The sequence below is a fragment of the Ureibacillus xyleni genome, assembly GCF_900217795.1.
Taxonomy (GTDB): Bacteria; Bacillota; Bacilli; order Bacillales_A; family Planococcaceae; genus Ureibacillus; species Ureibacillus xyleni.
This window is the reverse complement of sequence record NZ_OBMQ01000002.1, coordinates 57,672-173,014: the sequence shown is the minus strand read 5'-3', so window position 1 is coordinate 173,014 and position 115,343 is coordinate 57,672. Positions and strand designations below refer to the sequence as shown.

93 protein-coding genes, 1 pseudogene and 4 riboswitches (1 of these 98 only partly in view) are annotated in these 115,343 nt (G+C 35.5%); of the genes and pseudogenes, 18 read left to right on the top strand and 76 right to left on the bottom strand.

Annotated features, from left to right (window positions below; all coding sequences use genetic code 11):
• Positions 1–31 precede the first annotated feature (31 nt).
• From CRO00_RS04680 to CRO00_RS04670, 3 genes are all read right to left on the bottom strand, one after another.
• Positions 32–1,027 (bottom strand): tRNA dihydrouridine synthase, encoded by a 996-nt coding sequence (locus CRO00_RS04680; RefSeq protein ID WP_097072513.1) that lies wholly within the window; start codon positions 1,025–1,027, stop codon positions 32–34.
• 429 nt (positions 1,028–1,456) lie between these two features.
• Positions 1,457–2,260, bottom strand: coding sequence for a bifunctional DNA-formamidopyrimidine glycosylase/DNA-(apurinic or apyrimidinic site) lyase (gene mutM, locus CRO00_RS04675; RefSeq protein ID WP_097072512.1), 804 nt, complete (start codon positions 2,258–2,260; stop codon positions 1,457–1,459).
• A gap of 139 nt (positions 2,261–2,399) precedes the next feature.
• Positions 2,400–3,254 (bottom strand): malate synthase, encoded by an 855-nt coding sequence (locus CRO00_RS04670; RefSeq protein WP_097072511.1) that lies wholly within the window; start codon positions 3,252–3,254, stop codon positions 2,400–2,402.
• Between the two features lie 510 nt (positions 3,255–3,764).
• Between CRO00_RS04670 and CRO00_RS04665 the strand changes: the two are divergent.
• Positions 3,765–4,322, top strand: a pseudogene (locus tag CRO00_RS04665) (ABC transporter substrate-binding protein); the annotation flags it as partial.
• Here the strand turns inward: CRO00_RS04665 and CRO00_RS04660 are convergent.
• Complete coding sequence (locus CRO00_RS04660; protein ID WP_097072509.1) at positions 4,278–4,931, bottom strand: serine hydrolase domain-containing protein; 654 nt, start codon at positions 4,929–4,931, stop codon at positions 4,278–4,280. The pseudogene CRO00_RS04665 and the gene CRO00_RS04660 sit on opposite strands and share 45 nt — an antisense overlap.
• A gap of 333 nt (positions 4,932–5,264) precedes the next feature.
• Between CRO00_RS04660 and CRO00_RS20520 the strand changes: the two genes are divergently transcribed.
• A complete protein-coding gene (locus CRO00_RS20520) occupies positions 5,265–5,387 on the top strand; it encodes a hypothetical protein (protein WP_272914307.1) in 123 nt (40 codons plus the stop codon).
• A 206-nt stretch (positions 5,388–5,593) separates the two neighbouring features.
• Here CRO00_RS20520 and CRO00_RS04655 read toward each other — a convergent pair whose 3' ends face one another.
• The 4 genes from CRO00_RS04655 to CRO00_RS04640 all read right to left on the bottom strand — a co-directional run bounded on the left by CRO00_RS04655 (position 5,594) and on the right by CRO00_RS04640 (position 9,483).
• Positions 5,594–6,301 (bottom strand): LutC/YkgG family protein, encoded by a 708-nt coding sequence (locus CRO00_RS04655; protein WP_097072508.1) that lies wholly within the window; start codon positions 6,299–6,301, stop codon positions 5,594–5,596.
• Positions 6,298–7,725 carry a LutB/LldF family L-lactate oxidation iron-sulfur protein gene (locus tag CRO00_RS04650; protein WP_097072507.1) on the bottom strand — a complete coding sequence of 476 codons (1,428 nt, stop codon included), beginning with the start codon at positions 7,723–7,725 and terminating at the stop codon, positions 6,298–6,300. Before CRO00_RS04650 ends, CRO00_RS04655 begins: the two co-directional genes overlap by 4 nt.
• Before the next feature lie 13 nt (positions 7,726–7,738).
• The gene (locus tag CRO00_RS04645; protein WP_097072506.1) at positions 7,739–8,455 is read right to left on the bottom strand and encodes a (Fe-S)-binding protein; all 717 of its coding nucleotides are present in this window, start codon (positions 8,453–8,455) and stop codon (positions 7,739–7,741) included.
• Positions 8,456–8,763: 308 nt separating this feature from the next.
• Entirely contained in the window at positions 8,764–9,483 is a 720-nt protein-coding gene (locus tag CRO00_RS04640) for a FadR/GntR family transcriptional regulator (RefSeq protein WP_097072505.1), read from the bottom strand.
• A gap of 233 nt (positions 9,484–9,716) precedes the next feature.
• Between CRO00_RS04640 and CRO00_RS04635 the strand changes: the two genes are divergently transcribed.
• Entirely contained in the window at positions 9,717–11,387 is a 1,671-nt protein-coding gene (locus CRO00_RS04635) for an L-lactate permease (RefSeq protein ID WP_097072504.1), read from the top strand.
• 183 nt (positions 11,388–11,570) lie between these two features.
• On the top strand, positions 11,571–14,999 hold the full coding sequence (gene pyc / locus CRO00_RS04630; protein WP_097072503.1) for a pyruvate carboxylase: 3,429 nt from the start codon (positions 11,571–11,573) through the stop codon (positions 14,997–14,999).
• A 31-nt stretch (positions 15,000–15,030) separates the two neighbouring features.
• On the opposite strand, the gene CRO00_RS04625 is transcribed toward pyc, so the two are convergent.
• Positions 15,031–15,951: a LysR family transcriptional regulator gene (locus CRO00_RS04625; RefSeq protein ID WP_097072687.1), complete on the bottom strand. Its 921-nt coding sequence runs from the start codon at positions 15,949–15,951 to the stop codon at positions 15,031–15,033.
• Between the two features lie 124 nt (positions 15,952–16,075).
• On the opposite strand from CRO00_RS04625, the gene CRO00_RS04620 reads away from it, so the two are divergent.
• The gene (locus CRO00_RS04620) at positions 16,076–17,014 is read left to right on the top strand and encodes a DMT family transporter (protein WP_097072502.1); all 939 of its coding nucleotides are present in this window, start codon (positions 16,076–16,078) and stop codon (positions 17,012–17,014) included.
• Positions 17,015–17,776: 762 nt separating this feature from the next.
• On the opposite strand, the gene CRO00_RS04615 is transcribed toward CRO00_RS04620, so the two are convergent.
• From CRO00_RS04615 to CRO00_RS04545, 15 genes are all read right to left on the bottom strand, one after another.
• Positions 17,777–18,961: an iron-containing alcohol dehydrogenase gene (locus CRO00_RS04615; protein ID WP_161946609.1), complete on the bottom strand. Its 1,185-nt coding sequence runs from the start codon at positions 18,959–18,961 to the stop codon at positions 17,777–17,779.
• Between the two features lie 410 nt (positions 18,962–19,371).
• Positions 19,372–20,736 carry a 23S rRNA (uracil(1939)-C(5))-methyltransferase RlmD gene (gene rlmD / locus CRO00_RS04610; RefSeq protein WP_097072500.1) on the bottom strand — a complete coding sequence of 455 codons (1,365 nt, stop codon included), beginning with the start codon at positions 20,734–20,736 and terminating at the stop codon, positions 19,372–19,374.
• A 160-nt stretch (positions 20,737–20,896) separates the two neighbouring features.
• Positions 20,897–22,873 (bottom strand): acyltransferase family protein, encoded by a 1,977-nt coding sequence (locus CRO00_RS04605; RefSeq protein ID WP_097072499.1) that lies wholly within the window; start codon positions 22,871–22,873, stop codon positions 20,897–20,899.
• Between the two features lie 111 nt (positions 22,874–22,984).
• Positions 22,985–23,908, bottom strand: a complete 924-nt coding sequence (locus CRO00_RS04600; RefSeq protein WP_097072498.1) for a diacylglycerol kinase — start codon at positions 23,906–23,908, stop codon at positions 22,985–22,987.
• Positions 23,909–24,038: 130 nt separating this feature from the next.
• Positions 24,039–24,602: a thioredoxin family protein gene (locus tag CRO00_RS04595; protein WP_097072497.1), complete on the bottom strand. Its 564-nt coding sequence runs from the start codon at positions 24,600–24,602 to the stop codon at positions 24,039–24,041.
• A gap of 382 nt (positions 24,603–24,984) precedes the next feature.
• Entirely contained in the window at positions 24,985–26,430 is a 1,446-nt protein-coding gene (gene gatB / locus CRO00_RS04590) for an Asp-tRNA(Asn)/Glu-tRNA(Gln) amidotransferase subunit GatB (RefSeq protein ID WP_097072496.1), read from the bottom strand.
• A gap of 2 nt (positions 26,431–26,432) precedes the next feature.
• Positions 26,433–27,896, bottom strand: a complete 1,464-nt coding sequence (gatA, locus tag CRO00_RS04585) for an Asp-tRNA(Asn)/Glu-tRNA(Gln) amidotransferase subunit GatA (RefSeq protein ID WP_097072495.1) — start codon at positions 27,894–27,896, stop codon at positions 26,433–26,435.
• Positions 27,897–27,919: 23 nt separating this feature from the next.
• Positions 27,920–28,213 carry an Asp-tRNA(Asn)/Glu-tRNA(Gln) amidotransferase subunit GatC gene (gatC, locus tag CRO00_RS04580; RefSeq protein WP_097072494.1) on the bottom strand — a complete coding sequence of 98 codons (294 nt, stop codon included), beginning with the start codon at positions 28,211–28,213 and terminating at the stop codon, positions 27,920–27,922.
• A gap of 254 nt (positions 28,214–28,467) precedes the next feature.
• A complete protein-coding gene (locus CRO00_RS04575; protein ID WP_097072493.1) occupies positions 28,468–29,643 on the bottom strand; it encodes a CamS family sex pheromone protein in 1,176 nt (391 codons plus the stop codon).
• A gap of 17 nt (positions 29,644–29,660) precedes the next feature.
• Positions 29,661–31,658 (bottom strand): NAD-dependent DNA ligase LigA, encoded by a 1,998-nt coding sequence (gene ligA, locus CRO00_RS04570; protein WP_097072492.1) that lies wholly within the window; start codon positions 31,656–31,658, stop codon positions 29,661–29,663.
• A 23-nt stretch (positions 31,659–31,681) separates the two neighbouring features.
• Positions 31,682–33,931, bottom strand: coding sequence for a DNA helicase PcrA (pcrA, locus tag CRO00_RS04565; protein ID WP_097072491.1), 2,250 nt, complete (start codon positions 33,929–33,931; stop codon positions 31,682–31,684).
• Between the two features lie 61 nt (positions 33,932–33,992).
• Positions 33,993–34,685 carry a heptaprenylglyceryl phosphate synthase gene (gene pcrB, locus CRO00_RS04560; protein WP_097072490.1) on the bottom strand — a complete coding sequence of 231 codons (693 nt, stop codon included), beginning with the start codon at positions 34,683–34,685 and terminating at the stop codon, positions 33,993–33,995.
• A 150-nt stretch (positions 34,686–34,835) separates the two neighbouring features.
• Positions 34,836–35,150: a YerC/YecD family TrpR-related protein gene (locus CRO00_RS04555; RefSeq protein WP_097072489.1), complete on the bottom strand. Its 315-nt coding sequence runs from the start codon at positions 35,148–35,150 to the stop codon at positions 34,836–34,838.
• 22 nt (positions 35,151–35,172) lie between these two features.
• Positions 35,173–36,213, bottom strand: a complete 1,041-nt coding sequence (locus CRO00_RS04550) for a DUF3048 domain-containing protein (protein WP_097072488.1) — start codon at positions 36,211–36,213, stop codon at positions 35,173–35,175.
• 14 nt (positions 36,214–36,227) lie between these two features.
• Complete coding sequence (locus tag CRO00_RS04545) at positions 36,228–37,958, bottom strand: adenine deaminase C-terminal domain-containing protein (RefSeq protein WP_097072487.1); 1,731 nt, start codon at positions 37,956–37,958, stop codon at positions 36,228–36,230.
• A 192-nt stretch (positions 37,959–38,150) separates the two neighbouring features.
• Between CRO00_RS04545 and CRO00_RS04540 the strand changes: the two genes are divergently transcribed.
• On the top strand, positions 38,151–38,780 hold the full coding sequence (locus tag CRO00_RS04540) for a YgaP family membrane protein (protein WP_097072486.1): 630 nt from the start codon (positions 38,151–38,153) through the stop codon (positions 38,778–38,780).
• Between the two features lie 51 nt (positions 38,781–38,831).
• Here CRO00_RS04540 and purD read toward each other — a convergent pair whose 3' ends face one another.
• From purD to CRO00_RS04475, 13 genes are all read right to left on the bottom strand, one after another.
• Positions 38,832–40,088, bottom strand: coding sequence for a phosphoribosylamine--glycine ligase (gene purD / locus CRO00_RS04535; protein ID WP_097072485.1), 1,257 nt, complete (start codon positions 40,086–40,088; stop codon positions 38,832–38,834).
• Positions 40,089–40,259: 171 nt separating this feature from the next.
• Entirely contained in the window at positions 40,260–41,786 is a 1,527-nt protein-coding gene (gene purH / locus CRO00_RS04530) for a bifunctional phosphoribosylaminoimidazolecarboxamide formyltransferase/IMP cyclohydrolase (protein ID WP_097072484.1), read from the bottom strand.
• Between the two features lie 69 nt (positions 41,787–41,855).
• Entirely contained in the window at positions 41,856–42,440 is a 585-nt protein-coding gene (gene purN, locus CRO00_RS04525; protein ID WP_097072483.1) for a phosphoribosylglycinamide formyltransferase, read from the bottom strand.
• Complete coding sequence (purM, locus tag CRO00_RS04520; protein ID WP_097072482.1) at positions 42,441–43,496, bottom strand: phosphoribosylformylglycinamidine cyclo-ligase; 1,056 nt, start codon at positions 43,494–43,496, stop codon at positions 42,441–42,443.
• Between the two features lie 16 nt (positions 43,497–43,512).
• On the bottom strand, positions 43,513–44,937 hold the full coding sequence (gene purF / locus CRO00_RS04515) for an amidophosphoribosyltransferase (protein ID WP_097072481.1): 1,425 nt from the start codon (positions 44,935–44,937) through the stop codon (positions 43,513–43,515).
• Positions 44,913–47,138, bottom strand: a complete 2,226-nt coding sequence (gene purL / locus CRO00_RS04510; protein WP_097072480.1) for a phosphoribosylformylglycinamidine synthase subunit PurL — start codon at positions 47,136–47,138, stop codon at positions 44,913–44,915. Before purL ends, purF begins: the two co-directional genes overlap by 25 nt.
• On the bottom strand, positions 47,131–47,808 hold the full coding sequence (gene purQ / locus CRO00_RS04505) for a phosphoribosylformylglycinamidine synthase subunit PurQ (protein WP_097072479.1): 678 nt from the start codon (positions 47,806–47,808) through the stop codon (positions 47,131–47,133). Before purQ ends, purL begins: the two co-directional genes overlap by 8 nt.
• 2 nt (positions 47,809–47,810) lie before the next feature.
• Positions 47,811–48,059 carry a phosphoribosylformylglycinamidine synthase subunit PurS gene (gene purS, locus CRO00_RS04500; protein ID WP_097072478.1) on the bottom strand — a complete coding sequence of 83 codons (249 nt, stop codon included), beginning with the start codon at positions 48,057–48,059 and terminating at the stop codon, positions 47,811–47,813.
• A gap of 2 nt (positions 48,060–48,061) precedes the next feature.
• Positions 48,062–48,772, bottom strand: coding sequence for a phosphoribosylaminoimidazolesuccinocarboxamide synthase (gene purC / locus CRO00_RS04495; RefSeq protein ID WP_097072477.1), 711 nt, complete (start codon positions 48,770–48,772; stop codon positions 48,062–48,064).
• A gap of 85 nt (positions 48,773–48,857) precedes the next feature.
• Complete coding sequence (gene purB / locus CRO00_RS04490) at positions 48,858–50,156, bottom strand: adenylosuccinate lyase (protein WP_097072476.1); 1,299 nt, start codon at positions 50,154–50,156, stop codon at positions 48,858–48,860.
• A 14-nt stretch (positions 50,157–50,170) separates the two neighbouring features.
• The gene (gene purK, locus CRO00_RS04485; RefSeq protein ID WP_097072475.1) at positions 50,171–51,295 is read right to left on the bottom strand and encodes a 5-(carboxyamino)imidazole ribonucleotide synthase; all 1,125 of its coding nucleotides are present in this window, start codon (positions 51,293–51,295) and stop codon (positions 50,171–50,173) included.
• Complete coding sequence (gene purE / locus CRO00_RS04480) at positions 51,292–51,780, bottom strand: 5-(carboxyamino)imidazole ribonucleotide mutase (RefSeq protein WP_097072474.1); 489 nt, start codon at positions 51,778–51,780, stop codon at positions 51,292–51,294. The genes purK and purE overlap by 4 nt, the downstream gene beginning before the upstream one ends.
• A gap of 181 nt (positions 51,781–51,961) precedes the next feature.
• A riboswitch (purine riboswitch) is annotated at positions 51,962–52,061 on the bottom strand.
• A 133-nt stretch (positions 52,062–52,194) separates the two neighbouring features.
• Positions 52,195–52,389, bottom strand: a complete 195-nt coding sequence (locus CRO00_RS04475) for an NETI motif-containing protein (protein ID WP_097072473.1) — start codon at positions 52,387–52,389, stop codon at positions 52,195–52,197.
• A gap of 174 nt (positions 52,390–52,563) precedes the next feature.
• Here CRO00_RS04475 and CRO00_RS04470 point away from each other — a divergent pair, with 174 nt between their 5' ends.
• Both CRO00_RS04470 and CRO00_RS04465 read left to right on the top strand, forming a co-directional pair.
• Positions 52,564–53,112 (top strand): chromate transporter, encoded by a 549-nt coding sequence (locus CRO00_RS04470; RefSeq protein ID WP_097072472.1) that lies wholly within the window; start codon positions 52,564–52,566, stop codon positions 53,110–53,112.
• Entirely contained in the window at positions 53,105–53,632 is a 528-nt protein-coding gene (locus CRO00_RS04465) for a chromate transporter (protein WP_097072471.1), read from the top strand. Before CRO00_RS04470 ends, CRO00_RS04465 begins: the two co-directional genes overlap by 8 nt.
• A 59-nt stretch (positions 53,633–53,691) precedes the next feature.
• On the opposite strand, the gene CRO00_RS04460 is transcribed toward CRO00_RS04465, so the two are convergent.
• From CRO00_RS04460 to CRO00_RS04435, 6 genes are all read right to left on the bottom strand, one after another.
• Positions 53,692–55,572, bottom strand: coding sequence for a TRAP transporter permease (locus CRO00_RS04460; RefSeq protein WP_097072470.1), 1,881 nt, complete (start codon positions 55,570–55,572; stop codon positions 53,692–53,694).
• Positions 55,573–55,586: 14 nt separating this feature from the next.
• Complete coding sequence (locus CRO00_RS04455; RefSeq protein ID WP_097072469.1) at positions 55,587–56,609, bottom strand: TAXI family TRAP transporter solute-binding subunit; 1,023 nt, start codon at positions 56,607–56,609, stop codon at positions 55,587–55,589.
• Between the two features lie 17 nt (positions 56,610–56,626).
• Complete coding sequence (locus CRO00_RS04450; protein ID WP_097072468.1) at positions 56,627–57,451, bottom strand: MBL fold metallo-hydrolase; 825 nt, start codon at positions 57,449–57,451, stop codon at positions 56,627–56,629.
• Positions 57,452–57,673: 222 nt separating this feature from the next.
• Complete coding sequence (locus tag CRO00_RS04445; RefSeq protein WP_097072467.1) at positions 57,674–58,885, bottom strand: ROK family protein; 1,212 nt, start codon at positions 58,883–58,885, stop codon at positions 57,674–57,676.
• 335 nt (positions 58,886–59,220) lie between these two features.
• Complete coding sequence (locus tag CRO00_RS04440; RefSeq protein WP_237658323.1) at positions 59,221–60,294, bottom strand: mechanosensitive ion channel family protein; 1,074 nt, start codon at positions 60,292–60,294, stop codon at positions 59,221–59,223.
• A 182-nt stretch (positions 60,295–60,476) separates the two neighbouring features.
• The gene (locus tag CRO00_RS04435; RefSeq protein ID WP_097072466.1) at positions 60,477–61,802 is read right to left on the bottom strand and encodes an NCS2 family permease; all 1,326 of its coding nucleotides are present in this window, start codon (positions 61,800–61,802) and stop codon (positions 60,477–60,479) included.
• A 108-nt stretch (positions 61,803–61,910) separates the two neighbouring features.
• Positions 61,911–62,012, bottom strand: a riboswitch (purine riboswitch).
• 171 nt (positions 62,013–62,183) lie between these two features.
• On the opposite strand from CRO00_RS04435, the gene CRO00_RS04430 reads away from it, so the two are divergent.
• The 4 genes from CRO00_RS04430 to CRO00_RS04415 all read left to right on the top strand — a co-directional run bounded on the left by CRO00_RS04430 (position 62,184) and on the right by CRO00_RS04415 (position 66,102).
• Positions 62,184–63,623 (top strand): MBOAT family O-acyltransferase, encoded by a 1,440-nt coding sequence (locus tag CRO00_RS04430; protein ID WP_097072465.1) that lies wholly within the window; start codon positions 62,184–62,186, stop codon positions 63,621–63,623.
• 11 nt (positions 63,624–63,634) lie between these two features.
• Positions 63,635–64,672 carry a hypothetical protein gene (locus tag CRO00_RS04425; protein WP_097072464.1) on the top strand — a complete coding sequence of 346 codons (1,038 nt, stop codon included), beginning with the start codon at positions 63,635–63,637 and terminating at the stop codon, positions 64,670–64,672.
• Positions 64,673–64,785: 113 nt separating this feature from the next.
• Positions 64,786–65,364, top strand: coding sequence for a hypothetical protein (locus tag CRO00_RS04420; protein WP_097072463.1), 579 nt, complete (start codon positions 64,786–64,788; stop codon positions 65,362–65,364).
• A gap of 162 nt (positions 65,365–65,526) precedes the next feature.
• Complete coding sequence (locus tag CRO00_RS04415; protein WP_097072462.1) at positions 65,527–66,102, top strand: hypothetical protein; 576 nt, start codon at positions 65,527–65,529, stop codon at positions 66,100–66,102.
• An 89-nt stretch (positions 66,103–66,191) separates the two neighbouring features.
• On the opposite strand, the gene CRO00_RS04410 is transcribed toward CRO00_RS04415, so the two are convergent.
• From CRO00_RS04410 to CRO00_RS04370, 9 genes are all read right to left on the bottom strand, one after another.
• Positions 66,192–66,497: a hypothetical protein gene (locus CRO00_RS04410; protein WP_141396941.1), complete on the bottom strand. Its 306-nt coding sequence runs from the start codon at positions 66,495–66,497 to the stop codon at positions 66,192–66,194.
• 178 nt (positions 66,498–66,675) lie between these two features.
• A complete protein-coding gene (gene guaA, locus CRO00_RS04405) occupies positions 66,676–68,226 on the bottom strand; it encodes a glutamine-hydrolyzing GMP synthase (RefSeq protein ID WP_097072460.1) in 1,551 nt (516 codons plus the stop codon).
• Between the two features lie 120 nt (positions 68,227–68,346).
• Positions 68,347–68,450: riboswitch (purine riboswitch) on the bottom strand.
• Positions 68,451–68,478: 28 nt separating this feature from the next.
• A complete protein-coding gene (locus CRO00_RS04400; RefSeq protein ID WP_097072459.1) occupies positions 68,479–70,671 on the bottom strand; it encodes a transglutaminase-like domain-containing protein in 2,193 nt (730 codons plus the stop codon).
• Positions 70,668–71,828: a DUF58 domain-containing protein gene (locus CRO00_RS04395; protein WP_097072458.1), complete on the bottom strand. Its 1,161-nt coding sequence runs from the start codon at positions 71,826–71,828 to the stop codon at positions 70,668–70,670. The genes CRO00_RS04400 and CRO00_RS04395 overlap by 4 nt, the downstream gene beginning before the upstream one ends.
• Positions 71,825–72,769, bottom strand: coding sequence for an AAA family ATPase (locus tag CRO00_RS04390; protein ID WP_097072457.1), 945 nt, complete (start codon positions 72,767–72,769; stop codon positions 71,825–71,827). Before CRO00_RS04390 ends, CRO00_RS04395 begins: the two co-directional genes overlap by 4 nt.
• A 330-nt stretch (positions 72,770–73,099) precedes the next feature.
• A complete protein-coding gene (locus tag CRO00_RS04385) occupies positions 73,100–73,543 on the bottom strand; it encodes a nitrous oxide reductase accessory protein NosL (RefSeq protein WP_161946608.1) in 444 nt (147 codons plus the stop codon).
• Between the two features lie 472 nt (positions 73,544–74,015).
• Positions 74,016–74,351 carry a hypothetical protein gene (locus tag CRO00_RS04380; protein ID WP_097072455.1) on the bottom strand — a complete coding sequence of 112 codons (336 nt, stop codon included), beginning with the start codon at positions 74,349–74,351 and terminating at the stop codon, positions 74,016–74,018.
• Between the two features lie 176 nt (positions 74,352–74,527).
• On the bottom strand, positions 74,528–75,355 hold the full coding sequence (gene nadE, locus CRO00_RS04375) for an ammonia-dependent NAD(+) synthetase (RefSeq protein ID WP_097072454.1): 828 nt from the start codon (positions 75,353–75,355) through the stop codon (positions 74,528–74,530).
• Between the two features lie 4 nt (positions 75,356–75,359).
• The gene (locus CRO00_RS04370; RefSeq protein WP_097072453.1) at positions 75,360–76,835 is read right to left on the bottom strand and encodes a nicotinate phosphoribosyltransferase; all 1,476 of its coding nucleotides are present in this window, start codon (positions 76,833–76,835) and stop codon (positions 75,360–75,362) included.
• 312 nt (positions 76,836–77,147) lie between these two features.
• Here CRO00_RS04370 and CRO00_RS04365 point away from each other — a divergent pair, with 312 nt between their 5' ends.
• From CRO00_RS04365 to CRO00_RS04355, 3 genes are all read left to right on the top strand, one after another.
• Positions 77,148–77,882 carry an ABC transporter ATP-binding protein gene (locus CRO00_RS04365; protein ID WP_097072452.1) on the top strand — a complete coding sequence of 245 codons (735 nt, stop codon included), beginning with the start codon at positions 77,148–77,150 and terminating at the stop codon, positions 77,880–77,882.
• Positions 77,879–78,631, top strand: a complete 753-nt coding sequence (locus CRO00_RS04360) for an ABC transporter permease (protein ID WP_097072451.1) — start codon at positions 77,879–77,881, stop codon at positions 78,629–78,631. The genes CRO00_RS04365 and CRO00_RS04360 overlap by 4 nt, the downstream gene beginning before the upstream one ends.
• Positions 78,632–78,724: 93 nt before the next feature.
• On the top strand, positions 78,725–79,699 hold the full coding sequence (locus tag CRO00_RS04355) for a proline dehydrogenase family protein (protein WP_097072450.1): 975 nt from the start codon (positions 78,725–78,727) through the stop codon (positions 79,697–79,699).
• A 33-nt stretch (positions 79,700–79,732) separates the two neighbouring features.
• Here CRO00_RS04355 and CRO00_RS04350 read toward each other — a convergent pair whose 3' ends face one another.
• The 10 genes from CRO00_RS04350 to CRO00_RS04305 form a co-directional block, all read right to left on the bottom strand.
• Positions 79,733–80,341 (bottom strand): response regulator transcription factor, encoded by a 609-nt coding sequence (locus CRO00_RS04350; RefSeq protein ID WP_097072449.1) that lies wholly within the window; start codon positions 80,339–80,341, stop codon positions 79,733–79,735.
• 1 nt (position 80,342) lies between these two features.
• Positions 80,343–81,470, bottom strand: coding sequence for a sensor histidine kinase (locus tag CRO00_RS04345; RefSeq protein ID WP_097072448.1), 1,128 nt, complete (start codon positions 81,468–81,470; stop codon positions 80,343–80,345).
• Positions 81,471–81,543: 73 nt separating this feature from the next.
• Entirely contained in the window at positions 81,544–82,593 is a 1,050-nt protein-coding gene (desA, locus tag CRO00_RS04340; RefSeq protein ID WP_202615627.1) for a Delta(5) desaturase DesA, read from the bottom strand.
• 284 nt (positions 82,594–82,877) lie between these two features.
• On the bottom strand, positions 82,878–84,014 hold the full coding sequence (locus tag CRO00_RS04335) for a M20 family metallopeptidase (protein ID WP_097072446.1): 1,137 nt from the start codon (positions 84,012–84,014) through the stop codon (positions 82,878–82,880).
• A 677-nt stretch (positions 84,015–84,691) separates the two neighbouring features.
• Positions 84,692–88,123 carry a methionine synthase gene (gene metH, locus CRO00_RS04330; RefSeq protein WP_097072445.1) on the bottom strand — a complete coding sequence of 1,144 codons (3,432 nt, stop codon included), beginning with the start codon at positions 88,121–88,123 and terminating at the stop codon, positions 84,692–84,694.
• Positions 88,116–89,963 carry a bifunctional homocysteine S-methyltransferase/methylenetetrahydrofolate reductase gene (locus tag CRO00_RS04325; RefSeq protein WP_097072444.1) on the bottom strand — a complete coding sequence of 616 codons (1,848 nt, stop codon included), beginning with the start codon at positions 89,961–89,963 and terminating at the stop codon, positions 88,116–88,118. Before CRO00_RS04325 ends, metH begins: the two co-directional genes overlap by 8 nt.
• Before the next feature lie 107 nt (positions 89,964–90,070).
• Positions 90,071–90,170: riboswitch (SAM riboswitch) on the bottom strand.
• An 83-nt stretch (positions 90,171–90,253) separates the two neighbouring features.
• Positions 90,254–91,642 carry a protoporphyrinogen oxidase gene (gene hemG, locus CRO00_RS04320; protein WP_097072443.1) on the bottom strand — a complete coding sequence of 463 codons (1,389 nt, stop codon included), beginning with the start codon at positions 91,640–91,642 and terminating at the stop codon, positions 90,254–90,256.
• Positions 91,643–91,770: 128 nt separating this feature from the next.
• Entirely contained in the window at positions 91,771–93,060 is a 1,290-nt protein-coding gene (locus CRO00_RS04315; RefSeq protein WP_097072442.1) for a globin-coupled sensor protein, read from the bottom strand.
• Positions 93,061–93,289: 229 nt separating this feature from the next.
• Positions 93,290–94,162 carry a tetratricopeptide repeat protein gene (locus tag CRO00_RS04310; protein WP_097072441.1) on the bottom strand — a complete coding sequence of 291 codons (873 nt, stop codon included), beginning with the start codon at positions 94,160–94,162 and terminating at the stop codon, positions 93,290–93,292.
• Positions 94,163–94,213: 51 nt separating this feature from the next.
• Positions 94,214–95,098, bottom strand: a complete 885-nt coding sequence (locus CRO00_RS04305) for a LysR family transcriptional regulator (protein ID WP_097072440.1) — start codon at positions 95,096–95,098, stop codon at positions 94,214–94,216.
• A gap of 198 nt (positions 95,099–95,296) precedes the next feature.
• On the opposite strand from CRO00_RS04305, the gene CRO00_RS04300 reads away from it, so the two are divergent.
• On the top strand, positions 95,297–96,043 hold the full coding sequence (locus tag CRO00_RS04300) for an alpha/beta hydrolase (protein ID WP_097072439.1): 747 nt from the start codon (positions 95,297–95,299) through the stop codon (positions 96,041–96,043).
• Between the two features lie 328 nt (positions 96,044–96,371).
• Here CRO00_RS04300 and CRO00_RS04295 read toward each other — a convergent pair whose 3' ends face one another.
• On the bottom strand, positions 96,372–97,724 hold the full coding sequence (locus CRO00_RS04295) for an S-layer homology domain-containing protein (RefSeq protein WP_097072438.1): 1,353 nt from the start codon (positions 97,722–97,724) through the stop codon (positions 96,372–96,374).
• A 124-nt stretch (positions 97,725–97,848) separates the two neighbouring features.
• Positions 97,849–99,024, bottom strand: coding sequence for an endonuclease Q family protein (locus CRO00_RS04290; protein WP_097072437.1), 1,176 nt, complete (start codon positions 99,022–99,024; stop codon positions 97,849–97,851).
• A 240-nt stretch (positions 99,025–99,264) separates the two neighbouring features.
• On the opposite strand from CRO00_RS04290, the gene CRO00_RS04285 reads away from it, so the two are divergent.
• Positions 99,265–101,232: a methyl-accepting chemotaxis protein gene (locus CRO00_RS04285; protein ID WP_161946607.1), complete on the top strand. Its 1,968-nt coding sequence runs from the start codon at positions 99,265–99,267 to the stop codon at positions 101,230–101,232.
• Positions 101,233–101,267: 35 nt separating this feature from the next.
• On the opposite strand, the gene CRO00_RS04280 is transcribed toward CRO00_RS04285, so the two are convergent.
• From CRO00_RS04280 to ku, 3 genes are all read right to left on the bottom strand, one after another.
• Positions 101,268–101,639, bottom strand: a complete 372-nt coding sequence (locus CRO00_RS04280; protein WP_097072435.1) for a DUF423 domain-containing protein — start codon at positions 101,637–101,639, stop codon at positions 101,268–101,270.
• A gap of 132 nt (positions 101,640–101,771) precedes the next feature.
• Complete coding sequence (locus tag CRO00_RS04275; RefSeq protein WP_097072434.1) at positions 101,772–102,272, bottom strand: YusW family protein; 501 nt, start codon at positions 102,270–102,272, stop codon at positions 101,772–101,774.
• A gap of 132 nt (positions 102,273–102,404) precedes the next feature.
• Positions 102,405–103,241 carry a non-homologous end joining protein Ku gene (gene ku / locus CRO00_RS04270; RefSeq protein WP_097072433.1) on the bottom strand — a complete coding sequence of 279 codons (837 nt, stop codon included), beginning with the start codon at positions 103,239–103,241 and terminating at the stop codon, positions 102,405–102,407.
• A 102-nt stretch (positions 103,242–103,343) separates the two neighbouring features.
• On the opposite strand from ku, the gene CRO00_RS04265 reads away from it, so the two are divergent.
• Positions 103,344–105,167 (top strand): DNA ligase D, encoded by a 1,824-nt coding sequence (locus tag CRO00_RS04265; RefSeq protein WP_097072432.1) that lies wholly within the window; start codon positions 103,344–103,346, stop codon positions 105,165–105,167.
• Between the two features lie 7 nt (positions 105,168–105,174).
• Here CRO00_RS04265 and CRO00_RS04260 read toward each other — a convergent pair whose 3' ends face one another.
• The 9 genes from CRO00_RS04260 to CRO00_RS04220 form a co-directional block, all read right to left on the bottom strand.
• On the bottom strand, positions 105,175–105,960 hold the full coding sequence (locus CRO00_RS04260; protein WP_097072431.1) for a cytochrome c oxidase assembly protein: 786 nt from the start codon (positions 105,958–105,960) through the stop codon (positions 105,175–105,177).
• Positions 105,947–106,411, bottom strand: coding sequence for a DUF2243 domain-containing protein (locus CRO00_RS04255; RefSeq protein WP_097072430.1), 465 nt, complete (start codon positions 106,409–106,411; stop codon positions 105,947–105,949). The genes CRO00_RS04260 and CRO00_RS04255 overlap by 14 nt, the downstream gene beginning before the upstream one ends.
• 394 nt (positions 106,412–106,805) lie before the next feature.
• Positions 106,806–107,765, bottom strand: a complete 960-nt coding sequence (locus tag CRO00_RS04250; protein WP_097072429.1) for a cation diffusion facilitator family transporter — start codon at positions 107,763–107,765, stop codon at positions 106,806–106,808.
• A 58-nt stretch (positions 107,766–107,823) separates the two neighbouring features.
• Positions 107,824–108,144 (bottom strand): ArsR/SmtB family transcription factor, encoded by a 321-nt coding sequence (locus tag CRO00_RS04245; RefSeq protein ID WP_161946606.1) that lies wholly within the window; start codon positions 108,142–108,144, stop codon positions 107,824–107,826.
• 158 nt (positions 108,145–108,302) lie between these two features.
• Positions 108,303–110,528, bottom strand: coding sequence for a YcdB/YcdC domain-containing protein (locus tag CRO00_RS04240; protein ID WP_097072427.1), 2,226 nt, complete (start codon positions 110,526–110,528; stop codon positions 108,303–108,305).
• A gap of 157 nt (positions 110,529–110,685) precedes the next feature.
• Positions 110,686–111,975: a glycoside hydrolase family 18 protein gene (locus CRO00_RS04235; protein WP_097072685.1), complete on the bottom strand. Its 1,290-nt coding sequence runs from the start codon at positions 111,973–111,975 to the stop codon at positions 110,686–110,688.
• A gap of 136 nt (positions 111,976–112,111) precedes the next feature.
• Positions 112,112–113,323, bottom strand: coding sequence for an EAL domain-containing protein (locus CRO00_RS04230; protein ID WP_097072426.1), 1,212 nt, complete (start codon positions 113,321–113,323; stop codon positions 112,112–112,114).
• 204 nt (positions 113,324–113,527) lie between these two features.
• A complete protein-coding gene (locus CRO00_RS04225; RefSeq protein ID WP_097072425.1) occupies positions 113,528–114,823 on the bottom strand; it encodes a sensor domain-containing diguanylate cyclase in 1,296 nt (431 codons plus the stop codon).
• Positions 114,824–114,954: 131 nt separating this feature from the next.
• Positions 114,955–115,343, bottom strand: partial view of a DHA2 family efflux MFS transporter permease subunit gene (locus tag CRO00_RS04220; protein ID WP_097072424.1) — the end only. 1,090 nt of this gene lie beyond the right edge of the window; only the last 389 of its 1,479 coding nucleotides appear in the window; its start codon lies beyond the right edge, outside the window; its stop codon occupies positions 114,955–114,957.

Here is a 115,343-nt window from a genome sequence, read left to right as displayed (position 1 = left end):
CCGCATTCATTCGGAGCCAATCTAACCTATTCTACTCTTGACTTTCCGTATTATTCTCAAAGTTATCAAGCAATGCTCGTACTTCGTCAGTTGACTTTGTGCTCATTAATTGATTTCTTAATTCACCCGCGCCACGAAATCCTTTCACATATATTTTGAAAAAACGGTGCAACGCTGTGATGGAACGTGGTAATTCCTCTGAATATTTATCTTGAAGATCAAGTTGCAATCTTAAAAGATCAAGATATTCCTTCGTGCTATGTTCTTTCGGTTCCTTTTCGAAGGCAAATGGATTTTTAAATATCCCACGCCCAATCATAATCCCATCAACACCATACTTTTTGGCAAGCATCAGGCCAGTTTGACGGTCCGGAATATCCCCATTGATTGTCAAAAGGGTATTTGGAGCTATTTCGTCACGAAGTTTCTTAATCTCCGGAATGAGTTCCCAGTGCGCATCAACTTGACTCATTTCCTTTCTTGTTCGTAGATGAATAGAGAGGTTCGCGATGTCTTGTTTTAAAATATGTGTAAGCCATTCTTGCCACTCGTCTATTTCTGTGTACCCAAGCCTTGTCTTCACACTTACGGGTAATCCTCCAGCTTTTGCTGCCTGAATCAGTTCTGCTGCAACTTCTGGACGCAGAATAAGGCCACTACCTTTCCCTCTCGATGCTACATTTGGTACAGGGCAACCCATATTAATATCAATACCTTTAAATCCAAGCTCTTCCATGCCAATACTCATTTGGCGGAAATATTCTGGATTATCTCCCCAAATATGTGCGACCATGGGCTGTTCATCTTCTGTAAAAATTAAACGGCCGCGCACACTTTTGTTCCCCTCTGGATGACAATAGCTATCCGAATTTGTAAACTCTGTGAAAAATACATCCGGTCGACCAGCTTTACTTACTACGTGACGGAAAACCACATCGGTCACATCTTCCATTGGTGCAAGTACAAAAAATGGCCGTGGTAAATCATGCCAAAAATTATCTATCATTTCAAACTCATATCCTCTCATATAGGTACAACTTAAAAATCTTCTAATAATATAAGTTAAATATACTTCTTTTACATTTTATATCATGATTAATATCCAATTATCAAACACACAATACTTGGAAATCTTTTTAATAATAATTGGAATAGAACCTTCTATTCCATACTGCATTTCTATTATATCACTATAAAATAAGACAGCGACTTTGAAAGAAAATATAAAAAAGACGGTCTTCTAGAGATGCGCACCTGCACTCTAAACCGTCTGCTTAGCTGAATAAAGAATATAAAATGGTCATTTCTATTCAAGATTTCTGGAATTAATAATGTAAATTCCTATAAGATTTCTAAAGCATATTGATATAGAGTTTTACTCATTTTCTCAATATCATCTATAAATGCTGAACTAGTGGAGAAGAAAGGTTACAAATATACTAAATTTCAGGGCCTATTATTGTTGGCAATTAGGGCAAAAGTAAGTTTTCCTTGAAGAGATTTCTGATTTTATTATAGAAGTATTGCATCTTGAACATTCTTCCCCTTCTCTATCATAAACATAAAATTGGTAGCCTCCTGTTTTACCATCTCCCTGATATAATGGGTTTTCCATATACCCGCCTTGTTCAATTCCTTTATTAAGGATAAATTGAATCGAATGATATAACCGGGTTAGTTGCTGATGATCAAGATCATTGATTTTTTTATCTGGGCGAATTTCTGCATGCCAAAGTACCTCATCAGAATAGGCATTCCCGATACCCGCTAAAACTTCTTGATTGATTAATGTTGTTTTAATGGTTCCTTTTCTTTTTTGCATCAGCTGTTGAAAGGCATCCACTGTAAAAGGAGGTTCAAGCACTTCAGGCCCAAGTTTTTTGAACTCTTTCTCGATTTCTTGTGCTGATAAAAGATGTAGGTAGCCTAAGCGTAATCCAATGAAAAATAAATGCTGTTCCCCAAATGATAGTTTAACTTGAATTGTCCTATTTGGTTTATCTTCTTCTTTGCCAAAGTACATCCATCCACCAAGCATTAGGTGTAACAATAAACATGACCCATCCTGCAATTTAAAAATTAAATACTTTGCTCTTCTAGAAATCGATTCAATTGTTTGATTTACAACTTGGTTCGTAAATCTGTCAACTGATACATTAATAGACTTTTCCCGCCCTATCTCAACATTTGATATTTTTTTCTCACCAATCAAAGTCCCCAATAAAGTTTTATAAGTTTCCATTTCTGGCAATTCAGGCATCATTCTGTCCTCCATTTTGCGGGCTTTTTTATACAGTATTTCCTACAGAGTGGTTATTATAAATCGTTGGCATTCCCGAATTAAAAGCAAAAAAAACATCCTTAATTGGATGCTTTAAAATACACATGTTATTTATAATCTAATTGCGAATTAAAGTGCCATTAGGTTTTGGTATCTCTTGCTTTGATATGTTATTCATTTTACAGTAATAGTTAAAAAATTGTTGTGCTAACTCTTGTTCCTCTGTGTCATTTTTTAACGAAACTATATCAAGCAAAATTTGAGCCATCCATAAATTATCAAAATAACGATATTTACCTGATTTCCATGTTATTTTTTCTGGGGATTTTTCATTTGAGTAATACTTCCAAAACAGCATTTGATTCGATTCTTGTTCTGTAAGTTCAAGTTTGTATTTTGAATGTGCAGGAATGTATCCATCTTCACAAAGCTTTCCGATGAAATTTTCATCCACCATATAAACACCTAAAATATGTCTGTCCTTCTCTGGCAAACTGGAATCCACTGATGTTAACAAGACCGCACTATTTCGGTACAAGCGGATTGGTTTATTTGGTTTTCCCTTGTTTGGACCACTTTTTATCTCGCCTGAGAAAACCCGCCAATCTGAAAGGGAACTATATTGTTCTTCATTATCACACCAAAAGACCATTTGTGATTCAGGATGAAGTTTATGACTTTTCATAAGTTTTTCATGTTCTAAGCGAAGTTCCTGATTTTTTCGGTGTATTTCTTTTTCTTCTTCCTTCTTCCTTTCATCCTCCATTCGTTCTATTTCCTTTTTTTGTATTATCATATCAAGTGAAGCAGCAACATTTTGATCATGCAATTTTAAGTGCTTTTCAAATACATCAGGGAAAACAAACTTTTTATTTTCTGATGCAAAATTTATTTCAATACTTGAATCATTATGTTTAACGATACAACCCAACCCAAAATGTTTATGTGTAACTTTTTTATTGATTAGATTCATTATATATCCTCCTTGTAGGAAATAACTGTTTTCTGTAATTGCAATAAACAAGCTTAAAAAAAAATACATTTACAACTGTTTAGATTTACTTGCGATAAAAAAATCGTATTCCTCATTCTATTGCAATAAAATACAGCGGAATTCGGAATACGATCAAAGTAAACAATTGTAAGACTAGTATAACATTTCTTAAACTTTAATACAAATTTCTTGTTGACAATGCATTTCAATTTAATGTAAAATTTATAATTTATATTTTTATAAACACTTTACAATTAGGGCTTTTACCTATTTATAGAATGAACTCCCCAACTATATTCTTCTTAAATCACTCATTTCCAATCATCAAACGAGACAAACTTTATAAACTAATCGTAATTGAAAATAATTCTCAAAAAAATATTGCATATAAAAAAATTGAGAGTATTATAAATCCGTATAATGATAAATGAAAACCTTTATCATTTAATGGAAAATAAAAAACAAACTAACAAAGTGAGGCTATTTATAATGAAGAAATCATTATTATTAATCATTACTTCAATTTTTATTCTGATTCTTGCAGCTTGTTCAAATGACAGCTCAACTAATGAAGGATCAACAACAACTGAAAAAGAAACCGATAGTGAGTATCCAATCGTCATTAAACATGCATTTGGTGAAACAACAATTGATGAAAAGCCTGAACGAGTTGCAACAATTGCTTGGGCAAACCATGATGTTGTATTAGCACTTGGTGTTGTTCCAGTAGGTTTCTCTGCTGCAAACTACGGTATCCAAGATGACTCAGGTTTGTTACCATGGACTGCTGATAAATTAAAAGAGCTAGGTGAAGAAAATCCAAACGTTTACCAAGATACTGATGGTCTAGATTTTGAGGCAATTGCTGATAGTACTCCAGATGTAATTCTTGCTGCTTATTCAGGTATTACTCAAGAAGAGTACGATACATTAAGCCAAATTGCACCCGTAGTACCTTACGAAGAAACTCCTTGGGTTACTCCTTGGCGCGACCAAGTATTATTAAATGCTAAAGGTATGGGTATGGAAGAAGAAGGTAAAAAGATCCGCTATCGTTAGCCTTAAACCATCTGCACCTTTATAGATTCCTTTATTATCCTTATACCATTCCACATTGCTAATATTTAAAGGCTGAAATAAGTGTTTTTGCGCAAATTGTAATGCTGTTTCTCCTGTAGCTTGCTGCAATATTGCAGTAATCAAATGGGAGCATCCAGAATTATAGTTCATTTTTTCTCCAGGAGGTAAAATGAGTTCTCTATCTAAAGTAAATTTTATGATATCCCCGCCTTGAACCATAGGAGCAAAACCTTCCCACTCTTCCCATTCCGGAAAATGTAAGCCTGGTGACATTGTTAATAGGTGATATAGTGTAATTGCGTTTTTTCTTTTATCGTTTTGTGCATGTAATACTCTTGGGAAATATTCTTGAATTGGTTGATGAAGATTATGTAAATATCCTTTGTCAAATGCAATGCCAACTAATAGTGAAAGGATTGTTTTTGTGCAGGAATAGATTTTATGTTGTTTATCTTCTATTTTTTTATTTTTATAGTATTCAAAAACACGAGTTCCATTCACCAAAATCGTGCATGCTAAAATCTTTTCTTTTGATAAAATCTTATTTAATTCTTGTTCATGAATCCCATTGCTCATCGTTATGAATCTCCTCTTTTTCTATACCGCTTACCATTACTTGCTTCTATTATAAATTCAATAAAAAATGAACAAATCCCTTTTGTTAGAATTGTTGAAATCGCGCTGAAAGACCTTATTATTCGTGGGAAATTAATATAAAATTTGAAACTTATGATACACTTAGGTTAACAAATTCGCTGTATATACCCTGATGTTTCTTCAACTAACGAAGCAGGAATGTTAAGTTATAATGAAACAAATACTACAAGTTAGAAACTTATTAAAAAAGATGAAATTTCTAAACAAATAACTTAGGGTATTTCTATATCCAAGTTAAGGAGTGGAAATTATATGGGGACTTTCGGGATTATTGGATTCATTTTCGGGATCATTGCTTATACTACGGCACTCAATAATGCTAAAAAAGTAAAAGAACTAGAATCGAGAATTAACGATTTAGAAAATAAAAAGTAAACATGTTGTTTGTTAAGTTAATTGGTGCTTTAGTTGAATAAGACATTATTAAAAATCAGAACTTCCAATTTATAGGAGTTCTGATTTTTTATCTTAAACAACAATATGCTTTAACAGAGCTTTCCTAAAAAAAAATCAAACTAGTCGAAACCAGTTTGATTTTTTATACAATTCCTACGGGACATTAGGCATTTAATACATCGATTTTATTGATCTTCAATAACAATATAAGTTGCTTTAATTGGACCGTGTACACCAACAATCAGCACCATTTCAATATCGGCAGAGTTACTTGGACCAGACATAAATAGTATACAAGAAGGCACTTGTTCTCCCTGTTTGATTTGATTATGGATTTGACGTGCTGCTTGGGTCATACGAGGAACGATTGAACTTTTTGGAATAAGTACAATCGATTTTTCTGGTAAGAAGTTCATCGTACGTCCACGGTTCGGGTGACTATATAGTACAGCTGAAGCAGATTCAGCTAATGTTATCTCACTAATTGTAATGCCAATATTCGCTTTTTCGGCTTGGCGAATATTTTCTTCTGGGTTGTCAGTGTCCCATTCGTAAAATTCAATACCGCTTTCAGGCCAAAACTCCATTAATTGTGATATACCGAATTTGTCAAAGCGCTCATCTTTCCAAGCTACAACAGACTTTCCACCAAAATCTGTAACGACCTGATGCAATGTATTTGCTAAGTTAGCTGTTGTCGTTTGTAAACATTCGGTATGAATGTTTTTACATTGCTGTTTTAATACTTCTATAAGCTCATCTTGAGAAGCATTTTTTAATACTTCATGTTGCGGCAAGTATTTCCAGGCTGGACGCTCCACTTTTGTCCGGACGGGTCGACCAAGGCTATTTGCAATAGTATTTAAAAATTGATCTCGAGTTTGAATTGTCATGATTGTTCCCCTTTCTGACGTTGTTTTAGCCAGTTACGGAAGCTTTCTTTATTTGGCGCTGGGAAGTCACGCTCTTCCGTCCATGCTTTTAATGGGCCAGGTCCACTCGTAATTTTGTCGTCTTTTACAAATGGAGACATAATTGGTGAAGCGACCTTTGTTGCCATATTAAAGAGTGGTGAAGTTGATGCACCAAAACCAAATGCTTTCATTAGTAAACGTTCTGAAATAGGTGCCTTTCCTTCTTGTTCTACAATTTTTTGTCGATGATTATGCAACAGTTCGTGTAACGGAATCTTTACCGGACATACTTCTGTACAAGCACCACAAAGAGTAGAAGCATATGGTAGTTCTTTGAAATCATCATAACCACCAAGAAGCGGTGTTAATACGGCACCAATCGGACCTGAATAAATTGAGCCATAACTATGTCCACCGACGTGTCGATAAACAGGGCAAGCATTTACACAGGCTGCACAGCGAATACATTGTAAAACCGATTGGAACTCTGTACCTAAAATTTTTGAGCGACCATTATCGACAATAACTAAATGATATTCTTCTGGACCGTCTGTTTCGCCTTCACCTTTAACACCTGTTAACATCGTAATATAGCTTGTCAATTTCTGACCGACAGCACTCCTTGTTAATAAACTAACTAACACTTCCATTTCTTCAAATGTAGGAACGATGCGCTCCATCCCCATTACAGTAATTTGCGTTTTTGGTAATGCTGTAACCAGATCTGCATTTCCTTCATTCGTTACAAGTGTCACTGTCCCACTTTCAGCTATCGCAAAATTACAGCCGGTAATACCGATATCTGCCGTTAAATATTCTTGACGTAGCTTTTCGCGGACGTAAAGTGCCATTTCCTCAGGTTGTTCAGTTTTTTCGTAGCCAATTTTATTTGCAAAAATTTCGCGAATTTGATTGCGATTTTTATGTAATGGCGGCACGATGATGTGCGAAGGTGGCTCATGGTCATTTAATTGTAAAATGTACTCACCAAGATCCGTTTCAATTACTTCACAGCCTGCCTCTTCAAGGGCTGCATTTAAATGAATTTCCTCCGTCACCATTGATTTTGCTTTTACGATCTTTTTCGCTTGTTTTTGTAACGCAATGTTTTTAATATATTCGGATGCTTCCTCCGCTGTTTTCGCGAAAAATACGTGACCTCCACGCTTTACGACGTTTTCACTTAGTTCGTAAAGGTATGCATCTAAATTTTCAAGTACATGTTGTCGAATTTCCTCACCGTGTGCTCGCCATTCTTCCCAGTTTCCTAATTCATCTACTTGTGCTTGGCGACGCGTTTGGAATCTAGCTTGCGCAGCTGACACCGCTCCACGCATAAATGTATCATTTAAGTTATTCGCTACACGATTTTTAAATTGCTCATCACTCGTTTTCATTGCCATAACAAATCCCCCCTTAGCGACTATTTAACACTTCTGCAATATGCATGACACGAATCGGTTTACCAGTGCGACCGATGCGACCCCCGATATTAATTAAGCAACCAGCATCTGCCCCGATTAATATGTCTGCTTCTGTTTCTTCAACATTACACACTTTTTCATCTACCATTTGGCCTGAAATATTCCCCATTTTGACAGAGAATGTACCACCGAAACCACAGCAACGTTCTTTACCAGGGAGCTCAACGTATTCAAGACCTTCAACATTTTTTAATAGCTTAATTGGCGCGTCTTTTACACCGAGTAAACGCGTCATATGACAAGAAGTATGATAGGTTGCTTTTCCGTCTAGACGAGCACCGACATTTTCTATTTTTAAAACGTTTACAATAAAATCTGTTAACTCATATGTTTTATTTGCTAATTGTTGTGCTTTAGGTTCCCACTCAGCATCATTTTTAAAAATATGTGGATACTCTTTAAACATGTAAGCACAAGAGCCAGATGGTGTAACAACGTACTCCGCCTGTTCAAAAGTTTTAATCATATTTTTCATGGAACCTTTTGATTGTTCTACATAGCCACTGTTATAAGAAGGTTGACCGCAGCATACTTGAGTTGTTGGGAAATCAACTTCACAACCGAGTCTCTCTAGAAGTTCTACAGTTGCTTTCCCAACGTTCCCTTGAAACATATCAACAAGGCATGTAGCAAATAATGTGACTTTCATTTTAATCCCCTCAACATTCCTTTGTTATTCTACAGGTCATCTGATGAATTAATCGTAACACGTTTTTGAAAATTTCACTATATTTTTCGAAAATTTAATAACTTTAGCATAAAAAGTGTTCCTTCTTTATTAGCATACAATTCGTAACTAACTTACTAAATGCACTATTAATATATATGAACAATCAGAAACTAGTAGAAATAATATAGGGGGGATTTTCTTGAGAAAACATTGCCCAACGCATAACAAAAACGCCACTTTGTATCAGCGTACAAATGGCGTTTTCTATTTCAAACAGACTCTTCACTCTACTTTGTAACATCAAAATATTGCATAAGAATTTTTTCCACATTACTTAAATGGGAGGACATTGCGAGTTCAGCAAGCTCAGGGTTTTGCTGTTTAATAGCTAAAAAAATTTGCATATGTTCATCATAAAGCTGTTCGCTCGTAGTTTGCTTTGAAAATAACCATATTCTACGTGTTTCTCGCATTAAATCAATGGTAAGACCAGACACTTGATCGAGTAAGTTTGGGATTAACGGATTATGAGAAGCATCTGCAATCGCCATATGAAATTCAAAATCTACCTTTTCACCAAGCTCACCGTCGCCTTGGACAGTTTTCATTCTTTCAAGTATTGCTTTTAAATGTTTAATATCTTCTTCTGTACGATTTCTTGCGGCGCTGACAACCGTGCCAACCTCAATAATTTTTCGAAGTTCTAATAAATGAGGGACATTCTCTTTATGTGCAAGAATCGAAGTTGAAAGAGGAAAATCTAATTTTTGTTGAGGGAATTCCTTCACGAAGGTACCCGAGCCTTGCTTAATTTCAATGAGACCCATCGCTTTTAATGCGGATAATGCTTCACGCACAGCGGATCTACTTACTTGCAATTGTTCTGCTAGGTAGTCAACTGAATCTAAACGATCACCGGGTTTCAACTCACCTGCCCGGATTTTTTCATGAAGTATTTCACAAACTTCTTCATATTTTTTTTTCGTTTTTACTTTTGTGAATTTCAAAGGACACACCTCGTTTTGTTATGTGAAATACACGTTTTTATAAGCTTATTATACATAAAGAATCGATAAAAATCTTTTCTCCATTACAATGTCCATCTAAAAATTGAATTTATTATTCAAAAAATACATTGAATTATTAAAAAATTCTATTTATAATCTATCACGTAAGGTCATCTGATGACTTTTAGACAATTAAGGGGAAATCGAAATTATTCAAATAAGGGGGAACATGCATGTCGTTTACGCAAAACTTTACAGCAGTCGCAAATAGTCTTGGCTGGACTGCACTTGTTGCAACGGTACCAATCTTATATTTTTTCTGGGCACTTGCAATAAAAAAGATGAAAGGTTATATTGCCGGTTTTACAACATTAGTATTAGCAATATTAGTTGCAATTATTGCCTTTAAAGTACCAGTTATAACAGCAGTAGCTTCCGCATCACAGGGCGCTGTATACGGTCTAATACCAATTGGGTGGATCATAATTACTTCCGTATTTTTATATAACTTAACCGTGAAAACAGGACATTTTGAAGTGATTCGTTCATCCGTACTTTCAATTACAGCAGATAGACGAATTCAAGCATTATTAATAGCATTTTCATTTGGTGCATTTTTGGAAGGAGCTGCAGGGTTCGGTGCTCCGGTAGCAATTTCTGCTGCGTTACTTGTAGGGCTAGGCTTTAAACCGTTACAAGCAGCAGGGCTATGTTTAATTGCAAATACTGCCCCTGTTGCCTTTGGTGCAATTGGGGTACCGGTTACAGTAATGGAGGGAATTACAGGTATACCAGCAATTGAAGTATCAAAAATGGTCGGTCGACAGTTACCTATTCTTGCAGTATTTATACCATTAGTTTTAGTAGTCATTATGGTTGGATTTAAAAAAGCATTAGAAGTGTTACCAGCTATTTTAGTATCTGGTTTTTCATTTGCGATTACTCAATTTTTAAGCTCAAACTATTTAGGTCCTGAATTACCGGATATTTTATCATCATTAGTATCGTTAATTGCATTAACAATTTTCCTTCGCTTCTGGAAGCCGAAAACGATTTATCGTTTTGAAGATGATGTGGAAATAAGTGAGGTTACAAAAACGCATTATTCTGGCGGACAAATATTAACAGCATGGTCACCATTTATCATATTAACTTTCTTTATCTCTGCTTGGGGAATTCCAACTATTAAAAAAGCATTAGTTGGAACATATGATGGTGGAAATGCAATTTTAAATTTTGTTAATTCGATTGGAAGCGCTTTAACATTTTACCCGGAAGTACCATATTTACATAACGTGGTTATTGATGGTGCAACAGGGAAAGAAATTGCTGCTGTTTATAAATTCGAACTTTTAGGGGCAGCTGGTACTGCTATTTTATTTGCATCCATTATTTCAAAATTTGTTTTAAAAATTTCATGGGGCAACTGGGTAAAAGCATTTTTCGCTACATTAAATGAAATAAAATTCCCATTGCTTACGATTTGTTGTGTAGTAGGTTACGCATATGTAGCAAATACAGCTGGTATGATGGCAACGTTAGGTTTAGTGTTAGCAAAAACAGGCGCTTTATTTCCATTCTTCTCACCAATATTAGGTTGGATTGGTGTCGTTGTAACTGGATCTGATACTTCTTCAAATGTATTATTTGCGAAGTTACAACAAGTAACAGCAGGTTCTGTTGGGATGGATCCTATATTAGCATTAGCAGCAAATACGGGTGGTGGTGTTACAGGAAAAATGATTTCACCACAAACATTGGCAGTTGCTGCAGCTGCTGTAGGACTAGCTGGCAAGGAATCTGAATTATTAAAATTTTCATTCAAGTATAGCTTAATTTTATTACTAGCAATTTGTGTTATTACGTTTTTACAAAGCACTGTTTTAACTTGGATGATTCCATAAATTTATATAGGGGGTGTACAAAAGGCTAAAATTCTTTGGACACCCCCTACTTACATGATAATTATCTCATATGAAAAAGCGCTTCTGTAGTGGGCGCATTAAATGTACCATCTCGCACGAAAAGCTTTATCTCAAAATCACTTTTTAGACTAATAGTTGATTCAAAAAATGGGGGGAATTTTTATGAAAAAAATCGAAAAAATTTTAGTAGCAAACCGTGGTGAAATTGCGATTCGTATTTTCCGCGCATGTACGGAATTGAAGTTAAAAACGGTTGCAATTTATTCCCATGAAGATAGTGGTGCCTTTCATCGCTTTAAAGCTGATGAAGCGTATTTAGTTGGACAAGGTAAAAAGCCAATCGATGCTTACTTAGATATCGAAGGAATTTTAGCAATTGCAAAAGATGCAAATGTCGATGCAATTCACCCTGGTTACGGATTCTTATCAGAAAATGTGGCATTTGCACAACGTTGTGATGAAGAAGGGATTATTTTTATTGGCCCAAAATCAATGCATTTAAATATGTTTGGCGATAAAGTAAAAGCACGTGAACAGGCGATTGCTGCTGGGATTCCTGTCATTCCAGGTACAGATGGTCCAGTAAATAGCTTGGAAGAAGTTGAAGCATTTGCTAATCAGTATGGCTTCCCTGTAATGATTAAAGCAGCACTTGGTGGCGGTGGCCGAGGGATGCGTCTTGTTGAAAATCCAAATGACCTTGCTACAGCTTATGAACGTGCAAAATCAGAAGCAAAAGCAGCTTTTGGTTCAGACGAAGTGTATGTAGAAAAAGCAATCATCAAACCAAAACATATTGAAGTGCAAATTTTAGGCGATGAAGGTGGAAATATCGTGCATTTGTATGAGCGTGATTGCTCTATTCAACGCCGTCACCAAAAAGTAGTTGAAATTGCACCTTCCAATTCAATTTCTCATGATCTTCGCCATCGTATTTGTGAAGCAGCTGTGCAATTAATGAAAAATGTGCAATATGTAAATGCTGGTACGGTAGAGTTTTTAGTGACCGGGGATGAATTTTACTTTATTGAAGTGAACCCACGTATTCAAGTAGAACATACGATTACTGAAATGATCACAGGTATTGATATCGTTCATACCCAAATTAAAATCGCTGAAGGGCATGCTTTACATAGTAAAAAAATTGGTATACCACAGCAAAAAGATATACCGTTATTCGGTTATGCGATACAATCTCGTATTACGACAGAAGATCCAAAAAATAATTTCATGCCAGATACAGGAAAAATTATGGTATACCGCTCATCAGGTGGCTTTGGAGTACGTCTTGATGCAGGGAACGGCTTCCAAGGTGCAGTTGTCACACCCCACTATGATTCATTACTTGTGAAACTATCAACTTGGGGAATGACATTTGAAGAAGCGGCTCAAAAAATGGACCGCAATTTACGTGAATTCCGTATTCGTGGAGTAAAAACGAATATACCATTTTTAGAAAATGTCGTACTACATGAGAAATTTATTAGCGGACAATTTGATACGAGCTTTATCGATACAACACCAGAACTGTTCGTATTTAAAGAACGAAAAGACCGCGCAACGAAGTTATTAAGCTACATCGGAAATGTAACGCTAAATGGCTTCCCAGGAATCGAAAAACGTCCAAAACCAATTTTCGTACAACCTAATATTCCAAGCGTTACTGGAACACCTCTTTCTGGTACGAAGCAAATCTTAGATGAGCAAGGTGCAGATGGACTAGTTAATTGGGTGAAGACGCAAAAAGATGTGTTACTTACAGATACAACATTCCGAGATGCGCATCAATCGCTACTTGCAACACGTGTTCGTTCAAAAGAAATGTTTGAAATTGCAAATGCAACGAGTACCTTAATGCACAACTTCTTCTCCCTCGAAATGTGGGGCGGTGCAACCTTTGACGTAGCATATCGCTTTTTAAAGGAAGACCCATGGGAACGTTTAGAGCAATTACGTAAGCAAATTCCAAATGTTTTATTCCAAATGCTCTTTAGAGGTAGTAATGCAGTAGGTTATTCAAACTACCCAGATAATGTGGTGCGTGCGTTTATTAAACAGGCGGCACAATCTGGTGTGGATGTCTTCCGAATTTTTGATTCATTAAACTGGGTAAAAGCGATGGAAGTAGCCATTGACGAAGTACGGTTGAATGGAAAAGTAGCAGAAGCGGCGATTTGTTATACAGGTGATATTTTTGATGAAAGCCGCGCGAAATATACAGTGCAATATTATAAGGAAATGGCAAAACAATTAGAGCATGCAGGGGCTCATATTTTAGCCATAAAAGATATGGCTGGTTTGTTAAAGCCAAATGCAGCATATCGTTTAATATCTGAATTAAAAGAAGCAACAGATTTACCAATTCACCTTCATACGCATGATACAAGTGGAAACGGAATCTTTGTATATGCCAAAGCAATCGAAGCTGGTGTTGATATTATCGATACTGCATTAGGTTCAATGTCTGGTTTAACATCACAGCCAAGTGCCAATTCATTATACTACGCGTTAAGTGGTGAGGAACGCAAAGTACGTGCAGATATCGATGCTCTTGAAAAGCTTTCATATTATTGGGGAGATGTACGTAAATATTACGTGGACTTTGAGAGCGGTATGAATGCACCTCATTCAGAAGTATTTGTACATGAAATGCCAGGTGGACAATATAGTAACTTGCAGCAACAAGCGAAAGCAGTTGGGCTAGGCGATCGCTGGGAGCAAGTGAAAGACATGTATTCACGAGTGAATTTAATGTTTGGTGATATTGTTAAAGTAACACCGTCTTCTAAAGTTGTGGGAGACATGGCATTATTTATGGTACAGAACGATTTAGATGAAGAAAATATTTATGAACGCGGGAAAACACTTGATTTTCCTGATTCAGTCATTGAACTGTTCCAAGGTTATTTAGGACAACCACATGGCGGCTTCCCAAAAGAGTTACAGCAGCTTATTTTAAAAGATCGAAAAGCCATTACAGTTAGACCAGGTGAATTATTAGAACCTGTTAATTTTGAACAGTTAACAATTGAGCTTGAAGAAAAAATTGGTCGTACACCATCTCATAAAGATGTGCTTGCCTATGCACTTTATCCAAAAGTGTTTGAAGAATATGCGAAAATGAATTCCCAATTCGGTAGTATCTCAGTTTTAGATACTCCAACGTTCCTTTACGGCCTACGCTTAGGTGAAGAAATCGAAGTCGAAATTGAAAAAGGAAAAACATTAATTATTAAATTAGTATCAATCGGAGAACCACAGCACGATGGTACACGTGTAATTTACTTTGAAATTAACGGTCAATCACGGGAAATTATCATTCAAGATATGACGGTAGAAGTTACGGGCAATAAAGCACCGAAAGCAGATCCTTCAAATCCGAATCAAATTGGTGCAACAATGCCAGGTACTGTTTTAAAAGTGGCGGTATCAAAAGGTAGTTCAGTTAAACGTGGAGACCATTTATTAATTACAGAAGCAATGAAAATGGAAACGACTGTACAAGCACCAAAGGACGGGGTTGTTAAAGAAATTTATGTTGCAGCAGGCGATGCAATTTCAACAGGTGATTTATTAATCGAATTTGAATAGTTTGAAAGGCAGCTTAGTAAGTTTATTATACTTACAATAGGCTGCCTTTTTTTGCAATTTCATTTGTATTAATAGATGGCGATTGCTCACTTAGCCATGATTTCAGATATTTAATAAACTTTTTCGTAGCTGGAGCAAGAGTTTTAAAAGAGGAAGAAGCAATTCCAATTGTACGAAAATTATCTCCCTCTAATTTAAGCGTTCGAACATTAGTTGGTAACCGATGTAAAACCATTTCGGGAAGTATACTAAACCCCATCCCATTTTCAACCATTGAAATCATTGCTTGGTCATCAGACAGTTCAAATTTTATATTTGGGGTAACATGATGTTCTTTTAAAATTCGGATCAGATCGTTATCACTTCCCTTTTTTGGCTTGATTAAAGGCTCATCTTTAATGCTTTCAAAACGTATTTCATTTTGTTCGGCAAGAGGGTGTTCACTTGATAGAATACAGAGCATTTTATCCTTTTTTAAAGGAATCGCCTCAAGATGTTTTGAAGTCGGTAATGACACAAAACCAAAATCAACTAAACCCGTTGTGATCCAATGCTCGATGTCATCATAATCCCCCTCTAAGAGTTTGATTTCAATCGATGGATGATTCTCATTAAATATTTTCATGATTTCAGGCAACCAGTGTATGGACACACTTGAAAACGTTCCAATCCGTACTGTCCCGATTTCCAGCCCATTGATATTCGCTATTTCCTGAACCATTTCTTCATTCCACTTTAGAATTTCACGTACGTATTTTAAGACGCGCTCCCCGTTACTCGTCAATTGGATACCTGAGCGTCCTCGATTGAGAATAGAAAAGTTCCATTTTGATTCAAGGCTAGTAATGGCATGACTCACAGCAGATTGACTTAAACCAAGTGTTTCACCAGCTCTCGTAATGCTCCCTAATTCCACGACAGTACTAAATATTTCATACTTAACAAGAGACAGTTTGACCACTCCTTTTACATGAATTTTTTTCATATTAACATTCAAAAACATTCATTTTTCTTATGTCAATTTTACAATTATACTTAAAATTATTCAATTTGTAAGAGAATGGGTGATTAAATAAATGGATGGAAGTAATTTTTCAAAGAAACCGCTTGGATCAGACACTCAATTAAAAGCCAATTTTATCATGCTGATAGTAACGATGTTTTGGGGTTCATCTTATTTGTTTATGAAGATGGGTCTTGGTTCTTTTCAGGAGTTTAATTTAGTTGCTCTACGTTTTGGCATTGCCTTTATTTTAGCCGGGGCATTATTTTATAAGCGATTAATTAACATGAATTTTAAAACATTCTTTTATGGTTTTATATTGGGTTCACTTTTATTTTTACTTATGTCAGCTGTGACATTCGGATTAAAGTTTACATCTGTCTCAAACGCAGGTTTTTTATTCAGTCTCTCAGTTGTATTTGTTCCAATGTTATTAGCAATATTTTTCAAAGTAAAGCCAGAGAAAAGGGTTATTTTTGGTGTTGGTATCGCAATCATAGGAATTGCTTTATTAACATTAAATAACAAATTATCGATTAACTCTGGGGATTATCTAATTATTTTGGGTGCAATCGTTTACGCCTTACAGATAATTTTTACAGATAAATTCACAAAAAATGTTGATTCAATTACACTTGGGATTCTACAATTGGGGGTTGCAGGTGCTTGGGGACTTTTATTTTCATTCCTTTTCGAAGAGCCACATCTTCCTAGCACATCGGAAGCATGGGTTTCGATCATGGCATTAAGTGTTCTATGTAGTGCCATTGGATTTATAGGGCAGGCTGTAGCACAAAAACATACTACTCCTACACACACAGGCCTTATATTTTCACTAGAGCCCGTTTTTGCAGCGTTCTTTGCTTTTATGTTTATCAATGAAGTACTTCCAGTAAAAGGATACGTTGGGGCAATTCTTATCTTAGTAGGTGTATTAATAGCTCAGTTCAAGTTCAAGAAGCCATTTTTCGGGAAAAAATTCAATCAATCAGTTGACGGGTCTAAAGTGTAGCATTAATCTACATTGATACGATCATCGTTAATAACTATTAACTGTCCATAAAAATCTTATTTAACATTCCATCTTTATAATAGAAATCAAGTGCGAGACTTCACTTTCATTGTTGTATTTAAATTAGTTGTTCAAATTTCCTAGAAACGAGCTTAGTAAAATCCTAAGTTCGTTTTCTTATTAGAACAAACATTTTTGAGCAACAAGAAAAAAGAACGAATCCGAATACCTGGAATTCATCCTTCTTCTATTATACTAACTCGATTTAATGATTAATCCTCTATTCCTTTTTGTGTGTCTTCAATTAATTGCTTCGTTAATAATTCTGCTGTTTCGAAATCGTTATTGACAAGTGCTATTTCTATTTTTTCCAAATGTCGTAACTGAGCCCGTAAATAACTTTTAAAGATGATTTCATGTTCTTCCAAAATACACAATATTTTAGATGATCTATTTAAAATACCTTAATCTAGTGCAATAAAAAACCTCTCTCATCTATTACAGATAAGTAGAACTCTTTAATCTTTTAAGATAGCTCCAACCAAGTAACTGCTTCACAATCCGTGGAGTGAAATCTTTCACTCATAACTTACTTCTCCCTAAATAACTGCACTTTGGGCCAATTTACATAAATATTCACTATCACCATCTTCACATGAAGAAGAGATTCACCGCCTTTTAAGGAAGAGACGCAGTTAATACATCTACGTTTAGTTGCATTAAAGTATAGTCTTCAAGGGTGCGGAATATAAGTTATAAATACTATCTCCCATTTCTAATCTCGTCAAGTAGACACACAATCTCTTTATTGTTGAGAGTTTTTGGAGGCAAATAATTAATGGAATCGGCATTTATCATTTTGGTAAGTTTTTTATAATCTTTCTCATCAATCATATCAAAGCCTCTTTCAAAGCCGCAGTTTTTCAGCAGCCCTTCAAGAGCGGTGATAAATCTATTCGCCGCAGCAACTTCGTCAACTGTTTCTGTGGAAAATCCACAATAAATTGACAACTCTGCAAGCTTATCCATACAAATGTTTTTGTGAAAAGAAACAATCGGTATAAGACATAGCGCAATAGCTTTTCCATGAGGAATCTGATACAGGGCACCGATTGAATGTGCAAAGGCATGAACATACCCAGCAAGCTGCATGTTGATAGCATTTCCACCGTAATAGGCGGCAAGACACATATTCTGTCTTGCGTTGACATTATCTGGATTTGAAATAAGACAGGGCAGATTCTGAAATACAAGCTTTATGCATTCACGGCTTTTATTTATATCTTCTTCACTCGTCTTAATGTCTGCGAGATATCCCTCAAGGCCGTGACTAAGAGCGTCAATTCCACAGTATACCGTAACACTTTCAGGCGCACCCATTGTCAACTCGCTGTCAAGCACAACATGAGGAACATTCAGACCGATGACTACCGTGGAACTTTTTATCCCTTTTTCATTCTTAACTACAGCCCCGACAGTAATTTCAGCGCCTGTTCCGGAAGTGCTCGGAACAGCGATAATGGGCAAAGTTTTTCCACTAACATAAACAAATTTGTGCAGGAAATGTTTAATTTTTCGCTTTGGTATTTTTGTGCTTGCGGCTATTATCTTACAGGTGTCCAATACGGAACCTCCTCCAAGAGCTATGATACAATCGGCGCTGCAGTTTATAGCGATAGTTCTACCTTCGTTGATTATGTCAATTTCCGGTTCAGATGCGATATTATAGAATACAGAATAATTGATGTTATTTGCTTTCAACGAGTTAAGAACTTTTTCGTAATAACCGAGAGAGAAAATTATTTTGTCAGTTACGAGAAGCACCGATTTATATCCCGCATCAGCGCAGATTTCACCAATTTTTTCTCTTGAGCCATAACCATCTGTCATAACAGGATCAGGCTTTGGAATCATTTTGATTACAACTCCAGGCAATTTGCGAATCATTTTTCTAAGTAAATAAAAAGGCATTTCTGTCACCTCACCTGATTTTCTACCCGTGACACAAAGGTTATACAGAAAAACTGCAATCTAGTAGGCAATAACAGTTCATTCTATATTATTAAAAATTGAATATTACCAATACATGTAAGTTTGAAGACTAAGTAAAAAGTTTCTATCGTAGCAATAATAATAATTATACAGAACAATAAATTAAAATTTGTACGTTCATTCATGTTGAGTGTTTAGTAGTGATGTCTCTTTCATAAAATAATAGTAAAAGCAGACGGCCAATTAGAGGTGGGATACCAGCACTTCTAAACCGTCTGCTTTTTATGTTTTAACAAATATCAAATTAGTAATCGCTAAAAATCATCCGAATAAAGCGTAAGTTGAAAAACACACTTAAGTAAAGATTAGTCAGCTAGTTCAAGCCAAGCGACCGCTTCACAGTGCGTCGTTTGAGGAAACATGTCCACTGGTTGAACTTCCATTGTCTTGTATCCACCGTCTTCTAGTATGCGTAAGTCCCGCACTAATGTTGCAGGATTACATGATACATAGACTACGCGTTTTGGTTTCTGCTCAATAATCGTATTCAATAAAGCCTCGTCACATCCTTTGCGAGGAGGATCGACTACTAATACGTCTGCCACTTTTCCATCTGCGTACCAACGTGGGATAACTTCTTCTGCCGGGCCAGCTTCGAAATACGTATTGGTAAAGCCATTGATTTCTGCATTTCGCTTTGCATCTTCAATTGCTTGCTCCACAATTTCAACCCCCATCACTTGTTTCGCTTTTTGTGCTAGGAATAGTGAAATTGTTCCGATCCCGCAGTATGCATCAATTACTGTCTCATCACCTGTTAATTGAGCATAATCCAATGCTTGTTTATAAAGTACCTCCGTTTGTACAGGGTTTACTTGATAAAACGAACGAGCAGAGATTTCAAATCGTACTCCGCCAATTGTGTCTTCAATAAAATCTTTACCCCACAATGTCACTGTTTCATTTCCTAATATCACGTTCGTTTTTTCAATATTAATATTTTGAACAATGGATGTAACATTTGGTACAAGTTTTCGGATGAGTTCAATCGCTGCATCTTTTTGAGGAAACTTATGTTGATTTGTAACAAGTACAATCATCACTTCCCCAGTAGCACGACCTTTTCGAACCACTACATGGCGTAGCATTCCTTGATGGGATTCTTCGTTATAAGGGACAATGCCAATTTCCGTTAGCTCTTTTTTCAAATTCGCCATCATTTCATCAGCTTCACCAACTTGGATTAAGCAACGTTCCATATCGACAATTTCATGGGATTTTGACTTATAAAACCCTGCTATCGGTCCCGTTTCTGTCATTGAAAATGGAATTTGGGATTTATTACGGTAGTTCCAAGGGTCCTGCATTCCTTTAACAGGAAGTACTGGCGCATCAATTTTTCCAATGCGTTTCATCACATTGCGCACCATGTTTTCTTTCCATTTTAATTGTCCTTCATAGGATAAATGTTGAAGTTGACATCCACCGCATTTTCCAAAATAAATACAAGGTGCTTTTACTCTGTCTGGGGATGGTTTTATAATTTCAACAATTTTAGCAAATCCATAATTTTTAAGGGTTTTTAAGACGTGAATTTCTGCTGTTTCTTCAGGTAGTGCTCCTTGTATAAATAACGGATATCCATCTACCTTTGCCACGCCATTTCCATCATGAGTCAAATCTTCTATATATACAATTTTGCGATCATTTTTCTTCACTGGTGCTGCCATGTTCCGTCCTCCATTTCAGTTCTTCTATTGTAGCATGGTCATAGAAAATATTGCTATTATGTTGTGAGATTATGTGTTCCCTAGTTTTCAAAATAAAAAGCCATCCAATAGATTGGACAGCTTATACAGCTTCTTGCCTTATAGGTTAAAGTTAGAGTATTTACTCCGCCAATGCTTCTACAATATGCTCTTTTAAAAATGGAGAGAGGGTTCTTGCATATTCAGCCGTAATATGATGTGCATCACGATATACAATGATGTTCCCAATAACAGAATAGCAAGTTTCGTCATCACAGAAATAATCGGACATATCGGCAAAAAACACATTACTCGGAATTTCTTTTGTATTTTCCCATGGTAAAACCGAGGAAAGTGCTTCATCCCGTGGCAGTGAACAATCAATATTATCTTTTTCACGCTCTAAACATAAAGGCACATTTTCGCTCATTCTAGGATTGTCGCGCACTGCAAAAACCTTCGTGACACCCTCAAGTTTTTCCCACTGTTGTATATAACCAATTGGAATCGTATCATTTTTATTTAAATTCGCTGTGGTGAACACTAAGTCTGGTGGGTTTTTAATGATCTCCTGAATGACTAGTTCATTCCACTTCATACAAGCTTCTGTTAATGTTCCGTTAAAATCATCGTTTGAGAACCTGCAACCATCATGATTATACACATCGATTTGCATCTTCAATTCTTCAGCAAACCCCATCAATGCAGGGAACCAATGTCCAGAATGAGAACCACCAACAAGGGCAATTGTATGCTCCGGCTTTTTCGTTTCACCAAAGGAACATTTTGTCACCCTTTCTCCAGACCTTGTAACACAATCCTCTACTGAATAAAATTCTGGGAGGTTTTCTTTAATTTCAAGCATGGAAGGAATCGGTTCAATATCAGGTTTCACCGTCATTTGTACAGCCAATGCATTAGCACCCGGATAGTCTTCCAGATTATAAATACTCTTTTCCTCTGTGAGTTGTGTTCCCCATAAAAAAACAACAAATGTAACAGGTAGTGCAAAGGATGTCGCAATCGATACTAATTTTACCTTAGAGTATTTTACATTTAATTTTCGAACTGGTGCTTCGAGAACTTTAGTTGAAACGTAAGAAAGGATAAAGGTTAATGATAAAATGACTAGCCCTGCACTTAGTGAGACTGTTTCCTTTTTGAAATATGTTAAATAGAAAATAAGTAGAGGCCAATGCCATAAATAAAAACCGTACGAAATGCTCCCCATAAATAATAGCGGTTTTGATCCTAATAGTTTCTCTACGCCAAAACGATGACCATTTTCTGCAGCAAGAATAATTAAAATAACTCCAATCGTTGGCAAAAGTGCCGCATATCCCGGAAACACAGTAGAAACAGGTAACAGTACTCCTGTTAAACAAATAATTCCTAATCCAACCCATCCAATTAACGCACTATATACGCTTTTTAATGGAATTAACGTAATAATAATTGCAACAATCCCACCTAAGCTAAACTCCCAAACTCTAGCAAACGTATCAAAGTATGCCCATGGTTGATTCACAATTGTCTTATAAATGGAATAGCTAATAGATAATGTAAACAAAATGCTTAGAGTAGCTAATAACGTTTTCCTCTCCGGCGTTTTAAAAAGCTTCCGTGCAATAAAAAACGACAAGATGATAATCAATGGCCATGTAATATAAAACTGACCTTGTAATGAAAGCGCCCAAAAATGTTGAAGGGGGCTTGCTTCATTATTTTGCTCTAAATAATCCACCGAGTTAAAAGCTAACTGCCAATTTTCATAATACAGACCAGATGCGATTACTTCGGATATGATTTGCTCCCATTGAACTTTCGGCATGATGAGAATCGATAACAACGACGTCACAGTTAGTACTGTGAAAGCTAATGGAATTAAACGTTTTACTAATCCAAGTAAATACTCAAATAAATTGATGTGCCCTTCTCTTTCTATTTTCGCTAATAATGAGGTTGTAATGAGAAACCCCGATACAATGAAAAATACATCAACGCCGCCAGAAACTTTTCCAAGCCAAATATGATATACCGCTACAAGGATTGCAGCAACTGCACGGATTCCTTCGATTTCTGGTCGGAACTTTTTCGTTGGTGCATTTAAATCTCGCATAGTATCCCTCTTTTCTATTTCTGATACACCTTATAGCTTTTCCATTATTTACGAAAAATAGTAATTCAGGACATAAAAAAGAAGCCTACCTAAGTAGACTCCTTATCTTGATTAAACTCGATCTTGTTCACGAATATCATTGATTGGAACAAAAACTTCGATATGCCGTTTTAAGTTTGTAAATTTCACCGGTGCATCCCCGCCATATTCGCCATCCAAATTAATGTGGATTGTCTCATCTACATCCATTGGCGATACTTTAACTACACTCGATTTTTTATAAATTAAATTTGGATCATTTAAATGTTCTCCTCGCAACGCAAGGGAAGCAATGCGAATAAAATCTGCAATATTACATTTTTTCAATATCATCATTGTGAACAATCCGTCATTAATACTTGCATCAGGGGCAATTTTTTCAAAGCCCCCAACAGAATTCGTTAGTCCACATAAGAACATCATCGCTTCGCCTTCAAACACTTCATCATCATACTCAATTCGCATATTCGTCGCTTTTATTGATGGTATCATTTCAATACCTTTCAAATAATAAGCTAGTTGCCCAAGCACCGTTTTCATTTTACTTGGAACTTCATACGTTAACTCAGTAATGCGTCCACCTGCTGCAATGTTAATAAAATAGCGGTCGTCATTTATTAACCCAACATCTACTGGGATTGTATCTCCTTGAATAATGATATCAATTGCCTCGTCAATTTTTCTTGGAATTTGTACAGCGCGCGCAAAGTCATTTGTCGTTCCCATAGGTACTAACCCAAGTTTCGGGCGATTTTCATACGGACTTATTCCTGCTACGACTTCATTTAACGTTCCATCTCCACCAGCAGCAATGATAATATCAAAACCACGCTCTACTGCATTGGCTGCTGCTTGTTTTGCATCACCTTCACATGTAGTTGCATGGCAAGATGTTTCATACCCAGCGATTTCAAGCTTTTCTAATACATCTGGTAAATGTCTTTTAAATGCTTCTCTACCTGATGTTGGATTATAAATGATTCTTGCTCTTTTCATGTTTTCGTCCATCCTATTTCTTCTAATTATGTATAAAAGAACGCTTTCAGTAAATGGAAAGTTCCCTTCAAGCAAAGTTTGTAGGAGCAATGAAGAGAACCTTTAATCTTATATTATGATAATTTTCCCGTTATGATAACGCTTTTGTAATAATAGCTTTTATATCTTCATAAACCCATTTTGCACATTGAGGATCTTGAACATATTTCTCCTGCAAAGTAGTATACAATTGTTTTTGTTTTTCTTCAAATGATGGGTCATCTTTTTCAGGTAATTGCGCACGCATATCTGTGACCATTTGTTGAAGTTGTGGAGCACGTGGACCCCATTTTCCAATCACTTCACCTTGAGCGTTTAAGAATAAATATATTGGAATTGCCCGTCCACCATTAGTTAAGTGACGGTCAATTAAATCCGTATCTGCATCACGGAAAGCACAACGAATATCAAGGTCCGCTTCTTCTGCAATTTTACGCATTACAGGATTGTTCAGCATTGCATCGCCACACCAATCCTCTGTAATTGTTAGGATGTGTGGTTTATGCTCTTTTAATAATTGGAATACTTCATCTTCAGAGTTCACATTGAAGCTTTCATACACTTTAAAACTTGGCTCTTTTAAATGTGTTGTCATCTGATCCATGTATTGTGCCATAGACATTGATTCTTCAAAATATTGTTGTTCTGTTTTCATTATTATGACCTCCCTTTCTACATTCTATTTTGCCTTTCGGAAGGTTGAAAAACAATTTTTATGATTCGGACGATGTGAAAATGCCCTTTTGTGCGTTAATTAACACATTTTGTGCATTTAAAGGATTCTATAGTGCGCATGAAGTAGCGTTATGTGCACTTAAACAAATGATTTGTGCACTTAGAAAAGTTTCGTCCACATAGCAGTTGCTTTTGCTCATTCAGAGTTAGTTTATGTCCAGTTAGCAGTTGCGTTTGCTCATTCAGGGAGATCTTTTGTCCACACAGCCATTAATATTGCCCATTCCAAGCTTTTCTCCCTATAAAAAACCACCCTAAAAGCAGGATTCATCCAACTTATAGGGTGGCCATTCTCAAAGAAATTATCGTTTGTTAATTTCTTCAAGTAAAATTTTATTTAACATTGGTGGGTTTGCTTGTCCTTTTGAAGCTTTCATGATTTGACCTACTAAGAAGCCAATTGCACGGTCTTTTCCGTTTTTAAAGTCTTCAATAGATTGTGGGTTCGCATCTAAAGCTTCTGTTACAAATCCTAATAAAACAGCAGGATCTGAAATTTGAACTAAGCCTTTATCTTTTACGATTTTCGCTGCGTCTCCACCGTTTTTCACAAGCTCAGTGAATACTTTTTTCGCGATTTTAGAAGAAATTGTGCCATCTGCAATTAATTTCACCATACCAGCAAGGTTTTCTGGTGTTAATGCAGTATCACCAAGTTCTTTTTGCTCAGCGTTTAAGTAAGCTGAAACGTCACCCATTAACCAGTTGGCAGAAAGTTTTGCATCCGCTCCAGCAGTTACCATTTCATCAAAGAAATCTGAAATCTCTTTGTTTACTACTAGTACGCTTGCATCGTAATCATTTAAGCCAAGTTGTTCAACATAGCGTTTTTTACGAGCATCTGGAAGTTCAGGGATTGAAGCACGAACGCGTTCTAACCAAGCATCATCAATTTGTAAATCAACTAAGTCTGGCTCTGGGAAGTAACGGTAGTCGTCCGTTCCTTCTTTCACACGCATAAGAATTGTTTTACCAGTTTTCTCATCAAAACGACGAGTTTCTTGCTCGATTACGCCACCAGCCATTAATACTTCTGCTTGGCGTACTTCTTCGTACTCAAGACCTTTACGTACAAAGTTGAAAGAGTTTAAGTTTTTTAGCTCTGTTTTTGTACCGAATTCTTCTTGACCATATGGACGGATTGAAATGTTCGCGTCACAACGAAGTGACCCTTCCTCCATACGAACATCAGATACTCCAGTGTATTGAATAATTGCTTTTAGTTTTTCTAAATAAGCATACGCTTCAGCTGGTGTGCGAATATCTGGCTCAGAAACGATCTCTACAAGTGGTGTTCCTTGACGGTTGAAGTCTACTAAAGAATAGCCTTCACCATGAGTTAGTTTACCAGCATCTTCTTCCATGTGAAGACGTGTAATACCGATTCTTTTCGTATAACCAGGTTGGCCATCAGTTCCTTCAATTTCAATTTCAATCCAACCATTTTCGCCGATTGGTTTATCAAATTGAGAGATTTGATATGCTTTCGGATTGTCTGGATAGAAATAGTTTTTACGGTCAAATTTTGTATGTTGGTTAATGTCCATGTTAAGAGCTAATGCAGCTTTCATAGCATAATCCACAACATTTTTATTTAACACAGGTAATACACCAGGATATCCAAGGTCGATTACTGTCGTATTTGTATTTGGCTCTGCACCGAAATGGTTTGGCGCTGGAGAGAAAATTTTTGATTCTGTTTTTAACTCAACGTGTACTTCTAACCCGATTACTGTTTCAAAGTTCATAATTATTTAACCTCCCAGATTTGAGGAGTTTGTGTATTGAAATCTGTTGCTTGCTCATAAGCGAAAGCAGTACGGTAAATTGTTTCCTCATCGAAATGTTTACCGATAATTTGTAAACCTAGTGGAAGTCCATTTTCAAAACCACATGGAATTGAAATAGCTGGAACACCTGCTAAGTTAATTGGAATTGTTAAAATGTCGTTTGCATACATCGTCATTGGATCATCAATGTTTTCGCCAACTTTAAATGCTGGAGTTGGTGCAGTAGGTCCAACAATTACATCATAGTTTTCGAATACTTTGTCGTAATCTTCTTTAATTAATGTACGAACTTGTTGTGCTTTTTTGTAGTAAGCATCGTATGTACCAGCACTTAAAGAATAAGTTCCAAGCATGATACGACGTTTTACTTCATCACCAAAACCTTGCGCGCGAGTTTCTTTATAAAGTTCCATTAAGTTCTTCACGCCTTCAGCACGGAAACCGTAACGGATACCATCGAAACGAGAAAGGTTAGATGAAGCTTCAGATGAAGAAAGGATATAGTAGGCAGCTAGAGCATACTTAGAGTGTGGAAGAGATACTTCTTCTACAGTTGCTCCTAAACCTTTTAATACTTCAAGAGCTTCTAAAACTGAGTTACGTGCTGCTTCGCCAACACCTTCTCCAAGGAATTCTTTTGGCACTGCAATACGTAAGCCTTTAATGTCGCCATTTAGTGAAGCAACATAGTTTGGTACTGGCACATCCGCTGAAGTAGAATCGTTTGCGTCTACACCTGCGATTGCTTCAAGTAATAAAGCGTTGTCATATACATTACGAGTAATTGGTCCAATTTGATCTAATGAAGATGCGAATGCAACTAAACCAAAACGAGATACACGGCCATAAGTTGGTTTCATTCCAACAACACCACAATAGGCTGCTGGTTGACGGATTGAACCACCTGTATCTGAACCTAGTGAGAATGGAACTTCACCAGCTGCAACACTTGCTGCAGATGCACCTGAAGAGCCTCCTGGTACATGGTCAAGGTTCCATGGGTTTTTAGTTGTTTTGAAAGCAGAGTTTTCATTAGATGAACCCATTGCGAATTCATCCATGTTTAATTTACCAACAGTAATCATGCCAGCATCGCGAAGTTTTTTCACGACTGTTGCATCATAGATTGGCATAAAACCTTCTAAAATTTTTGATGCACATGTTGTTTCAAGACCTTCAGTTACGATATTGTCTTTTACTCCAATTGGTAAACCAAATAATGGACCACGTTGTTCGAATGGAACTTGATCCATTTCTTCAGCCTGAGCTATTGCTTTTTCTTTATTTAAAGCTAAAAATGCTTGTACATCGCCATCTAATTTTTCAATGCGTGCAAAAGCTTCATTTGTTAAATCAGCAATTTTAAAATCGCCGCTATGTAAGCCTTCTTGTAATTCCTTTGATGAACGTTCAAATAACGTCATGAGTTACCCTCCTGCTTAGGTGATTAGTCTTCTAAAATTGGTGGAACTTTAACTTGTCCAGCCTCTTGTTCTTTTACGTTTAGCATCATTACTTCACGATCTAAACCTTTTTGTGCAACGTCTTCACGCATAACATTTACAATTGGTAATACGTGAGAAGTTGGTTTAACGTTTGTTGTATCCAATTCATTTAGTTGCTCTGCAAAATCCGTAATTTTTCCAAGTTGGTTTGCAAATTTTTCAGCTTCTTCATCCGTAATTGCAAGACGAGCTAAATGGGCAACGTGTTTTACTTCTTCTTTTGTTAATTTCGCCATTAATCTACACCTCCGAATATGAACGTGGCAATAATCAATAATAATACCATTTTTCCTGTAAAAAATCTCAATATTGGACTAAAAACTTGGTATCTCGTCATTCTTTTACCTTATATGCCTTTATTCCACTTTAAGTTTACTCAAACAATTTCTATTATCGCCAAATTTCCCACAAATTCAAACCTATTCTTAGAATTGTCATATAGTAATTTAATACTCACAAAAAAAACAATGTAGCCAAAATGACTACACTGTTACTCATAAATATGAACCAATGGTTCTGCATCATTACGATCTTTTAAAATAAGCACTTCTGGTCCATTAACAGATGTAATGCTTACCTCGATGTCTATATCGTTCGGTAATTGTTTAATAATAACGCCAGAGAGATATTGAGAAAATCCAATAATTTCAGTAGATCCATAAAATTGAATTGGAATTTCAATCGAAAGTTTTGTCATTTGATTATTTTGATAAAACCCGCGTCCTATTACACTCGTATAGTTTGCGAAATATTTATCCACATCTTGTTTAAGGTTCAGGAATTTGTCGTTAGCTTCTCGATATATTTCGTCTGGCGAAGACATTGGGAACGTCACGTATTCTTCGTTAATTTTTTGCCATTCCCCTAAACTACTTTGGCCATTTTCTGAAACACTATAGGCAAAGTAAGTTCCCGGCACAATAGAATTACGTTCTTCTTGTTTAAACAAACCAATAACTATAGGAATATCCTTCATATCTGGTCTTGCACGTAATCTTGTAAGAACTTCCTCTGCAATTTGTTTTCCCTTTTTCTCTATATCTGCTTCAGGAATTGGCTCCTCATAATATTCTCCATACTGTTCCTTTTGATAGTAGTAGATAGAATTTAGAGCAAGCCCTATTGAAATACCACCTATCTTAACTTTGTTATCCTCTGTTTTTGTAAGATAGTTTTGCTCAACGATATGGGCTAAGTAAATAGGTGCTTGTTTTGCCCGCACTTCTGGTGATAATTTATTCCCGGATGCATCTGTATCAGGTGGGTTCAAACCATGTAATTCTGGTGATTCCTTTTGATTTTGATTGCTTCGGTATAACCAATTACTCACCGTTTCAGAATCTAGATACTGACCTTCTTGGAAATAGTAAGTATCTGTATCGTAAACATTTTGAGATAAACGCATTAGTCCTGTTTCTACTTCATTAATGTCGTACTTTGTAAATAAATTTGACACGACTAATCCACGGCTTGCACTTTCCTTATACGGTACAAGCGTTCTATAATAACGGTCACTTATTTGAATACTAGGGATGATTGTCGTTTCAACCTCTGCTTCAGCTTCATCTGTATTTTGTAACACTTCTGTATCTTCTTTAAGGGAAGGTACACAACCTGTTAGCATTGCAACAACGACCATCGCCGGAATCCAGCGAAATCGGTTCATCGTTTGAAACTCCTTTACTATTGTAATTGTTCAACTAGGCGGTTTTCGTCCCATACTTCAATGCCAAGTTCTTGAGCTTTTGTTAATTTTGAACCAGCATCTTCTCCTGCAATGACAAGATCGGTTTTTTTACTAACGCTACCTGTAACTGTTCCGCCCAACTCTTCTATTTTCGCCTTTGCTTCATTCCGTGTCAATTGCGATAATTTTCCTGTAAGAACAATCGTCTTACCTGCAAATGGATTTTCACCAATTTCCACTTGAACTTTTTTACCTTTGAATGTCATATTTACGCCAACTTCTTTTAGCCGTGAAATCAACACTTTTACTTCATCTTGTTGGAAATAAGTTACGACAGAATCTGCCATCTTTTCTCCAATTTCAAAAATTGCTGTCAATTGATTTTCTCTTGCTTCCATAAGGGCATCGATAGTTTCAAATTGTTCTGATAAGATTTTTGCCGCTTTTTCTCCCACATGACGAATACCTAGACCAAATAAAAGACGTTCCATTGAATTTTCTTTCGATTGTTCTATGGCATTTACTAAATTCGTAGCGGATTTTTCTCCCATTCGTTCAAGTTTTACAAGTTGTTCTACTTGAAGGTGGTACAAATCAGCAACATCTTTAATATAGTTTTCACGAAGAAGTTGCTCCACTACTTTTTCACCTAAACCATCGATATTCATCGCGTTACGCGAAACAAAATGCTTAATTCCCTCAGCAATTTGCGCAGGACAAGTTGGGTTAACGCAACGTAATGCAACCTCACCTTCAATGCGGATAAGTTCACTATCACATGCAATACAATGTGTTGGCATTTCAAAAGGAACCGCATCTTCAGGACGTTGCTCTAAAATAACCCCGACCACTTCTGGAATAATATCGCCAGCTTTATGGACGATGACAGTATCCCCAATACGGATATCTTTTTCACGGATCAAGTCTTCATTATGAAGGGAAGCTCTTCCTACTGTTGAACCTGCTACTAGAACTGGTTCTAAAATTGCAGTAGGAGTTAATACACCAGTTCGACCAACAGTAAGTTCGATATCTAGTAATTTCGTCACAACCTCTTCAGCAGGGAATTTGTAAGCAATTGCCCAACGTGGACTTTTAGCAGTAAATCCTAGTTCATCTTGGTGAGCATAGCGGTTTACTTTTACGACGATTCCATCAATTTCGTAAGGTAGGTTTTGACGATTTTCTGTCCACTTAGTTATGAACGACAGCACATCATCAATAGTTTCACATAACTGTCTTTCTTTGTTCGAAGGAAATCCTAGAGTTTCTAAATAATCTAGCATTTCTGCATGAGAATCGATTCCATAGGCTTCACCATCTCCACCAATTGCATAGATGAAGGTTGAAAGGTTACGACTAGCTGCGATTTTTGGATCTAATTGACGTAGTGAACCGGCTGCTGCGTTACGCGGATTTGCAAATAGTTCTTCTCCTTTTTCCGCACGTGTGTTATTTAGTGTTTCAAAGGATTTTTTCGGCATATAGGCTTCACCGCGCACCTCAATTGTGATAGGCTCCTTTAATCGCAACGGAATTGCCCGTATTGTTTTTAAGTTGGCTGTAATGTCTTCTCCAACTGAACCATCACCTCGAGTGGCACCTTGAACGAACACTCCATTTTCATATCGTAGTGAAATCGCCAACCCGTCAATTTTCAATTCACACACATAGGAAAAATTATCTCCAATTGCTTGTCGGATTTTTCGGTCAAAGTCGCGTAAGTCCTCTTCGCCAAAAGCATTGGATAAACTGAGCATAGGATACGTATGAGTTACTTTACGGAAACCATCAACTGCCACACCTCCAACACGTCCTGTAGGTGAATCGGGATAAATTAATGATGGATTTTCTTTTTCTATAGCAATTAATTCATGTAAGAGTTGATCATAAACAGCATCAGCTACGATTGGCTTATCTAGTACGTAATAGGCATGTTCATATTCATGAAGCAATTTATTTAACTCTGCAACTCGTTTTTCAATGTCGTTCATTGTATTCCTCCAAAATACATATTTTACCCTTTTGTAATTGGTGCGAATTTCGCTAATAAACGTTTAATACCGATATTCGGAAATGCAATGTCTAGTTCAAGTCCGTCTCCTTCACCTTTCACACTAACAACGGTACCTGTACCCCATTTACCATGGACAGCTTTATCTCCTGCTTTCCAACCTAGTTCATTTCCACCCGTAGATTGTAAGCTGGCTACTTGAGACTTTGTTTGTACATTCCCCACTGTGCGGCGATAACTTGAAGCACGTCTACTTGAGCTAAAGGGAAGCTCCTCTGCATCAATACGATTTCCTGATTTTGAAATGTGCTCCATAACATCATCCGAAATTTCATTTAAAAATCTTGAAGGCATATTGAAACTTGAACGACCATAAAGCGTACGTGTCCCAGCACAAGATAAATAAAGTCGCTGTTCTGCTCGCGTTATGCCAACATAACAAAGGCGACGTTCTTCCTCCATCTCAGCAGCATCATTTAAAGATCTTGAATGTGGAAAAATATTTTCCTCCATACCGATTATGAAAACAACTGGGAATTCTAATCCTTTTGCCGAATGCATAGTCATTAAAATAATACTACCTTTTGAAGTGTCTTCTTTCTCTAGAGCATCAATATCTGCAACTAGTGCTAAATCTGTTAAAAAAGCAACGAGGGATTTATCATCACTACGCTCTTCAAAGGCTTTTGTTACGGATAAAAACTCTTCGATATTTTCTAATCTACTTTCGGCTTCAATTGTTTTTTCATTTTCGAGCATTTCCCGGTAGCCGGACTTTTCAATTACTTGCTCAACAAGTTCTGTAACAGAGAGAAATTCTTGCATTTGTGTTAAGTTTGATATCAACTCACGAAACTTCTCCACTGCTCCAGCTGCCCTCGAAGTAAGCCCCATAAATAATACTTCCTTCATCGCCTCAAAAATTGAAAGGTCATGTTGGATTGCATAGGTTGCCATTTTTTCAAATGAAGTTGCCCCGATATTTCGTTTTGGCTCATTGATAATTCTTGCAAGGGACAGATCATCATCATTGTTTGCAATTAAGCGTAGGTATGCTAGTAAATCTTTAATTTCTTTGCGGTCGTAGAATTTTGTTCCACCCACGATTTGGTAGGTCATATTTGATTTTACGAGCACTTCTTCCATAACACGGGATTGAGCATTCGTACGGTAAAGAATCGCAAAATCATCTAATGAGCGGTTTTCCTGATCCATTAATTTTTGAATGGTTTGTACTACAAATTGAGCTTCATCTTGTTCTGTTGAAGCTTTGTAGACAACTACTTTATCTCCGTCGAGGTTCTCTGTTCTAAGTCGTTTCGGGTACCTGCTCTCATTATTTTCAATAACATCATTGGCAGCCTGTAAAATGCGTTTTGTCGAACGGTAATTTTGCTCAAGTAAAATCACTTTCGCATTTGGGTAATCTTTTTCAAAAGATAAAATGTTTCCGATATCCGCCCCACGCCAACGATAAATAGATTGGTCAGAATCCCCTACAACACAAATGTTTTTAAACTTTTGAGCTAATAATTGTACGAGCTTATATTGAGAGTGGTTCGTATCTTGGTACTCATCCACGTGAATATATTGGAACTTATTTTGATAGAATTCCAACACGTCTGGTACTCGTTCGAATAATGTAATGGTCGTCATGATGAGATCGTCAAAGTCGAGTGATTGGTTTTTACGTAGTCTCTTTTCGTATTCATCGTAAACTTGTGAAACGACCTTTTCGTAGGGATTGTTCGGATTGCTATTAGTCTTATACATATCAGCAGTTATGCACTCGTTTTTTGCCGAACTAATAGCATTTAAAATCGCACGGGGTTCATAACGTTTCGAATCGATATTAAGCTGTTTTAATACGTTCTTCACTACAGTAAGTTGGTCGGACGAATCTAGGATAGAGAAGTTTTTTGAATAGCCGATACGGTCGATATTTCTTCTTAAAATACGCACACACATTGAGTGGAAGGTAGATACCCACATACTATCTGTTGTACCATTTCCCAAAAGTCCATCAATTCGTTCACGCATTTCGCGGGCAGCCTTATTAGTGAAGGTAATGGCTAAAATTTTTGAAGGATATACCTCTTTTTCAACGACTAAATAGGCAATTCGATGGGTCAATACGCGCGTTTTCCCTGAACCAGCTCCTGCCATGATTAATAGGGGGCCTTCTGTTGTTTTTACAGCTTCAGCTTGCTGTGGATTCATTCCATTTAGTAAGTTTTTCGTTATTTGTTCCATGATGCACCGCCTTTATACAAACATTTGTTCTATTATACTATATCTACACCCCTAAAGCATTTTAAATGGCAATACTTTTTACAGCTTCAACCGTTTTTAAAGCTTGTTTTATATCGTCGTAAATAATGTTGCCAACGATTACAGTATCTGCAATTTTCGCCATTTCTTCAGCCTGTTCAACATTTGTAATGCCTCCACCGTAAAATAGCTTTGTTTCTGATAACACCTCTTTTACAGCCGAAACTATTTCTACATCACCGTAAGCTCCACTATATTCCACATAAAATATTGGTAGTTTGAAATAATTTTCCGCTAGTCTTGCATAAGCAATAACATCTTCTTTTGACAAGTCTGTATTCGCACTCGTTGCTTCTGCTACTTTACAATCTGGATTCAATATACAATAACCTTCCGCAATCAACTCGTCCCATACCATCACATCTCCATATTCTTTCAATGCTGCATGGTGAAGGTCTTTTACCCATTTCGTATCCGTACTGTTTAATACTGAAGGGATAAGATAATAATCAAAACCACCAATCACGGATTCTAAATTTGATATTTCTAGAGCAACAGGTACTGAAAAGCGTCTTACCCGTAACAAAATATCAATAACATTATCAACTGTAACCCCATCTGTTCCACCAACTAAAATCACATCTGTTCCTGATTCACACAATTTTTCTAAATCGTCCTCCGAAATTTCCTTTGCCGGATCAATTTTAAACACATGCCGCCAACTTTTATAATCCATTCTTGCACCCCACCTAAAATGTTCTAAATTTATATAGATTCATAACAAGTATAACGTAAACTACAATAAAGAGAAAAAAATTTAGAAGTAAAAAAAAGCTGCCTAATAGTCAGTTTTTGACTTACTAGGACAGCCTAAAATTTTTAAAAATTACTTTGGTTGGAATGGCTTTTCGTCAGGATATAAACGTCCTAACATTTCATCATACGTATCGTTTCCATAATCAAAACAACGACGAACTCGAGAAATGGTTGCTGTGGAAGCACCTGTTTCTTTTTTAATTGTTTCGTATGTTTTCTTTAAACGTAGTAAATGAGCTACTTCAAACCGTTGAGCCAACGATTGAATTTCACTTATTGTACATAAATCATCAAAAAATTTATAGCATTCTTCGAGATTTTTTAGTTCCAATACAGCTTTAAATAATTGATCAGTTTGATGTCCCCGTATTTTATCAATCTGCATGCATTTTCTTCCCTTCACTAAACTAAGAGAAACTAACTGATGAAACAATTCCTGGATTTGATGGAACAAAATGTATCCATGTTTGTCCAGGTACTAATTTCACTTCACTACCATCAGTTTCTACTGCTTTTAAAACGCCATCCACATTTTCCCAAAGCACTTCACGCATAATTCCTTGTTGAAACACATATGCTGTGCCGCCTGAAGTAATATCGATTTCCAGTCGACCTGCGCTATCGATAATGCTATGATCCATTTCGAAAAATAAAACATTAGATAACGCGATTGGTTCCCCTGTCAAATTGTCTGTTGTTTCTACACTTCCCGCTTCCCTCGAATATGTTTTTGTGTCAGCATTATAAGTATAAAGGCTATTAAAGGAACTGGACCCTCCGTAATTTATCTCTACTGAAGTTGCTTCAATTCCCATTTTAGCACTTTCATCTGGCTCATAAAAATTATACGACACTTTTTCCTGATAAAGAAGTGAAGCATTCACTTTCTCTGCAGCAAGTTCAATATTTTCTCCTGGAATATAGGAATTGTGTGGCGCAACTCTGTCTGAAGAACGTTTAAAAATTGTGCCATCATACGCCATTCCGTTGATATTATCGACGAAACCATTCATCAACATTGTTTGTGCTTCTGGACTATATCCATGGGCAATGTAAAATGCATCCAAACCTGCTGCAATTTCGATAAAGTAGTCTCTCGCACTACGAATTGGTCCAATTATTTCAGGAATTTCAGATTGGTATAAAGCTAACAATCTAGTTATATTACCTTCTGCTAACATTTCATAAACAATATCTGCAGATGCAATACCGGATTGGGGCCTTGCATCTGGATGGTTATTAATAGTTGCAATAATCGGACGCATGGTTACTTCATTTGCAATCTTCTCTCCTGTGAAAGGTGTCACATAAGGTAACTCGACTTCTTCCGTAACAGGTATCGTTTCTTCGTCTACAGATTCTTCTACTTTTTCTGCTTCTTCTTTATCTCCACAACCAACAAGTAAAATTGTCGAGAATAGTGCTATCATTACTTTATTACGAACCATTTTCTTTCTCCCCTTTAGCGCATCACAGCTGGTAACATTACTTTCTTTTGCATAACATCATATATCCCACGAGGTGTTATACGAATATATGGTAGATGTGTTGATTGTAAGAATAGTAAAGTATAGATTACATCAGAGTGTTTGTATCCCCGTTCTTTCATAGCAGATTTCAATGCTAATTCATATTTAATGAGTTCTTCAACATCTCCATCAAACAGAGAGCCATTAATCGGTAATGGAATTGAAGTAACAACCTCACTATTTTCAGTAAGAACAATTCCACCTTTAATTTTTCTTAATTCTTCAAAGGCTTGTTTCATATCTTTAATATTTTTTCCTATAACGATAATTTCACCGGTACATGAATAAGAAGAGGCAAATCCCTTTACATGGGTGTCGAATCCTTTAATCATCGTATTGACTCGCCATTTTCCATTTCGATCGATTAATAATAAATAGCTTTCATCACAACCTAGTGGCAATTCCTTATTATTAAATTGGAGATTAATAGAGTAAGGCTTTGTAATGACGTCATTTACCATTTCGATTCCGATTGGCATTGAAAATTGAAAATCATCATCCGTTAACCCAAATGATAATTCAAGAGGTTCAAAATGTCCCCAATCAATTTTTGGTAAGGCATTAACTTTTTCATTGTTTTGTTTTACCCATACACCTTTGGATAAAACAGCTTCAGGATTTGGTGAAAATTCATCTTTTAAAATATTTAATGATGCAAATCGGCCTGTAGCAATTAAACCGTGTAAGTGGTTCATGTTATAATAACGGGCAATATTATAAGAAGCCATGTTATAAGCGTCGATTGGTGAAACACCTTCATCTAAGGCAATCTGTATACATTTATCCATTACACCATCTTGATGGAAACTAGGTGTAGAGCCATCTGTTGTCATCATTAGATGGTCAAAAATGTTTAAGTTTTTCTCTATAATCCCATTTAAAAGTTGTGGTAAATCTGGGCGAATAGAGGAATGTCTTAACGTAACCGCAAATCCGTGTAGAATTCGATTTTCTACTTCCTCTACCGTCATCGCCTCATGGTCACCATCCGCACCAAATAACTTCATACGAGCAAGCGTTTTTTCGGAAGCTCCCGGAAAATGACCTTCCACCTTTTTACCTTTTAGTTTTGAAGCTTGAATCCAATACAGCATCAAATCATCACCACGGATAATACGTGGCCATCCTGTTAACTCTCCACCAACAATTACATCATTTCGTTCAAGCCATTCAAGAACCGATTTATTTGTAAAAAGTTCATCTTCATTTTCAAGTTCTGTTTGTGAATCGAATCGTGCCCACCAGTAAAAAGAAAACGGCAATTTTTTCAATTGATCTAAAATTGAAAACGCTTTCTGATTTGGGAGTGATAATACATATGACATGTTGTCGGCTATAAACGTCGTCGTACCACTTTGTGCAGCAAAATCTGCAAAGGATTGAGGATGATAAAGCTGAAACGGATGAACATGTGGCTCAATGTATCCCGGAACAACTACTTTTCCCTGTAAATCCAGCACCTGTGTATTATTAAGACTTGTAGGCATTTCCTTCCCAACATATACAATCCGATCCCCTAAAATCCATATGTTTCCATTAATCCATTGTTTAAGTACACTATGTAAATAACGTGTATTTTTTAAAACAATTGATGGTGCGTGTTTACCATCTATAACGGCAACTTGCTTTCGTATTTCATGAATTTTCCAGGTAGACTCTGGCATAATTAACACTCCCTTCTATTACTTTTAAAATTTATTTCGACTAAAGACATTTTATACGCACATACTAACTTTGCTCAAAAAGTATTCAAATTATTTATTTAAATTTTTGAGCTCTTATCTATCGTATCACAGCACTTTTGTAAATTAAAGTTTTTAGGTTGGAACATATTTACTTTAAAAGGAGTGTCTGACATGCAAGAAAATATTTCAGAAAAAAGCGGTTTTGTTCGCTTAGCACTTGGTACAGGGTTAACAGCTTTTGGTGTTGCTCATTTGACAAAGGATTCTGGTAGCAAAACGCTCGGTTCTGCATTAGTTCTTGCTGGTGCCATGAAAGTTGCTGAAGGGATATTCTTATATTGCCCAATGAAGGCTCTCATCGGTTCGAATGTAAAAGAGGCGGTTTACAATTCGTTTGATGAATATATGGACGGCGATAGCTTGATGAGAGCATATAATGACACTTATCAAGGTCGTTGGGGTAGCACTTCTTCCAATACTTCAAAAAGCAATCATTCCTGGTCTGATAGTGGACTTGCAAAGGTAGCAACTCAAGCGATGCAATCAGTAATGGAAGGTGAAGATCCTGAACAAGTCATTAACCAGGCTGCTTCATCCGTGAACGGTAGTCAATCATCAAACACTTCTTCAAGTAGTAAACAAACTGGTACTGCACAAAACTTTGCGAATGCAGCTTCAGAAGTGATGCAAAGTGTAGCGAATGGATCAGACCCGGCAGAGGCAGTTTCAAAAGCTGCGTCTCAAATGACCAATAATAATAACGGTGGGCCATCTAAGTCGGCATCTAATTCAAAAAAATAACCTAGAGGAAAGTAAAAAAGTACAACTGTTGATGTTGTACTTTTTTACTGCTTATTTAAATGTACGCCATCCAATATCTTTTCGATAAAAGAATTTATCCCATTGTAAAGTGTTAATTGCACTATAAACTTTTTCTTGTGCTTCTTTTAATGTATCGGCTTTTGCCCCAATTAAAAGAACACGTCCACCATTTCCAACAAAGTTACCATCAACTAATTTTGTTCCTGCGTGATAAACAGCAGTGTTTTCGGCAATATGAACTAAACTTGGAAGTGCATTACCTTTTTCTACATCTCCAGGATAACCTTCAGCTGCAATTACAACACCTAACATCGCTTCGTTAGACCATTGTAAATCAAAGTATTTTTCATCCATAAGTGCTTTCATGAATAATCCAAAATCAGAAGACATACGTGGGAGTACTACTTGAGTTTCAGGATCACCAAATCGTGCATTAAACTCGATTACTTTTGGACCTTGTTTCGTTAAAATCAATCCTGCATAAAGGATCCCTGTGAAAGATACCCCTTCTTCTTCCATAGCTTTTACTGTTGGCTCTACTATTTCAATATACGCTTTTGAAACAATTTCTTGTGGAATTTGTGGTACAGGAGAATATGCGCCCATCCCACCAGTATTAGGACCTTTGTCTCCATCGTAAGCACGTTTATGATCTTGCGCAATTACCATTGGATAAATTTGACCTTTATGTACAAACGACATGAAGGAGAATTCTTCGCCATCTAAAAACTCTTCAATGACAACACGTGAAGACGACTCACCAAAACGTTGGTTGCCAATCATATCATTAATAGCGTCAATTGCTTCTTGTTCAGTCATTGCTACAATTACACCTTTACCAGCTGCCAGACCATCTGCTTTTACGACAATTGGTGCCCCATGTTGCTTTACATACTCTATTGCATTTTCAGCATCCGTGAATGTATCGTAAGCAGCTGTCGGGATATTGTATTTTTTCATAATTTCTTTTGCATACGATTTACTGCCTTCGATTTGAGCAGCAGCTTTCGTTGGTCCAAAAATTGTTAAGTTGCGAGCATGGAAGAAGTCTACTATTCCACCTGCTAATGGTTGTTCAGGTCCGACGAAAGTTAAGTCAATTTCATGTTCTTTTGCAAATTGGGCTAGTCCTGCAAAATCCATCGCATCTAATGCTACTAATTCTGCACAATCACGCATCCCATCATTACCAGGTGCTGCGTATACTTTATCAACAGATGGAGCATCATTAAATTTTTTGGCGATTGCATGCTCGCGACCACCACTTCCGATTACAAGGATATTCATAAAGTGCCTCCTATAATTTTTTATGTGCGGTTTTTATCGATTTATGTGCGGTTTTGACCTGTTTATGTGCGGTTTACGGGGATTTATGTGCGCTTTTCTCGAGTTTATGTGCGCTTTTCCCCGTGTTTTCCTAAAAAACGCCCGCCTCCCAAAGACGAGCGTAATTTTATATTAATGTTTAAAGTGACGTACTCCAGTAAATACCATTGCAATTCCGAATTCGTTAGCTTTATCGATAGAATCTTGATCTTTTACAGAGCCACCAGGTTGAATGATTGCTGTAATGCCTGCTGCTGCTGCTGTTTCAACTGTATCGCTCATTGGGAAGAATGCGTCAGATGCAAGTACTGCACCTTTTGATTTTTCTCCAGCTTGTTCTAGAGCGATTTTTGCTGCGCCAACACGGTTCATTTGTCCAGCACCCACACCTAAAGTCATTTGAGTATCATTAACCACAATTGCATTAGATTTAACATGTTTTACAACTGCCCAACCTAGTTTTAATGCTTCCCACTCTTCTTCAGTAGGCTCACGATCTGTTGCGACTTTAATGTCCGCATCAGCAAAACCGAAAGTATCTTCTTCTTGAACTAAAAGACCACCTTCAACAGATACTACTTTAAATTGGTCTTTTTTCTCTTGAGCAAAGTTGATTGTCATTAAACGAATATTTTTCTTCTTAGTTAAAATTTCTAAAGCTTCTTCAGTAAATGAAGGGGCAATAATAATTTCTAAGAAAATTCCACCTAATTTTTCAGCAGTTGCTGCATCTACTTCACGATTTAACGCGATAATACCACCGAAAATTGAAGTTGGGTCTGCTTCATATGCTTTATCAAACGCTTCTTCGATTGTAGCACCAGTTCCAACACCACAAGGGTTCATATGTTTAACTGCAACCGCTGCTGGTTTCTCAAATTCTTTAACAATTTGTAGTGCCGCGTTCCCGTCTTGAATGTTGTTATACGAAAGCTCTTTACCATGTAATTGAGTTGCATAAGCTAAAGAGAAATCTGAGCTTAAACGTTTTTGATAAAATGCTGCTTTTTGATGAGGGTTTTCGCCATAACGTAACGTTTGTTTTAACTCATATGTCATTGTTAAGTTTTCTGGGAATTCTTCTTCCGTTAAATAGTTGGAAATATAAGAATCGTACGCAGCTGTGTGACGGAATACTTTTGCAGCTAACGCTTTACGTGTTTCGATTGTAGTAGAACCATTTGCTTTTAATTCCTCAAGAACTTTTGCATAATCGTTTGAATCTACAATTACCGTTACATACTGATGGTTTTTTGCAGCAGAACGTAACATCGTTGGACCACCGATATCAATGTTTTCAATTGCATCGTCCCAAGTTACATCAGGTTTTGAAATTGTTTCTACAAACGGATAAAGGTTTACACAAACAATTTCAATTGGTTCAATTCCATGCTCATTCATTTGGGCTTGGTGTGATGGGTCATCAAATTTTCCTAATAGACCACCGTGAATCATTGGGTTTAATGTTTTTACACGCCCATCTAGAATTTCTGGAAACTTTGTTACCTCATCAACCGCAGTAACAGGAACATTGTTATCTTGCAGCATTTTTTTCGTGCCGCCAGTTGATAAAATTTCATAGTCTAAAGCTACAAGTTCTTTTGCAAATTCTAAAATACCATCTTTGTTTGAAACACTAATTAGTGCACGTTTAGTCACAAAAAAGACCTCCAAGTTATGTAATTTGAGAACCGAGGTATGCATTCACATACCTTTTCTCAAGAAAGATTAATGAAAGATATTAATTTTATTTTCAAATATTTGTTTCAACGTTTTTGTGTAAAGTACATGTTCGATTGCATGAATACGTTCTTCTGTTGCAGCACGATTCCCTTCAACCACCTCAACTGCAGCCTGAGAAAGAATTGGCCCTGTATCCATTCCCTCATCAACAAAATGAACTGTGACACCTGTAATCTTCACACCATGATCCATTGCCTGACCAATGGCATCTTTTCCGGGGAATGAAGGTAATAATGACGGGTGGATGTTCACAATATGATAAGGATAAGCAGCTAACAATGTTTCGCCAATTAAGCGCATATAACCAGCTAGTACAACCCATTCAACTTCTTTCTCTTGAAGAACATTGATAATTTCCTGCTCATAATCAGCTTTCGATTTATAATTTCGTGCTGTAAAAGAAAAGACAGGAATATCAAATTTTTCTGCACGTGTAACTACAAAAGCATCTGGTTTATCAGTGACAACAAGTTCGATTTTGGCATCTAGCTCGCCACGAACGATTGCCTCTTGTATCGCTTGAAAATTACTACCACTACCAGAAGCAAAAACTGCGATTTTCGTTGTCATTTAAACTAAACTCCCATCATGCTCACCGTTGAAAATAACTCCTTCACCTTTTACAACACGACCAATTTTATAGGCCTTTTCATTATTTCCTTCAGCTATGGCGATAACTTTATCAACTTCAGATGCAGGAACTGAAAGTACATATCCAATTCCCATATTAAATACGTTATATAAATCTTTATCTGCTAAATCACCTTTGTCTTTTAAAAACTCAAAAATACGCAATACAGGCCAAGCACCTAAGTCAATTTCCGTTGCTAAACCTTCTGGCATCATACGAGGTAAGTTCTCATAGAAGCCTCCACCTGTAACATGGGCCATCCCATGAATATCTGCTTGTTTTAACATATCAAGAACTGGTTTTGCGTAAATTTTTGTTGGTACAAGAAGTGCCTCACCGATTGGGCCAAGATCTTCATAGCCTTCAACTACTTCATCTACTGTAAAGCCATTGTCAGCAAATACAATTTTTCGAACTAGTGAATATCCATTTGAGTGAACGCCACTTGATGCAAGACCAACTAACACGTCACCTTCAACAATTCGAGTACCTGTTACAACGTTCGCTTTCTCAGCTGCACCTACAGCAAATCCAGCTAAATCGTATTCATCCTCTTCATAAAGACCAGGCATTTCAGCAGTTTCCCCACCGATTAATGCTGCACCTGCTTGAACACATCCATCTGCTACACCTTTAACGATTTGCTCAATTTTTATAGGGTCGGCTTTCCCAACAGCCACGTAGTCTAAAAAATACAATGGTTCTGCGCCTTGAGCGACGATATCATTGACACACATTGCCACGCAATCCACACCAATTGTATCATGCTTATCTACCATAAAAGCTAATTTTAACTTTGTCCCGACTCCATCTGTACCTGAGATAAGAACGGGTTCTTTTAAGTTTAAAGAGGACAAATCAAACATGCCTCCGAAACCTCCGAACGTTCCCATAACACCTAAACGATTTGTACGTTCAACATGGGACTTCATTCGTTTTACGGCTTCATAACCAGCTTCAATATTTACGCCTGCTTGTTCATATGCTTTTGACATTTGAGAAAAGTCCTCCTTATCTAACTAGCTCTTTTTCATGTGGTAATACTGTATCTGGGAAAATTTCTGTAGGGTAGTTTCCTGTAAAGCAAGCCATGCAAAGTCCACGATATTCATCATCAAACGGGCGAGCTATTGCTTCTACTAATCCCTCAGCTGAAAGAAAAGTTAGTGAATCTGCCCCGATTACGTCACGAATTTCTTCCACACTATTGCTTGAGGCAATTAATTCTTCACTTGTAGATGTATCAATTCCGTAAAAACAAGGATTTTTCATTGGCGGCGATGAAATAACAACATGTACCTCCGTAGCACCTGCTTCTTTTAACATCGTAACGATACGGCGTGAAGTAGTACCACGTACGATGGAATCATCCACCATAACTACTCGTTTTCCTTTTACAACTTGCACAACAGGAGAAAGTTTCATTTTTACTCCGCGTTCACGTAACTCCTGTGTTGGTTGAATGAATGTTCTACCTGTGTATTTATGTTTAATTAATCCTAATTCATAAGGAATACCGCTTTCCTCAGCAAATCCAATAGCCGCTGAAATAGATGAATCAGGTACACCTGTTACTACATCTGCTTCAATTCCAATACATTCTTGCGCTAAACGTTTACCCATACGTTTACGTGCCATATGGATATTGAGTTCATCAATGTTTGAATCTGGTCGTGCAAAGTAAACGTACTCCATTGCACACATTGCACGTTGATCTTTTGCAGCAAAGCGATCTTCTTCTATCCCGCTATCTGAAATAACCAGTAGTTCCCCTGGTTCAACATCACGAACAAATTCAGCCCCAATTAAATCAAAGGCGCATGTTTCTGAAGCTACTACCCATGCATCCCCTAACTTCCCAATAGATAATGGACGTAATCCGTTTCGATCACGGGCAACCATCATGCAGTCTTTCGTAATAATTAAGATGGAAAAAGCGCCTTTTAATAATGAAAGAGACTCTTTCACTTGAGCACGCAACCCAGGTTTTTTACTTTTCTTAATTAAATGCACTACAACTTCAGTGTCAGAAGTTGAATGGAATATATTACCTGAACGTTCTAAATGTTGCTTTAAATGATTGGCATTTATTAAGTTCCCATTATGTGCAATGGCCATACTACCTGTTGAAGAACGGAATAGTAATGGTTGCACATTTTCAATACCACCACCGCCAGCAGTTGTATAACGAACATGGGCAATAGCTGCGTTTCCTTTTGCAGACTTTAATTTCTCTTCATTAAAGACATCATTGACAAGACCTTCACCTTTAACGGCACGTAAGGCTTGACCGTCAGTTACGACGATACCAGCCCCTTCTTGTCCGCGGTGTTGTAATGCATGAAGTCCGTAATAGCTTAAGTGCGCTGAATCAGGGTGTCCCCAAATTCCAAAAACGCCACATTCTTCGTTTAAGCCTCTGATTTCACCAAGCATGGGATTGCTCCTTTCCAAGCAGAACGGAATTCCTCCACTGTACCTTCTAGAAGAACACTGTCTTCACCAATGATTGTAATTTTTACATCATCTGTTACGACACCAATTCTCTTCGCATCTGTTACAACACTTTCAAATGCAGCTGCATTTTCTTCTTTAACAGTGATAACAAAACGAGATTGTGATTCACTAAATAATGCAGTTACTGCTGAACCTTCTAATGTTACATAGATACCTAAATCTTCAGTAGCAAATGTTTTCTCAGCTAATGCAACCGCTACGCCGCCTTCTGAAACGTCATGTGCAGATTGAACAAGCCCTTCACGAATCGCAGTTAGTACCGCTTGTTGACGTTTTGCTTCTACGCTTAAGTCAATGCTAGGTGCTTTTCCGAAGATTTTGCCATAGACTAATTTTTGAAGTTCTGATCCGCCAAATTCAGTAGTTGTTTCCCCTACTAAATACACAACGTCACCAGCAGACTTCACTTGTTGAGTTGTTACATGAGCTAAATCTTGAACTAAACCGACCATACCGATTGTTGGTGTTGGGTAAACCGCTTCACCTGAACGTTCATTGTAAAGCGATACGTTACCACCGATTACTGGTGAATTTAACGCTGTACATGCTGCTGCAATACCATCAGCACTCTTTTCAATTTGCCAGAAGATTTCAGGTTTTTCAGGGTTACCGAAGTTTAGGCAATCTGTAATTGCAAGTGGTTGACCACCTGATGCAACAATGTTACGAGCTGCTTCCGCTACAGCAATTTTTCCACCTGTTTCTGGATCTAAATAAATATAACGAGAGTTACAATCCGTAGTCATTGCAAGACCTTTATTTGTACCACGCACCCGAAGTACTGCAGCATCAGAGCCTGGTGCTACCACTGTGTTTGTACGCACTTGATAATCATATTGATCATAAACCCATTCTTTAGAAGCGATTGTTGGTGCTTGAAGAAGGGATTTTAATGTTTCTTTATAATCTGTTACTTCTGGTTCACTATTTTCAATCGCTTGGAACTCAGCGAAATATGCAGGTTCAGCAGATGGTTTATAGTAAACAGGAGCGTCTTCTGCTAGTGCATCAGCCGGAACTTCTGCAACCACTTCCCCTTTATGTAATAAACGAAGCATTTTATCGTCTGTTACACGACCGATTGCTACTGCATCTAAACCGTATTTATCAAAGATCGCTTTAATTTCATCTTCACGACCTTTTTTCACTACAATTAACATACGTTCTTGTGATTCAGATAACATCATTTCATAAGCTGTCATTCCTGTTTCACGTTGAGGAACTAAATCTAAGTTCATTTCTACACCAGAACCAGCTTTTGAAGCCATTTCTGCTGAAGAAGATGTAAGACCTGCAGCACCCATATCTTGAATCCCAACTAAGGCATCTGATTTAACAACTTCTAAACAAGCTTCAAGTAAAAGTTTTTCCATGAATGGGTCCCCTACTTGAACTGCTGGGCGTTTTTCTTCTGAATCTTCACTTAATTCTTCTGATGCAAATGTTGCACCATGAATACCATCACGGCCTGTTTTAGCTCCAACGTACATTACTGTGTTACCTACACCAGCAGCAATTCCACGTTGAATATCTTTATGATCAATTAAACCCACACACATTGCGTTAACTAGAGGGTTTCCTTCATAACATGGGTCGAACTGAATTTCCCCACCCACAGTTGGAATTCCAATACAGTTACCATAACCAGCAATCCCTGCAACAACTTCTTCAAATAAATATTTTCCACGCTCGGATTGTAATTCACCAAAACGAAGTGAGTTTAACATGGCGATTGGACGAGCACCCATTGAAAATACGTCACGGATAATCCCACCTACACCAGTTGCTGCTCCTTGATAAGGCTCAATAGCAGAAGGATGGTTATGTGATTCCATTTTGAAAACTACTGCTTGCTCATCACCAATATCAACAATCCCAGCACCTTCTCCAGGACCTTGTAAAACTTGAGGGCCTTTTGTTGGGAACTTACGTAATACAGGTTTTGAGTTTTTATATGAACAGTGCTCGGACCACATAACAGAAAATAGACCTGTTTCTGTCCAGTTTGGCGTACGTCCAAGGATTTTTTCGGCCATTTCAAATTCTTCATCCGACATACCCATTCCAGCATATAACTTTAGTTCTTTAATTTGTTCTGCTGTTGGTTCCATCTTAGACATGAGCTTCCCTCCACTGTTTAACAATTGATTTAAATAAAGCTAGACCATCGCTACTACCAAGCAAATCACTTACCGCGCGTTCTGGGTGAGGCATCATCCCAAGCACATTTCCACGTTCGTTGATGATTCCTGCGATATCTTCTAAACTACCATTTGGGTTTTCACCTGAATATGTAAAAACAATTTGATTATTTGCTTTTAATTTTGCTAGAGTTTCTTCGTCACAGAAGTAGTTACCTTCTCCGTGAGCGATTGGAATGTTAATAATTTGATTTTTTTCATATTGGCTAGTAAATCTAGTATTATTGTTTTCTACTTTTAACTGTACAGTACGGCACATGAATTTAAGGTTTTTGTTACGTAGTAGTGCACCTGGTAGAAGTCCCGCTTCCGTTAAGATTTGGAATCCGTTACATACACCTAAAACGGGTTTCCCTGCTTCTGCAGCCTTTTTCACTTCAACCATCACGTTCGATTGATTTGCCATTGCACCACAACGTAAGTAATCACCATATGAAAAACCACCAGGAACTAAAATACCATCAAATTCACTTAAATCTGTTGCATCATGCCAAACGTATTCTACTTCTTCACCAAGCTCATCTTTAATCGCATGGTACATGTCGATATCACAGTTTGACCCAGGGAAAACGAGTACTGCGAATTTCATAATTAGTTTGCCTCCTCGACTTCATAGCGGTAGTCTTCAATTACTGTATTTGTAAGAAGCTTTTCACACATTTCTTTTACTAATTCATCAATATTTCGTTCTGAGTCACCAATTTGAACTTCTAAATATTTGCCTATACGCACGTCTGTTACCTCGTTGTATCCCATTTTTGCTAAAGAGCCTTGTACAGCTGATCCTTGTGGGTCTAATACACTTTCACGTAATGTTACATAGATTTTAACTTTTGCCATTTTTATTTTCCTCCAAGTCTAGCAAGAATAATTTCATAACTTTGCGTCAAACTGCCTAAATCACGACGGAATACGTCTTTATCAAGCTTTTGTTTTGTTTCTGCATCCCATAGGCGGCAAGTATCTGGTGAAATTTCATCTGCAAGTAATACGTTGCCATCTTTGTCACGACCAAATTCAAGTTTAAAGTCTACTAAAATTACGCCTATTTCCTTAAAAATAGGTTGTAAGACATTATTAATCTTTAACCCTTGTTCATATAACGTTTCTACTTCTTCTTTCGTAGCTATGCCTAAAATATCGATATGATCATTGTTAATGAGCGGGTCGCCCAATGCATCGTCTTTATAATAGAACTCTACAATTGTACGTTTAAGCGGAGTTCCTTCTTCCAACCCTAGACGATTAGCAAGAGTTCCAGCTGCAATATTACGTACAACCACTTCAATTGGAATAATATCCACTTTACGAACAAGCTGCTCATTATCTGAAATTCTTTCAACAAAATGCGAGTCAATTCCGCATTCTTTTAATCTTTCGAAAATTAGAGTTGTAATCCGATTATTAAGTATTCCTTTGCCTTCAATTTCCGCTTTTTTTTGACCGTTGAATGCAGTTGCGCTGTTTTTATATTCAACGAACAAAATATCTTCTTGTTCTGTTTGATATAAACGTTTTGCTTTACCTTCGTACAAAAGCTGACCTTTATTCATTGTCGTGGCCTCCTAGTTTAGGCATTCATCCCCCAATTCAATGGGGAATGAATGTAATCAATATTCATTTGTTTGGCAGAGCTAATTAATTATTTAATCCAAGACGTTCAAAAATCATGTCTACATTTTTAATGTGGTAGTTATAGTCGAAGCAATCATCAATTTCTTCTTTTGATAATAGTGAAGTAATTTTTTCATTTGCCTCTACTAATGGGCGGAACTGTGTCTGTTCATCCCAAGCACGAGCCGTAAGTGGTTGTACTGTGTCATAGGATTCTTCACGAGATAATCCTTTTTCCACTAACGCAAGTAAAATACGTTGAGAGTAAATTAAACCAAATGTACGATCCATGTTGCGTTTCATATTTTCAGGGAACACCGTTAAGTTTTTCACAATGTTGCCAAAACGGTTTAACATATAGTTTAATGCGATTGTTGCGTCCGGTAAGATGACACGTTCTGCAGATGAGTGAGAAATATCGCGTTCATGCCAAAGCGACACGTTTTCGTAAGCTGTAACCATATGACCACGAATAAGTCGTGCCATCCCAACCATATTTTCAGAGCCGATTGGGTTACGTTTATGCGGCATTGCTGATGAACCTTTTTGACCTTTTGCAAATGCTTCTTCTACTTCACGAGTTTCCGATTTTTGAAGACCGCGAATTTCTGTTGCAAACTTCTCAATCGAAGCTGCAATTAGCGCAATTGTTGCAATATATTGTGCGTGACGGTCGCGCTGTAATGTTTGCGTTGAGATTGGTGCAGCAGCTAAACCTAGTTTTTCGCATACATATTGTTCAACAAATGGATCGATATTTGCGTACGTCCCTACAGCACCTGAAATTTTCCCAGTTTCGATTACTTTAGCAGCTGCATCGAAACGTTCTAGATTACGTTTCATTTCTTCTAGCCATAAAGCAAGTTTCAATCCGAAAGTAGTTGGCTCAGCGTGAACACCATGAGTACGACCCATCATAACTGTATATTTATGTTCTTTCGCTTTTTCCGTTAAAATGTCAATAAAGTTCACAATATCTTTACGTAAAATTGTATTGGCTTGTTTTAAAAGATAGGAAAGTGCTGTATCAACTACGTCTGTTGAAGTTAAACCGTAATGAACCCATTTACGTTCTTCACCGCATGTTTCAGAAACTGCACGAGTAAAAGCTACTACGTCATGACGCGTATCCTTTTCGATTTCATAAATACGGTTCATATCAAATGAAGCATTTTGGCGAAGTAATGCAACATCTTCTTTTGGAATTACACCAAGTTCAGACCAAGCTTCACAAGCTAAAATTTCAACTTCTAGCCAAGCTTTAAATTTGTTTTCTTCTGTCCAAATAGCTCCCATTTCAGGACGTGTGTAACGATCAATCATGTTTTAATCTCCTTCTACTCTGACCAAATGCCAGAACTCTCGATTTGTTTTAAAGTGTCGTCAATACTTTCCGTCAAAATCGTCACGTGACCCATTTTACGATTCACTTTTGCTTCAGCTTTGCCATAAAGATGAACGGACCAATCAGGATATTTTGAAATGGAATTTGTTAAAGGAACAACATGCTGACCTAACAAATTAACCATCACAGATTGTTTCAATAGTTTCGGCTTCCGTAGTGGCCATCCGCAAACTGCACGAATATGCTGGCTAAATTGTGAAATGTTACAAGCTTCTATAGAATAGTGACCAGAATTATGTGGTCTTGGGGCTAATTCATTTATGACCAGCTGCCCATCCTTTAAAACAAACATTTCAACAGCTAATGTGCCTATTAATTGGAGGTAATCTGCAATTTTTTCAGCCGCCTCGAATGCCTTTTCGTACGTTTCACTTGAAATACGTGCCGGTACAATTGTTTCGTGTAAAATGTGATGCACATGAATATTTTCTCCAACAGGTAGGCAATATGTTTCACCATGCCCATTTCGTTGAACGATGACGGATATTTCTTTTTCAAAAGGAACAAACCCTTCAGCTACGCAATAAGAATGTTCAAATAAACTTTTTGCTAATGGTAAGTCTGCTTTTGAATTTAGTTGTTGTTGACCTTTTCCATCATATCCACCACGGGCCGTTTTCACAATACAAGGATACCCGATTAAATCGATTTGACTAACTAATTCATCATAATTTTTTGCAACTATGTATGGAGCAACTGGGCAACCAGCATTTGAAATTGCATCTTTTTCAGTAATACGGTTTTGCGTAATCCGAACCAATTCAGCACCTTGTGGAACGTAAGCAATTTCTGTTAATCTCTTTAAACCTTCATAATCTATATTTTCAAACTCATAAGTAATCACATCACTAGCATCTGCTAATTCTTCTAAAGCGGACTCGTCATTATATGGTGCAACAATTCGGATATCAGCTACTTGTCCGCACGGGGAATCCATTGATGGTTCAAGTACTGCAATCTTATATCCTGCTTCCTTAGCTGCTAGGGCCATCATACGTCCTAATTGACCCCCACCAATAATTCCAATTGTTTGCCCGGGATAAATCATTTTTGTCACACTAGGTCACCTGTACTTTCTAGAGCCATCTGTTTCATCATTTCTCTATGTTCTTCTAGTCTAGTTGCAAGTTCTTGATCAGTTGTAGCTAAAATTCGTGCAGCTAATATACCTGCATTTGTTGCCCCAGCCTTACCAATCGCAACTGTTGCAACCGGTACACCACCTGGCATTTGTACGATGGATAATAATGAATCTAATCCATTTAATGATTTTGACTGCACTGGAACACCAATGACCGGTAGTATCGTTTTAGCTGCTACCATACCTGGCAAATGGGCAGCACCACCAGCACCTGCAATAATTACTTCAATTCCTCTTGAACGTGCAGTTTCTGCATATTCAAACATTAAGTCCGGTGTGCGATGTGCGGAAACCACTTGTCGCTCATAAGAAACTTGCAATTCATCGAGAATATCGCAAGCATGTTTCATCGTTTCCCAATCACTTGAACTTCCCATAATAATACCGATTTTTGGATCCATTATTATCTCTCCTTCGAATGTGAAATCTACCGTTATTACAAGACGTATAGACCTTATTAATAAAAAATGTCCTCAAATAATTCCACTTTCTCGTTAATGCGAAGAAAGCAGAATACTTGAGGACAATTATTCTCTCAGAAATAATAATGTAAGTATTTTCGGTACCCACATTTTCTGATTGCCTAAGCAAGCTTTCCCGCATAGTCCGACATTTACGGCGTCGGGTAGAGACACTAGAGCCATATCCTCTAGCATATATGTGGGATGTTTATATATAAAGTTTCCCTAGATGATTAAATCTAACTTTGTTTTCTCATTCACATTTTAACAAGGGATGAACAGAAAATCAACGAAAAAATGCGAACAATAAATTTTCAGAAAACGGTAATGTTCGGATTTTGGCCGAAAACGTTTTCAATTATCCATTAGCATTCCTTTAAATTTGATTTTTTGCCGTAAATATGTCGGTTCTCCATCAACCAAATGAAAGACAGGCTCTTCTTTTCTTCCACAAGGTAAGTAACCCTCTTTTCTCATTCGTTCTAAACATTGCTCAATTGATTCATTTTCTTCTACTTCAAACCATCGATCTTTCTTTTGCTTTGCCATATATCCTCCATTAAACTAATTAATCGTTTTACTTATTATAGCAATAAATAATTTTTTAATTTTGATTTTTACTGTGTAAATAAAAAGTCAATTTTACACTTAAAATTAATTTAATCCTAAATGGATTAAAAGCGAAATTTATAGTATACTTATGGTTAAAAGGGGGATGAAAATTTGAAAGATCTATTGTTTATTTGCTTATTTTTTTGCAAGCTTTCTATTTCTGCATTTGGCGGCGGATATTCATTAATCCCTCTTATTGAAAAGGAAATTGTAGAAAGGAGGAAGTTGCTGTCATCTGAGGATATTACCAATTTGTTTGCAATCGGCGGTTCTGCACCAGGAGCGGTTGTAATCAATATCGCAATATTAATTGGCTACAAGATAAAAGGGGTTATAGGCGCTATTTTATGTACGTTAAGTATCACCCTCCCTGTTTTTTTACTTGCAATTGGTTGTTCTTTTGTCGTTGATTACTTTATTGAAAATATATACATTCGTGGAGCTTTAGTTGGACTACAATCTGCAGTAGTTGCACTAGTGGTCTATGCAGCTTTCCGATTATATAAAACTGCTCTTATTGATACCTTTACAATTAGTTTATTCTCCATTTCTTTAATCTTACTATTTTTAAAAATCAACGCAATTTACGTGATAGTATTTACTATTTTCATAGGCATTATCCTTGTATTTTTAAGTAAGGAGGAGACACAAAATGTTTAATATAATAAAAATTTTCTTTGTAGTAGGGGCTCTTTCTTTCGGAGGGGGATATGCTATTATTCCAATACTTGAATCGCAACTCATTTCAAGTGAATTACTTTCATCAGATGAATTATTTTCTGCTTTAACTTTAGGTAGTATGTTACCAGGGTCGGTCCTTGTGAATATTGCGACGCTCATCGGTTTTCAAATCGGTGGTATATTACTTGCATTCTTTTGTGTAATTTGTGTGATTAGTTCATCCTTCGTTTATATGTCAGTAGGATTTCCATTCATGCGTTTCATCCCAACTAATCGATGGTTAAACTCTATCTTCTATTGTTTGCGTGCAACGGTAGTTTCCCTAATTTTATATGCAAGTTACATTTTATTTTTAAAACTTGAAATTCACTCAATAAATACGAGCACTATAATTCAACTTTTATTAATTATCCTTTCCTTTACACTTTTGATGATGAAACAATCTACTATTAAAGTTTTAATAATATCAGGAGTTCTTGGAGTAATTTTCTTAAGTTAATGAAAAAAGAGAAAAGGCCGTTTCAAAACGTTAATTTCGAAACGACCTTAGGATACTTGTTATATTTCATTTGTTGTATTAGTTAATACGTTTTGAACTACTGGACCACGTTTTTTCAAATACGCTAACAATATTACTGTAATCACTAACGCAATAGTGCTTATTAACATATTTGTTTGAATTAACGCAATCGCTGTGATGAATATAATTGTTCTTACAACGATAGGAATCGGCCCGTATAAATAACCCTCTACTGCACCCGCGAGTATATAAACACCGACAACTGCTGTTAATATCGCATATGCAATATTAAACACTTCCCCTTGTAATAACAATTCCGGACCATAGATAAACATAAATGGAATGATGAATGCTACTATTCCTATTCTACAAGCCTGTAGTGACACTTTAAATGGATTGGTTTTTGCAATACCAGCTGCTGCATAAGATGCGATCGCTACTGGTGGTGTTATTGCAGAAAGCGTACCAAAATAGAAAATAAACAAATGAGCTGCCATTGGTTCAACACCTAAGTTAATTAGTGCAGGTGCTGCTAAAACAGCAAGAATTAAATAACAAGCAACTGGAGGTAGACCCATTCCTAATACAATAGAAGCAATCATAGTTAGAATTGCTAAAATTAATAAATTACCACCAGCAAGTTCTAACAATAAACCAGAGAATCTTAGCCCAATCCCTGTCATGTCAATAACACCGATAACAATTCCCGCGCAGGCACAAGCAGCAATTACAACAAGTGACATTTTTACCCCGTCAACTAATGCCCCTGCAATATCTTTTATGCCCATTCTCGTTTCTTTTCTGAAATAAGAAATAATTGGCACAGATAAAATTGACCAGAAAACTGCTTTAACAGTAGATAATTCAAATACCATTAATAGCAACACTAAAATGACTAAAGGTATTGCCAAATGACCTTTTTCAACAATTAATTTCTTCAAATCAATTGTGTTATCAACATCGGAACGAATATTTTCTTTTGCTGCTCGAGCATCGACCATCATAAATACTGCAAAATAGTATAATAATGCTGGTATCAATGCTGCAAGAGCTACCTCAGCAAATGGCACTTGTAAATAATCAGCCATCAAGAAGGCCACTGCCCCCATAACTGGAGGCAAAATCATCCCACCCGTAGAAGCAACTGATTCTACCGCAGCTGCGTATGTAGGAGAGTAACCACCTTTTTTCATTAATGGTATCGTTAAAACACCTGTACTCACTACATTTGCTACTTGGCTCCCACTAATAGAGCCAAATAGGGAACTTGCTACCACTGAAACTTTAGCCGAGCCTCCACGGTAACGTCCTACTGCAGACATTGAAAAATTAATAAACACACTACCTGCACCAGATCTTTCTAAAAACGATCCAAAGATAATAAACAAAATTACATAAGTGGCAGACACACCGAGTGATGTACCGAAAATACCCGAACTACTTAATCCTACTTGCGTAAGGATTCGATCAACTGAAATACCTGAATGCGCAACCATTAATGGGAGTTGGTGCCCCCAAAATGCATAAGCTAAAAACACACCCGATATAATAGTCAGTGCTAATCCCAACACTCTTCTTGCTGCTTCGAGAACGAGCAATATTGTAGCTGCACTAATAAATAAAGTAATACTATTTGGACGACTTAAGTTTGTAATTACATCAATATAGTTTATAGAAATATAAATAGTTATCACTAATGATAGAGCTGCTAATGGGTAACTAATCATTTTACTTAATAACGCATTTGCATTCTCTTTTTTAGATAAGGGATAAATTAAAAATATTAAAGTTAAACCAATACCTAAATGAATTGCACGTTGTTGGGTAGCAGGAAGTAATTGAATACCTCCTGCATAAATATGAAATATAGCTAAACCAAATGCGAGGGTTGCAATAAGTTTTCCAATCATATTTTTCATTTAGTTTCCCCCAATCATTCTGCGTTAGCAATAGAAATACCCATTTCAGAATAGAATTTTTCTGCACCTTCATGTAACGGCATAATATCTATACCTTTAGCGATTGTTGATTCATTTAACTCTTTTGCAACTGGGTGAATTGCTGCAATATCTTCCTGATAATCTACAATTGTTTTAAGGAAGTTATAAACCAAATCTGGATCTGCATCTTCATGAGTGAACGCTACTACATCCATTGATGGTGCAATAAAAGGTTGATCTTGTCCTTCGTATGTTCCAGCAGGCACTTCATAAACTGAGTAATACGGGTTAGCATCTAAAAATTTCTTTTGTGCATCATTATCAATTGATAAATAAGTTAAATCCGTAGAAGTTGATAATTCTGTTAATAAAGAAGCTGGTATTGCCCCTAATTGTGGACCAGCATCAATACTACCATCTTTAATACCTTCTGCAATCTCACTATACTCTAAAGGAACAACTTTATATTCTGATTCATCAATGCCATAACCATCCTTTAATAAAGCTTTTACAATTCCCTCTGTAGCAGATCCTGGAGGTAATCCAAGTGTTTTTCCGCGTAAATCTTCATAACTTTTAATTCCTGATTTTTCGTTTGTAACAACCTGTGCTGCTGTGTACGTTACATAAGAGATGGCTCTTAAATTTTTCTGTTCTCCTGGGATTTTGTCGTAAGTGCCATCATAACTCTTTGAAACATCTACAATTGAATTAAATCCAATTGCTGTTTTTCCTTGAGTACTTTTATCCAGTACCATGTTAATAATTTCAGCGCCACCAGAAGTAGCCTCCGTAACTAATTGAACATCTTCCATCACTTTATTGCTATTAAAAATACTGCCGATTCCTGCACTAATTGTATAAGCAATACCCCCTGTACCTGGAGTGTAGATTGGAATAATTCCTGAAGCTTTTTCTGGCTCCGCATTACTTGAATCGCTACTTACTGTTCCACAAGCCCCTAAAAGTAGTGAAAAAATCATTAAAACAAACATCATTCCTTTAATATTTTTCATATTAATTCTCCCTTTTTTTAGATTGTAATACGGTCTAAATCGTTCGGAATAAATAATTCCCCTTTATATACCCCTTCTGTACGTTCTCTAACATTTTCTTCATCCATTCCTGGTAAGAAATGCGTCATAATTAATTTTTGCACATTCGCTTTAGAGGCGATCTCAGCAGATTGCTCAGGTGTACAATGTTCTTTTTGTAAATTTTCCCAAATAACTTTAGCATTTTCAGCTGTGTCGTTGTTAATAAAGGTTAAACATGTATCAAGAACCAGTGCATCTGCCCCATCTGAAAAATCAATAATCCCTTGATGAGGAGCCGTATCACCTGATATAACTAGCACCTTATTATTCTTTTCGAACTTATAGGCAAAGGTAGGAACATTGTGTACCATTTCAGCTGTTGATATAGATAAACCGCTTTCAATTTCAACATCTAAAATTCCCGATTCATCTATCTCGATAACCTTAACATCATAAATACCATTAATCGGTCTTCCTAATTGCATTCGATAGTTAATGTCATTTTTCAGCATTCCTATTACTTGTTCATGCATTTCTTTAGTTCCCCTTGGACCAATTAACGTTAACTCACGTCTCCCTTCTACCCAACCACTAATTAAGAAATTTGCATACCCTAAATAGTGATCTGCATGTAAGTGAGTTAAAAAAATATGCTTAATTTCTTTAGGATTAATACCAGCACGAGCTAACTGCATCGTGGTACCATCAGCACAATCAACTAAAATTAAATTTTCACCGGTGTTAACTACTTGTGCAGCAGAAAAACGATCCTTATTCATTCTTGGACTACCGGTACCTAACATAATTAGTTCAAAATTCATAAATTTGCACCCCTTTTAATAAAATCCATAACGGACTTAATTAATGAATATTATGACAAAAATAAATCTAATAATCAACGAAATTTTGAATTTTTTTAATATATTTATAATTCAATCAATAATTAAATCCTTTTTGGATAAAAATATGTGATTTCTCCCGTCTGAGAGCACAAAAAAACCACAATGGAATTTTACTTCCCACGTGGTTAACTATTTTTTAATTTAATCCATAGATTCGGAATCACTTGAATGTATAAAAGCTTGGAACGACATAATACCTGCTCCTTTGACCGATGCATAATCCCCTAATTCACCGTTATCGATGGTTGTCTCAATGTCCCCTTTTATCGACTCAAAGTAACTAGTTACCAAGTCAAAGTAATTAGGAAAATGTTCGAATAATGGACCATTAATAATAATCCGATCGACTTTAAAAATGTTAGATAAGTTTATTGCACCAATTGCTAGAGGTTTGGCAGTATTCATAATAATTTCTGTAGCACTTTTATTTAATGATTTTAAGAAATTAACTGCTTCTGTTACTGTTGCATTTGTAATTTCTTTCGTGTTTATACTTTCATAAGTAGGTAGCTCTGCTTTAATTTTATTTAAAATATACTCAAAAGAAGTAAAAGTAATTAAGCATCCATTCTTACCACAGCGACAGGGTTTCCCTTCAAAGTTAATCACCATATGCTCTATTGCTTTACCGTCTTCTAAATTAGTGGTCAGTAATTGATTATCTTTAATTATCCCACAATCTAATCCCCAGCCCCCACTAACAATTAACAATAGGTTATTGGAACGTTTATGAGCAAAATAATGTTCAGCTGTGATGGAAGCATTTACACCTTTATCAAGAATAATTGTTCCATTAAAATAGCTCTTCATTTCATCGACGATTCGAAAATTTAATTCTCCACCTTGGATAAACGATTGGGATTGATAAATTAATCCTTCTTTTTTATTTAAAGATCCAACAGCTGCAATTCCAATAGAAAAAATATCATCCTTTGATAGTTGGTTTTCTACTAATAGTTCATCAATGGAATTTTGAATAAAAGAAATAATAAAACTTGGAGAATGGAAAGATGTCATATAGCTAATTTTACTATTAATCTCTTCAAACTTGAGATCTAATAATGTAACCATAACACGCATTCTGGTAATATGAACGCCAATTAAGTAACCGAAATGCTTATTAACTTTGTAAGTAATCGATGGACGACCTATGCCATTTAGTTTTTTACCACTTTGATATACTAACTTTGCTTCTTCTAAACTATCAAGTATCCGGACAAGAGTAGTTTTCTTTATATTAAGTTCGTGCATAATTTCCATTTTGGATGCACTTTCAATTCTTTGTAGAAAATCGTATACAGCAAAATACTCATCACTTTTGTTTAATTGCTCTTTTATAATATTTTTTTTCAATATTATTACCACTTTCTCCAAATTCTATTAATTATGATTGTATAAACAAACAGTTTTTATTTCAATCAATAAATTTTCAGAGCTTTCTAATGTGTAAAGAGAATATGTAGATTTTGTTAATAAATAGGAGTATTAAAATTAAGAACTTCTTCTCATCATTTTTTTCTAATCAAACTTACCACCTTCTATCATTTTCAACTCGTAAGATACAAGTATCAAGTAAATGAAGGAGAGAAAGGAACATGAAAAAGATTATTTTATTACCAGCACTATTAGGAGTAATGGGTCCATAAATTTAAATGAGGGGCTGTTTTTCGAAACGGCCCCTTTTTCACTTAAACGTTATTATTTTTTAAAGCATTTGGATCAATTAATTGAATTGCTCCCTCATCTAATATTTGTTTCGTTACAAAAATAATGTCTTGTTGTACTGCATATTTTTCATGAATATTATTTGTTGGTACAAAAAAGCTAATCAACATCCGATAATAATCTGCATGAAACTCATCAATATACACTAAAATAAAATCTTCTTTAGAAGTTTTCGGATGTAAAAGAATTTGCTTATTGATTTCACTGCAAATATTTCGAATGGACTCTTCATTTTGATTTGTTGATACATATAAAAAGGTTTCGATTTTCCGCTTTTCTCGTTTGGATAAATTGTATATCGGTTTATTCATTAAATAAGCATTAGGAACATAGACAATCCCTTTATCAGCTGTTGATATTAATGTAGAGCGTAAATTAATATCCAAAATGGTGCCTTCTACTTTTCCATCTTCTGTTGTAATAAAATCTCCCACTTGAAATGGCCTATCAAACCCCATCGACAAACCACCAAAAATGTGAGCAGACGTATCTCTTATCCCAAACGCTAAAGCTACACCCGTTAGTCCAATTCCCGTTAAAAATCCGTTTAAATTGAAATGCCAGAGTCCCGCAATAATGGCAATGGCAACAAGGGCTAAAAATGCTTTAATAATTCGAAGTGAAAATGGTGTTAAAAAAGGAACCTTCTTTTCTTTTAAATAGAAGGTTTCAGGGTGATTTGCATAATAAGTTAAAACATCATACATCCCCTTAAACGCGTAAAATACCATTAAAGAATAAAAGAAATTACGTACTGAAGGGTTTGAAAAAAGGGAAATTTCAATTAACCACGACAAAGCAAAGAAGATGATTCCTGTAAATATTGCATGTCTCGTTTCTCTACTAAAATGCTCAAGTATCCTAGCCGTTACAATTTTAGAGCGCTTTTCAAAAAATCGAGCTGTTCTTTTAATGAGGTACTTTAAAACATAATGTTGTAAAATCCATCCTAACAAAATAATCAATATAAAAATAATAATGTCCGTTAATTCAGGCTCCACCATTTTTGGATAAAGCCATTGAAGATAGTCTATCATCTATATTTCTCCTAAGTTTAAAAAATTAATTATCGGTATTATTATAATTTCAAAAAAAATTTATATCACTATTTAAAGAAACATTTTCTACAACTTTATTATCACAAAGGCAATTACACAACAAAAAAGCCCTATAAATAGACTTTTTGCAATCGTCTATCTATAGAGCAATTAATCTTTTATTAATGATGTAGAGTTGCTAGGTATAGTAAGAAGATAACTGCAAACACATACATGATTGGGCTTACTTCTTTCCCTTTACCTTTAACGATCATTGTTAATGGATAGAAAATGAAACCTACTGCAATACCTGTTGCAATGGAATATGTTAATGGCATCATAACCATTGTTAAAAATGCTGGCACTGCAACTTCAAAACGATTCCATGTAATTTCACCAAGTGATGCAACCATAAGCACACCTACAACAATTAAAGCTGGTGCTGTAACCGCAGATGTGATTACTGATAATACTGGTGAGAAGAATAGAGCTAATAAGAATAAACATCCTGTTACAATCGATGCAAAACCAGTACGTGCACCAGCTGCAACACCAGATGAAGATTCAACATAAGACGTAATTGTTGAAGTACCAAAAATTGAACCAATGATTGTTGCAATTGAGTCAGAAATTAATGCTTTACCCGCTCTAGGTAAACGGTTATTTTTTACGAATCCTGCTTGGTTTGCAACTGCCATTAAAGTACCCGCATTATCAAAGAAATCTACAAATAGGAAAGTTAAAATAACCGATAGCATTGATAAAGTATAAAATTCTGGATCTGAAAATGCCTCGAAAACTGAACCAAATGTTGGAGCAATACTTGGTGGTACATCAAATATTTTAGATGGTGCATCAACTAAACCAAAAATCATCCCTACGATAGCAGTAATCACCATACCGTAGAACACGCCACCTTTTAAGCCTCTTACTAAGAAGATGACCGTAATAATAATACCAAATATCGCAAGCAATACTTGAGGATCTTGTAAATTACCAATACCCACTAGTGTCGCGTCATTATTAACGATAATACCTGCATTTTGCATACCGATAAATGCAATGAATAATCCAATACCAGCACCAACTGCTAATTTCAACTCCATTGGAATGGCATTAATTAATTTTTCACGTAAACCTGTTACTGTTAATAGTAAGAAGAATACCCCTGAAATAAATACTGCTGCTAATGCATGTTGCCAAGGACTTCCGTTAACTAAAATTACTGTATAAGCAAAGAATGCGTTTAATCCGAGACCTGGGGCAAGCGCCAATGGATACTTCGCAAATATCCCCATAATAAAACTACCGATTGCCGCTGAAACTGCAGTAGCCACAAAAACCGCACCATAATCCATACGATTAGGTAAATCCGGTACATCCGCTAATGTTAATGTTAATGGGTTAACAACTAATATGTAGGCCATCGCAAGGAATGTTGTAAAACCTCCTAGTATTTCACGGCCATAATTTGTTCCAAGTTCATCAAACTGGAAATACTTTTTCATTTTTTTCCTCCATATATATATCGTCATCTGTCTAAAAATAACAAAAAAGACACACTACTATAAGAAGAGCATGTCTACGATTTCAAGAACTGTAATTCTACATAGGAATATCGTTCTATATCAAATCGTAGTCAAGCTATTTAAGGTAGCTTGGTAGAAACTTTCGAGCCATATTCTCGACATTATACGACGATTTATTTAATTTACTTCTGTAATATACCATCTGATTTTTTTATTTTCAATACTAATTACGAACATTATTAAAAAAATTATAGAAAAAGTTCGTATAAATTTTATATTTTGTAACTATTTTTCATAACATGCTTATTTACATGCTTAGTTAACGAAATAACAATAATTATTTCAGGGAAGGATTAACACATGCTTTTTACATCGTTTGAGTTTATATTTCTCTTTTTGCCAATCGTCTTTATTGGCTACTTTTTATTAACAAAGGTTAATTTTACTTTTGCAAAACTCTTATTAGTTTTGAGTTCTTTATTCTTTTATAGTTGGTGGAATGTTGCGTATCTCCCTTTGTTATTAGGTTCAATCGTATTTAATTATTTTTATGGTAAGTTTTTAAGTTCCAAGTCATCAAAGTTATTACTATCTTTTGGAATCATCGTGAATGTTTTAGTTCTTGGGTATTTTAAGTATATGGATTTTTTCATTACCAATGTAAATTTCCTATTTTCAACAACCTTTGAACTTTTTCATCTTTTATTGCCTTTAGGAATTAGTTTCTTTACTTTCCAACAGATTGCTTACTTAGTGGACTCATACCGAAAAGAAAGTAAAGATTACTCAATACTTGATTATTCATTGTTTATCTCATTTTTCCCGCAGCTCATTGCCGGGCCGATTGTTTATCATAAGGACATGCTCCCACAGTTTGTAAACAGCGAAAATAGACGGATAAATATACAAAATATTGCCACTGGGATTTTTATTTTCGTACTTGGATTGTTTAAAAAGGTTGGCATTGCCGATACCTTTGCAAAATGGGCAAATTCAGGTTTTGCCAACTCAGATAATTTGACTTTTGTGGAAGGTTGGATTACTTCCCTTTCTTACACAATGCAGCTTTATTTTGATTTCAGTGGCTATTCCGATATGGCTATTGGGTTAGGGTTAATGTTTAACATTCGTTTACCATTAAACTTTAATTCGCCATATAAATCATTAAGTATCCAAGAGTTTTGGCGTCGTTGGCATATGACGTTAAATCAATTTTTAACGAAATATTTATACTTTCCTTTAGGTGGAAGCAAAAAAGGCACTACAAGAACTTATATCAATATTCTAATTATCTTTGCAGTTAGTGGAATATGGCATGGTGCTGGATGGACTTTCGTAATATGGGGGATGATGCACGGAATTGCATCTTGCATTAACCGACTATGGTCAAAATTCGGTTTCCGTCTTCCAACATTTTTCGCATGGTTTGTAACCTTTAACTTTGTGAATATAGCATGGGTATTTTTCAGAGCGACTTCTGTACAGCAAGCTATTGACGTGTTAAAAAGTATGTTTGATGTCAAAAATTTGCTTTCCACAAATTATTTAGCGGAGCAAATGATGCTTTTCCATACACCGACTGAATTTTTAGGGTTTTCATTCTCATTAGTTTATTTCATCACATTCATGATGATTGCGTGTTTAATCATCGCTCTATTTACAAAAAACACTTGGGAATTAAGCCAGTTACGTTTCAACTCAATTATAGGGGCTGTATACGTAGCTGCAATTATTACGATTGCGACATATGTTGTATTTTCAAATTTTAGCAGCAGTGAATTTATATACTTTAATTTTTAGGAGGGCTTAGTTTGAACTATAAACGATGGCTTTTGACAACAGCAATTTTATCATTATTGTTTTGCAGCCCTTTTCTATATATGATTTTTTATAATTACTATGTCGATCCATTATGGAATTTTAATCATCAAAATGAAGCAAATGCGAGTCAAATTGCTTTTGATGAAAGGCAATTAAAGGTAAATTATTTAGCTCAGAAAAAACAATATGACTCCTTGCTTGTTGGGACGAGCCGTACTACTTATATTAATCAACACGATTTTACAGATATGCTTATGTATAACTTCTCAGCAGGTTCACTTACATTGGGAGAGTATGGACCATATATCGAATTCGCAACAGAACAAAATAAAAAAGCCTTTGAAACGATTATTTTAGAATTGTATCCAACAGGGAACTTGAAAGAAGCTTTGATTAGTTCATATCCGGATCCAGCTACTTATTTCGAAACAACGAACGAAGCATTGTACCCGATTAAATCACTATTTTCCTTTGATACGTACGAAAAGGCAAAAAACAACGCAAGTGATGCTACCCCAAAAGGATTTCGCATCTATGATCGAAATAATGTTGTGGCATTGGACCCTTTAGATATTGAAACGGTACAATCCAACATCAAAAGAGGATTAAATAAGTTGTCATCAGTTAAAAAGAGCACAGATTTAACGGAATATAAAAAGGCTCTTTTAACAATTAAAGAGGCTAGTCCTAACAGTGAATATATTGTTTATTCCCCACCCTATTTTCATGAACGGTTGGCGAAAATTTTTAAAGAAGAAGGTGGAGTGGAACTTTATCAAGATTGGTTAGAAATATGTATAGAAGTGTTCGGTGGCGTCGTAAACTTCACAACCATTAACGATATATCTTTAAATGTAAATAATTACTTTGACACAAATCATTTTTACCCTAGCACAGGAACATTCATCGCTCAAGACCTTGTCGCTTTCCATAATGGACAAGATTTACAATATGCAACATTCGTTACACATAATAATTTTGATGAATTTATTGAACAGTTTAGAAAGCAAATGCAGGAATATAGATAACCCCATTTCAATTTCGAGAAATGGGGTATTTTGAGCACTATTAATTGTACTATATGGAATATTGTAATTTTATGGTAATATATTCTAGTACTTATGCAAAGGGGAGAAGATATTTGAAGAGAAAAATCTATTTAAAGTTATTATTAACATTAGCATTAATATTAAGCATTATTCCATTAGTGAGTGAACCTGCAGATGCGGCAAGTGTAAGTTATATGCTAAATAAGAAAAAGGTATACACGTATCAGGATTATCAACTGAAAGAAACGTATGAAGCAAAGTTTGATAAAAATAAAAGTAAAGAAATTGAAAGAATTGTTACTCAATCCTCTGAAAGTAGTGGTTTAACTTGCTTTACCGATCATAGCTGTTATAAGGAAGACAAAAAAACACTATCTCAAATGGTGATGTATGCCGGATTAATTGAAAATTTAACATATCCAGTGAAAGTAAATAAATCCTGGGAAACTTCTATGGGCGATATTCGAAAAATTACAGCCATTAAAACGGTAAAAGTTAAAGCTGGTACATTCAAAAATGTGGTCGTTGTAAAAGAAACGCGCTCTTATGACAAAAAGGAATTTTATATTGAGTACTACGCACCGAATGTGGGATTAATCCTTAAAGAAGCAAGTAACGAAGAAACAAATTATAAAACAACCAAACAAATTGAGTTAATTAAATTAAAATAAGATATTGTGGGATATGTCGCCCGTGACATGTCCTTTTTTATATGAGATTTGCCACAATTACGTTAATAAAGTCGAAACGGGTGTTAGTTATTACAAATGTATACATATTATGTAAATATATTGGTAAAATAGGGAAATATTTAATACAAAGGAGAGAGAGAAATGAAGAAGGGGAATTTATTTAAATTATTACTAGCTTTCACATTAATTTTTAGCATTTCTTTACCGTTAGTGAATGAAACTGCAAATGCCGCTGCCAACGTAAGCTACATGCTAAATAAGAAAAAGGTCTATACATACAAAGATTATAGTATTAACAAAACATATGAAGCAAAGTATGATAAAAAACAACACGAAGAAATTGCATTTTATGAACTTCAATCTGATGGAAAAGGATTTACTTGTTATACCGATTATAAATGTTATTCAGAGAACAAAGAGGGATTGTATAAAGTTGAACTCGATGATAATGAATTATTAAAATATCCAGTGAAGGTAAATAAAACATGGGAAACTTCATATGGCGAGACTAGAAAAATCACAGCAATCAAAACGATTAAAGTTAAAGCTGGTACATATAAAAATGTTGTTGTAGTAAAGGTAACAAAACCAGAAGACAAAAAAGCATATTCTATTGAATATTATGCACCGAATGTTGGTCTAATTCTTAAAGAAGTAAACAATAGCGAAACGAAATATAAAACAACAAAACAGTTAGAATTAATTAAAGTAAAATAACTTTATCTATCAGGTTTTTAGAAATGATCCCACTTTCATTTTGTATACAGAATGATAGCGGGATTTTTATGTAAAATATGTAACTGTGCTTATTCGCTAACCGTGAACAATCCTTTTAAATACGCCCTTGTAACTCCTTTAGGTAATTCTCTTACCTCTTTTGTCTCCGTATCTACTACCCAATATTGTGCGCCAAGTAATTCATAAGCTTTTCCTGGCACTCTAGAAAAAACATGAAATCTCCCATATTTCCCTATACAAGGTCCCCCGTCATTTATATTAGGATGTTCAACTCTTACTCCACTAGCTCTACTTCCAACATTTGATTTAATAGCTGGCCTCCATACTGCCCCTTCTACTAACTTTAAAGATTTGAAATACTCATAACCATTCATAATTAGCCTCCTCCCAATGTACACATATAATATTTTGACATAACTATTATTTTTTCCTTCCAGCAATTTATAAACTTCACTCATCTCAAACATGATTAAGAACAATAAAAATCCTCTTCCAGTTAGTCTTTTGAAACTAACTAAAAGAGGATTATTTTATAGATAACTTAAAATGAGACTATTCCCACTCAATCGTCGCTGGTGGCTTACTCGTCACATCATACAGCACGCGGTTTACGTGTTTTACTTCGTTCACGATACGTACTGAGATTTTTTCTAGTACGTCCCATGGAATACGTGCCCAATCGGATGTCATACCATCGATGGATGTTACGGCACGGATACCTACAGCGTAATCGTACGTACGTGCATCACCCATCACACCTACTGAACGGATGTCTGGTAGTACGCAGAAGTATTGCCAAATGTCGCGATCAAGTCCAGCATTTTTAATTTCTTCACGTAAAATGTAGTCTGCTTCACGAACGATTTCTAATTTTTCTTCTGTGATTTCACCAAGTACACGGATACCAAGGCCAGGACCTGGGAATGGTTGACGCCATACGATTTCTTCAGGAAGGCCAAGCTCTAACCCTAAAGCACGTACTTCATCTTTGAATAATGTATTTAATGGCTCGATTAACTCGAACTTCATATCTTCTGGAAGTCCACCAACATTATGGTGCGATTTAATTGTTTGAGCTGTTGCTGTACCAGATTCAATAATATCTGTATATAAAGTTCCTTGAGCAAGGAAATCCATATCCGTTAGTTTTGAAGACTCTTCGTCAAATACGTAAATGAATTCGTTTCCGATAATTTTGCGTTTTTTCTCTGGATCCGATACACCTTCAAGTTTACTCATGAAACGTTCACGCGCATCGATTTTGATGACTTTCATATCGAAGTCTTCAGTGAAAGTTTTCATTACTTGTTCAACTTCGCCTTTACGGTTTAAGTTGTGATCCACGAACATACATGTTAATTGGTCACCAATTGCTTTATGAATTAACACTGCTACTACTGATGAGTCTACCCCACCTGATAGTGCACAAAGAACTTGTTTGTCTCCAACTTGTTCACGAATTTTTTTAATTTCTAATTCAATGAAGTTTGCCATTGACCAATCGCCTTTAGCGTTGCAGATGTCGAATACGAATTGGCGTAATAAGTCATTTCCATAAACAGAGTGACGTACTTCTGGATGGAATTGAACAGCGTAAAGGTTGCGTTCTACGTTTTGCATTGCAGAAATTGGACAAGATGCACTTGTTGCAATTACTTCAAATCCTGCTGGTACCTCTGTTACTAGGTCACCATGACTCATCCATACTATTTGTTCTTTTGGAAGATCTCCAAATAATTTGTTGTCTACAGTAACATTGATTTCTGCTTTTCCGTACTCTCTATGATCTGCGCCTTCTACTTTACCGCCTAAAGAATAAGACATTAATTGCATTCCGTAGCAAATCCCTAAAATCGGTAAACCTAAATCGAAAATTGCTTCGTCTACTTTGAATGCTTTTTCGTCATATACTGAGTTTGGACCACCTGAGAAAATAATCCCTACTGCGTTCATTTCTTTAATTTCTTCAGCCGTAATTGTGTGTGGATGAAGTTCAGAGAAAACACCAAATTCACGAATACGACGAGTAATTAACTGGTTAAATTGGCTACCAAAATCGAGTACGACGATTTTTTCTTGCTCTTTTAATAATGGGGTTGTCACGCTTTACACCTCTTCTATTATTCATTAGATGCCTCATATTGTTAAAAAAACGCGTTCAAAAAGAATTCTTTCTGACGCGTTCATGTTCTAAACCTATAAAGGCGGGTACACTTAAAAATACATAGCAGCACCCGCCTTCATAGATAAGTTATTGTTGTGGTAACTTAGTAGAAACATCCGAACCATATTATCGGACTTATATGAAGGCAGCCTATACTTTTTTCTAAATTTTACTCTTAGTATAGTCTAAAATCAACTAGTTGCCCGATTGATTAAATATTCCCAACTTTCTTTCATTTGGTTAAAGTCAACTTCAGCTGAATCCTTCGCATAAATATATTGCTCATAAGCATTTGTCATTTTCCCCATATGGTTCGTTTCAAAATAACGATCAATTTCTTTAGCAAATGATTGTAACGTTTGTCCTTTTTGACGTTTAAATCCTTTCATCTCTAATATTTTGAGCAATTGTAAGTACATTAATTCAAACGAAGACTCATCAAGTTTCTTTTTACGGTTAAATTTAACGTACACTTTTGGTATCCACTTAGTTCGTTTTAAATAAAGTAGCAAGGCAGCCCCAACTAATACTATAAACCCAATTAAAAACATCCATTTATATTCTTTGATAGCATTCAGGAATATATTATTTCCATTTGATGATTTTTGTTGCACATCTTTTTTATCCTCAACGACTTCATCAGGTTCTGTTTTTTCTTCATTGACCGATAATTCATCCCTTTCAACTTCGGAAGTTTCTATATTATAGTCAATTGATCTTGTATTACTGAATCCAATCGTCGGTTCAAAATTAATCCAACCTACATTTGGAATAAAGGCTTCTACCCAAGAGTGGGCATCGTTGTTTGTTACCTCATAAGTCTTCATATCGCCGTTAGTATCAATGATTTCTCCACCTGCAAAACCTTTTACCCATCTAGCAGGAATTCCCACTGATCGAAGCATAACGACCATAGACGTTGAGAAGTTATCACAATATCCAATCTTTGTTTCAAATAAAAATTGATCCACATAATCTTGATCTTCAGTAGGAATTGCTACATCATCAGTATCATAACGGAAACTATTTTGTCTAAAATACATTTCGATTGCTCTTGCTTTATCATAAACACTTTCTTCACCTTCAACGACAGATACAGCTAGTTCTCTTACTCTGTCTGGTAAGTTTTCGGGTAGCTGTAAATAACGCTCGGCTAAACTCGGGTCTAAGTTATCAAGATTTGAATTTTTCAAATCACTGTAAAGAAATACTGGTTTACTATATTCAACGAAGTAGTTAGTTAAAGGTGCCGGGTTTTTGTTAAAGTGAGGTGTAATTTTTTCGGAATTATCATCCATTAAAAACTGATAACCTTCATTAGAGTCCATTAAACCAACAGACTTTAACCCATATGGCTGAACAACAAAGTCATAGGGATACAACATCGAAATTGCTGCTTGTTTCGTCCCTTCTTCAGGTCCAACAGGTAATGAATGAGTGATATCCATATAAGGGTCAAATACAGTTGATGCATCGGTAAAATAATCTGATTTAATCCAACCCCTGGATGTATAAACATCCCTCGTTTCTACTCGCCAATATTGCTTCGTTTCTGATTGTGCCGTAAAAACAATGGTATCATCTGCAACAAAAGGACCACCTAAATTGCTATCATCTTCACCATAACCTACTTTTGAAACGCCTTTTTGACCTTCTTCATTCCCTCCTTTACCAGCTGCTGCTTTTAGAAAAGGAACTGGATCTGGCCATTGAGGTTCGGACTTTGGCAAAAATATCGCCGTAATACAAGAAAGCCCTATAAGAAGAATGACGGGTACTACTAGTTTCATATACTTTAGCCAATCTAATTCCGCACCTGACTCAATAATTAACCGTTTTAAGAATAGAAAAGCGATAGTAATTAACCCAAGTAAGATAATTTTAATAATAGCAAATGTACCATCGTATTCTGTAAATGTATCTAACGTACCGATAAATAATACAGTCAGAACAAGGAAATAAAAAATTGACATTCTAACGGTAATCCAATGGTGAATTAAGTAAATTAACATCCAAATGAGAACTAAGAATAACAATGTTCTAAAAGGATCTGTAACACTAACCCAATTTGCTTGTACGAGCAATCCAATATTTGCCGTTAGCTCTGATACTAAAAAGTGCATTCCTTCTGCGGATAAAATAGAATACCCACTATAAATAGTGACGATAAACCATGAGATATAAGCAAGTTTAATGACGATTGAAACCACAAAATGTATGCGAAACAGACTTAAAATAAGAGACAGTGCAATGAAAAACAAAATTAGTTCCATATGACCTGTCCCAGTTAATTTCATAATTGGAATGAGCCATTCTCTTAAAATGATAAACACGATAACATAATAAACTGCTAATTCTACTATACTGAAGACATTCTTTTTCACGGCTTTACCACCTCCGTGAATGCTTGTTCAAATTTTCCTTTTGAGATTGGCATTACTTTAACATTGGCTATAGTTCTTACCTGCTTTTCTTGATCTGTTACTTCAAAGCAAATAATACCTCGCGTAAAGCTAGAACTTTTTGAAAAAAATTGTTTTAACCCATCCGTAACTTCACCAGTTACAATGATTAAAGAAGCAGTTTTGATTAACCCTACTTCATTCGCTAATGTTGCATCTATGGCTTTCTTGGTATCACTCCTAATAGTGGCCAAATGTTGCATCACTTTTTCAAGCTGGCTATGTGTTTTAATTTTTGGTGAATAATAACGTTTTTCTCCTGAAGATAAAAATGAAATATCTCCGTGATTTTTTACAACACTCGTAATAATTGAAGCAACTAAATCCACTACATCATCAAAGTTTTTATCTGTAGATTGGTCAATTACGAGCATGATTTCTTGTGTTTGTCGATCTTCAAATTCTTTCGTCCGTAATGTGGCATTTTTCGCAAATGACTTCCAATGAATCCATGAAAATTTATCTCCTGCTTGATAATCCCTTACTCCGGTTACGATGGATGTATCTTTTACCATTGAAAAAGGTGCGTTTATGCTACCATGCTCAAACTGCAATTGTAACGGTTTGTATTTAATTTCCGATAATTTCGGATAGACAAGTACCGTTTTATTTTCTTGAATTACTTTATTGCGTATCGTCCATCCAAAAAAGTCTGTCACAGTTAGATGTAAACCTTTGAATTGAATTGCACCGCGCTCAACATCATGAAGTTCATATGTCCATTCAAACTTTCTTTTCCAGCCAACGAAAAATATTTGGCTTGGTCCTGTAGTTGAATCTAGTTCTTTCACCGTTAAAAATACAAACGGAAACCAGGATTTATTTTGGAAACTAATCTTCACTTGGGCAGAGTCACCACGATGAAGTTTAGATGGTTTAATTTCACAATGCACTTCTCCTATTTGAATAGGCGCAAAAGAGAGTAATAAAGAATAAAGTAAAAACGGGCTAATAGTATAAAAAAGGAACCAGCTCACAAAGCCACCTTGAAACATCGCATAACTAAATGTAATGGCAATTAGAAGAAGTAAGACGATGAATCGACCTCCACCGCCTAAAATTCTTTTTATTTTATTCATTGTTCTGCATACCTTTTAATCGGAATGACAGATTTTGTAATAATCCGGTCTAAAATATCTTCTGTTGTAATTCCTTCGTATCTGGCTTCAGGTCTTAAAATAATGCGATGCCCAAAAACAAATGGGGCTAAATATTGAACATCATCCGGCTTTACATAATCTCGATCTTGCATTTTTGCATAGGCTTGGGAAGCTTTCATTAATGCAATTGATGCACGTGGGCTTACCCCTAAATAGATTTCAGAAACGTTTCTTGTCGCTCTAGCTAGTTGAACGATATAACTTTTTACTGAATCTTCCACATAAACTTGCTTCACTTCTTCTTGTAAAGCCAACAATTCATCCAGCGATATAACCGGCAACAAATTAATAATTGGCTGTGTTCTCTCCGCCCGACGCAGCACTTCAATTTCTTCCTGTGCATTTGGGTAACCCATTTTAATTTTTAATAAAAACCGGTCCAGTTGTGCTTCCGGTAAAGGATATGTACCTTCATATTCAATTGGGTTTTGTGTAGCCATAACAAAGAAAGGCTTTGCAATGTCTAAAGTTTTTCCATCAATTGTTACAGAAGCTTCTTCCATACTTTCTAACAAGGCAGATTGTGTTTTTGGTGAAGTACGATTAATTTCATCTGCTAATATGATATTCCCCATAATCGGTCCAGGTCGAAATTCGAATTGAAGCGTTTTAGGATTATAAATGGACACACCAATAACATCTGAAGGAAGTAAATCAGGTGTGAACTGGATTCTTTTAAACTCGGCACCTACTGATTTGGCAAGAGCTTTTACCATCATCGTTTTACCAACACCCGGTACATCTTCTAATAAAACATGCCCCCCTGATAAAAGAGCTACAACACTTAACTCGGCAACTTCTCGCTTACCAATCATTACTTTCTCTATATTTTCAATGATTGCTTCAATCTGTTTATGCATTTTTAAAAACCCTCCTAGACAAAACAACAAAAATCAGAATATACACACAAAATTACAATTCAAGCATAAACGAAATAGGAAGGCGAGTACAACTAATTACAACCTGGGTTCATTAAAAATTAATTTTGCTTTTTATATATGGAATATAACGGCATTGGAACGGGAGATAATTCTAAAAAAGTGAAATGAACGCCTGTGAGTGAGAGATATATTCATCCGTACTATGAATACAACTTTTACAAATTTTAAGTTCTAATGGCTATCAACCTTTTCAATAGCACAAAAAAATGGCTACAAACTGTAACCATTTCAACGTTTTCTATTAAACTATCAATGATGAACTCCCCAATCAAAATCGTGTAAATCATCGTAGGTTAATAATTCACCAATCTCTTGTTTCTTTATCCATTTTTCTGCAGATTTTTCAGAATCAAATGCCATTACCCCATAATTCATCGGTGTCGAATTTGTTTCTGCGTATACATATGTTGCTTTTTCCGCATTCAACCATTTGTTTTTTGATGCATCCATTACAAAAGCAGCACTAATTTTGGAAGAGTCCGTTTCCATCATATAATCCATCATGCACCCAATATCGTCAAATACCTCTTGATCACCGTTATCCATTACAATCTGAGCAGCATATTTAACATCTGTTAACCCCATATTGCACGCCTTACATACATCATCTGAGCTAATTTCACGCGGTTTATCTGATGAACAGGCAGTAAGTATCATTAATAAACCGACAACAATGATCATTTTCCACTTCATGAATGAACGCTCCTTCACCATTTAATCCCCATTGTGAAACTGATCGATTTAATTGCTATAGTTATTTACGAATTATATACATTAGGTAAATTCGCATCGATTGTTTTTCACATCAGTACCGATAATATATATATTTTGTATCTACTTATTTTATACCGGATTGTGAAATGGATTTTGGCAGAAGGAGAATTATAAAAAAACACCTCAAACCTTTTGGAAGCCACTGAAAAACTAAATACCGATAAAAATTTATAGTAATTATTTGCTTCTAAATAGAAGGTGGGATTCACTTCGCTTTCCACGGGCTTGGCTTCAGCCTCCTCGTCGCAAGCTCCTGCGGGGTCTTCAGCTCAAGCTGTTCCCGTAGGAGTCTTCGTGAATCCCACTTCCTAAAAGATCTGAGCGTATTTTTATTATAAAAATTTATTAAAATCGACTTTTTCAGTGCCCTAAACCTTTTGAGATGTTTTAATCATACCGAAGATCGGTAAGTGCTTATTCTTTCCTTTCTTTTATACATAGCATTTATCTTCATCGCATGATCTAAAAGGCTGTTACGCATTGTTGCAGCTGTATCGGCATCTAACTGTATGCCTTTGACTATAAATTTGTTTTGAGTCTTTTTCAAAACCCGCTTTTTATCCCTACTAGTTGCTTGTGCATTTTTTCCTTGCTGTTGCCCTCTTTGCTGGCGCCCTCTACTTTCACCTTCTTGCAACGTCCGATAAAACAACTCGTTGGAATGTAAATATTGCCTAGAGTTTCTAAAAATACTACTAGGTACCGGCTGAACACGCGTCGTTCTCATAAGCACTTACCTCCCTTCTTATAACTATATACCCATCTTTAACTAATTCATCGGTATATTTGAAATACATTTAAGCAAGCAAAACTAAGTTTTTTACAATTATTATTAAATATTTTGATTTAAAGAAAAAAGTGTAGAAAAAGGGCATTAACCCTCTTTCTACACTATATGCAACGTTATCTCCAAAATTGATCAAAAATCGTAATTGGTAAATGTCTTTTATGTTGTGATCGTAAATAATGACCTTCAATCACTTTCCTTGCTTCTTCAGGAACCTCTTTACCTTCTAAATAATCGTCAATCATTTCATACGTTACACCTAAAGCCGTTTCATCAGGAAGCGCTGGTCTTTCCTCTTCTAAATCAGCTGTTGGCGCTTTTAAATATAAATGTTCTGGGCAATTTAAATGAGCTAATAGTTGTTTTCCCTGGCGCTTATTCAAACGGAAAATTGGCGTCAAATCTACACCGCCATCCCCAAACTTTGTATAGAATCCTGTTATTGCTTCAGCAGCATGATCAGTACCAACTACAACAGCACCTTTCATAGCAGCAATTGAATATTGAACTTTCATTCGCTCCCGTGCTTTCTCATTTCCTTTTGCAAAATCACTTAATTCAATTCCTGCTTCTAAAAGAGACTTAACACTTGCATCTACTGCTGGTTTAATATTAATTTCATACACTTTTGTTGGTTGAATAAAAGAAAGCGCATCTTGGCAATCCTGTTCATCGGCTTGAACACCATAAGGAAGACGGATTGCGAAAGTTGAAAATTTTTGTTCCCCAAGTTCGTCGTTTAACTCATTCACCGCAATTTGAACAAGTTTCCCAACTAAAGTAGAATCCTGCCCACCACTAATTGCAATGACAAACCCTTTTAAAAATGAATGCTTTATCGCATACTCTTTTAAAAAGTTGACGGATTTACGAACTTCTTCTTCTGGATTAATCTTTGGCAAAACTTTTAATTCTTCAATAATTTGTTGCTGTAGAGTCCCCACAAGATCACTCCTTACCGAACTCGATATTATGCACCATGTTTCTCACTTCTTCAATATTACGCATTTTGTTATCCCAACATTTTTGACTTAAGTCTACTGGATATTCTTCAGGGTTTAGTGAGCGTTTATATTCTTCCCATAAAAGATTTAAATTTTCACTCGCATACTGTTTCATTTCCATTACAGTCGGACTTTCATACACAACTTGCCCTTTATCAATAACTTTTTGGTGTAATTCTTTCGCTTCAAAATTTGTAACAAACTTCGAAATAAAAGTATGAACTGGATGGAACATTTTTAGGCGTTTTTCCTCTTGTGGATTTTCATCCGCCATCACAATATAATCGCCCTCTGCTTTACCATTTTCACGGTTAATAATGCGATATAATTTTTTTAGTCCTGGCGTTGAAACCTTTTCAGCATTAGCTGTAATTTTAATTGTATCTTCCATTTCTCCATGTTCATTTTCAATAGAAACTAATTTATAAACGGCTCCTAATGCAGGCTGATCATAAGCTGTTATTAGCTTCGTACCAATTCCCCAAGAATCCACTTTTGCACCCTGGGCAATTAAATTTAAGATTGTATATTCATCTAAGTCGTTTGAAACGATAATTTTCGCATTTGGAAATCCTGCTTCATCCAACATTCTTCTTGCTTCTTTTGATAAAAACGCAATATCGCCACTATCTAATCGAATGCCGACAAAGTTTATTTTGTCACCTAATTCTTTTGCCACTCGGATGGCATTAGGAACACCAGATTTTAATGTGTTATAAGTATCAACTAAAAACACACAATCTCTATGACGTTTTGCATAGGAATGAAAAGCTTCATATTCATCTTTATACGCTTGAACTAATGAATGGGCATGTGTACCTGAAACAGGAATATTAAACAGCTTACCCGCACGTACATTAGAAGTTGAATCAAATCCTCCAATAACTGCTGCACGTGCACCCCAAATGGCAGCATCCATTTCTTGCGCTCGGCGTGCCCCAAATTCTGCTAACCCATCATTTTTAGTAATTTGTTTAATTCTACTAGCTTTCGTCGCAATTAACGTTTGGTAATTGACGATATTTAATAGTGCTGTTTCTATTAGTTGCGCTTCAACAAGAGGTGCCTCAACTCGTAAAATCGGTTCATTCGCGAAAACTAACTCTCCCTCAACCATTGAATATATTGTTCCAGTAAATTTTATATTTTGTAGATATTCAATAAAGTCTGGTTTATAGCCAAGTTCTTCAGTTAAATAAGTAATATCAGATTGCGAAAGGCGGAAATTACGTAAATATTCTAAAATGCGATCCAACCCTGCAAATATGGCATATCCATTTCCAAATGGCAGTTTTCTAAAATACAATTCAAAAACGGCTTTTCTTTCATGAATACCGTCTGCCCAATAGCTTTCCGCCATATTTATTTGGTACAAATCTGTGTGTAGAGTCAAGCTATCATCAGCATAATTCGATTTCATTTATAGCCCCTTCTTCCAGTTTCATAATTAGTCATAGTATACACTATTTAACAAAACCAAGTATTGTTTAAACTCCCTAAATATTACGTTAATTTATCGAAAAAATGGGGTTTACGTATATTTTCCCAATTACATGGTAAAAATGGTGTTAGACTAGTCTTCTCCCCCTTGAACGACTAGATATTAAGGTTTTAGCTAACTCAAGCCCCCATTCTTGAGTTAGCTTTTTTCATGATTTCTACTCTTTATAAATTTATAGTTATAAAATAAATCGATATAATATAAGTATTGACTTCAGATTAGGAGAAAATCATGACACAATTCCATGAAACAGTTATCAAATTCGAAAATGTTTGTTATGAAACTGAGCAGCTGTCTATTTTAAATAATGTAAGTGGAGAATTTTATAAAGGAAAAATAACTACTCTCGTTGGCCCTTCAGGAGCAGGAAAAACAACATTACTCAAATTGTGCAATGGGCTTTACTCACCTACATCTGGCGAGGTTTATATTCAAAATAAACCAATTAATTCCTATGAACCTACCACACTTCGTAGGAATGTAGGAATTGTTTTGCAAAGTGCGCCAATTTTAAAAGGAACCGTCTACGAAAATTTAGCTTTACCTTATACATTACAAAATAAAAAGTTTCCAAAAACTGAAGCCATTAAGTTTTTAAATAATGTTGGCCTAGATGAATCATTTTTACATAGACATGCTGAGGATTTGTCTGGTGGTCAACGTCAAAAAGTTTCAATAGCTCGTACCTTTATTAACCATCCAGAAGTTTTATTGCTAGACGAAATAACATCTGCACTGGATCCTAGTTCTGTAAATGATATTGAACAGCTTATTTTAAAAATTAATCAAAAGTATCAAGTAACAATGATTTGGATTACTCATAATATTGAGCAAGCGAAACGAGTAGGAGATTATACATGGGTGATGATGAATGGGCAATTGTTAGAAAGCGGGGAAACGAATATCTTATGGAACAACTCAAATAAATATATTCAAAATTTTGTTTCGGGGGTACAGGAAGTGTGAGTTATACTACATTATCTTTAACACTTATATTTGTCCTTATCCCATTATTTTTATCTAAAACACTAAAACTAGGGCTTGAAAAAGATACGATAATTGCAACTGTTCGTTCCATTATTCAATTACTTATAGTTGGTTATGTATTGAAATTTGTTTTTGAAACGGAAAGTATTGTTTATATTTTATTAATGATTACTTTAATGATTGTTGCTGCTACGTTAAATGCTCGAAAAAAAGGGAAAGCTATCAAAGGAATCACATGGAAGATTGCCCTGACACTTATTGTAGTTGAAGTTGTTACACAAGGAATTTTACTTGGACTTCACATCGTACCAGCCACTGCACAATACATTATTCCAATTAGCGGAATGCTTATTGGCAATTCTATGGTATTATCGATATTATTTTTAAACCGATTTACTGCAGAAGTTGAAAGTAGTCGTGATCAAATCGAATTAATTCTTTCTCTTGGTGGTACTCCTAAACAAGCAATTCATAAACAATTAACAAATTCAATTAAAGCCAGTATGATTCCAACAATTGAAAGCCAAAAAACAATTGGGCTAGTTCAACTACCTGGTATGATGAGTGGTCAAATAATAGGAGGTGCAGATCCCGTTCAAGCTGTTCAATTTCAAATACTGATTATATTTGGTTTATTAACAACAGCAGCACTTTCAAGTATAATGGTTGGTTTTTTGAGTTACCCTACATTATTTAATGAACGTATGCAAATACTAAAAAGTGTATAAATTAAAATTGGAAAATTTAAAGTATTTGCAATTCACTGTTAGCAATTTACTGTATGTTATAATTACTTTTAAAAAAGAAATGAGGTTCCGATTATGCCAATTTTACGAGATTTCTTCTACAACTTATCTGAAAATCAACTTTTAAACAGTGCAGCTCAAAAGTATGGACTTAGACTTGGTGCTCAAAGTGTAGTAGCTGGTACAAACATTCCAGAAGTAATTCAAAGTATTAAAGAATTAAATGCTCAAGGAATCTCCTGTACTGTAGACAACCTTGGAGAATTCGTTTATGAAAAATCAGAAGCGACAAAAGCAAAAGAACAAATTCTTGAAGTAATTGAAGCAATCCATGAAAATGACGTAGATGCACATATTTCCCTTAAACCTTCTCAACTTGGTTTAGATATCGATTATGATTTTTGTTATGACAACTTAGATGAAATTGTTGGATTAGCAGCTCGTTACAATATGCACATCAACCTTGATATGGAGAACTATGCACGCCTTCAACCTTCATTTGATTTATTAGATCAACTTTCTCTTAAATACGATAATGTTGGTACAGTTATTCAAGCATATTTCTTTAATGCGAAAGAAAACATCGAAAAATATAAAAATTACCGTTTACGTATCGTAAAAGGTGCTTATAAAGAACCTGCAGATGTGGCTTATCAAGATAAACATGATATCGATTTAAATTTTATTGACCTAATCGAGTACCATTTATTACATGGTAAATTTACATCAATTGCAACTCATGACCATAATGTAATTAATCATGTTAAACAATTTGTAAAAGATCATAACATTCCAAATGATAAATTCGAATTCCAAATGCTTTATGGATTCCGTAAAGAAATGCAAACTGAACTTGCAAAAGAGGGATACAATTTCTGTACGTATGTTCCATTTGGTAACGATTGGTACGGTTACTTCATGCGTCGATTAGCAGAACGCCCTCAAAACTTAAACCTTGTGACTAAACAAGTATTTACAAAGAAAACAAATACTGTAATCGGTGTTGCAGCAGCAGCATTTATTTTAGGACGTTTGACTAAGAAGAAATAAATAGAAAACTGGATGGCGTAATGCCATCCAGTTTTATTTATTCCATCCTTTTTCTTTAAAACGAGAAATTGCTTCAATTCTATTCCCTACGCCTAATTTATCTAAAATGGTAGAAATATAATTGCGTACTGTACCTGCAGATAAGAAAAGTTCTGCGGCGATTTCTTTCGTCGTTTTCCCTTCAGCTACAAGCTCTAAAACTTGGCTTTCCCGTTCTGTTAATGGATTTTCACTATCATCTTCGTAAACAAAGTCCACTAGTTCAGGAGCATAAATACGGCGACCATCCATTATCACTCGAATGGAATGTACCAATTCTTCAATCGGGCTATCTTTTAATAAATAGCCGCGCACACCTGCTTTTCTTGCACGTTCGAAATATCCAGGTCTTGCAAAGGTTGTTAAAATAATCACCTTACAATAGGTTTGATCCTGTATTTCTTCTGCTGCATCCAGACCGGTTTTTACAGGCATTTCGATATCCATTATACATATGTCAGGCTGATGTTCTTTGACTAATTGAACTGCTTCTTCACCGTTTTTTGCAAGTCCTACCACTTCCATATCTTCTTCCATATTAAGAAGTGATTTCATTGCACCAAGTAACATGCCTTGGTCTTCTGCAATGACAATTCGAATCATTTCACTCATTTCCTTTCTGGTGTGTAATGGCTAGCGGTACACTTATTTGGAGTTTGGCGCCTTTCTTATTTTCAATTTTAAGGGAGCCGTTAATAAATTCCAAACGTTCCTGCATTCCTTTTAATCCGTTTCCGTTGATATTTAGCTTTTCATTAAATCCCTTACCGTCATCAATAATACATAAAGTAATTTCATTGTAACTTTTCTTTAATGTAATTTTACATTTTTTTGCACCACTATGCTTAACAACATTTGTGATGGCTTCTTTTAAGCACATGCTTAGTACATTTTCAATCAGAACAGGAATATGCAATTCCGCTGCATTTCCAGAGATTTCATAGTCAATTTGTGCAGCTTTTAATATTTGCTCAACTCGTATTATTTCTTCGTGTAGTTTAACAGCTCGCATATCTGCCACGAGTTCACGAACTTCTTTTAATGCTATGCTAGCGGTATGACGAATATCTTTAATCTCTTGTAACGCTTGTTCAGGATTTTTTGTCACCAATCGACTAGCTAAATCGCTTTTTAGTCCAATCATGGATAGTTTCTGCCCTAATGTATCATGAAGATCCCTAGCTATACGTTGCCGTTCTTCATGGATAATCAATTCCTCAATACGTTCTTTTGCTGTTTCAAGTTCACCTTCTAAATTTTCCCTTTTATTACGGCTATACAAAGTAAACGGTAGTAAAACAACCCCAATAACAGTAATAATGATAAAAGGTGTTTGCGAAAGAAATAGATGCAAATCAATAAAATAGCCCGCAACAATCGAAATAACTGTAAATCCAATATGTAACCCATACATAATAAAGAAACCAACAGTATTTCGAATATTACCAATAAAGAAAGCGGTAAATAATGACAAATAAATATAGCCAAACATTAATGTCATAGCTATATTCAATACCATTTCAAAACTGATCCACATGTAGACTAACCCATTTTTTGATTGAAAGGAAAAACGGTGAGAAAGAAAATAAAGTAAAATTAACACGAGTCCGATGATTATTTGGACAAAGGAATAAGATTTGATGATGAAGTAAAAGGGCATGATACAAAAAATGATCCAAACGTAAATACTAATCCATGGATTTTTCGGTAGTATTGTATACCAACTTTGCATGTCTTTCCTCACTGTATTCATAGTTTTTCTAATATATTATAACAAAAATCAGAAGCTATAGAAAAACCACCTCTTATTTAGAGATGGCTTTCATGTTTTTCGATTTTAACGATTTTTCTCTTATTCGAATTAACTCTTCTACTTCTTTAAAGGAAACAAACTTTTTACGTTCTGGATCGTATAACTTATAACGAATCGACTCAACACTAGTTTTTAATGTAATTGTCGTTGCTCTTTGAAGCGGTGGAATTGATTCATGTGCTTCTTCCAATTTATAATTTGGTACTCTTGGTGCTAAATGGTGCACATGGTGGAAACCAATATTACCAGTAATCCATTGTAAAATTTTTGGCAGTTTATAATAAGAGCTTCCTTCAACAGCTGCTTTTACATAATCCCAATCTGTATCATATTCAAAGTACGAATCTTCGTAAGTATGTTGGATGTAAAATAACCAGATACCAAGAGATCCTGCGATAAACAATGTGATAGCATGCACTAATAAAAATGTTTGCCAACCAAAAATTAAAATTAATGTTGTACAAATAACCACTAAGGCGATATTTGTAAAATACGTATTTAAACGTTCTTTTTGTTTTGCATCTTTACGGTTAACACGATTTAAAACTAATACCATATACAATGGACCTAAGCCAAACATAACAATTGGGTTACGATATAGACGATAACCAAAACGACTAAGCTTCGACTTTTCTAAATATTCATCTACTGTTAACATGTCGATGTCGCCAATTCCACGCTTGTCTAAGTTCGAACTTGTTGCATGGTGAATCGTATGTTCACGTTTCCACTTCTGGTATGGGAAAGAAGTTAATATACCAGTGATATTTCCTACAAGATCATTTGCTTTTTTACTTTTGAAAAATGAACCATGTGTACAATCATGGAAAATAATGAAAGTACGTACAACAAAGCCGGAAGCAAGTACACTACACGCCACTGTATACCATGGTGAAAATTGTAATAAATAATACCCTGCTGCCCAAATAACAAGCAATGGTACGATCGTGTTGAAGATTTGTAAAATACTCGTTTTTAATTCAGATTGTGCAAAAGGTGCAACGTCTTTACGTAACTTTTTCGTTTTCTCTGCATCTGTCATTGTCAAAGTAATAACCTTCTTTCTCTAAACTCTCTATGCTTATCTTAAAGAAAAGGAAGCGTGACATGTAGAAGCAAACATCACAAATTTTTCATTACAAATGTCATATGACAAAGTAGTATATTTGTGCATAAAAAAACTATCCCAAAGATAACTTTAGGATAGCAAATATCAAAATACTTATTCTTTAATATTTTGAACAAATAATTAATATTTCTATTAATGACTGAGCAAACTTTTCCTTTTCATACTCCAAATTTATTTTCATTTGTATAGTTTTCAAACTATGCACTTAATTTCTTTATAACATTTGCTAATAGCAAAGCACGTTCAACCAATGAAGGGATTTCCAAATATTCTTCTTCACTATGAGCATTTCCCCCTATTGGTCCCAAACCATCCACAGTTGGTACACCTACATTCGATGTGAAAGAGGCATCGGAATTACCACCTGTTGAGACATCATTAATGTTTAAACCTAATTCTTCACAAACTTCCTGAATTTGATTTAATAATTGAATGGTCCCTTCGTTTTTTACCATTGGAGAACGATTAATCCCACCTTCTAGTTCTAAAATTGCTCCTGGAACATCTGCTTTTGAGCAAATTTTTCTAACTTCATCTTCCACAAGTTGGCCTTGTTCAATTTTATCAATACGAATATCGATAACTGCTTCAGCATATGGACATATAACATTTGCTGATTCTCCACCACGAACGATTCCAACGTTGACATTAATGCCTTTTTGTAATTGGTTTAGTTTTTGAAATTTAATAATTTTATGTGAAATTTCTTCAATCGCACTAATTCCCTTTTCCGGTGCAATTCCAGCATGTGCAGCTTTACCATATACTCTTAATTCATAGCAGCCCCCACCTCTTCTTGCACTAACAAGGGAGCCATCTGGTCGGGCTGGTTCAAGAACTAATGCATATTGCTTCCCTAATGCAAGATTTTCGATTAATACATTAGAGGTGGTTGAACCAATTTCCTCATCACTATTAAAAACGATATGAACATTTTTCACAGCCTCAATATCACCGTTCCGAATAAGTGCTTTTAATGCATAAAGAAGTGTCACATGGCTACCCTTCATATCAATTACGCCCGGACCATATGCTCTAGAACCTCTTATCATGAACGGGCGATCTTTTACTGTTCCTTCTTTAAAAACTGTATCCAAATGCCCCAAAATAATAATCTTAGGGGCCTTCGCTTCTTTATGACGAATTAGTAAATGATTTCCGACTTCTCTTTGCTCAATCGAATTCACAGTAAAATTTAGTAATTTATATTCGCTACTTAATAACTTCCCAACAGCATCAACCCCCTTTTTGTAATGGCTGCCGGAATCTTTATTAACGAGCCTTTCTAGCATTACTAACATTTCCTGTTCCTTTGATTGCAAATATTTATACAAAAAATCATTTCCCTTCTTTGTACTTTTCTGCGTTTCTATCACCTTATGCTTAGAGGTGAGCAAAATGAAGTAATATAAGGTTAAATGCCTATTTGCTAGGACTATTGAATTTGGCTATCTACAAAAACAACTATCGAATGATGAAGGGAAACCGAAAGTTAGTACAACAAATTTTAATAGAATATGTGCTTGAGTCATTCTATGAAGCATAGTTCAACTATTATTTCAGTTAGTTTTGTCTTTTATTTCGCCTATGAAGGTCACTTCGGCTAACTTTTCCGCCAGTTTTGTCTTTCATCAAGCTTATGAAGGTCACTACCACTAAATTTTCCGTCAGTTTTGTCTTTCATCAAGCTTATGAAGGTCACTCCCACTAAATTTTCCGTCAGTTTTGTCTTTCATCAAGCTTATGAAGGTCACTACCACTAAATTTTCCGTCAGTTTTGTCTTTCATCAAGCTTATGAAGGTCACTCCCACTAAATTTTCCGTCAGTTTTGTCTTTCATCATGCTTATGAAGGTCACTTCGGCTAATTTTATAATCAGTTTTGTCTTTCATCTCGCCTTTGAATTTCCCTCTTTAACCCACATATCAATCGTCATCAGAAAACTGAACCGCACTATTTCATTTCACAAGAAAAAACCCCGAAAGAATTTAATCTTTCGAGGCAATAACTGTTATACGTTAAAATATCGTGCATCTGGATGGGCAAATACAATTGCCGAAACACTTGCTTCTGGTTCCATCATAAAGCCTTCTGTTAGCTGCACGCCGATTTGTTCTGGTTTTAATAATTTAAATAGTTTTTCTTGATCTTCTAAATTTGGACATGCAGGATAGCCAAAGGAGAAACGTTGCCCTTGGTATTTTGCTGCAAAACGTTCACGCATTGTGAAATCTGTTGCATCTGGGAAGCCCCATACATCACGAATTTCTTGATGGATACGTTCTGCAAATCCTTCTGCAAGTTCTAATGCAGTTGCAAGCAGGGCATGACTTTCTAAGAATTTTCCGTCTGCTTTAAACTGTTCAGCAACCTCTTTCACACCTTGACCAGCAGTAACAACCATAAGCGCTACATAATCCATTTCACCACTATCTACCGTTTTTAAGAAATCAGATAAACATAAATATGGTGCCTCTTTTTGACGAGGGAAATGGAAACGTTCAATTTCTGTTTTACTATCTTCCGGACTATAAATGACCACATCATCTCCATCAGCTTGAGCTGGGAAGAATTGATACATTCCAGATGGTGTTAATAAATCAGACGTTAAAAATTCATTAACTAAATTATGGAGTTCTGTTGCACGTTGATCATTGTCGGCTAATAATTTTTCAACATTACCTTTTAATCCAAGATGATGTCCGATTAACGTACGCAAATTCACATACGGGTGTAGATGGGCAACAGAATAGTTTCGTTTAATATGTTGTACTAAATCTTTTGGTACGTACACTTGTGCATCTTGTACAGTTCTTACAGGTTTGTCTGTTCCTTCTTTTACAGGGCGTGCGGCACGTTTTTCATCTGCAAGCAAACGTTTTTCTCTTGATTCACGTAACTCTTCAATAAAAGCAGCACGTTCATTGGTATCCATTAATCGGTTCGCATGCTCTAACCCTTGCATTGCGTCTTTTGAATAAATGACAGGGCCATCATACTCAGCCGCAATTTTTGTCTCAGTAAAACGCTTCGATAACGCTGCTCCACCAACTAAAATCGGCACATCAATATCCGCTTCTTTAAAATCTTGTGCAGTTAATACCATTTGTTGAGCAGATTTTACAAGTAACCCAGACAACCCTACAAAATCAGGTTTCTCTTTACGAATTGCTTCGATTAATTGTGCTGGTGTTACTTTAATTCCAAGGTCCACTACTTTATAGCCATTGTTACTTAAAATGATATCCACAAGGTTTTTCCCGATATCGTGTACATCACCTTTTACTGTAGCAAGGACAATTTTCCCTTTACCTGAAGACTCTTCGTTTTTCTCCATGTACTGCTCCAGATGGGCAACTGCTGCTTTCATAACCCCTGCACTTTGCAATACTTCCGCAACGATTAGTTGATTATCATTGAATAAGCGCCCTACTTCAGACATCCCTTCCATTAAAGGTCCGTTGATAATATCTAATGGAGATTCGAAAATTTTACGCGCTTCTTCTAAATCAGGGATTAAGCCTTCCTTTGTTCCTTCTACGATGTAATACGCTAATCGTGCTTCTACTGTGTCAGGAATGTTGGCAACTGCCTTTTCTTTTTTCTTATCACGATAAAAGTCTGTAAATACAGCCAACGTTTCATCATTTGTATTGAAGATTAAATCATTCGCTAACTTAATTTCCTCTTCAGGAATCGATGCATAGCGTTCTAATTTTTCTGTATTTACGATCGCGTAATCAAGGCCAGCTTGCGTACAATGATACAAGAACACAGCATTTAACACTTCACGACCAACTGGAGGTAAACCGAATGATACGTTACTTACTCCTAAAACCGTTAAGCTTCGTGGGAATTTTTCTTTAATTAATCGAATCCCTTCAATTGTTTCTTCAGCTGCACCGATGTATTGCTCATCACCAGTACCTACAGGGAAAACAAGAGGATCGAAAATAATATCTTCAGGCGCTAGACCCCATTTTTCCGTTAGCAATTCATAAGAACGCTCAGCAATTTGTAATTTCTTCTCTCTTGTAACACCCATACCTTCTTCATCAATTGTTCCTACAACAATAGAGGCACCATATTTTTTGACGATAGGCATCACTGCATCAAAGCGTTCTTCTCCATCTTCTAGGTTAATAGAGTTAATGATTGCTTTACCTTGTGAAAACTTCAATGCTTCTTCGATAACTTTCTCATCTGTTGAGTCAATTACTAAAGGAACTTTTACTTTTTTCACAACTTCTTGCATAAAGTTGCGCATATCGTCTAGTTCATCACGGTCTGGGTTTGCTAAACAAATATCGATAACATGTGCTCCATTTTTCACTTGGGCACGGGCGATTTCCGCAGCTTCTTCAAACTTCCCATCAATGATTAATTGTTTAAATTTACGGGACCCAATAACGTTTGTACGTTCACCGATAAACAATGGGCGCATAGAATCATCATATAAAAGAGGATCGATTCCTGATACGACATGGCCATGCGTTTCATTTAGCGCTTGTCTTGGTTTGTATCCTTCTACTGCTTCACGAATTGCTTGAATATGGTCTGGTGTTGTACCACAGCAACCACCCACGATATTTAACCAACCTTTTTCTGCAAAACCACGTAGTTTTATTGATAAAGATTCAGGTGTTTCGTGATAATGTCCCTCTTCATCCGGTAATCCGGCATTTGGATAGCAGCTAATATAACTTGTAGATAAATCCGATAAAGAACGAATATGATCTGTCATAAATTCAGGACCCGTTGCACAGTTAAGTCCGATTGATAAAGGTTTAATATGTTCGATTGAAATATAGAATGCTTCAATTGTTTGTCCAGCTAAAGTCGTTCCCATTGGTTCGATTGTCGCAGAAACCATGATTGGTAACGTCTTGCCTGTTTCTTCAAACGCACGATTTACACCAAGAGTAGCTGCTTTTACATTTAACATATCTTGACTAGTTTCAAGCAATAATAAATGTGCTCCAGCTTCTACTAAAGCTTTTGCTTGTACGTAGAAATTTTCAGTTAGCTCATCAAACGTAATACCACCTGTAACAGACAGTGTTTTTGTAGTTGGACCAATTGCACCCGCTACAAAACGTGGCCACTCCTCTGTTGAGTATTCCTTAACCGCTGATAAAGCTAATTCAACAGCACGTTTGTTGATTTCTTCTGCTTTAGAGCCTAGGTCGTATTCGTTTAATACAAGAGGTGTACCACCAAAAGTATTAGTACAAATAATATCTGCACCAGCTTTTAAATATTCACGATGAATGTTCTCTACAACATCTGGTCGAGTCAAAACTAGATTTTCATTACATCCCTCAAGTTCTTCCCCACCAAAATCTTCAGCAGTTAAATTTTCACGTTGAAGCATTGTCCCCATTGCCCCATCGATAATTAATATTCTATTTTTTAACTGTTGTTCGATCGGATGGTTATACATTTGCTTCTACTCCTTCGTTTTGCTCATCAAGTTGTTTGATATATTGCATTAATTGTAGTGTTAAATCGTAACGTAAAAACGGTGTAATTAAATAAATACCATTAAAATACTTCGTTGCTGTATCAAGTAATTCTTTCGCAATTGCAACGCCTTCTTGTGCTTCACGCTCTTTGTCCCCTTCGCACGCCTTCATTCTTGCTAGTACTTCATCGGACAATTTTATTCCCGGTACTTCGTGATGTAAAAACTCCGCGCTTCGGAAAGATGTTAAAGTCATAATTCCAATATAAATTGGCGCCTCAATATGTTTTGTAGCTTCGTAAATTTCCACAATTTTCTCTGAAGAATAAACAGGTTGGGAGATAAAATAATCAGCACCATGTTCGATTTTTTTCTCAAGTCGACTCACTGCACGATCTAACACACGGACGTTTGGATTAAAGGCAGCCGCTACTGAGAAGTTCGCTTTTTTACGTAATGCTTTTCCCGAGAATGAAATCCCTTCATTTAATTGCTTAATTAGTGAAATTAGTTCCATTGAAGACACATCATAAACACTTGTAGCACCTGGGAAATCACCAATTTTTGTTGGGTCTCCTGTAACAGCTAAAATATCATGAAGCCCTAACGCATTAAGTCCCATTAAGTGCGATTGCAAACCAATTAAGTTGCGGTCACGACATGTTAGATGGGGCATAACACGAATGCCATGTTGCAACTTCAAAATGGAACCCATCGCAACATTACTAATACGTGGAGATGCTAGGGAATTATCCGCCATCATAATAATATCTGCCCCTTCGTTATAAAGAGCTTTAGCCCCATCCACGAATGCGTCAATTTCTAAATGTCTTGGCGTATCTAACTCAACAATGACAGAACGCTCACGTTTCACTTTTTCGTGCAACGGTTCAAGTCTAGTAGGCTCTGCGTCTTGAATATATACATCCCTTTGCTGTACTGGTTGTTTCTCTGTTAATGGTTTTAATAATTCTAGTTGCTTTTTAACCGCTTCGATATGTTTTGGTGTAGTTCCGCAACATCCACCAATTAAACGTACACCTTGATTGCGTAACTGAACAGCAGCTCGAGCAAAATAATCAGTTTCTGACTCGTAAATAACACGCCCTTCTTCAATATCTAGAAGTGAGGCGTTCGGATAAGCAGATAAAAATGCTTTTTTAGGAAGTTCTACTCCTTCTAGCGCTTGGATTGTATGGTGTGGACCTAATCTACAGTTCACTCCCACAACATCTGCCCCTAATGCCTCAAGTTGTTGCAAGGCATCATTTAGTTTCAAGCCGTTTTGCAGAACACCGGGTTCATGCATAGACACTTGTGCAATAATCGGTAAGTCTGTCATATTACGCAGCATTTTTAAAGTTTCTGTTAGTTCTTCAAAGTCGAAGTATGTTTCAAGTAAAAGTCCATCTAGATCTGCACGAATTAACGTTTGCGCTTGCTCACGTATCGCATCTAAAATTTCATCTAAGGTTACTTCGCTTTTTCGAACACCACGAATCCCACCAATAGATCCAACAACAAATTGATTGCCAGTTGATGCAGCATTTTTTGCTAACTTTGCCGCTGCTTCATTTATTTCCACAACTTTTGATTCAAGTCCATACCGTGCAAGCTTAATTGCGTTTGCTCCATATGTATTTGTTTGAATAACATCCGCACCAGCTAATATATATTCACTATGAATTTTTTCAATAAGTTCAGGTTTTACGATATTCATCTCTTCATGGCAATGATCAAGTCCATAAGAATATAATAATGTTCCCATTGCGCCATCTGCCGTTAACACTTTCGAGTTTAATGCTTCAAGTAGACCCATTTTTTCATCTCCTAAAAAAACATACTTTCAAAAATTTTCTGTCACTTTTATCACAATAAAAAGCCTTCTTTTTTTTAGAAAGAAGGCTCGATTATCTTAATAGTTCCTCCTTATCTTTCGGCATAACGCCTGCTGGATTTAGCACCTTACGTTACGTTGGTTGCTGAAGCTTCATCGGGCCAGTCCCTCGACTTCTCTTGATAAGAGTTATGAAATTATATATTAAATTGAATCATATCTTTAAATTCCTATTTAGTCAATACAATTATAAGAATTTACGAAATCATCTATTATTTTAAGGCATTTAACACTTTTTCTGCAGTATTTTTACCATTTTCAATACAAGCACCTATGCCAACACCAAAATAAGAACAACCTGCAATAAAGAGATTTGGGTATTGTGAATTTAGTTGGTCTAATGCACCCTGTAAAGCTTCATTATGTGCTAAGTCGTATTTCGGCATTGCGTCAATCCATTTTTCGATATTTACAACAACCGGCTTCTCTTCAATATTTAAACTTAACCGTATATCTTCAAGAGCGACCTTAGTAAGTTCTTCTTCCGTCATATCTACAAGTTCTTCGTATCTAGGATTATTACTTTTGTAGAATAAACGAACTAACAAGTTTCCATTTGTTGATGTATGTTTCCATTTACGGCTAGTCCAAGTAGAAGCATTGCAAACTAAATCGCTATTATGAGAAACGATAAATCCAGTACCATCTGCTGGCAACACAGCATCAGGAATATCAAATCCTAAATACATCGTAATTGCAGAACCATTTGTAAACTTCTCTAAATGGGATTCTAGCTGTTGGTCCTTTAATAAGTTACGAACAACATTGTTTGGAATAGCTAAAACGACCACATCTACTTGAATAGATTCACCATTGCCAAAAGTTACTTTATATCCATCATCATTCTTCTCCACTTCCGTTGTTGCAGTATTTTTATAAAACTCTACTTCTGGAAGCAATTCTTCTAGACGATTAATTAAAGATGATAAACCTTTTCGGAAAGAAATAAATTTTTTATTCGCTGCTTTTTCGAATTGTTCTCGATTTGCCTCGAATCCTTTAATAATACTGCCATATTCATTTTTATAATCTACTAAGTAAGGTAAAGTAGAAGCGAGGGATAATTGGTATAAGTCTCCCGAATACACTCCTGCTAGTACAGGTGCTATTTGCTTTTCAACGATTTCTTTTCCTAGAAAGTACTCTAAAAACTCGCCAATAGAACTTTCCTTTGTAAACTTTGTATTAGGTAGTTCGAAATCCTGTAAAACTCTTTTTTTACCTTCTTCAGAAATTAATGTACTTGAATGCAATGAATCCACACTCATTGGAATTCCAAAGGTAGAGCCTGCGGGAATTGCATGCAGTTCATTATTCGTATGTATGTACGAAATGCCTGTTTCGTTATAGACAAGTTCCGATTCAAAATTAAGTTCTTTTACAAGGTTGAGTACCCCTGGATGACGCGCCACCATTGAATCAGCACCTGTTTCCATAATAAAACCTTGCTCACAAACGGTATGCATTTTCCCCCCAAGATGAGGACTTTTCTCAGCTAAAATAAAACGTATTGATATGTTCTCTTCAACAGCTAGTCTTTTTAAATAATGCATTGTACATAATCCTGTTATACCGCCACCAACTACAACTACAGTCTTCATTTTTACAACTCCCTACACGATTCAATATCCATAAGTCTAGTATAAACGTTTTTATTAAAAAGTAACTGATTGGTGTATTACAATATTAAGTCAAAAAGGGAGGGCTAAAATTTAGCCTCCCTAAAAAACTAATCTAATTTTTTCGCAATCGTTGCCAAATTATCTGCAGAATTGGTTACGTCATCAAATGTCATGCATAATTCGCTAATTACACTGTGTAGTTGTTGTATTTCGTGTTTCATCATTTCATTTTGAGCTTTGGATTCATTCATTACCGATAAAATTTGTGAAAATTGCTCTTCTGTATCATTCATACTTTCTTCTTCACATTGTACTTCCTCTTGTATTCTATTTAAGGATGCTACAAGATTCGTTGTGTGTTCTTTGTTACTTTTTAATAACTTTTCGACGGATAGTGCCGAGTCTTTCGTTTGATCAGCTAACTTTCTTACTTCTGCCGCGACTACACTAAAACCTTTACCATATTCACCGGCTCTTGCTGCCTCAATTGAAGCATTTAGGGATAATAGATTGGTTTGATCTGCTATCGTTGTCACAATGCCTATTATATTTTCCATTTCATTAGAAACATTCAACAGTTTTTTAATATTTAAAGAAATTTCGTCAACAGTATTTCGAATATTTAACATGTTCTCATGTTGATGAAGTATTTTTGTTTTCCCATCTGTCGCTTTCATTTCAGCTAAATTTGATAATTCTGATGTTTTCAATGCAAAGCTTGAAATTTCTTCAGATTGGCTGTTAATTTGATTAAACGTGACATTCGTTTGCTCAGAGATTGTAGCCAAACTAGCAGCAGATTGAATAATTGATTGACTTATTTGTTGCTTTTGAATATGCATATCTAACTTCAATTGTTCTGCAACTTTTTCAAACTCCTCTAAAACGAGTTGTTGTTCAAAATTGCAAATTTTTGAAGCAGCACGAATCATATTCAATTGGTCTATTGGGTCGCTAATGTTTTTTTCAATGATATCTATAAATGAGATTAATAGATTTTGAAATGCCGCTATATACCATTTTGTTTTTAAATCAATCCGTACATGTACTTGGGCAATGCGTTTACGTTTGATAAAATAACTGTCATCTATAATTCCATTAAACATTTCAATAATATGTTGTCTTAATGTAATTTTTAATTTATCCATTGAGCTATTTTCATTAATTATTTTAATTAAGTAATCTTCTGCAAAGAGTGCATCATAAAATTGTTCAACAATTTCATAAATCTTTTTTTCAACATACGGTTTTAATACGACTAAATATTTTAAATCTTGTTCTGTTAAATGAACCATTTGTACTTGCTTTTTGTATTTAGGCTTATATGAAACATCCAATTTAACAGTGATATGTTCTATATTTATTCGTGTAGTTTTAGCTGAATTTCTAAAAAACATCTATACTTCCCTCCAGATAAACGTTATTCTTATATACCTATAAATTTTCCAAAATAAACCTAAGCTTTATTATATATGTCACTTTCCCTACTTATATCACTTACAATTGATATAACAAAATAAAAATATCCCAACAACTGTAAAATGGAACAAAAAAAGAGTATAGACTAAGTCGATTTGACTTTGTCTATACCCTGTTAAAAATTGCCTTTTTTGAATTTATAAAAGATCACTCCATAATATCCATTTGAGCCATCGCTGACTTTCTCCAACGGGCTGCTTCTTTTAAATCTTTTGGAACATCAATTCCATGTTCGTAAATCATCGCCATATTTATTTTCGCTTGATAATCGCCTAAAAGAGCCGCTCGTTTATAATAATAAAGCGCTTTTTTACCATTTCTAGAAACTCCAATACCGTTTTCATATAAGAAACCTAAATTATAAATCGAATCTATATGATGGGATTTCGCTGCTTTTTCAAACCATTCAAGTGCAAGCGAGATATTTTTCTCTTGTCCTAAAAATCCATCTAAAAATACTGTACCAACTCGGTATTGGGCATCATCATATCCACCTTCAGCAGATTTTAAATAATAAGAGAACGCTTTTTCTTCGTTTATTTGGGTTCCAATTCCTTGTTCATACATGATACCTAAAGTAAACATTGCTTCCACTACATTTTGAGTAGCTGCTTTTTCAAACCAAAACAAAGCTTCTTTTTCATTTACAGGTACACCTTCACCATTTAAGTACATGTCTGCTAAATTATTTGCAGCATCCGCATGGCCATGTTCAGCTGCCTTTTTATATAGAAGAAAAGCTTGTTCATAATCTTCGTTCACACCGAGACCTTCAAAATAACTATTTGCCAACTCATAAGCAGCAACAGGATGACCTAAATTCGCTGCTTCATGAAACCATTTTACTGCAGCACTATATTTTTCACACAAACGGTATATATGTGCAATCTCAATCATGGCCTTTGCATTTCCGTTTATAGCAAGTTCATAAAGCTCAATTGCATTTTCTATTTCTTTATCATGAAACAGTTCAATATGGTCATATAATATTTGTACAAATTCTTTAGGATCGTTGCGCAAAGTTATCTACACCTTTTTTATGATTATATAGTTCAATACGACTTTGTTTAGTTATTTCCCTTTAAAATTCTCTACTAAATAATCGATAAATTGGTTTGCTACAGGAGATAGGTAACGATGTCCTGCCCATGACACCCCAATCTTCCTCTCACATATTGGATCACTTACACGGATTTTGCATATGTTATATTCGTTTAAACCTTTTATATTAGGGATAAGTGAAACGCCCAAACCCGCCCCAACGAATCCAGCAACAGTGTGCATTTCCTCCCCTGCAAATTTTGTATTTGTCGTAATCCCAGCCTGTTTTAAAAAGCGATCCACAATTTGACGAAGAGCATTTCCCTTTTTTATAGATATAAATGGTTCATCTTTAATTTCTTCAAGTCTAATTGATTCTTTCGTTGCAAAACGGTGATTCTTTGGAACGATGACAAATAATTCTTCACTCCATAATTCAATCCATTCAATTTTCATGATTTTCGATTCAATACGTTGTGATAAGCATAAATCTATATTTCCTTCTTCAAGTCCTTTTAATAAATTATAAGAAGAGGCTTGAGTTAAGGAAAATCTCATATTTGGATATTTTTTTGGTACATGTGCCATCAGTTCTGGCACAACTTCCATGCCTAAACTATGAATAAATCCAAAGGCGACTTCCCCATAACCCGGCAACACTAATCCACCTATTTCTTCTCTTGCTTTTTCATATTCTTCTAGTATGACTTCAACACTTTGAAGAAAGAGTTTACCATATCGATTAAGATAAATTGACCGTCCTTGCCGATCAAAGAGAGGTACCCCAATTTTGGTTTCTATGTTTGAAATCGATTTACTTAATGCAGGCTGTGAGATGTTTAGCTCCTCAGCTGCTTGAGTCATATGTTGTAACTCCGCGACAACTTTAAAATATTCAAGTTGTTGGATCTCCATTATTTCTATAACCTCTCTTCAATTGATAACTTTTTGGAATGATATCGATAAAAACAATAAATTGTACTCATGTATAGTTAACACTATAATAAGCTTAAATATTAGTTTTGCATATCAAATTTCAACGTAAAAAACAATATATATTAAAAACTTTTCGAATGTTTGTCACAATTATAGTGGAGAAGGAGTTTATACGAAATGAAAATCATTCCGCCAAAACCATTTACAATTGAGAAAGGTAACCGCGCCGTTCTTCTACTTCATGGTTTTACAGGAAACACGAACGATGTTAAACGGTTAGGTAGATTTTTATCTGAACGCAACTATACAGTTCATGCCCCATTATATAAAGGTCATGGTGGGGACCCAAAAGCTTTAATCGAAACGAATCCAATTGAGTGGTGGAATAGTGTCTTAGAAGGCTACGATATCCTTCGTAATAAAGGATATGAGGAGATTGCAGTAGCAGGTGTTTCACTTGGTGGAATTTTCTCGTTAAAATTAGGTGAAGAGCGTCCTACAAAAGCTATTGTTGCAATGAGTGCGCCTGCATTAGCGAAAAGCACCGACAGTTTACAAGAGCGTATTATCGATTACACGATTAAATATAAAAAATTATCTGGCACTTTTAATGAGCATGAAGATAAACCACAAGAAATTGCCAAAAAATATGTAATGCCTTCATTATCTTATTTACAAGGTATGATTAACGATACAAGTGCTAAATTGCAAACAATACAAACTCCTGTCCACATTTTACGTGGTTTGCGTGATGATGACTATTATTGCGAAAGTGCAGATCTTATTTATAACTCTGTTAAATCACGCATTAAATCAGTTAAAAGCTTTATTAACTCAGGACATATTTTAACTCTTGACCAAGAAAAAGAACTAGTCTTTGAAGAAATTTATCATTTCTTTGAAGGACTTAAATGGAAAGAGTAATCTTTTTTCAATTTGATTGATTAAATTTGAAAAAATCCGTCCATATTATTATTGTATCCCCTAGCAAATTAAATGCGACGAAAGGCAAAGCCGTCAGTTGCAAATTAAATGCGACGAAAGGCAATGCCGTACATCGCAGATTCCCCAATTTGCTATAAAATATATGTCCTAGTGACATACATCCCTTTTAAAAACAAGTTGTAATTATGATCCCCGTCATAATTTGCAGCTTGTTTTTTTATTCATAAAAAAAGTTGCCCTTTTGATACTATGCTAAAGGACAACCGTTTTTTGAATATGGAGTGATGGATCTTATTTTGGAACTAAATTATTTTTCCTGTAATGCTAAAAAACCTGCAATTACTTTTGCTGCATCCGCTCTTGTAACTTGTTGTGCCGGTACAAATTTTCCATCTGCTCCTTGATCAATACCTAAATCATATAAAAGAGTGATGGCATTTTGCGTCTCTGCATCAAACTTTTTAATGTCTGAATAAGGTGCTTTCTTTTCAGGAGCATAAGCTTCTCCAGTAACAGCTGTATAAGCACGAGAAACCATTAATGCTAGTTGAGCACGCGTTACTTTATCATCTGGCTTTAAATAACCATTGTACCCTTTAACTAATCCAATACTAGCAGCTTTAGCTACTTCCATTTTCACTTCATTTGGATAATTTTCTACATCAACAAATGGCATGTCCAAAGCATCTGGTAACTCTAAGCTACGTGTAATAACTGAAACGGTTTCAATACGAGTAAGAGCTTGGTCTGGTTTAAAAGTACCGTCTTCATAGCCACTCATAATACCTGCTGCAACAACTTCTTGGATATACTGTGCTGCCCAGTGTCCTTCGATATCTGTAAATACCACTTTTTCTTCAGCTAATGATGCTAATGTTTCAAAGAATCGTAATCCTACAACTTGATAACCTTCAGCGCTTAAATGGATGTTTTCCGGATTCGGAATATACTTCGCTTCATCTGCTGCAATTGCTTCAGATACCTTAACAAAATGTGCTCCATTTTTAGTTGCAATATCACTAATAGCAGCATCTAGAGAAGTTACTAATAACGACAATTGTTGTTTATAGTTTTCTAACTTTGGATATGGATTATAATAACCCATTACAAAAATCTCAACATCTGGATTAATTTGTTTTATAGTAGATAAAATCGCATAATAATTTTCTCCTACTGTTTTAATACCAGCCGTAATAGCTGCCATGTCGATGTTAATTTTGCCCGTTTCTTTATCTGGTTTCACAAAAGATAATACATCGTTAGCACCAATACTTATCGTAATGATATCTGCTTCTTTAATAGCAGTTTGAATATTAGTAGTCTCTTTTTGAGTCCCTTCTAAATTGAAAATTGGCTTTGTAACATTGTTTTTTAAGTCATTTAGTAGATCTGTTGTTTTATAACCTGGTACTGCAAAGCCTTTATTATAGCTTTTTAATCCCTCAATTTCTTTTAACGAAAGTGCAAAATAGTCTGCATATCCATTAGCAAGCTCACCCTTTTCATTAATCCCAGCCGCCAGCGAATCTCCCAACGCTACATAATTTAATCGTAAATCCTCGTTACTCTCTACTTCATCAGCACTTACTGTAACTGGAATAATTAAAGTTAAAGCAAGTAAAAATGCAAAAAGTGCTTTAAACTTTTTCATATACTGCATTCATTCTCCTCCTTTTTCTAAAGAATCCCATCACCCTATATATATAGTAATTTAGTCACTTCCTATGTATCAATTTAAATATTTAATAGATTAAAAAAAGATGTCGGCATGAATCGACATCTTTCTAATCCTCCTGCCCTATTTTTCCGTAAACTCCACCACCACCTACAGTAATGCCAAGCATGCCTTTTCTTGCAAGGTCTAACGTAGTGGCAATTTTCTTCGGTATCACCTGTTCAAGTTCTTGTACTTCTACATGATGCAAAATGTTCATTTCGGTACCAAAAGCATTCAGTAATTTTTCTATCGTTTTCGGCCCAATACCTGGAATAAAATCAAGTGGAATTTGATGAATGTATGGTGGGCGCTTGCGAGTTGGTGTATCTGTATCAGATAATTCCTTAATTCTCTTTGATACCCCTTTAACTAATTGAGCTTGGCCGCAGTAAGGGCAATGTATTAGACCTTCCTCTTCTACAGATTCACCACAATTTGCACAAACCGTTTCGTGATATTTTCCAAGTAGTGGATTCAATCCATAATTCGCAATAACGCCTCTACCTTCTTGTTCATGGAGTGCCATTTTTAGCTCGTAAAAGTTGACATCAGCTAGCTGTATCTTTTGATATTCCCTTGCTAACTTTCCTAAAGAGTGGGCATCGGAATTCGTCACAAGAGTATATGGGTTTAGTTCACTAATACCATTCACCATATACGTATCTGAACTTAGCCCAAGCTCGATACCATCAATGAGATTGGGATCGAATACTTCCGTTAAACTTTTTTCTACCCCCTTTCCATATAAACTTTTAAACGGTGTGAATACATGTGCTGGAATAAATAGCCCACCTAATTCGTAAACTTTTTTCTGTAGTGTAAGCCCATCGCAGTAAATACGTTGAGAACTTAAGTGAATGTTTTTCAGATGTCTGCTCATCCAATTGGAAAAGTACTTTATAATTTCGATTGTAGGAAAGAAGGCAAGGACATGTATAGGACCATGACAATGTTCATCATATATTTCAATTTCAGAACCGGGAATTAACGTTGTATTTTCATATCGTAATCCGCCATGTGGTAATTCCAGTATCTCCTCGCTATCTATCAGTTGTTCAATTTCATCCATTACTTCAGGTGAATGACAATCAATAATTCCTACTAAATCTAACCCTTTTCTTGATGTTGCGGTATGCAATATATTTTTAAGGGTTAAATTTCTGCTACCCGTGATCTTTACTGCTCTTCCACTATTCGTTCTCCCAATATGAATATGCAAATCTGCATAAAACTGTTTTAACATTGTACACTCCCCTATCGCACTCATCTAAATTAAGAATACCCTAAATTTATATATTTGTTACAAGACATTCTCTAGGCTGATAAGTGTATCAACTATTGAACAATAATGGATATAAAACACCATTTATGTTAAAATTACATAGGTTTAGTAAGTTTACCCTATTTATATATTGGTAAAGTTTTTAAACTGCAGTATGTAGTAAACTTAAGTTTGTTCAGACATTTTATGGGGGTATTTAAAATGCGATTAACGAGCATTAAGGCAAAATTAACAGCAATCTTTTTAATAATGTCTATTGTTCCATTAATTATTGCGACATCTGTTATTTTTTTCATTTCTAACCAAGGTTTAAGCTATATAATAGATGATCAACAAGACAAAATGGTACATAGTGTTCAAACAGAATTAGAACAGGTCTCGAGTGAATTATTAAAAATCACTACAAATTATTCAAAAAGTGAACAACTTCTTAATAGCTTTAAAAAAGGCAATCGTCCCGAACTTTTAAACGTAGTGAACCAAATTTACCCTCGTTTACAAGTTGAACATCAATTATCGGTTTTTGAATTTGGAGATGAAAATGGAATTGTCTTTTTACGGGGACATAATCCTAGTGAATATGGGGACGACAAAAGTGAAGTGAATGCAATTGCAACAGCACTATCTGGTGAACCTATTGCTGGATTTGAATTTGGCAAAAGCGGACTTTCTGTAAGAGCTTTTTCTCCACTTCTTGATAATGGAGAAGTAATTGGCACACTTCAAACAAGTATAAGCAGTAACTTTCTACAACAATTGAGCGAACAGCTACAAGGTATCACAATTAATTTATATGACCATAAAGGCTCCAATTTATATTCTTCAAATTCATCTTATTCTTCACAATCCCTTGCGCCTACTATTCTTACTCAAGTTTTAGAGGGAAAAGTAGTTGAAACACAACAGCAAGAACTGGTTGAATCAATTTTACCAATATACGATCCAACTGGGGAGGAAGTAATAGGGGGAATTGGAGTTTTACAAGACATTACTGCAATAGCGACAATACAGCAACAAATAATTACTGTAACAACAATTCTTATTATAATAACTCTTGTCATTGTAGTTATTTCTTCGATAGTCATTGGGCGTTCGATTTCAAAACCAATCGTTGGAATTGCTAACACCCTTGACGAACTATCAAATGGAGATTTACAAGTATCAACTGCTGAGAGTAAAAGAAAAGATGAGATAGGCCTTTTATTAAATTCCATGCATAAAATGAAGTTAAATATGTACGTGACGATTAAAAAATTGTCTGAGTCTTCCTTATTGGTTGCAGAACAAAGTATAGAGTTAAAAGAATCTACTGAGGAATTGAGTGCTGGCTCACAACAGATTGCAGCCACAATGAATGAAATTTCTGCTGGTTCGGAAAGTCAAGCAAGCAACCTAACTAATTTGGCTATGACAGCATCTGATTTTACTGTATCAGTTGAAGATACTAATAACAAAGGAAACGTTATACATAAAGTTTCTAGTGAAGTTCTTCAGCATACCTCTTCTGGTAAACTATTAATGCAATCATCAGGTGAGCAAATGAGCAAAATCGATGCTATTATGCAGGATGCTGTTAAAAAAATGCATAGCCTTGATTTACAAACAAAGGAAATATCCTCATTAGTTTCAATAATAAAAGAAATCGCAGACCAGACAAATCTCTTGGCACTAAATGCAGCTATCGAAGCAGCACGAGCAGGAGAACATGGTAAGGGTTTTTCAGTAGTAGCTGGAGAGGTAAGAAAACTTGCTGACCAAGTCTCTTGTTCCGTTACCGATATTACAGATATTGTAAGGAGCATTCAACAAGAAACATTAATTGTAGAATCTTCTTTAAAAAATGGCTATACCGAAATTAAAAAAGGAACAGAGCAAATAAAAACTACTGAGGAAACCTTTAACTCGATTAACAGTTCCTTTACAAATATGGTGGACCATATTCAAAGTATAACTCAGGACTTATCGGAAAATATGAGACGATCACAAAATATGAGTGAAACAATAGAAAAAATTGCTTCCATTTCAGAAGAATCCACTGCTGCATTCCAACAAACCGCTGCTACTACTCAAGAATTTAGTGGATCGATTGAGGAAATAACACAAAGCACAGAAAAACTTTCACGCTTATCCAATGAATTAAATGAAGTAGTTAAACAATTTAAGCTATAATTAAAAGCCTCTATTCAAAGAGGCTTTTTTCAATCTTAAAATGCTATAATCATAACTAGAACCCAAGCTATTAAAAATAGTAAACCTCCTATAGGAGTAATTGCACCTAATTTTTTTACACCTGTAATGGAGAGAACGTATAAACTTCCTGAGAAGAAAATCACTCCTGCAAACATTAAATACCCGGCCCATATGAGAAAATTAGTTTCCCCTATTAAACCATCACTTGATAAAATCGCTAAAGCAATCATTCCTAACGCATGATACATTTGATATTGTACCGCTGTATTCCAATTTTGTGCATAACGAGGTTCAGCAAATTTATCCTTTAACGCATGTGCACCAAAGGCACCAAGAGCAACACCCAAGAATGCAAGGATGGCTCCTAATAAAAGTAAAATATTCAAAGTGTAACACTCCCTCTATGTAGATTTCAATCCTACTATATAGTGTTAGTATCATTAGGACAACGAATTGAATTTATTACAAACAAAAAACTGTATAATTAAGCAACCCTTAACTATACAGCACCGTGAAACTTATTTTTTAAAATTGTATCGTTTTACATCACCATTATTAAATTTCACTTCGAGTTCAATGTTTTGGTAATTATCTTCTAACTCAAAAGCCGACAGCACTTCATTTACTACTTCCTCATCAGTTGAATTTTCATCAAAGGTAAGCTTTTTAAGTTGGGGAGCTAATTGGTTATTAGCATCATCGCCCTTTAATTCTACTTTATTAATTTCATCATCAATTTCTGCAGTAGCAACATCTTGATTATTGTTATATTCAACGTCATAAGAGAAATCATTTGCATAATCTACATCTAAATCAAAATGTGTAAAATTATATTGTGTATTTTCCGTATTTTGATCGTTTGTTGTTTGCCCAGCAGTAACATTTTGCGTATTTTCTGTTTGACCAGTTTTATTTGTATCTGTTACAACTTCATCTTGATCAACATCATTATCGTCATTACAGCCAAACAAAACACCTAATAACAAAGGAACAATCAGAAATGATTTGATAGAATGCATGATTTTTCTCTCCCCTATATTTCACATTATTGTACTCTCATATTTTTCCCTTACATCGGAAATTTATCCATTCAATTTAAATTGTAAAAAGCGCAGTTGAAATAAAATTCAACTACGCTTAAACTTATCGATTTACGCTTCTTTTTTCTCTTTTACTTTTCGTTTCCGAGTTACTGGTTTTTTTGTTGTGGACGTTTTATCTAATGATGCTTGAAGTGCTGCCATTAAGTCCGTCATATCTGAAGGAATTGCAGCTGTTTCTTTCTCTGTTGCTGTAACTGTTGTCTCCCCAGCTTTTTTCTGTTCAATAAGTTCAAGTAAAGCTGTTCGATAATCATCTGTATATTTTTCTGGGTCAAAATCCACAGTCAACTGTTCAATTAACATAAGAGCAGTGTCCAATTCTTTTTGTACAATTTTTTCTGTGTCCGGGATATTCGGAACTTCTGCCGCATTTCGGACTTCATCTGGAAAATGAATTGTCTCCATTACTAAAGTATCTTTATACACCCGAACAATTGCCAACTGTTCTTTTGAACGAATTGTAATTTTAGCAACTCCAATTTTCCCTGAACTACTTAGTGCCTCACGTAATAAAGCGTATGCCTTTCCTCCACCACTATCTGGTGCAAGGAAATAACTACGTTCAAAATAGATTGGATCTATTTCTTCAAGTTTAACAAATTCAAGTATTTCAACAGCCTTATCCTCATTTTCTTTCTTAATTCTTTCAAGCTCCTCATCGTCTAAAACAACAAATTTATTTTTTGAGTATTCGTAGGCTTTCACAATATCTTCATTCTTCACTTCTCTATCGCAAACAGGGCAAACCTTTTGATAATTGATTGGACTATTACATTCTTTATGTAATTGTCTTAACTTTATATCTTTATTTTCTGTTGCGGTGTGAAGTTTTACTGGAATATTAACAAGACCAAAACTAATGCTACCTTTCCATACAGTATGCATTATGACTTCACCTCTCTTTTCGTTATTATGCTTATTTACATTCTTTCTATGTATAACGTGGTGGTTTATTGAAAAAATAATGAAAAAAGAAGGCTTGTCTTTATGAAACCAATGCTACTTACTGCAACTGAAAATACTCCAACCGGTAATGATTGGATTTACGAAACAAAATATGATGGATTTCGATGCCTAGTAATTTGGGAGAAAAAACAACCAAAACTCATTAGCCGCAATGAGAAAGAACTTAATGGCTATTTTCCTGAGTTGATTCAGTATTGCGAAGAGATATATGAAGAAATCGCTCCTCATTTACCACTAATTTTAGACGGCGAAATTGTATATTTGACTAACAACTATAAAAGTCAGTTTTCTATAGTACAAAAACGTGGAAGGACAAAAACGGAAAAAACAATTCAAGAAAATGCAATACAATTTCCATGTAATATCATCGTTTTTGATTTGCTTATGCATAAAGGAAATGTGTTGGAAGGATTACCCTTAATTGAGAGAAAATTACTATTGCATCAACTTAAGTTATTTGGGTTTCCAGACGCTCAAAATAAAGGAACATTGCAATTAATCAAAGAGTTTCATGATGCCGATAAGCTTTGGAATAAAGTGAAGAAGTATCATGGTGAAGGTATTATTGCAAAGAAAAAAACTAGTGTATGGGAAAGTGGAAAACGTTCAAATCAATGGTTAAAAATTAAAAATTGGCGAATCGTAACTGTTATTTTGACTCAATATGATCAAGAAAATGGCTATTTTAATGGAGCGGTATTTAAAGATGGACAATTAGAAGTCATTACAAACTTTCGTCACGGATTATTAGATGAAGAAATGGGCACTCTTTCAACATTTTTTCTAACAAAAGGGACAAAAACCTCTGCTACCACCTGGGAACTGCCGCCCTCTATTTGTGTAGATGTAGCATGTATTGACTATGATGGAAAAAAATTAAGAGAACCAAGATTTGATGCCTTTCGATTTGATACTGCAGCAAATGATGTTACTTGGGAAAAAATGCTGCGACAGTTAAATCCGTTGCCTGAAACAATTACAATCACTCATCCAGATAAACCAGTTTGGCCGGCAATGGGGTTGGTTAAGGATGATTATATTTATTATTTACAACAGATTGCTCCCTACATGCTTCCTTTTTTAAAAAATCGTCTCTTAACAGCGATCCGTTTTCCTCATGGCGTTCCTGGAGAAAGTTTTTATCAAAAAAACGCTCCAGATTATACGCCTGAATTTATCAAAACAATGGTGCACGAAGAGATTGAATATATTATTTGTCATAATATCGAATCTTTATTATGGCTCGGAAATCAACTGGCCATTGAATTTCATATACCTTTTCAGACGGTTGCAACAAATAATCCAACAGAAATTGTATTCGACCTAGACCCACCTTCTGTAGACGACTTTTCACTTGCAATTGAAGCCGCAACTCGAATGAAAGCAATATTTGATAATTTAAATTTAACTTCCTTTGTTAAAACATCTGGTGGAAAGGGGCTTCAAATTTATATTCCGTTACCAAAGGATGCTTTTACTTATGATGAATGTCGAATTTTTACCGAATTCGTTTGTCGCTTTTTATGTGAACAAGAGCCAAAATGGTTTACAACTGAACGTCTCAAAAAAAATCGAAACAACAAATTATATTTAGATTACGTTCAACACGCAGAAGGAAAAACGATTATCTCCCCATATTCTGCTAGAGGGAATGATCATGGTTATGTTGCTACACCATTGCTATGGAGTGAAGTAGATAGCAAGCTAAGCCCAAAACTTTTCCCCATTCCTGCTGTTTTAGAAAGAATTTCATCAATGGGGGATCCGTTTAAGGACTTCTTTAAAATACAACAAGAGGAAGAATTCAGAGCTGTATTAACAACTTTAAGACAATTAAAAAAATAACCTCCATTTACGATTGCTGGAGGTTTTTTCTTATGTTAATTGGTCGATTTAATTTAAAATATTGTGCACACAACGTAATGACAATCACTACATCAATGAAATCTCCACCGTAATACATGATGACCCCACCCATTTGTGCATCAAATTGGGCAATACCTTCTGGAGGGTTGGCATAGATCCATTTCGATAAAATACTATGAGAAGCCATTGCCAAAACTAAAACAATCGAGCGATAAATAAAACTAAATCGATGTGGTGATGGATCAAGATAAATCATTGATGCCGTAAAAACATAACCTGCTAAAAATACATGTAGATGTATCAAGGCGTAAAGTAAAGTTGATGAATGCATTGCATGATAAAGTGGTGTTGTGTAAAGTAACCAAAGCCCGCCCATATTTAATATTGTTGCGGTTATAGGATGAGTTATAAATTGCACATATGAACCTTTTAAAAATTTACTCACAATTCTAGCATGTGGAACTTTTAAACATCTAAGTAAAAGTGTCATCGGAGTAGAAAATACAATCAATAAAGGTCCTAGCATTCCCAAAAGCAGATGGGTAATCATATGAGCTTGAAAACTAGTGTGAGCATTGTTAGCAATTGGTCCGATTAAACTTATTGCAATACAGAAAATACCAAAACACCATAGAACTATTCGGTGGAGCGGCCAGTTTGAATACTTTTTATTTGAGACAAATACCCCAACTATATAAAGCCCAATAAGACATAAAAACAATAACCCATTTAAAGCAATACCTAGCCAACTAATCTGCTCATGATGATGCATGAAGTTCACCTGCTTTTTTATCGGATACTGAGGATTTTTTTATCAAGACTACTCCGACAATGATTAAAATGATGGCAATAACATTCCAAGTAAAATCATAATAAAAAATTTCAACATTATAACGGATTTGATGTATTTTCATTAATTTGTGTTGAATAGTACCATCATACAGTTGAAATGCGCCAGCCCCTAAAAAAATACCACCTACCCACTTCTTTGTATTCCAAATTTTCCGCTTGCGTAAATCTGCCAACATAAATAGCCCTGCTACCGTGGAAAACCAACTAAAGGCATGGAAAAGTCCATCTGATATAAGACCCACACTTAAAGTTGCCTTATCATAAAAATGATGCCAATGTAAAAGTTGGTGGAATACCGCTTCATCAAGGAACCCAGCGATTCCTACTCCGAAAAAAATTCCTGACCAAATATTATATTTACTATTTTTCATACTTCACCCTCAGCTGAATTCTTATTTACCACCCCATTTTATCCAACAATTGTAAAAATTATAATTGTGCATATGGTCTTTGGTGAAGTAAGCATACATTTTCGTTTTTTCAATTGTCACTCGTTCATCTGATGATATTTGATATCCTTAATGATTAGCGTTTTTCTGCCTTATGAAAAATGTTACACTTTATTTTCTTCTAAGTTTGGCGTTAATCCCCTTATGAAAACCACTGCATTCCATTTTCCCCCAAGTGATATCAAATATCCGTGCAACTCCTTTCTTAACCACTTGTGTGCTTGAACGCTATTTATATTTCCAATAAAAAAAGGTATCCCATATTAAATGAGACACCTGCTTTTTCCAATTAAATATATTAAGTTCTATTATAAAACTAATGACTATGAGCATGGTGGTGAAGCTGTTCATCTTTTAGTTTACATAAAATTGAGTCCTCATGTTTATGTTGATTATCTTCTATTTGTACTGTTACATGATTAATGCCTAAGTGAGCTAGCTCATGTTCAATATATTTTAGCATCTCTTGACTTTCTCGAAGCGTAACGTGATCTTCTACAACAACATGACATGAGAGGGCATTTTGTCCACTTGTGATTGACCATAAATGCAAATCATGAATGTCTACCACACCAGGAGTTGATTTTAAAAGTTCAATAATCTTTTCCATTTTTATGTTACTCGGAGTTCCTTCCATTAAAACATGGATGGAATCTTTCGTAACTCTATAGCCACTGATTAATACAAGCAATGCAACAATCACACTAGCAAGAGGATCTGCCCAACCCCAACCAAAAAACATGATAAGCAGAGCTGCCACTACTGCGCCTACAGAGCCAAGCATATCCCCAATAACGTGTAAAAACGCTGCACGTACATTTAAGTTTTCCTTTGTATCGCCACCGCGCATTAAAATCCATGCTACGAGAATGTTTACTAGTAACCCAATAGCTGCAATTGTTAACATACCCGTTGAAGCAACTTTAGGTGGATTTGCAAATCTTTCAATTGCTTCATAAAAAATGAACAATGCGATAATAACTAAAGTGACACCATTAAAAACAGCAGCTAATATTTCAAAACGTTTATAACCATACGTTTTACTGTAACTCGCTACTTTTTCCCCCAATTTAAAAGCTAATACACCAACTCCAAGGGAAATTGCATCACTTAACATATGTCCTGCATCCGAAAGAAGTGCAAGACTATTTGTGAGGAATCCCCCTATGACTTCTATAATCATAAAAGCACTTATCATAAAGAAAGCTATTGTTAACGTTTTTTTATTAGCGCCGTGTGTATGGTTGTGATGAGCGTGATCATGTCCGTGTCCCATATTTTATCCCCCTTTTTTATATTAGTATATGTTCATATAGAAATATTGGTACTACATCTTAACTATGATTCGCATGTTCAATCGTTTGTTTTAACATGTTAATTACATGTTCATCATCCTGCGAGTAAAATAATGTGGTTCCTTCTCGACGATACTTTACTAGACGAAGATTTTTCAAAAACCGTAACTGGTGAGAAACGGTTGATTGTTTAAGGTCCAGTGTTTCAGCAATATCATTAACGGAATGCTCTTTATTAATAAGTAAATTTAGTATTCGAATACGTGTTGGATCACTTAATGCTTTAAATGTCTGAGACACTAGAAAAAGCGTTTCCTCATCTAAATCATCTTGGAATAGTTCATTCATATTTTCTTCCATATTCATCCCCCTCAATAACCAAATATGAACATATAATCATATATCAATATTATATGCTAACCGTTTAGTTTTGTACATAATATTTGGAAAATAATTTCTATTTATATTATTTCGAGCATAAAAAAAGGCAGTGCCCACAAAATGGGACTGCCCTTCTATTAATAATAATGTAATTCCCTGCCAGACTCATTCACTTTATGAGCTAAACGAATTGTTGATACAGCAATGTCTGCATATGTTACTTCTTTTTTAGGACTAAATAGTTCATTTTCTATTGGAAGTAGTTCCAATGCAGTTGCCAATGCGACATGCCCAGGATAAGTTACATCTGCAGCATCTTTTACATTTACTTTATAAATGTCTTTATGTTTTGCAGCTTGCTCTAAACCTAATGCACGAATATACCAAACAGCTAATTCTTCACGAGTCATTTTTGCATCCGCATCGAAAGTACCGCTAGTTGCATCGATAATGCCTATTGAAACGGCTCTTTCAATAACGCTATAGTAAGGGTGATCTCGTCCAATATTTTCAAAAGTTTGTGGCGTTTCTTCTTGTGCAGGGTACATTCCTTCGTAGAAGTAAGTAAGCGATTTTACTAAGATTTTTATCGCTTCACCTTTAGTAATCGAGCTATTTGCATTAAAATTACTAAAGTCTTTTACTTCTAAAATATTCTTTTCAATTAAGTAGTTTAACTCTTTTTCAGCAGTTGGGTGCGTTACTTTAGATGTTTCTTTTTTACCAAATAAGCTATTCCACTCACCCGTTGTTGCATCCAGTGAACTAATTTGTTGTTCGTTATAAGCTGGTACGTAAACTAACGAATAATGCTTTTCTTCTTCATTTTGTTTCATGTAAAGTAGCTCTAGATTCATTGCTTCTTTGTAACGGTTTGTAGCTTCAGTAAGCGACAGTATTCCCTCTGTAGAAGGCCACTCTTCAATATTTTGGTTATTCACATATAAATTCGTTAATTCGCCTTTATCAGTGATGCTCACGTTAATTTCATCACCCGACACTGCGATACCATTCACTACTCTAGGGAATGAGAAACTATATATTCCTTGCTGTTTATCGTAATATGGTTCGTTAATAGGTTTTGCATATTGGTGTAAGTAAGATGGTACCCATTCTTTCAAGAAAGCAGTTGCTTTTGTTAGAGCTTCAGCTTTTGTAATTGAAGTCTTACCATCTTCTTTTTTCATATCATTTAACACTTCATTTTTTAAATTATGATATTGAATGATTTCTCCAGTTGCTTTATCAATTTCGATACTTGAACCGTATCCACCATTTTTATATTCATAAGAATAGTTAATGACAATGACATCTTTTCCGTTGTAGTTTTTCGTTTCTTCAACATGGTTAATTGTTAGTTTAACATCTTCTGAATCAAGCTTTAATAGTTCGTTTGCTATTGTTTTTGCTTGTTCAACAGTAATTCCTGGTTGTTTAGGTGGTAGTTGTTTACTCACAATTGTTTCCACTGATTTTCTTGCTGGTAGTGATTCAGAAATACCTTCAGCTGTATACCAATTACCACTGATTGCATGTACACCACTAAATTGAGTAGTTGGATTATACACTAGCTGAACAGAACGCTTATCACTTCGGTAATCGTAGTTAATTTGATATTGTAACTGTAAGGATAGGTTTTCCTTAACTTTTTTCAATACCTCAGCTTGTAATTTCAACTGATTCTTTTCATCAAATGTATTAGACTTTTGTACAGTTGTATTACGATAGAATTCCGTTATGTCTCCATTTCCAAGTACAGAAACGTGAATTTGCTGATCGGCAATTTTTACATCTGAGTGCGTTCGTGCAAATGAAAACGAATAGCGAATAGGCTCCGTTAACAATTGATTTCCGTAGAAGTGATAATAATTACTATCATTTGTATTTAATTTGTATTGATCACTGTTTGGGAATTTTTTTATAAAGTCTAATGCAATTTGCTTTGCCTCATCCTCAGTTATTTTCGCAGGGAACAACGCCTCTGATTGATTAAGAGGTTGATAATAGAAATTTTCAATCTCTAAATTGTCACCAGCAAACACAATTCCACCGTGAATGTATTTTCCTTTAATATTTTTATTAAAACTTAAGTCGTAACGAATTGTATCGTCCCCTGGGAATTGGTGCCCAGTACTCATATGAAAATCATTGCTAGTTAAAAAGTCAAACTTATTTGGGAAAAGTGCTTTTAATTTTTTAATTAAATCCTCTTTTGCAACTTGTGTTTCTGTAGAGGCAACTTGAATTTGGATCTTTTCAGCTTGTCCGCCCACAGGAGTTTGTGCACTTGCAACAGAAGTTAATAGACCAAGAGAAAGTGCGGCTGTTGTAACGGAAATACCAATTTTCTTAAATTTAACCAAAATACCCCTCCTAACTTTATACATACCATTTTATTACATAATAGGTAATTGTAAAATAGTCATTTCTATCTATATATCTTGTAACCATTCAAATGAAAGATTACAAAAAAACAGCCTCAAACTACTTATAAATCGTAGTTTCGAGGCAATGTTACAATTAACGCTTTTTCACATTAAAGTTTTCGCCAATTAGTAACCAATTTTGAGGGAACGGGAAACCTAGCTTCCAGTAACTGATTCCTCTTAAGTTAAGTCTTTTCATTAAATTAAATTTTGCTTGAATGGACCTTGCGTCTTCAAACCAAACTTTGTGGGCCTTCCCAGCACTGTCTACATAGTTAAAATGTGGGGCTTGAGCTGTATAATCATATTGAATGGCTACATTGTTTTCTTTAGCTATTTCAACTGCTCTTTGTGGACTTACTGCTCTTGCATATTGACCACCTTGAACAAAGGGCAGTGTCCAATCATAGCCATATAGGTTTTGCCCCATCATAATTTTACTCGCAGGCATTTCGGATAACGCATAACGTAATACTTTTTCTACTTCCTGAATTGGCGAAACTGCCATTGGAGGTCCGCCAGAATATCCCCATTCATAAGTCATCAGTACAACAAAGTCAACTATCTCACCATGTGCCCGATAATCGTGCGCTTCATACCATTGACCCGCTTGTTCAGCACTTGTTTTAGGAGCAAGAGCACTTGATATTAAAAATCCTTCATTGTGTAAATAATTTGCCGCTCTTCTTAAAAAGTTATTGTATGCTTGTCGTTGATCGCCCGGTAAAAATTCGAAATCAAAGTGAATATCCGATACGCCACCGATTCTTCTTGCTTCCTCTACAATATTTTCAAGCAATACATCTTGAACAGCTGTACTTTGTAAAATTGCTCTTCCTAGTTCACCACTAAATTGTCCGTTTTCTAAATTTGTAACAACCATCATTAAAGTGGCACCAGTAGATTGTGCAACCTCTGGAATTCCTTCTGTCGGGATTGGATCTAGACTACCATCCCTTCTTGCTTCGTAACTAAACGGTGCTAAGTACGTTAAGTATGGCCCTACACTTCTCGCCTCAGTAAGTAACTCTTCGCTTACTGTATCGCCCATTGGTTCAATATAAATATTTACTTCTGCATCTCGTTTTGGCATAGGTGGTATATAAAGACGCGTTCCAACTGTTAGTGGCGTACTTGGATTAATGCCATTTATCTGTGCTAATGTCGTATAATTTACGCCAAAGCGTTGGGCAATTGAATACAAAGTGTCACCTGACTGAACCCAATAAAAACTACCGTAAATAGGAATAACCAATGCTTGCCCGATTACTAGTCGCGAAGAATCCTCAATCTGATTCGCACGTACAATATTTTCTATTGTTGTTCCATAAGCTTGTGCTATCCCAAATAACGATTGACCCGGTTGAACAACATGTATTTGAATTTTGTTTCCTCCCTTTAACGTTGTTCGAAACAATACACCAATAGAGTTTATGATTTTTACGAAAAGAAAATCACAACTATTTTTTTACATATTAAAAGGTTACTAATGTCCATGAAAAACATTAGTAACCCATTTATTAATTTACTATATTATGTTCGTAAAGGTAATCATACGTAACGTCCACAAATAAATATTCATGTTCGTTTAATGCCATCGAGTAAGTACGAGTTAGTTCACCTGTCTCAATGTCACTGTATATACTTGAAAGTTCACCTTTTCCGTCGTTTCTTAATTTTATAATATTAAATAAGAAATACGGTCGCCAACTCCAGTTTTTCCCTACAGCCTCTTGATCTACATCCCACTTACCGTTATGACGAACAATATTCGGAGATATTTGGAACCCTTCATCATTACAAATGTAGAAACGAAATGCGATATTTTCTAATTGTTTCGCGAGCTGTAATAATTTTTCATCATTATTTTTTTGGGGCTTTGTATTTTCAACAATCGTCGCAATCTTCTTTTTCAATTTTAACATTTCTTCATACTTTACTTCCAATAACCGTTTCTCCGTTGAAATAAATTGTTGACATTCATTACGGAAACGCTCTTTTAATGTATCTTTAGGAATGAACTGGTTCGATGGTTTTTGCAAATACCCACCTTTAAAATAACGGGCACCATTTTTCCAAGCATGGTGTAGTTGATAATCTGTTGAAATATTATCAAACATTAATGTCGCACCAATTTTCACTGCTAATGTTTGGATTGTGGTAAACACGTGGTTTTGTGCTCCCCATGCATTATAATTCAACTGGCTAACATTAATTTTTAAAACAGCAGGTTCAAACATTAATATTTGATCAAGATTACTTTCAGAACCGATTTGATCTAACGCAATTTTTACACCATATGTTTTGATATATCGTATAGGATGTTGTAGCTGTTCAAAGTCTCCAACATACTTATGTTCCGGAATGACTAAGTAAATATTAGAAAACAGGCTTTCATCCATTAATTCCTTTAACGTTTGAAAATATCTATCACCAAAATCAATCATAAGTAGATTAGGATTACAGGGTAAATAGAGGGCAATCTGTTTTTGTAAAACTTCTTCCTTAGCAGCTGAAATCGCTTTCTTTATAAGATTTAACTCAATTTCAGAACGTAAATTTTCTGCAATGGATTCATCATATGTAAGTTCAGTAATATTGAATGTTTTTCTTTCATTTGTATATTGACCAATTACTTCGTATGCTACGATTACATGCTCATCCGCACTATAAATTGGTTCAAAAGAAACGTTCATCTCATCTATTTTGTCTAAAAAACTAAGAACATCCATTTGCATAACCCCCCACCATCAATCTTAAAACTGTTATTACTGTCACACTAATTATACACTAAATTAAATGTCAGAAAAGATAACATGAGAAAATATAATAGTTTTTTGAAAAAACAACATAAAAAAAGAACACACTGTTAATTAGTGTATTCTTGAAGTAGTATTTCTATTACAATTCATGCGAGTAAATTATTTTTATATAACTTATACCAGCAAAGTACTAGTAGAATGGACAACGCAATTTCTTTTACTATTTTTTGCCTTATACAGCGCATTATCAGTTCTTTCATACCAGTTATTATACGTTTCAAGAGGGAGTTTATTTGCAACTCCTAAACTAGCTGTCAAGTGTCCTGCAATCGGATAGTGGTTTTCTTCAATAGTTATTCGAATCCGTTCTGCAATTATACATGCATCTGAGATTTTCGTGTTTGGTAATACGATTAAAAACTCTTCCCCACCAAGACGAACAAGGATGTCAGATTTTCGAATAATGCCCTTTAAAAGTCCTGCTGTTTCTTTAAGCACTTTATCCCCAACTGGATGTCCCCACTGATCATTCACTTTTTTGAAAAAATCCAAATCTATTATAATCATTGATAGCGGCTCATTTGCTTGATCTGCTCGTCTCATTTCCTCTTCAACTTTTATATCGAGATAATGCCGATTATAAAGACCTGTTAAATCATCCGTAATTGCTAATGTTTTTAAAAATCGATTCATTTCTGTTAGTTCTTCCGTTAATTGAGCAAGATTTTCATTTTTCTCAAATAACTCTTTTTCTAACTGTCGTCTATCTGTTATATCCCTAATTGAAGAATATATAAAGTTTCCATTTACAACATTATGCCATTCTAAATAACGATAATGACCATTCTTACATCTTACCCTATTAATAAAACTGAAGATATTCTTCTGCTCATTTATTTCCCTTAAGACTTCCAGTGTTTTAGGTATATCATCTTCATGAACAATACTTTTTACACTTTTCCCCTCAAGCTCTTCTGGCTTATACCCAAGTACTCGTTCAGATGCCTGATTTACTCGAAGAAAATATCCATCTGTATTGGTTATTGTAAGCATATCAATATTTACTTTTAGAAATCCTTCAATATCTTTATCCTGTAGATATTCTTTTGTTATATCAAAATATATACAACCAAATATATCACCATCTATTGGGAATAATATAATTCTGAGCCATTTTTGTTGGTGATAGATTGTAAATTGAGTCTGCTCCTCTTTAATAACTGTATCAATAATACATTGCTTTATATTAAACTCTTCCCAATCAGTTGGAAGGTCCAATTTTTGGTTGATTACATTATTATTGTGTAGTCCCATCATTTCCTTATATGCAGGATTGTAATCTAAAATAATATATTGGAGAGGTATCCCTTTATCATCGAAAACGGCTTTTTGACATGAATATGCTGTTGGGGAGTTTTTATAAAATTTTTCCAGTAATTTTGTCTCCATATATTCAATCCATTCTACCATTTTTTAGTTATTTTTAATATTAATTTGATATTCCATTCCCTATTATAATACCTGTATTATGAATGAAACTCAAATTATTAAATTAAAAAAGTACAACACACAAAATGTTGTACTTTTTAACCTAACACTATTTATTTTGCTTGTTCTGGATTGATTGCACGTTTTAAGAAGAAAGATAATATCAATGCAACTACTGAGATAATTGTTGCAACAAAGAATGAAAATTCAATACCTTCTAGTAGTGCTTGTTGTGTAATTTGGGCCTTTAACTCTAACATTTGAGCTTCAGTCATTGGCGCAGTTGCAGATGCAGCAGCGTCTTGTGCAAGTTGTTCCCCGACAGAAGTTGTACGGGCATTCATTACCGCTATTAGAATTGCGGTACCAATTGAACCTGCAATTTGTTGAATCGTATTGTTTGTAGCAGTACCATGTGGATTTAAACGTCGTGGTAATGCGTTTAAACCATTTGTTGTAATTGGCATCATAACAAGGGACATACCAAACATACGTAATGAGT

Excerpts from the sequence above, each read along its gene's own strand:
- CRO00_RS04680 (WP_097072513.1), bottom strand. The coding sequence starts at position 1,027 with ATGAGAGGATATGAGTTTGAAATGATAGATAATTTTTGGCATGATTTA.
- mutM (WP_097072512.1), bottom strand. The coding sequence starts at position 2,260 with ATGCCTGAATTGCCAGAAATGGAAACTTATAAAACTTTATTGGGGACT.
- CRO00_RS04670 (WP_097072511.1), bottom strand. The coding sequence starts at position 3,254 with ATGAATCTAATCAATAAAAAAGTTACACATAAACATTTTGGGTTGGGT.
- CRO00_RS04660 (WP_097072509.1), bottom strand. The coding sequence starts at position 4,931 with ATGAGCAATGGGATTCATGAACAAGAATTAAATAAGATTTTATCAAAA.
- CRO00_RS20520 (WP_272914307.1), top strand. The coding sequence starts at position 5,265 with ATGGGGACTTTCGGGATTATTGGATTCATTTTCGGGATCATTGCTTAT.
- CRO00_RS04655 (WP_097072508.1), bottom strand. The coding sequence starts at position 6,301 with ATGACAATTCAAACTCGAGATCAATTTTTAAATACTATTGCAAATAGC.
- CRO00_RS04650 (WP_097072507.1), bottom strand. The coding sequence starts at position 7,725 with ATGGCAATGAAAACGAGTGATGAGCAATTTAAAAATCGTGTAGCGAAT.
- CRO00_RS04645 (WP_097072506.1), bottom strand. The coding sequence starts at position 8,455 with ATGAAAGTCACATTATTTGCTACATGCCTTGTTGATATGTTTCAAGGG.
- CRO00_RS04635 (WP_097072504.1), top strand. The coding sequence starts at position 9,717 with ATGTCGTTTACGCAAAACTTTACAGCAGTCGCAAATAGTCTTGGCTGG.
- pyc (WP_097072503.1), top strand. The coding sequence starts at position 11,571 with ATGAAAAAAATCGAAAAAATTTTAGTAGCAAACCGTGGTGAAATTGCG.
- CRO00_RS04620 (WP_097072502.1), top strand. The coding sequence starts at position 16,076 with ATGGATGGAAGTAATTTTTCAAAGAAACCGCTTGGATCAGACACTCAA.
- CRO00_RS04615 (WP_161946609.1), bottom strand. The coding sequence starts at position 18,961 with ATGATTCGCAAATTGCCTGGAGTTGTAATCAAAATGATTCCAAAGCCT.
- rlmD (WP_097072500.1), bottom strand. The coding sequence starts at position 20,736 with ATGGCAGCACCAGTGAAGAAAAATGATCGCAAAATTGTATATATAGAA.
- CRO00_RS04605 (WP_097072499.1), bottom strand. The coding sequence starts at position 22,873 with ATGCGAGATTTAAATGCACCAACGAAAAAGTTCCGACCAGAAATCGAA.
- CRO00_RS04600 (WP_097072498.1), bottom strand. The coding sequence starts at position 23,908 with ATGAAAAGAGCAAGAATCATTTATAATCCAACATCAGGTAGAGAAGCA.
- CRO00_RS04595 (WP_097072497.1), bottom strand. The coding sequence starts at position 24,602 with ATGAAAACAGAACAACAATATTTTGAAGAATCAATGTCTATGGCACAA.
- gatB (WP_097072496.1), bottom strand. The coding sequence starts at position 26,430 with ATGAACTTTGAAACAGTAATCGGGTTAGAAGTACACGTTGAGTTAAAA.
- gatA (WP_097072495.1), bottom strand. The coding sequence starts at position 27,896 with ATGACGTTATTTGAACGTTCATCAAAGGAATTACAAGAAGGCTTACAT.
- gatC (WP_097072494.1), bottom strand. The coding sequence starts at position 28,213 with ATGGCGAAATTAACAAAAGAAGAAGTAAAACACGTTGCCCATTTAGCT.
- CRO00_RS04575 (WP_097072493.1), bottom strand. The coding sequence starts at position 29,643 with ATGAACCGATTTCGCTGGATTCCGGCGATGGTCGTTGTTGCAATGCTA.
- ligA (WP_097072492.1), bottom strand. The coding sequence starts at position 31,658 with ATGAACGACATTGAAAAACGAGTTGCAGAGTTAAATAAATTGCTTCAT.
- pcrA (WP_097072491.1), bottom strand. The coding sequence starts at position 33,931 with ATGGAACAAATAACGAAAAACTTACTAAATGGAATGAATCCACAGCAA.
- pcrB (WP_097072490.1), bottom strand. The coding sequence starts at position 34,685 with ATGGATTATAAAAGTTGGCGGCATGTGTTTAAAATTGATCCGGCAAAG.
- CRO00_RS04555 (WP_097072489.1), bottom strand. The coding sequence starts at position 35,150 with ATGCAGATTGATAAAATACGGGGACATCAAACTGATCAATTATTTAAA.
- CRO00_RS04550 (WP_097072488.1), bottom strand. The coding sequence starts at position 36,213 with ATGGTTCGTAATAAAGTAATGATAGCACTATTCTCGACAATTTTACTT.
- CRO00_RS04545 (WP_097072487.1), bottom strand. The coding sequence starts at position 37,958 with ATGCCAGAGTCTACCTGGAAAATTCATGAAATACGAAAGCAAGTTGCC.
- CRO00_RS04540 (WP_097072486.1), top strand. The coding sequence starts at position 38,151 with ATGCAAGAAAATATTTCAGAAAAAAGCGGTTTTGTTCGCTTAGCACTT.
- purD (WP_097072485.1), bottom strand. The coding sequence starts at position 40,088 with ATGAATATCCTTGTAATCGGAAGTGGTGGTCGCGAGCATGCAATCGCC.
- purN (WP_097072483.1), bottom strand. The coding sequence starts at position 42,440 with ATGACAACGAAAATCGCAGTTTTTGCTTCTGGTAGTGGTAGTAATTTT.
- purM (WP_097072482.1), bottom strand. The coding sequence starts at position 43,496 with ATGTCAAAAGCATATGAACAAGCAGGCGTAAATATTGAAGCTGGTTAT.
- purF (WP_097072481.1), bottom strand. The coding sequence starts at position 44,937 with ATGCTTGGTGAAATCAGAGGCTTAAACGAAGAATGTGGCGTTTTTGGA.
- purL (WP_097072480.1), bottom strand. The coding sequence starts at position 47,138 with ATGTCTAAGATGGAACCAACAGCAGAACAAATTAAAGAACTAAAGTTA.
- purQ (WP_097072479.1), bottom strand. The coding sequence starts at position 47,808 with ATGAAATTCGCAGTACTCGTTTTCCCTGGGTCAAACTGTGATATCGAC.
- purS (WP_097072478.1), bottom strand. The coding sequence starts at position 48,059 with ATGGCAAAAGTTAAAATCTATGTAACATTACGTGAAAGTGTATTAGAC.
- purC (WP_097072477.1), bottom strand. The coding sequence starts at position 48,772 with ATGAATAAAGGTCAGCTTTTGTACGAAGGTAAAGCAAAACGTTTATAT.
- purB (WP_097072476.1), bottom strand. The coding sequence starts at position 50,156 with ATGATTGATCGTTACACACGTCCTGAAATGGGAGCTATTTGGACAGAA.
- purE (WP_097072474.1), bottom strand. The coding sequence starts at position 51,780 with ATGGATCCAAAAATCGGTATTATTATGGGAAGTTCAAGTGATTGGGAA.
- CRO00_RS04475 (WP_097072473.1), bottom strand. The coding sequence starts at position 52,389 with ATGGCAAAGCAAAAGAAAGATCGATGGTTTGAAGTAGAAGAAAATGAA.
- CRO00_RS04465 (WP_097072471.1), top strand. The coding sequence starts at position 53,105 with ATGTTTAATATAATAAAAATTTTCTTTGTAGTAGGGGCTCTTTCTTTC.
- CRO00_RS04460 (WP_097072470.1), bottom strand. The coding sequence starts at position 55,572 with ATGAAAAATATGATTGGAAAACTTATTGCAACCCTCGCATTTGGTTTA.
- CRO00_RS04455 (WP_097072469.1), bottom strand. The coding sequence starts at position 56,609 with ATGAAAAATATTAAAGGAATGATGTTTGTTTTAATGATTTTTTCACTA.
- CRO00_RS04450 (WP_097072468.1), bottom strand. The coding sequence starts at position 57,451 with ATGAATTTTGAACTAATTATGTTAGGTACCGGTAGTCCAAGAATGAAT.
- CRO00_RS04440 (WP_237658323.1), bottom strand. The coding sequence starts at position 60,294 with ATGATAGACTATCTTCAATGGCTTTATCCAAAAATGGTGGAGCCTGAA.
- CRO00_RS04435 (WP_097072466.1), bottom strand. The coding sequence starts at position 61,802 with ATGAAAAAGTATTTCCAGTTTGATGAACTTGGAACAAATTATGGCCGT.
- CRO00_RS04430 (WP_097072465.1), top strand. The coding sequence starts at position 62,184 with ATGCTTTTTACATCGTTTGAGTTTATATTTCTCTTTTTGCCAATCGTC.
- CRO00_RS04415 (WP_097072462.1), top strand. The coding sequence starts at position 65,527 with ATGAAGAAGGGGAATTTATTTAAATTATTACTAGCTTTCACATTAATT.
- CRO00_RS04410 (WP_141396941.1), bottom strand. The coding sequence starts at position 66,497 with ATGAATGGTTATGAGTATTTCAAATCTTTAAAGTTAGTAGAAGGGGCA.
- CRO00_RS04395 (WP_097072458.1), bottom strand. The coding sequence starts at position 71,828 with ATGAATAAAATAAAAAGAATTTTAGGCGGTGGAGGTCGATTCATCGTC.
- CRO00_RS04390 (WP_097072457.1), bottom strand. The coding sequence starts at position 72,769 with ATGCATAAACAGATTGAAGCAATCATTGAAAATATAGAGAAAGTAATG.
- CRO00_RS04385 (WP_161946608.1), bottom strand. The coding sequence starts at position 73,543 with ATGAAGTGGAAAATGATCATTGTTGTCGGTTTATTAATGATACTTACT.
- CRO00_RS04380 (WP_097072455.1), bottom strand. The coding sequence starts at position 74,351 with ATGAGAACGACGCGTGTTCAGCCGGTACCTAGTAGTATTTTTAGAAAC.
- CRO00_RS04370 (WP_097072453.1), bottom strand. The coding sequence starts at position 76,835 with ATGAAATCGAATTATGCTGATGATAGCTTGACTCTACACACAGATTTG.
- CRO00_RS04365 (WP_097072452.1), top strand. The coding sequence starts at position 77,148 with ATGACACAATTCCATGAAACAGTTATCAAATTCGAAAATGTTTGTTAT.
- CRO00_RS04355 (WP_097072450.1), top strand. The coding sequence starts at position 78,725 with ATGCCAATTTTACGAGATTTCTTCTACAACTTATCTGAAAATCAACTT.
- CRO00_RS04350 (WP_097072449.1), bottom strand. The coding sequence starts at position 80,341 with ATGATTCGAATTGTCATTGCAGAAGACCAAGGCATGTTACTTGGTGCA.
- CRO00_RS04345 (WP_097072448.1), bottom strand. The coding sequence starts at position 81,470 with ATGCAAAGTTGGTATACAATACTACCGAAAAATCCATGGATTAGTATT.
- desA (WP_202615627.1), bottom strand. The coding sequence starts at position 82,593 with ATGACAGATGCAGAGAAAACGAAAAAGTTACGTAAAGACGTTGCACCT.
- metH (WP_097072445.1), bottom strand. The coding sequence starts at position 88,123 with ATGTATAACCATCCGATCGAACAACAGTTAAAAAATAGAATATTAATT.
- CRO00_RS04325 (WP_097072444.1), bottom strand. The coding sequence starts at position 89,963 with ATGGGTCTACTTGAAGCATTAAACTCGAAAGTGTTAACGGCAGATGGC.
- hemG (WP_097072443.1), bottom strand. The coding sequence starts at position 91,642 with ATGAAGACTGTAGTTGTAGTTGGTGGCGGTATAACAGGATTATGTACA.
- CRO00_RS04315 (WP_097072442.1), bottom strand. The coding sequence starts at position 93,060 with ATGTTTTTTAGAAATTCAGCTAAAACTACACGAATAAATATAGAACAT.
- CRO00_RS04305 (WP_097072440.1), bottom strand. The coding sequence starts at position 95,098 with ATGGAGATCCAACAACTTGAATATTTTAAAGTTGTCGCGGAGTTACAA.
- CRO00_RS04300 (WP_097072439.1), top strand. The coding sequence starts at position 95,297 with ATGAAAATCATTCCGCCAAAACCATTTACAATTGAGAAAGGTAACCGC.
- CRO00_RS04295 (WP_097072438.1), bottom strand. The coding sequence starts at position 97,724 with ATGCAGTATATGAAAAAGTTTAAAGCACTTTTTGCATTTTTACTTGCT.
- CRO00_RS04290 (WP_097072437.1), bottom strand. The coding sequence starts at position 99,024 with ATGTTAAAACAGTTTTATGCAGATTTGCATATTCATATTGGGAGAACG.
- CRO00_RS04285 (WP_161946607.1), top strand. The coding sequence starts at position 99,265 with ATGCGATTAACGAGCATTAAGGCAAAATTAACAGCAATCTTTTTAATA.
- CRO00_RS04275 (WP_097072434.1), bottom strand. The coding sequence starts at position 102,272 with ATGCATTCTATCAAATCATTTCTGATTGTTCCTTTGTTATTAGGTGTT.
- ku (WP_097072433.1), bottom strand. The coding sequence starts at position 103,241 with ATGCATACTGTATGGAAAGGTAGCATTAGTTTTGGTCTTGTTAATATT.
- CRO00_RS04265 (WP_097072432.1), top strand. The coding sequence starts at position 103,344 with ATGAAACCAATGCTACTTACTGCAACTGAAAATACTCCAACCGGTAAT.
- CRO00_RS04260 (WP_097072431.1), bottom strand. The coding sequence starts at position 105,960 with ATGCATCATCATGAGCAGATTAGTTGGCTAGGTATTGCTTTAAATGGG.
- CRO00_RS04255 (WP_097072430.1), bottom strand. The coding sequence starts at position 106,411 with ATGAAAAATAGTAAATATAATATTTGGTCAGGAATTTTTTTCGGAGTA.
- CRO00_RS04250 (WP_097072429.1), bottom strand. The coding sequence starts at position 107,765 with ATGGGACACGGACATGATCACGCTCATCACAACCATACACACGGCGCT.
- CRO00_RS04245 (WP_161946606.1), bottom strand. The coding sequence starts at position 108,144 with ATGGAAGAAAATATGAATGAACTATTCCAAGATGATTTAGATGAGGAA.
- CRO00_RS04230 (WP_097072426.1), bottom strand. The coding sequence starts at position 113,323 with ATGGATGTTCTTAGTTTTTTAGACAAAATAGATGAGATGAACGTTTCT.
- CRO00_RS04225 (WP_097072425.1), bottom strand. The coding sequence starts at position 114,823 with ATGGTAGAATGGATTGAATATATGGAGACAAAATTACTGGAAAAATTT.